Origin of the sequence: Streptomyces sp. NPDC091972 (assembly GCF_044756385.1) — a bacterium.
Taxonomy (GTDB): Bacteria; Actinomycetota; Actinomycetes; order Streptomycetales; family Streptomycetaceae; genus Streptomyces.
Genome location: NZ_JBIVSV010000011.1, coordinates 110,647 through 225,989 on the forward strand (window position 1 = coordinate 110,647; position 115,343 = coordinate 225,989).

Below are 115,343 nucleotides of genomic sequence, written 5' to 3' on the forward strand. Positions count from 1 at the left end.
GGTGCAGATACGCCACCGACGCCGACGACCGCTTGTTGTTCTCGGGGTGGTAGGCCAGGTCGAAGAAGCCGACGCCGTCGTCGAAGGGCTTCTTGTTGAAGCCCTCGATGCGGGGGACCTGGAGCGCCTTCTGGGCCGCGTCGACGAAGTCGCGGGCGATGGCGTTCCGGTCCTTCTCGTCGACCGGGACGATGTTGTTCTTCAGCCGGGCGTAGTACGCCTCCATCGGGACCGCGCCCCAGCCCTTGGCGCCGGCCTCCTCCCACTCGTCCCAGTCGGACGGCAGCGGCTTGAAGGCGATCAGGGTGTTGTGGGAGGAGCAGCCGCCGAGGACCCGGGCGCGGCTGTGCCGGATGTGGGAGTTGCCGCGCGGCTGCTCGGTGGTCGGGTAGTCGTAGTCGAGCTCGCCGCCGAGCAGGCCCATCCAGCGGCGCAGGGTGAGGACGTCGTCCCGGCCCACGTCACTGGGGCCGCCCTCGATGACGGCGACGGTGACATCGGGGTTCTCGGTGAGGCGGGAGGCTATGACGGAGCCTGCCGTTCCGCCGCCTATGACGACGTAGTCGTACTCCTGTTTGGACTCGGACATGGGGGTACTCCAGGGAAGTCTTGAGAAAGGGGAGGGAGCGAGTGGGTTCAGCCCGCGAACCAGCGGACCGGCTTGGGCGCCAGGTTCTGGTAGACGTGCTTGCTCTCGCGGTACTCGGCGAGCCCGGCGGGGCCGAGCTCGCGGCCCACTCCGCTCCTGCCGAAGCCGCCCCACTCCGCCTGCGGGAGGTAGGGGTGGAAGTCGTTGATCCAGACCGTGCCGTGGCGCAGCCGGCCGGCGACGCGGCGGGCGCGTCCGGCGTCGGCGGTCCAGACGGCACCGGCGAGGCCGTACTCGGTGTCGTTGGCGAGGGCGATCGCCTCGGCCTCGGTGCGGAAGGTCTCGACGGTGAGGACCGGTCCGAAGACCTCCTCCCGCACGACCCGCATCTCGCGGTGGCAGCGGTCGAGGACGGTGGGTTCGTAGAAGTAGCCGTCGGCGGGACGCTCGGGCGACGGCTCGGGGCGCTGTCCGCCGGAGCGCAGCACCGCGCCCTCGGCGAGCGCGGAGGCGACATAGGACTCGACCTTGGCGCGCTGCTGCTCGGAGACCAGCGGCCCGCACTCGACACCGTCCTCGGTGCCGCGGCCGAGGCGGATCTTGGCGGCCCGGCGCGCGAGTTCGGCGACGAACCGGTCCCGGACGGACTCCTCGACGATGAGACGGCCGCCCGCGGAGCAGACCTGGCCGCTGTGGATGAAGGCGGCGTTGAGGGCCTGGTCGACGGCGGTGTCGAAGCCCTCGGGGGTGGCGCAGGCGTCGGCGAAGACCACGTTGGGGTTCTTGCCGCCGAGTTCGAGGGCGACCTTCTTGACGGAGACGGCGGCCGCCTGGGCGACCTTGGTGCCGCTGACCAGGCCGCCGGTGAAGGAGACCAGGTCGACGTCGGGGTGTTCGGCGAGCCGGGCGCCGACGGTGTGGCCCGGGCCGGTCACGATGTTGGCGACGCCTTCCGGCAGTCCGGCCTCGACCAGCAGCTCGATGAGCGCGATGGTCGTCATCGGGGTGATCTCGCTCGGCTTGACCACGAAGGTGTTGCCGGCCGCGAGTGCCGGGGCAATCTTCCAACTGGCCTGGAGGAGCGGGTAGTTCCACGGGGTGATCAGCGCGCACACGCCGACGGGTTCGTGCACGACGACACTGTGGACGTCGGTCGAGCCGGCGTCGACGACCCGGCCGGGCGCCTCGGCGGCGACCAGGTCGGCGAAGTAGCGGAAGGCGTCGGCGACACAGTCGATGTCGACCCTGCCCTCCTCCACCGTCTTGCCCGCGTCCCGGCTCTCCAGGAGGCCGAGTTCTTCGCGGTCGCGTACGAGAAGATCGGCGACGCGGCGCAGCAGCGCGGCGCGTTCGGCGACGGGGGTGAGCGGCCAGGGGCCCTGTCCTGAGTCGAAGGCCCGGCGGGCGGCGTCGACCGCCAGGTCGGTGTCCTTCTCGTCCCCCTCGGCGACCACGGCGAACGGCTGCGCGTCGGCGGGGTCGAGGATCTCGCGGGTGGCTCCGGAGACGGCTGCGCGCCATTCGCCGCCCGCGTGGATGGTGTGCGGCTCCCGCCGCGCGTGCTGTCCGGCCATGATCGGTGTTGCCTTCCGTTCCTGTTCGGTTCCCCTGTGTCACACGGGTGTCACTCACAGGGACCGTCGTCGCATGCCCCAGCGCCTCGATTGCATGCGCAATCGATGGCCGAAAGTGCGCTGGCTCACTGAAATTGCGGACAAACTGGAAGGAAAGCCACGCGGCGGGTGCGGCCGGGCGCCGACTCAGTCGATCGACGCCAGGTCGCAGGTGTAGGAGGCGCAGAAGCCGGAGAGAGCGGTCGTCAGCAGTTCCAGTTCGTCCTGGCCGCCGTCCTTCTCCAGTCCGTACGCGGCGACCGCGTAGATGAGGCCGTCCTGGGCGACGAACCGCTCGTCGTAGACGTGCCAGGGGCCGACGTCGGGCTCGCCGCTGAGCGTGTCGGCCCGGTACTCCAGGCGTTCGCCGGTGAACCCGGCCTCCTGGACGGGCTGGAGGCCGAGCTGTTCGAAGCCGTCCGGCTTGGGGGTGTCCGCGGAGAGGTACAGCTCGAAGGACGCCTCCGGGGACTCCTCCGCGACCTGGTACACCTGAATCCTCTGCTTGCCGTCGGCGCTGCGGTAGTTGACCACGTCGATGCCGTACTGGGACGCCTTCGCGCTGCGCGACCAGCCCAGGGGCCGTGCGATGCGGAAGCCCTCCTCGTCCTCGTACAGCTCGTATCCGGCGGGGAGTTGCGGTGTCGAGGCGAGCGGGGAGGGGGTGTCCTCGGTCGGTGAGGGGGTCGGCGAGTCCTCGGGGCCGCTCTGCTGCGAGACGACCGGGGTGGGCGTCGGGCTCGGACCGTCGGCCTTGTGGTCCCCGTCGCCGCCGACGACCAGCGTCAGCACCAGGGTCACGGCGACGCCGACGGCGACGACACCGCCGAGCGCGGACCACAGGAGCCGGCGGTCCGGCCCGGCCGCGGGCCCCGGACCGGTCGTCGGGTCCGCCGTCGACCAGGCGGCCCCCGACCACTCGGCCGACGGGGCGGATCCGCCCCCGAGCTGCTCGGCCGAGGACCAGCCGCCGCCGGTGGTGCCGGGCCCGTGCCAGGTGCTGCCGTCACCGGCGGCGGGCCAGCCCGCGGGAGGGGAGGGCGGGGGCGGCGGGGCGGGGACCGTGGGCGCCGGCGGTTCCGCGGCGCCGGCGCGCGCGGCCGTGCCGGAGTCCGGCTCCGTCCCGGCCGCCGGCGGCCACACGGGCGCGGTCGTGCCGCCGTGCGGTGGCACCGCGGCGGGCCGGGCCGGCGGCGGAGTGACCGGACCGGTCGCCGTCCCGCTCCCGTCCCCGTCCTCCCACCGCTGCGTCTCCTCGTTCCAGTACCGCACTCCCCCGCTCATGGCGTCCCCTTCCCGCTCACCGCGCCCCCCGTTCCCACCCGAGCCGTACCGGCCGGCTCACCGCGCCCGCACAGGCGGGCACGGTACGCCCGCCCTCACAGTCCCAGCAGCCCGGCCACCGCTCCCGCCGACGCGACCAGGCCGACCAGCGCCTGCGAGTCGTCCAGCAGGGCCCGCAGACGCTCCCGGCGGGTCGGCCCGGCCTGCCCGGTCGCCACGATCTCCTCCTCCGTCTCGGCCAGCGCGGTGTCCAGGGCCGCCGTCTGGTCGGTCGCCCGCAACCGCGTGAGGTCCTCGCGCAGTTCGCGTACGGCGGTCAGGAGCGCCTCGGCCGTCTCGTCCCGCTGGGGGGCCGTGCCGTGGTGGCTCTCGGCGTGCGCGTGGCTGCCGATCGCGAACGTGCTGCCGTGGACACCGCCGCTGATGCTGACGCCTGGTTCATCCGTTGCCATGGCCGCTGGTTCCCTTCTGTGACGCGGTTCCCGCGCCGCCGGTGGCGGAGAACGCGGTGGCGTGCGTGCCCGCCGCGAACGTGCTGCCGTGGACACCGCCCTCGACGTGCACGCCGTTGTTGATGTTCACGATCTTCTGGACGAACTCACCGGTCTCGTAACCGGATTCGGCCAGCGCGGTCAGCACGCCGTGCGCGACCCGGTCCTGCACGCTCCTGAGATAGCGGTGGGCGTCCATGTCCTGGAAGAGGGACCCCTCGTCCGCCGAACCGAGCTCCCGCACCGACAGCGCCGGACCGTCGGGCAGCGCGCCCGCGTAGCCCCCGGTCAGCAGCTTCCACGCGTAGGCCACGCCCCTGCCGAGGGTGACGAGGGAGCGGGCCGCGGAGCCCGGCACCCGGGCCACCGCCCAGGCCGCCTTGCCGAGCGCGTTGTTGTGCCGGTAGGTGTGGGCCGCGCGGTCGGCGTCCTTGAAGTCCTCGCGCACCGGCAGCAGCACGTGCGGGGCGATCTCCAGCATGAGCATCCGGCCCTGGGTGTGGACGCGCACGAAGACCGTGACGACCAGCTCCTCCTCCCAGCCGCCGACCCTGATCCGCAGGAAGTGCCGCCGTTTCTCGGCGCCCTCCTCGACCGCGCGCGCCCGGTGGTCCTCGAAGGCCTCCGGGTGGTACGGCGCCTCCTCGCGCCGGCGCAGTCCCTCCGCGGGCAGGAACACGCACTCGTCGATCTCCAGCCAGCGCAGCCGGTCGCGGACCGTGTGCCCGGCGAACTCGGAGGGCAGCCGCAGTTGTTCGAGCAGCGGGCGGATCTTCTCCAGGACCGCGCGGTTGTTCAGCGGCAGCTGTTCCTTCTTGCTCTCGTCGGGCCGCAGCTCGACGGCGAGCACCCAGGTCTCGTAGGCGTACCCGGCGCCGCAGAAGGGCCGCTTCTCGTGGTACATGACCAGCGGGGCGTGCTGCTCGATCCGGATGCGGTCCTTGAGCCGCTGGAACCGCTGCCCCTCGGCGCGCTCGGCGGGGTCCGCGGCCGCGTCCGCGAAGCGCTGCGGGGACAGTTCGGCGGTGACCGCCCTGGCGAACTGTCCGCGCTGTGCGGCCACGCACAGCGCGATCAGCGCGAAGACGACGATCAGCAGCCATGCCTGTAGCGCGCCGACCAGTTCGCCGACCCCGTCGACGTCGGGGAACAGCAGGTCGGACACGTCGGAGGAGTCGCCGTAGGAGCCGTACCCGTCGCCGTAGCCGTACGAGTCGCCGAAGGAGCCCGAGCCGCCGTAGGACGACGAGTCGTCGTCGCCTCCGCCGAACGCGACGACGAGCGCCAGGACGAGGAACGTCGCGAAGAGCAGCCGTCCCCACCAGCGCATCACGAAGGCGGGCAGCCGGCGGTACAGCGGCGGGTTCGCGCCCTTGCCCCGGACCCACGAGGCGGCCGCGAGCAGCAGGCTGGGGCCGAGGAACATGAACAGCAGTCCGCCGGTCAGCGGTACCCCGATCACCCACAGGCCGAGGATCAGACCGGCCCACATGAGCTCCTGGCGCCGGGCCCGCAGCGCGTGCGCGAGCACCCGGGCCGCGTCGAGGCCGAGCGAGGGCGCCACGATCCGCTGTTCGTTCAGATGGAGCTGCTCGATGACCCGGTCCCGGTAACCGGAATCCAGGTAGGTGCCCGCGCACAGCAGCCGGGTCGCCTCGCTGGCGTGCGGCGGCGTGACGGGGCCCGGCGGTGCCGACTGCGGTTGCCGAGGCACAGATGTAGTAGTCACGCGACTCCCCCGATGCGTGCACATTCCTTGTTCAGGTCAGTTGTTGACGAACCATCAGCATAGAGGTGCGGGTGGGTCGGGGAAACCGGAATCCCGTACCCGTGGACGCCACCACAGTCCTTTGACTAGAGTCAAAGATTATGGACCCGGTGTCGACACAGCACGTGGCGGAGTTCCGCCGGTTCAACCGCTACTTCACCCGCCGCATCGGCGCCCTGGACGACCACTATCTCGGCCAGGACCGCCCGCTCGGCGAGGCACGGCTGCTGTTCGAGATCGGCGAGGGCGTCTCGCTGCGCGAGCTCAGGACCCGGCTCGGACTGGACGCCGGATACCTGAGCCGGATGGCGAAGACCCTTCAGGCGCAGGGCCTGGTCCGGATCAGCGTCCACCCGGACGACAGCCGGCTGCGCAGGGTCGAGCTGACCCGCGCCGGACGGACCGAGCTCAAGGAGCAGAACCGCCGGGCCGACGCCCTCGCCGCCGGCCTGCTCGACGGACTCACCCCGGCCCAGCGCGACCGGCTCACCGAGGCGATGGGCACCGCCCGGCGCCTGCTGCGCCTGGCCGCCATCACCGTGGCCCCGGTCGACGGCGCCGCCCCCGACGCCCGCGCCTGCCTCGACGCCTACGCCGCCGACATCGACGCCCGCTTCCCGGAGGGCTTCGACAAGTCCGACCTGGTGCGCCCCGAGGAGGTCTCGGGCGAGGCGGGCGCGTTCTTCGTGGCGTACGAGGAGGGCCGTCCCGTGGGCTGCGGGGCGCTGCGACGACTGGCACCGGGGATAGGCGAGCTCCGCCACGTGTGGGTGCACCCCGACGCCCGCCGCCTGGGCCTCGCCCGCCGGATCCTCGCCGCCCTGGAGACGGAGGCCGCCGCCCGCGGTCTCACCGTCCTGCGGCTGGACACCCACGCGTCGCTCACCGAGGCGCAGACGATGTACCGGGCGAGCGGCTACACGGAGATCCCGCCCTACAGCGAGCACGCCTACGGCGACCACTGGTTCGAGAAGCGGCTGCCCGGCCCGGCGAGCTGACCGCCCGGCCCACCGGATCCGGAGAGTCGAGCACTATCGCGTTCCGCCGGGAACGAGTACTATCGCGTTCGGGCCGTCGCCCCGGCGACGGGCCAACCGCCCCGGCCCATGCCCCAGTTGACCCGAGGAGCCGCCGTGCCCTCCCTGCTGAACCCGGTCTTCGGCCTGCTGCTGCTTCGCGCGGGGGCCGGGGGCGAGCCCCTGACCGGCCCCGAGGTCCGGCCCGGCCCGGCCCCTCGCACCTGCGCGCGGTTCGGGGTGACGAGCGGTCCGGTACGGGTGAGGGGTGCGTCCTGGGTACCCCATGAGCGGCGGCGGACGGGGGCGCGGTGGGCCGGCGGGTGCGGCTCCGCGGACCCGGTGGCCCGTGCGCGCTCCGCCCGGCACCGCACGCTCAGACGCACTCCGTGTCCGCCGGGCAGAAGGAGGCCAGCGCCCTGGTGAGCGGCTCGCGCACCAGGGCGGACGGGAGCGAGACGGGGCCTGCCGCGCGGATCGCGTACAGCGTCCCGTCGGCGGCCTGGAAGCGGTGGTCGACGACACGGCGGGCACCGAGGTCCCTGTCGTCGTAGCGGTAGACGAGCTCGGCCCAGGTGGTGCCGGAGGCCCGGTCGAGGACCCGGTAGCCGGGCTCGCGGGCGAAGCCGTAGCCGGGGTCGTTCTCGGCGAGGTCGAGGGACTGGGCCGGGGTGTCCTCAGCGATCCGGAAGACCTGGAGCCGGCGGCCGTCGGCAGGGGCCTCGTAGAGGACGACCGGTGCCTGCCCGCCCTGCTTCTCGGTGCGGGTCCAGCCCAGCGGGACGTCGACGGAGTACCCGACGGGGTCGTGGACCCTGCGGTATCCCGAGGCGGTGGAGGCGGAGGGCGACGGGGACGAGGCGGTCGTCGTGACGCCCGGTGTCGGACCGGCGCCCGTGCCGGTGCCGGACCCGAGGGCGGTGCCCCGCAGGAGCCACCAGACACCGGTGCCGACCGCGACCCCGACCAGGACGGCCACCGCGAGGGCGGCGAGCACCCGCCGGACCCGGTGGGGTGCGTGCGCAGGAGCCGTAGGTGCCGGGGGCCGGGGCGGTACGGGCGACGCCTGGTTCCCGGCCGTCGCCCAGGGCGGGGCGAAGGAGGTCTGGGTCTCCGCGGAGGCCCAGGGCGGAGCCGTCCCCGTCTCCTCCGGGCCCCAGGCCGACCGGCCTCTCTCCTCGCTCGGCCCGTGTCCCGCTCCGGAACCGGAGCTCCAGCCGTTCCATCCGTTCATCGCGAACCCCCCGAATCACCCCGTCGGGCAAGACTTCGACCGTAGGGCGGAGAACGGCCACGGGCCCCGTCCCGGAGGAAACCGGAACAGGGCCCGTGCAGGCTCGTGACAGAGCTGTGGAGAAGACTCAGATGAGGCCGAGCGCGCGGACCGCCTCGCGCTCCTCCTCCAGCTCCTTGACGGAGGCGTCGATGCGGGCGCGGGAGAACTCGTTGATGTCCAGGCCCTGGACGATCTCGTACGTGCCGTCCTTGGTGGTGACCGGGAAGGAGGAGATCAGGCCCTGCGGGACGCCGTAGGAGCCGTCCGACGGGATGCCCATGGAGGTCCAGTCGCCGTCCGCGGTGCCGTTGACCCAGGTGTACACGTGGTCGACGGCGGCGTTGGCGGCCGAGGCGGCGGAGGACGCGCCCCGGGCCTCGATGATCGCGGCACCGCGCTTGGCGACGGTCGGGATGAAGTCCTCGGCCAGCCACTTCTCGTCGTTCACGGTCTCGGCGGCGTTCTTGCCGGCGACCGTGGCGTGGAAGATGTCCGGGTACTGGGTGGCGGAGTGGTTGCCCCAGATGGTCAGCCGCTTGATGTCGGCGACCGAGGTGCCCGTCTTCTTCGCGAGCTGCGTCAGCGCGCGGTTGTGGTCGAGGCGGGTCATCGCGGTGAAGCGCTCGGCCGGTACGTCCGGGGCGGCGGCCTGGGCGATCAGCGCGTTGGTGTTGGCCGGGTTGCCGACCACCAGGATCTTCACGTCGTCCGCGGCGTGGTCGTTGATGGCCTTGCCCTGCGGCTTGAAGATGCCGCCGTTGGCCTCCAGCAGGTCGCCGCGCTCCATGCCCTTGGTGCGGGGGCGGGCGCCGACCAGCAGGCCGACGTTGGTGCCGTCGAACGCGACGTTCGGGTCGTCCGTGATGTCGATGCCCTGGAGCAGCGGGAAGGCGCAGTCGTCGAGCTCCATCGCGGTGCCCTCGGCGGCCTTGAGCGCCGGGGTGATCTCCAGGAGGCGAAGCTTGACCGGCACGTCAGCGCCGAGGAGCTGGCCCGAGGCGATGCGGAAGAGCAGGGCGTAACCGATCTGGCCGGCCGCGCCGGTGACGGTGACGTTCACGGGAGTGCGGGTCATGGCGTTCTCCGTATGACAGACGGCAGTGGGGCGTCCCTGCCCCGGACGTTTGATCGATCTCTCGGCGTCAAGAGATCTCCAGCGGTCAGGCTATCGCGCATCCGGGATCCCGGACGTCCGGCCCCCTGTGGCCCAGCCCACACCACCGCACGCGCCGCCGCCCCGACAGAAGAGGCGGCCGCCCGTCCGGGAGAGGGGGGACGGAGGCGGCCGCCGTATGGGGGTACCGTTTCCGGACTCCCGTGGGGGTACCGTTCGCGTGCCCTGGATTCAACGGTCCATGCACACTCCGGGAAATTTCACCCACCCGGGGGGCGGGGAACTGCGCGGCAAGCCACGACGTACCCGCGACCGGCACGAACACCCCCCGGCGCCCTCTCAGTCGGTGCACCCCCGCTGCCCGGAAGCCAGCGTCACGCACGCCTTCGCCTCGCCCGCGTCCTTCACGGCGACCATCGGCGTGTAGGCGATCGTGTCCCCGGCCTCCGTGATGCCGCCGCTCCGCTCGACCGCCTTGCCCGCGCTCACCTCGACCTGGTCGCCCTGCCCGGCCTGGGTGACCCTCCCCCAGGCCGCCCCGCACGTCTTGCTGTAGCGCACCTCGACCACGGCCGCCCCCACGGTCGCGGTCTTGGCGGTCGTCACCAGGTTGCCGCTGCACCCCATGGCCTCGGCGTCCTTCCCGGTGCATCCCTGGCCGCTGCACTTCACGCCGGGGGGCAGCGAGACGCTCGTGGCCGCGGACGGCGACGGCGACTTCCCGGCCTTGTTCTTCTTGTCGCCGCCCGGGTCGGTCAGGAAGAACACGGCGGCGATCACGACCAGCACCCCGACGACTCCCGCGAGGAACATCGTCAGCCGCCGCTTGCCCCCGCCGGAACCACCGGCACCGGTACCGGCCGCACCGGAGACGCCGTCACCGGGACGCGCGTCCTGCGGCTGGTCGTAGGGCCCCGGCGCCCCCGGGGTCCACCCCGGTCCGCCCGGGGAGGCCGGTCCGGCCGCAGCCGCACGCCCCGCCGCCTGCGACGGCCCCTGGTACCCGGCCACACCCCAGGAGTTGGTTCCCGAGGACGCGGCGCGGCGCGCCTCCGCGCTGTCGTTCTCCGACGCCACCGGCTGGGGCGGCACCGTGGGCGCGACCCCCGCCGGTCCCGCCACCCCGGGTGTCGCCGTCGCGCTGCCGCTCCTGCGGGCCGTCCTGCCGCCCTTGGCGTTCGCGGGCGGCGCGCCGAACTCGCCGAGCGCGGCCCGCGCCTGGGAGATCCGGATGGCCTCCATGGTCATGTCGTGGCGCATCTCCGAACGGCTCCAGGCGCGTTCGGCGAGCTCCCACATCGTGGTCAGGTGCACCGGATTGGTGCCGGTGACCTCGGCCAGGGCGACGATCGCGCCCTTCGGCGCGAGCAGCCGGCCGTTGAGATAGCGATCCCAGGACGTCTTGCTGTAGCCCGTGCGGTCGGCGACGGCCGCGATGCTCAGGCCGCTGCGGTCCACGAGCCGCCGCAGCTGGCTCGCGAACTCCCTGACCTGCGGATCCAGTTCATCCGGCAAGGCCCTCCAACGAGGCATTGCTCCCCCTCTTCCCCCCGGTCGGTGCTGGCTGTTCCCCGCTCTTCCCCCCGCCACAAGGATCTCAGCTTCCCGGGCGGGGGCGCACGGGAGCATCCGCAAGTTCGACACGTTAGCCGTGCTGTCGAACAGCTCCATATCAAATACGCAAACCCGTCGATACATCGTCACAGGCGGAAGACATCGGAGATAACGGCCGTCACCCGGGTCCCTGCCTACCCGGACGCAACGGCCCCGGCCACCCCGAGCAGCAGGACGAGCACGAGCAGAAGCGCGGCGGCCAGCAGGAGGCGGTTCATGCCGTGCGCGCGCTCCTCGGGCGGCTCGTCCCACCAGGGCAGGGTGGGGTCCTCCTCGTACCTCTCGTCCGTCCCGCCCTCCTCGCCGCCGGAGGCCCGCGCGGGCGCCGTCGCCGGGCGGGGCCAGACCTGGACCGCCAGTTCCCAGCGCACACCGAAACGCTCGGCGTCCAGGGTGTCGAGGCCCGCGATCCGGCACAGGGCGGCGACGGCCTGCCGGGGCGGGGGCTGGGTGGCGTTCAGATAGCGGTGCCAGGAGGACTTGCTGTACGCGGTGCGGGCGCCGAGTGCGACGAGGCTGAGCCCCGTACGGTCCTTGAGCTGCCTGAGCTGCTCCACGAAATGCCGTACCTCCGGCGGCAGATCGTCGGGCAGCGCCTGCCAGCCACTCATCGCCCACCTCCGCGGCGTCCTCACCTGTTCCAGGCAAGTGACGACGTCACGGCACTGATCGGTTCCTGGTCCGGGGCCGGCTGCGGCAGGTCACGCACACCGTGCCGGAACCGTCACCGCTGTGCCACAGCGAACTGACAGCGGTTGAACAGGCTGTTCGCGGCACGGGAGGCTGGGTGGCGGAGGCGGTCCGTCCCTCGTCGGGGGTGGGGGCGGACCGCCGCCGCGCGGGTCAGCTGTTGCTGACGGTGAAGTGCAGGGTGTCCTTGAGGAAGGGGATCTCCAGCCAGGGGTGCGGCTGCACCATCATCGCCAGCAGGACGATCACGGTGCCCAGCACGCCGTAGGTCGCGATGTCGGTGAAGCGGGAGCGGACGGCGAGCATGCCGACGTCCGGCAGCAGCCAGCGCAGCACGGCACCGCCCAGCAGGGCGAGACCGACGAACAGGGTGCCGTAGCGGAACTGGTCGAGGGCGGTCAGCAGCAGCCCGAGCCCCACCACGGCCAGCACGGTGAGCACCGGCCACTGCCGGGCGGGCGCCGGAGCGTCCCGCGGCGCGGCCCGGCCACCGCCCTCGGGCCGTGCGGTGTCCCGGGTGAACAGCGGAAACCGCCGTGTCGCCCGCCGCGGCCGTCCGTCGATGTCGGGCGCGCTGATCGCGTCCCGTACGACCATCTCGGCCTGCTCGCCGGGCTCCTCCACCTCGTCGGCCCCACCTTCTCCACCCGGGGCGGCACCGTCGTCACCGTTGTCGGCCCGGGACGCCTCGGAGGTCACGCCGGCCTGCCGGGAGCCCCGCTCCGGGCCTCCGGCCACCGGCTCCGCGCCCTCGGCCACCGGTCGGCCACGCACCTCGGCGGACGCCACAGCGGCCTCCTCCTGAGCGCCCTCCGCCGGGGCCGCTCCCCGCTGTCCGGGGTTCCGTGCCTCAGCCGACACCGCGCTCCGCCGCCTCGACCACGTTGACGAGAAGCTGGGCGCGGGTCATCGGGCCGACTCCGCCCGGGTTCGGGGAGATGAAACCGGCGACCTCGGCGACGCCGGGGTGGACGTCGCCCACGATCCGGCCCTCGGCGTTGCGGGAGACGCCGACGTCGAGGACGGCGGCGCCCGGCTTCACGTCCTCGGGACGGATCAGATGGGCGGAGCCGGCGGCGGCGACGATGATGTCCGCGCGTTTGAGGTGCGAGGACAGGTCACGGGTGCCGGTGTGGCACTGGGTCACCGTGGCGTTCTCGCTGCGCCGGGTGAGCAGCAGCGGCATGGGGCGGCCGATCGTCACGCCACGGCCGACGACCACCACCTCCGCGCCCTTGATCTCGACGCCGTAGCGGCGGAGCAGGGTCAGGACGCCGTTGGGCGTGCAGGGCAGCGGCGCCGGCTCGTTGAGGACGAGGCGGCCGAGGTTCATGGGGTGCAGCCCGTCCGCGTCCTTGTCCGGGTCCATGAGCTCGAGGATGCGGTTCTCGTCGATGCCCTTGGGCAGCGGCAGCTGGACGATGTAGCCGGTGCACGCCGGATCGTCGTTCAGTTCGCGGACGACCGCCTCGATCTCCTCCTGCGTGGCCGTCTCGGGCAGTTCGCGCTGGATGGAGGCGATGCCGACCTCCGCGCAGTCGCGGTGCTTGCCCGCGACGTACTTCTGGCTGCCGGGGTCGCTCCCGACGAGGATCGTGCCGAGGCCGGGCGTGACGCCCTTCTCCTTCAGCGCCGCCACGCGGGCGGTCAGATCGGACTTGATCGCGGCTGCGGTGGCCTTGCCATCGAGAATCTGGGCGGTCATGACCCCATCCTCCCGGATGACCCGGCCCCGGTTCCAATCAGGGCTCCACCAGGGCCGCGTCCAAGATCGGCGAGGTTGCACTTGCACAACACATACCGAATGAGGCTGGACAACAACACACCTGCCTAGAACGATGTCTGGCGCAGTATCGCGGTATCGCGGTTGGTGTTCGGGGGGCAGACCGCTCAGACACGACGTTCCTCCGCGCAGTCCGCATTGTCCCCAGCCCGGCCGACGGAGGATCCCATGAGTTTCGGCTCGCCCAACAACCCCTACGAAAAGCCGCAGAACCCGCAGAACCCCCAGCAGCAGCCGCCTCAGCAGCCCGGTTACGGCTACCCCCAGCAGCAGCCGCAGCAGCCCGGTTACGGCTACCCGCAGCAGGCTCCCCAGGGTGTGCCGCCGCAGCAGGGTTACCCGCAGCAGCAGGGCTATCCGCAGCAGCCCGGTTACGGCTACCCGCAGGCGCCGCAGGTCCCGGCCTCCGCCTACGGCTACCCGCAGCAGCCCGGCTACGGCGTGCAGCCCCCGTACGCCAACTGGGGCCAGCGATTCCTCGGCACCCTGGTCGACATGCTCGTCTTCGCGGTCCCGTACGTCCTCGTCGGCGTCGGCGCGGCCAACAACACCCCGGCCCTGGCGATCATCGGCTACCTCGCCGTCATCGGCCTCGCGATCTGGCTGCTGATCATGGAGGGCCGTACCGGCCAGACGCTCGGCAAGAAGGCGCTCGGCATCCGTCTGGTGCGGGAGAGCGACGGGCAGCCCCTCGGGGTCGGCATGGCCTTCGTCCGCCGTCTCGCGCACTTCCTGGACAGCCTCGCGTGCTACCTCGGCTGGCTGTGGCCGGCCTGGGACGCCAAGCGCCAGACCTTCGCCGACAAGGTCTGCTCGTCGATCGTCATCCGCACCAACTGAGCACCGCCGCACCGCAGTCGGGGCGGACCACACGCCGCCCGTCCGCCGGACCTCCCCGGGGCCGTGTCACACCGTGACACGGCCCCGGGGCGTCGTCTGCGCCACGTTCCCCCTGTATCCACAAACTCCCCGCCGACGGGGCGCTAGCCTCTCCTCAGCCAACTGGTGTGACGCGAGAGCACGTTGAGGTACGAAGAGGCAGGTCGGGGGGACCGTGACAGACATACCGGCGGCCGGTGACACCGCACTGCGGCAGGCGGGCGCGGTCCCGCTGCTGCCCGCCGATCCCGGGCGCATCGGCCCCTACGTCCCGCTCGGGCTGCTCGGCAGCGGTGGCATGGGCCGGGTCTACCTGGCCCGGCGCGCCGACGACGCCCCGGGGCTCGCCGCGGTGAAGGTGATCCGGCCCGAGTACGCCGAGGGCCCGGACTTCCGGCGGCGGTTCGAGCGGGAGGCGGCGGTGCACGGGCGGGTGCGCACCCCGCGCGCGCCGCACCTGCTGGGCACCGGGTTCGACGACGCGCTGCTGTGGATGGCCACCGAGTACCTGCCCGGCCTCAGCCTCGCCGAGGCCGTTCGTGAGTGCGGGCTGCCGGCGCCGGCCGGGGTGTGGCGGCTGGTGGCGGAGCTCGGGGAGGCCCTGTCCGCGCTGGCCGCCGCCGGGGTCGTGCACCGGGACCTCAAGCCGTCCAACGTGATCCTGTCCCCCAGGGGCACGCACGTCATCGACTTCGGCATCTCCCGCGCCGCCGACAGCAGCGCGATCACCACGACCGGCAACCGGGTCGGCACGGCCGCGTACATGGCGCCCGAGTACCTGCGCGAGGGCCGCTGCGACGCCGCCTCCGACGTCTTCTCCCTCGGCTGCACCATCGTCTACGCCGCCACCGGGCACGCCCCCTTCGGGGACGGGACCGGCGTGGACGTCATGCACCGGGTCGCCTTCGAGGCCCCCGACCCCGAGGTCATGGCGGAACTCGGGCGGAGCGACCCGGCGCTCGTCGCCCTGCTGTCCGCCTGCCTGGCCAAGGACCCCGCCGGGCGCCCCGTCCCGCGGGAACTGATCGACGCGGCCGCTGCCGCCGGGCACGGCCGCGCGTCCGACTGGCACGAACCTCTGGCCGTCCGGCTCCGCGAGCGGCAGCGGGGCTGCGCGGCGCTGGAGGGCGTGCCGGTCCGGCAGTCCCCCCACTTCCGCACCCCCGTGGAGCCGCTGCCCGCGCCGGTGCCCGGGCCGCCCGGCGGGACCGGGAACCGGCGCAGGCCCCTGCTGGCCGCCGTGGCGGGCATCGCCGTCGGCGCCGTGGCCGTCGGCGCCTTCCTGCTCACCCGGCCCGGCCCCGACGCAGCGGCCGCCGCCCCGACAGGCTCCGGGAATGTCACGGCCGCCGCCGCACCGACCTCCTCCGGGCCCGGCGCTTCGTCCTCGCCCTCGCCCTCCGGCACGGGCAAGGGCGAGAAGAAGAAGGACAAGGGCGAGGAGCGGCGGGCCGTCGCCGAGGAGAGCAGCCGCGAGCCGGACAGCACACCGTCGGCGACCTCCGCACCCCGCGGCGGCAGCGCGGGCGGAGGCGGCGGCAGCGAGGCGCCCGCCCCCACCGCCACCGTGACGAGGACGGCCGCGCCCCCGGCCACCCCCGCCTGGATCTCCGGCTGCACCTACTACTCGGGCACCGAGCTCACCGACTACGGCGACAAGGGCCAGCGGGTCGTCCAGGTGCAGTGCATGCTCACCAAGCGCGGCTACAGCGTGGGCGGTTCGGGCGTGGACGGCGAGTTCGGCAGGGACACCCAGGCGGCGGTCAAGCAGTTCCAGGGCGCCAGGGGCCTGGAGGTGGACGGCCAGGTGGGGCCCAACACCTGGGCGGCGCTGCGCAGTTCGACATGACGCAGGGGCGGCTCCGTCCGGATGCCGCCCCTGCGCTCAGGTGTCTCAGTGGAAGAAGTGCCGCGTCCCCGTGAAGTACATGGTGACGCCGGCCTTCTTCGCGGCCTCGACGACGAGTTCGTCACGGACCGAGCCGCCCGGCTGGACGACCGCCTTCACACCGGCCTCCAGGAGGACCTCCAGGCCGTCCGGGAAGGGGAAGAAGGCGTCCGAGGCGGCGTACGAGCCCTGCGCGCGCTCGGCGCCGGCCCGCTCGACGGCGAGCTTCGCGGAGTCGACGCGGTTGACCTGGCCCATGCCGACGCCGACCGAGGCGCCGTCCTTGGCGAGGAGGATCGCGTTGGACTTGACGGCCCGGCAGGCCCGCCAGGCGAACGCGAGCTCGGCGAGCTCGTCCGCGCCGAGCGCCTCGCCGGTCGCCAGGGTCCAGTTCGCCGGGTCGTCGCCCTCGGCCTGGAGGCGGTCGGTGACCTGGAGGAGCGCGCCGCCGTCGATGGGCTTGACCTCGGCGGGGTGCGCGGGCGCGGCCGGGGCCTTCAGGACACGGATGTTCTTCTTCCTGGCGAGCGCCTCGAGGGCGCCGTCCTCGTAGTCGGGGGCGACGATGACCTCGGTGAAGATCTCGGCGACCTGCTCCGCCATCTCCTTGGAGACCGGACGGTTCACCGCGATCACGCCGCCGAACGCCGACAGCGGGTCACACGCGTGTGCCTTGCGGTGCGCCTCGGCGACATCCGAACCGACCGCGATACCGCACGGGTTGGCGTGCTTGATGATCGCCACGGCCGGCTCGGCGTGGTCGTACGCGGCACGGCGGGCGGCGTCCGTGTCCGTGTAGTTGTTGTACGACATCTCCTTGCCGTGGAGCTGCTCGGCCTCGGCGAGGCCGACGCCGGTGCCGTCGACGTAGAGCGCGGCCGGCTGGTGCGGGTTCTCGCCGTAGCGCAGGGTGCTCTTGCGCTCCAGGGCGGCGGCGACGAACTCGGGGAACGGCGAGTCGTCCGCGGGGGCGTAGGCGCTCGCGAACCAGCTCGACACCGCGATGTCGTACTCGGCGGTGTGCCGGAACGCCTCGGCGGCGAGCCGCTTGCGGGCGGCGAGGTCGAAGCCGCCGTCCTTGACGGCGGCGAGGACGTCGGCGTAGCGCTCGGGGCTGGTGACGACGGCCACCGAGGGGTGGTTCTTGGCGGCGGCGCGCACCATGGACGGCCCGCCGATGTCGATCTGCTCGACGCACTCGTCGGGGCTCGCGCCCGAGGCGACGGTCTCGCGGAACGGGTAGAGGTTCACGACGACGAGGTCGAACGGCTCCACACCGAGCTCCGCGAGCTGCTCGCGGTGGCTGTCGAGGCGCAGGTCGGCGAGGATGCCGGCGTGCACGCGCGGGTGCAGGGTCTTGACCCGCCCGTCCAGGCACTCGGGGAAGCCGGTGAGCTCCTCGACCTTGGTGACGGGGACGCCGGCGGCGGCGATCCGGCCCGCGGTGGAACCGGTGGAGACGAGCTCCACCCCCGCTTCGTGCAGGCCGCGTGCGAGGTCTTCGAGGCCGGTCTTGTCGTAGACGCTGATGAGCGCCCGGCGAAGGGGCCGCTTGTTCTCGGCGGTCACTGGATAACTACCTTTCGTCCCTCAATGCGATAGCCGTTGCGGGCGAGCCGCCCCACGACCTCGACGAGCAGCCTTCGCTCGACTTCCTTGATGCGCTCGTGCAGAGCGCTCTCGTCGTCCTCGTCCCGGATCTCCACCACGCCCTGGGCGATGATCGGTCCGGTGTCGACGCCGTCGTCGACGAAGTGGACGGTGCAGCCGGTGACCCTGGCTCCGTACGCGAGCGCGTCACGGACGCCGTGGGCGCCGGGAAAACTGGGCAGCAGGGCGGGGTGGGTGTTCACGAACCGCCCGCCGAAGCGCGCGAGGAACTCCTTGCCCACGATCTTCATGAACCCGGCGGACACCACGAGGTCGGGTTCGTGCGCGGAGACCGCCTCGGCGAGGGCGGCGTCCCACTCCTCCCGCGTCCCGAAGTCCTTCACCTTGCGGACGAAAGTGGGGATCCCGGCCCGCTCGGCCCGCGCGAGCCCCTCGATGTTCTCGCGGTCGGCCCCGACGGCCACGATCTGGGCGCCGTACGCCTCGGTGCCGGCCGCCGCGATGGCGTCCAGCAGCGCCTGGAGGTTCGTACCGGATCCGGAGACCAGCACGACCAGGCGCTGGACCGGCCTGGCCTGCTCGGCCACGGGCTTGGCGGCCACGGCGGGGCCCTTTCTCGGGAGAGCGTCTTCCTGCGGCCGACGGCTTGTACATTCATACGAATGCTTCGGGCCCGGGGATACGGGGAAGCCTACGAAGCGGCCGACCGTCAGCAACGATACCGGCACTCCGGACGGCCCCCGTGGGACGGGGGCGTGGCCGGAAGGTAGCGTCTGCAAGGAGCCGGTCCGGGAACGCGGGTGGTGCGCGGTGCGTTCACCGGGTGCCGGCTCACGCCGGACGCTTCACGTACTCGACGGACTCCAAGGGGAAGACGCTCACTTGATGTCGGACCGCAGCCTGCGACTCCTCACGCTCCCCCAGCAGTCGGTGCAGGGAGGGGAGCGCAGCGGCGTGCTGCTGCGGGAGCAGCCCACGTCACCGCCGGACGCCCCGCCCTCCGGCAAGAAGAACGGCGAGGGGCAGGGCGGTCAGGCCGAGGACGACAACCCCTTCGCCCCGCCGCCGGAGGGCACCCCGGACCGCCCGTGGCGGCCGCGCCGCCCCGAGGGCTCGGACGAGGGCCGGGGCGAGGGCGGTGGCCGCACCCCGTGGGGCAGCCAGTGGAGCGACCGCCAGCCGGGCCGCTCCGACGGCGGCTTCGGCGAGCGCCCGGGCGCGAACCCCGGTGGCGGTCCGCAGGGACCGGGCAGCGCCGGACCGGGTATGCGCTGGGACCCGACTGACCCCTCCCAGCGCCGCGCCCGCTACGCCCTGCTGTGCGGCATGTGGGCCTTCTTCTTCGTCCTCTTCGGCTGGCCGTACGTCAGCCTGCTGCTGGGCGCGCTGGCCCTGTACTGGGGCGGCAGCGCCCTGCGCGCCAAGCCCCGCACCGGCGACCCCGACACCCCCGCCCCGCCGCAGTCGGGCCGCCCCCAGACCACCGCGGCGATCAGCGGCCTGGTCACGGCCTCGCTGGCCATCGTGCTGGTCGCCGCGAGCTTCACCGCAAGGCTCGTCTACAGCGACTACTACACCTGCACGAACGACGCCCTCACCAACGTGGCCGAGAAGTCCTGCACCGACCTGCTGCCGAAGGAGCTCCGGGGACTGCTGAGCACGAACGGCTGACGCCGGGGCGCGGCCTCGACACCGGTCAGTCGGTGGCCTGAGGCTTCTCGGCGGGCTTCTCCGGCGGCGCGGACGCCTCCTTCAGCGCGGCCCAGCGGGCCTCCAGGAGCGCGTCGTCGTACCAGGGCGTCGTCGAGGGCACCTGCTCCGCGGAGGGGGCGGGGGGCAGGTAGTCGTACGGCTCGAAGGCGTCGTCCTCGTCGAAGGGACCGGCCTCCCGCGGGGCGGGCGCCTCCACCGGTCCGGCATCCGGTCCGGCCTGGGGCCTCTCGGTCCTCCCGCTGCTCTCGGCCGTCCCGGTGTCTCCGGTGTCCTCGGCCTGCCCGGTCCTCTCGCTCCGGTGCAACCAGCCGTTCGCCGTGGACAGCCGCCGCCGCACCCCGCCCCTCGTGCGGCCCCGCCAGGCCCGGACCGTCAGCGCCAGCGGCATCCCCGCCGCCGTGATCCAGCCCGCCACCGCCGCGCCGACCTGCCACCACACCGGCCCGAACCGGGCCAGCACGCCCACCCCGAGTGGTCCGCCGGCCAGTGCGGCCAGTACCGCGACCGCCCCCGCGCACAGCACCGCCGCCCACAGCACCGCGCCCGCCGTCCGCCGCCGCGACCAGCTCGCGTCCGCGGCCCGCCCGACGGACCACCCCACCACCGCCCCGGCCACCACCGGCACCACCCCCGCCGCCCAGTGCTCAGGCCCGCCGGCCCCCGCCTGCGGTACCGCCGCGAGCAGCGGGAAGGGCGGGAGCAGCGGCGCCGGGTCCGACGCCAGCGGCCCGACGGCATGCCCCGCGCCGAGGACGAACCCGGGGCCGGTGGCGTACCCCGCCGCCCACACCGCCGCGTTCGGCATCAGCGCCAGACAGAGCAGGAGGACGGCGAACCGTCCCGACCACCCCTCCGTGAGCTGGAGGAACGAGCTCCGCGTCGCGTCTCCGTGCGCCACCAGCGACACCGCCAGCACCACCGCCCCGCCCCCGACCAGCACGGACACCCCGGCCGCCGCGGCTCGTGCGGCCGCGGCGAGCCGTGCCCGCGCCTCCGCCCCGAGGACGACCCGCCGCACCCCGGCGGGCAGCAGCACCAGCACCCCGTCCAACGCGTCGGAGGGACGGCCGGACGCCGTCCACACCCCCGCCCAGGCCGCGCCCATGACGACGACCGGCAGGCACACGCAGGCCCACGTCCACGAGGGCCGCAGCGGCCCGCCGGACGCGTACAGCGCGGCGGCCGCGCCGACAGCGAGGTAGCCGAGCACGACCCCCGTCCACGCCGTCCGCCCGGACGCCTGCGGCGGCTCCTCGTCCCCGGAGGCCAGGTCCCGCGCCGCCCGGTGCACCAGCCACACGGGCAGCGCGAGCAGCAGCAGCGGAGTGACGCCGACGGGCGCCGGGACACCGGAGAGCGTGTCCGTGCGGACCAGCTCGGCCCCGTGCGCGAGCAGCCACAGGGCCGCAGCCACGTGCAGTGCGCCACCCGGTCCGCTGTCGGGGTAGGGCGAGCTGATCCACAGCACGATCACGAGCACGGCGAACGAGCCGAGCCCCAGTCCGGCGGCCACCGCACCGCCCAGCAGGGCGGCGGTCAGGCCGGGCGTCCGGTCGCGCAACCGGGTGAGCAGGGGTGACAACGACGTGCGGCGGGCGGTCATCTGGATCACTCCGCCATGCTCCCAACGACACGCGCTTTCTCGTCGTAACAGGCGAAGCTCCGATGTGTCGCTCAATATACGACTATGTACTTTTTCGCACGAAGGGGCGCCCGGTGACGCAGGATCAGGTCGCGAGGGCGAAGGGCGCCGCCGACGAGCTGACGGACCCTCAGCAGGAGTACGAGGAGCCCGCCGCCCCCGCCCTGACACCCGCTCAGGCCTTCGACGCGCTGTACGCGTTCTGCGCGCCCGCCCTCGTCCGGCAGACCTATCTGCTCACCGGCCGTCGCGAGCTCGCCCGCGAGTCGGTCGAACGGGCCTTCCAACTCGCCTGGCAGCGCTGGCCCGAGGTGGCCGTGGACCGGGACCCGGCGGGCCGGGTACGGATCATGGCGTACGAGTACGCCCTCTCCCCCTGGCACCGGTTCCGGCCCCGCTACCGCAATCCCGAGGCACCCGTCGCCGACCCGGCCGACCGCGCGCTGATGGCCGTACTCCTGAAGCTCCCGCCGTCGCAGCGGCGCACGCTTCTGCTGTACGACGGGGTGGGCCTCGACCTTCCGGAGACGGCGGCGGAGTCGGAGGCGAGCACCCCGGCGACGGCCTACCGGCTGATGAACGCGCGGGCGGCGGTCGCGGCCCGGCTTCCCGACCTGGCCGACCCCTCCGAACTGCACGAGAGGCTGGTCTCGCTGGCCTCGAGGGAACGGTTGCGGGCCGCGCAGGCGCCCGCGGTCAGGACCGGGAGCGAGCGCCGGGCACGCTTCTGGACCCAGGCGGCGATCGCGTTCACGGTGGCCCTGATCGGCGCGACGGCCCTCACCCTGCGCACGGCTCCGACCCACTACGAGCCACCGGTGGCACCGGGGGCGGAGATCCAGGGAGTGCCGAAGCGGGTGGGGCAGGGGCCGCTGTCGGAGGCGGAGGTGTCGCTCCGCGAGAAGCTGCGGAAGAGTGCGGGGAGCGGCCCGGAGAGGATGGCACCGTCGGTTCGTTAGCCGCGGGCCGGCGGGGGCTGGTCGCGCAGTTCCCCGCGCCCCTTTCAGGTGGGTGCGGGGAACGTGCCCCTTCAGGGGCGCGGGGAACTGCGCGAGCAACCACAACGCGCCCGCACCCGCCCGACGACCCGCCGCCCCGTGACGCGCCGATGGGCCCGCCCCCACACAGGGAAGCGGGCCCATCCACGTGCAGCCGAGTGCCTCAGCCGGCCAGGATCTCGCGCGCGAGCTTCGCCGTCTCGGTCGGCGTCTTGCCGACCTTGACGCCGGCGGCCTCGAGGGCCTCCTTCTTCGCGGCGGCCGTGCCGGAGGAGCCGGAGACGATGGCGCCGGCGTGGCCCATGGTCTTGCCCTCGGGCGCGGTGAAGCCCGCGACGTAGCCGACGACCGGCTTCTTCACGTTGTCCTTGATGAACGCCGCGGCCCGCTCCTCGGCGTCGCCGCCGATCTCACCGATCATCACGATCAGGTCGGTGTCGGGGTCGGCCTCGAACGCGGCGAGCGCGTCGATGTGGGTGGTGCCGATGACCGGGTCGCCACCGATGCCGACGGCGGACGAGAAGCCGATGTCACGCAGCTCGTACATCATCTGGTAGGTCAGCGTGCCGGACTTCGAGACCAGGCCGATGCGGCCCGGCTTGGTGATGTCGCCCGGGATGATGCCGGCGTTCGACTGGCCCGGGGTGATGAGACCGGGGCAGTTCGGGCCGATGATCCGGGTCTTGTTGCCCTGGGACACGGCGTAGGCGTAGAACGCGGCCGAGTCGTGGACGGCGATGCCCTCGGTGATGACGACCGCGAGCGGGATCTCGGCGTCGATGGCCTCGACGACGGCCGCCTTGGCGAAGGCCGGCGGTACGAAGAGGACGGAGACGTTCGCGCCCGTCTTCTCCATCGCCTCGGCCACGGTGCCGAACACCGGGATCTCGGTGCCGTCGAAGTCGACCGACGTGCCCGCCTTGCGGGGGTTCACGCCACCGACGATGTTCGTGCCGTCGGCCAGCATGAGCTTGGTGTGCTTCATGCCCGTGGCACCGGTCATGCCCTGGACGATGACCTTGGAGTCCTTGTTGAGGAAGATAGCCATGGCTGTTAGTCCCTCGTCCCTTACTTCGCAGCAGCCGCGAGCTCGGCGGCCTTGTCGGCCGCGCCGTCCATGGTGTCCACGCGCTGGACCAGCGGGTGGTTGGCGTCGGAGAGGATCTTGCGACCCAGCTCGGCGTTGTTGCCGTCGAGGCGGACGACGAGCGGCTTGGTGACGTCCTCGCCCTTGTCCGCGAGCAGCTGCAGCGCCTGCACGATGCCGTTGGCGACCTCGTCGCACGCGGTGATGCCGCCGAAGACGTTGACGAAGACGGACTTGACGTCCGGGTCGCCGAGGATGATCTCCAGGCCGTTCGCCATGACGGCGGCGGAGGCGCCACCGCCGATGTCGAGGAAGTTGGCGGGCTTGACGCCACCGTGCGCCTCACCGGCGTACGCGACGACGTCCAGGGTGCTCATGACGAGACCCGCGCCGTTGCCGATGATGCCGACCTCGCCGTCGAGCTTGACGTAGTTGAGGTTCTTGGCCTTGGCGGCGGCCTCCAGCGGGTTCGCGGAGTCCTTGTCCTGGAGGGCCTCGTGCTCCGGCTGGCGGAACTCGGCGTTCTCGTCCAGGGAGACCTTGCCGTCCAGGGCGATCACGTCACCGGAGGCGACCTTGGCCAGCGGGTTGACCTCGACCAGGAGGGCGTCCTCCTTGATGAAGGTGTCCCACAGCTTGACGAGGACGTCGACGACCTTGTCCGCGACCTCGGCCGGGAACTTGGCGGCCTCGACGATCTCGCGGGCCTTGGCCTCGGTGACACCCTCGTTGGCGTCGATCGGCGTCTTGGCGACGGCCTCGGGGCGGGTCTCCGCCACCTCCTCGATCTCCATGCCGCCCTCGACGGACGCGATGGAGAGGAAGGTGCGGTTGGCCCGGTCCAGGAGGAAGGAGACGTAGTACTCCTCCACGATCTCCGGGGCCGTCTCGGCGATCATCACCTTGTGGACCGTGTGGCCCTTGATGTCCATGCCGAGGATGTTGGTCGCGTGCTCCACGGCCTCGTCGGCGGAGGCGGCGAGCTTGACGCCACCCGCCTTGCCACGGCCGCCGACCTTCACCTGGGCCTTGACGACGGACTTGCCACCGAGGCGCTCGGTGGCTGCGCGGGCCGCCTCAGGCGTGTCGATGACTTCACCGGCCAGCACCGGTACATCGTGCTTGGCGAAGAGGTCCCTCGCCTGGTACTCGAACAGGTCCACGCGCTTCCGTCCCTATCAGTGATCTCGCGGTTCGTTGTCTGCGTGGGCGTGCCGCGAGGGCAACGTGACGTCCGACCACTGTCTGTGTCACAAGGGAGGCGCACACGGTGTCCGAGCGCGCGGCATGTCCGTCTCGCAGGTTATCGCTGCTTGCAGGAGGCCCCTAAATCGAGGGTCACACCTGAGCGGTGATACCTGTCACATGATGCCGCGCTCACTGGCACGGCGTGCCGCGTGTGAGGTGACGGGAAGCCATCGCCGGCACATGGGGAAGGGCCTCACCGGGGTGGGGTTGCCCCGGTGAGGCCCATGGTGCAGCCCCTCGTCACGAGGAGCCCGGGCGGTGGGTCCCTTCCCCGATGGGACCTCTCCGCCCTGTCCGTGAGGTTCCGGCAGGACAGACCGACGGCTTTCGGCCGTCCGGGGTCCGTCGCCTCACGGAGTCGGTGGTGGGGGGACGGTCAGGCGCGGTGGTCGCGCGCGTGACCCGGGGTGAGGGACTCGGCCACGCCCTGGACGCCGGTGACGGCGTGCCCGGCGAGCGGTCCCGCGGTGTCCTGGAGAGTCCCGGTCAGATCACCGGCGAAGGGGCCGACCTGCCCGGCGACGGGGCCGGCCTCGCCGACGACGCCGGTGGCGAACGGCCGGACGTCCTGCGTGACGCCGTGGGCCGGCGTCGAGGTGCTGCCGGCGACCGGCTCCACCATGCGGGTGACGGTGTCGACGACGGGCCGCACGGCTCCGGTGACCCCGTGCGCGAACGCCGGGACCTCACCCGTGACGCCGTACCCCAGGTCGGTGCTGTGACCCGCCACGCCGTGCGCGAGCGGAGCGACGTCCCCGGCCACTCCGGTCGCGAAGGGCCGGACGTCCTGCGTGACGCCGTGCGCGAGGGCGGTCGCGTCCGCGACGGCCTGCCCGGCGACCGGCACCACACCGTGCACGGTGGTGTTCACGACCGGCGGCAGCACGGCGTCCGTCGCCGAGAGGGCGGTGGCCGGGAGTTCGTCCGCGTCGGCCACGGTGGTGCCGAGTGCCCACGCACCGGTGACGCCGGCGGCTATGACGAGGGAACGGCGGATGTTCTTGTTCATGTGTGCGTCAGATCCCTGGATCTTGGGGTGCCTGGTGCGGCACGGGGACATCCGGAGCCACGGGGCTCCCAGGGGATCCGTCCGGAGTTGCGAGGAGATCTCGGGGAGACCTGGGGGGTCCGAACGGCTGGGGCAGTCCTGTTCCGCCCCCGCGCGCAGGTCGGCGGGGAGGGGAGGTCTGCCCTAGCCGGGGAAGACGGGGATGTCCCGGTGCCTGTCCCGGGTCCCGGCCGCGTCGACGCTCGCGGCGGCACCGGGCACGAGCCGCAGCGGCGCCCGGTGGTCAGGGGTGATGGCATGCGCGTCGCCGTGTCGCGACGAGCCGTTGTCGACGGCCGACTTGCCGCCCAGGGTTCCGTCCGGGTTGTCGGAGGGTGCCTGGTGCGCGGGCGTGTGGGCGGTGGTGGTCGTGGCGGTGGCACGGTGGACGGAGGAGCGCGTGCCGGGCTCGGTCACAGTGCCGTGTCCGGCGAACCGCGGCCCCTGCACGGCGCTGTCGGCCGCGGGGCCCTCGTCACCGGCGTCCGGCTGCTCCGCCGCGTGCTTGCCCGGCTGGGGCTGCGGTGCCGAGGTGACCGGCGCGGGCGCGGGCAAGGTCTGCCCCGGTATCCCGGGCAGGCCCGGAAGCGTGGGGGCGCCGGGCACCGTCGGCAGGGTCGGCCACGACGGGGACTCCGGGTACGACGGCAACGTCGGCCACCCCGGCAGGGTCGGCTCGGCCGGTATCCCGATCGTCCCCGTCAACCCCGTGGTCACCGTCTCGACCAGATCACCGACGGGCTGAACCAACTCACCTACGGACGGGACCAGATCAGCGACCGGCGGAACCAGATCACCGACCGGTCGCACGACACCGTCGGCCACGGTGCCGATGACGTCCTCGGTCACCGGGCGGTCGGCCTTGCCGTCGGCAGGGTGGGGGGAGGTGTCGGGAGCGGCAGCCTGGGGGGCCAGCGGCTTGAGGGTTACCGGCTCGGGGGTTACCGGCTCGGGGGTTACCGGCTCGGGGGTTACCGGCTGGGGGGTGGGGCCCTTTGCGGTGTCCGCGTACGTGTCCGTGTTCGTCTCCGTGTCCGCTCCGGTCGCCGCGGCCGTGTGCGGGGCCTGTGACGCGGCCGGGAGCCGCACCGGCCGGTCGACGGCCGGGAACCGCACCGGCTGACCGGCCGCCCTGCCCGCGAACGCCCCGACGCCGTCCGCCGCGTGTGCCTGCTCCCCGCAGAGGAAGCCGAGCACGAACAACCCGCCCACCAGCAGCCCCACGTGCAGCGCGCGCCGCCCGCCCACCGCGCGCAGCACGCGCGCGACGGCACCGGGAAAGGCTGCTGACCAGGTCAAGAGGGGCCGGGTCCTTCCGTGCGAAGGAACGAAGAGAAGCAGAAAGCGAAACGAAACGGAGGTGAAAGGGAACGAAGGCGAAAGGAAAACGGAGGGGAAGGGTGAAGACTGTGGAGAAGCCGATCCTTGCACGGGGTGCCCGAGGTCGCGCAAGTCCCCTGTTACCGATGCGTAGTCATGTCCGTTTTGCTGACCGAAGCCGCAGGTCACCGGGTCGACAAATCACCAACGGCCGCCCGGGGTTCACACCGGGTCCGGTATCGGCAGCGGGCGCTTCTCGATGGCCGCCGCCATCACCTCGGGGAACAGGTCGGGAGTGCAGGCGAACGCCGGTGCCCCCAGCGCGGCGAGCGCGGCCGCGTGCTCCCGGTCGTAGGCCGGCGCCCCCTCGTCCGACAGGGCGAGCAGCGTCACGAACTGCACCCCCGACGCCTTCATCGCCGCCACCCGCTTGAGCATCTCGTTGCGTATGCCGCCCTCGTAGAGGTCGCTGATCAGCACCATCACCGTCTCCGCGGGCCGGGTGATCTGCGACTGGCAGTACGCCAGCGCCCGGTTGATGTCCGTGCCACCACCGAGCTGGGTGCCGAACAGCACGTCCACCGGGTCGTCGAGCTGGTCGGTGAGGTCGACGACCGCCGTGTCGAAGACTACGAGCCGGGTGTCGATCGACCGCATCGACGCCAGCACCGCACCGAACACGGACGCGTAGACCACGGACGCCGCCATCGACCCCGACTGGTCGATACAGAGGACGACCTCCTTCTTCACCGACCGGGAGGCCCGGCCGTAGCCGACGAGCCGCTCCGGCACGATCGTCCGGTACTCGGGCAGGTAGTGCTTGAGGTTGGCCGCGATCGTGCGGTTCCAGTCGATGTCGTGGTGGCGTGGCCGGCTGATCCGGGCGCTTCGGTCGAGGGCGCCGGTGAGCGTGGCCCGGGTGCGAGTGGCCAGCCGCTTCTCCAGGTCCTCGACCACCTTGCGCACGACGGCACGTGCCGTCTCCTTCGTGGTCTCCGGCATCGCCTTGTTGAGGGAGAGAAGTGTGCCGACCAGGTGCACATCGGCCTCGACCGCCTCCAGCATCTCCGGTTCGAGAAGCAGGGTGGACAGCCCGAGCCGGTCGATGGCGTCCCGCTGCATGACCTGGACGACGGAGGAGGGGAAGTACGTCCGGATGTCCCCGAGCCAGCGCGCCACGGACGGCGCCGAGGCCCCGAGACCCGCCGAACGCTCCTTCCCCGCCTGCCCCTTCCCGTCCCCCCTGCCGTAGAGCGCGGTCAACGCCCCGTCCATCGCGGCATCCCGCCCACTGAGCGCGCACCCGGTCCCATCGGCCGCCTCCCCACCCAGCACCAGCCGCCAACGCCGCAGCCGCTCGTCGGTGGAGGACGGAGCGTCATCGGTAACCACGACGGGGGTTTCCGCCGGGACCCCGGTCGTCCCGTCCGGAATGGACGGTGTCGAAGGCATCGGGTGTACCGGGTGTGCCGGGTGTGTCGGGTGTGTCGACGGAGGTTCCGGAGTCGCCCCAGTCGTCGAGTCGTTCGGCTCTGCGGTCATGCCCTCGCCCCCGTCCGGAGACGGTCCCAGAGCGGGACCACCACCACGCCCGTCACCGAGTTGTACTTGACCCGGGACCCGGTTCTGCTCCCGGAGGCGGCTCCGCGCCCGTCCCCGTCAGCGGCGGACATCCTGTCGGCCCTGTCCCGCGGCGCCCGCGCTACCTCGATCGTCATCTCGCCACCTCCGCAAGGTCGTTGTCGTCCGCGTACATCAAGTCGTCGCCATGGCCGCCGTGGTCGCCGTGGCCGTCATGGTCGCCGTGGCCGTCGTGCTCGGCATGGCCGCCCCGGCCGGAGCCCTGCTCGTCTCCTCGGTCGTCGTCCAGGCCGAGCAGCAGCCGCACCACGGGCAGCACGGCGTCGGCCCGGTCCCGGTCGAGGTCCGCTCCGAAACCCGGTGTCCCGGAACCGGCGCCCGCCGCGCTCCCCCGCTGTCCCGGGCCCCGCCGGACGAGTTCGCCCAGGGTCCTGCGCACTCCCGGCTCGTACGCCGAGAACGTGCGCCGCAGCAGCGGCAGCACATCGGTGAACGCCTCCGCCGACACCCCGGTCAGCCAGGCGTCCACGAGACCGAGCAGCCGCTCGTCGTGCACCAGGAGCATCCCGCCGCCGGACCCGCCCCCCACGAACCCCTCGATCCACGCGGCCGCGTCCGCCGGTTCCGTCCCCGGCGACAGCACGAGCCCCATCAGCCGTGCGGCCTCGTCCTGCGCCAGCTCGCCGTCGTCCAGGAGCAGTCGCACCGCCCGTCCCCGGATGACGCCGGGCACGGACTCCCGCAGGGACAGCACCTTGAGCACGGCCTGCCAGCGCCCGCGCAGGCCGCGGTGAACAGCAGTCGGCGCGGCGCCGGCACTGTCGTCGTCCTGTGCTGGGCCAGCCACCGGAGACTCGTCCGGGCCGCCCCCGTCCTGCCCGGGGACCACCGTCCCGTCCGCCGGGCCCGCCGCTGCCTCGCTCAGCAGTCCCACCGCTCCGTGGACCGCTTCCACATGCCGCCGCATCTCCTCCGCCGCCTCCGCGTCGAGCGCGGCGCAGGCCGGCGGCAGCCCGACGAAGACGCGCTCGGCGAGGCCCGCGGCGACCTCCGTCAGGGCGCCGGTGTCGGTGCCGCGCACATCGCCGTAGCGCAGGGAACGGACGAGGGCGGGCAGGGCCTGGGCGAGATGGCCCACGTCCGCGTCCAGAGCGGCACGGTCGGCGAGGATCTGCATCACCGTGGGCAGGGCGTCGGGCAGTTCGGCCAGCAGGCAGCGCTCGGCGAGGGCGGTGACGTCGGCGAGGCCGGGCGCGGAGACGGCGTCCGCCTCCGCCTTGGCCGTGGCGGCGGCGAGCACGGTGGTGCCCCACACCCCCGCCTCGGCGACCCGCACCGACAACTCCGGCTCCCACCGCAGTCGCCACGTCTCCCGGAACGTACCGGTGCTCCCGCGCGAGGCCACCGGCTCACCCCACGGCACGCCCAGGAGTCGCAGCCGGTGCAGCAGCCTGCTGCGCCCGGCGTCGTTCTCCTTGCGCAGGTCCAGCTCCAGCTCCTTCTCCAGCGCCTCCGGTTTGAGCCGCAGCCGCCGCTGGATCCGGTCGAGGTCCCGCTGCAAGGGCACCGCGGGCGCCGCCTGCGGCACCTCGCCCAGGACGTCCCCGACCACCAGCCGGTCGTGCACCAGCGCCAACGGCACGTCCGAGCCCTCGCACATCACCGCACGCACCGCGTCGGTCGTCTCGCTCAGCCCCGGCAGGGGGCGCCCGCGCATCGCCGCGAGCGTCTCGGCCAGCCGCACCGCCTCGATGACGTGCGCCGAGGACACGATCCGGTCCTCGTCGCGCAGCAGCCCCGCCACCTTGGTCAGCCACCGCTCGACGGGCCGGTCCGGCGCGGCGAACAGGTGCCCGTACCAGCCGGGCGAGTCGATCCCGGCGCCGTAGCCGCTGTGCCGCGAGAGCCTGCGGTGCGTCCACGGCACCCAGGTCATGTCGGCCTTGACCTTGGGGAGCCCCTTCAGCAGGGCCTTGTCGGCGGCGACCGTGCTCTTCCGCCGCAGCGCGGGCACGTGCCAGGCCCCGCACACCACGGCCACGTCGTCCCCGAACTCCCGCTGCGCCGCCCGCACCTGGAGCCGCATGTACGCCTCGCGCACCAGGTCCCGGTCGTGTCCGCCGGTCCCGTACGTCTCCCGCAGCACCCCCATCGCCTCTTCCAGCACGGTGAACGGCTCGAACACGTCGCCCTGCCCCGCTCCCCGGTGCTCGACGACGTCCTCCCACCACCGCTCGGGGTCGTCGTATCCGGCGGCCTCGGCCAGCACCCCGAGGGGATCGACACGGACGGCCTCGTGAACGGCGGGTTCCTGGACGGCGGGTTCGTCCGCGGATCCGGCACCCCCACCGGCGGGAGACGTCCCCGCGTTCTCCTCGGCGGTGTTCTCGTCGGCGGTGTTCTCGTCGGCCGGAGCGGCACGCTCGCCGGACGGGTCGGTGCCCTGTGCGTCCGGGGCCCCGGACCCGCTCACCCCCGGCCCCCCGTCGGCGGCTTCGCCCGGCAGGCCGGTCGACCCTTCACCCGCCTCGTCCCTCCCCCACGCCAACGTGTGCGTGGCCGGCAGGTCGATGAAACGGGCCGGGACCTCGTGCTCCAGCGCCCAGCGGATGGCCACCCACTCCGGGGAGAACTCGGCCAGCGGCCAGAACGCCGAACGGCCGGGCTCGTCCACGGCATGGGCGAGCAGCGCCACCGGCGGTCGCATGTCCTCCTCGGCCGCCAGCGGGATCAACGCGTCGGCCTCCGGCGGCCCCTCGATCAGCACGACCCGGGGCCTGGCCGCGTCCAACGCCGCCCGCACGGCCCGCGCCGACCCCGGCCCGTGATGCCGCACCCCGAGCAGCAGCGGCCCGGACCCGGCCTTCCGGCTGCCCTGAACGCCGGCCTCGCCCGCACCGCCGTCACCGCGACGAACGCCGGCGCCGTCCCGCCCAGAGCCGCTCCCGCTCTCCTGTACGCCCACGTCGGTCGAACCCCCGCCCCGCGACGCCACGCCCCCCGACATCTCGCCCCCAGCCATGCCCCCGCCCCCGGCCCCCGCGGGACCGCTCGCCGCTCCGCCCTCGACCTCACCCACGCCCGTCACGCCGTACCCGTCCACGCCGTACCCCTCCCCGCCGAACCGCCCCCCGTCGAGGCCACTTGGAGTCGTCCTCGCCGCCCCGTCCGGTCCCGCTGCCGCCGCTCCGCTCGACACCCTTCACGACCGTCCCCCTTGTCTCCACCGTCTCCACGCCCGTCGAACACGCTCCCCGCCGGGACCCACCGCGGGTGTCCCGGCCCGACACCCCGTACGCCCACGGACGACCGTCCGCCGCCGTCAGCCCCGCGCCCACTGCTCTCCCCGGCACCCGCCCCGGTTCCCTGCCGTCCGCCCGGCCCCCGGGCCGGTGCTCACCCACTCACCTCGCGGCACGCCCGGTAGAAGTCCTTCCAGCCGTCCCGCTCCCGGACGACCGCCTCCAGGTACTCCTGCCAGATGACCCGGTCGGCCGCCGGATCGCGGACGACGGCGCCGAGGATGCCCGCGGCGACGTCCCCGGCCCGCAGGACGCCGTCGCCGAAGTGGGCGGCGAGGGCGAGCCCGTTGGTGACGACGGAGATCGCCTCGGCCGTCGACAGCGTGCCGCTGGGCGACTTGAGCTTCGTACGGCCGTCGGACGTCACCCCGTCGCGCAGTTCGCGGAAGACCGTCACCACACGGCGGATCTCCGAGATGCCGTCGGGCGCGGCCGGCAGGTCGAGGGAGCGGCCGATCTGGTCCACCCGGCGCGAGACGATGTCGACCTCGGCCTGGACGCTCTCCGGCAGCGGCAGCACGACCGTGTTGAAACGGCGGCGAAGCGCACTGGAGAGGTCGTTGACCCCGCGGTCGCGGTCGTTGGCCGTGGCGATGAGGTTGAAGCCGCGGACCGCCTGCACCTCCGAGCCCAGCTCCGGTATCGGCAGCGTCTTCTCGGACAGGATCGTGATCAGCGTGTCCTGCACGTCGGCCGGGATACGGGTCAGCTCCTCCACCCGCGCCGTCATCCCCTCCGCCATGGCCCGCATCACCGGGCTGGGCACGAGGGCGTCACGGCTGGGACCGTTGGCGAGCAGTTGCGCGTAGTTCCAGCCGTACCGGATCGCCTCCTCCGGCGTGCCCGCCGTGCCCTGCACGAGCAGCGTGGAGTCACCGCTGACGGCGGCGGCGAGGTGCTCGGACACCCACGTCTTGGCGGTGCCTGGCACGCCCAGCAGGAGGAGGGCGCGGTCGGTGGCGAGGGTGGTGACGGCGACCTCGACGAGGCGCCGCGGGCCCACGTACTTCGGGGTGATCACCGTGCCGTCCGGCAGGGTGCCGCCGAGGAGGTAGGTCGCCACCGCCCACGGCGACAGCTTCCAGCGAGCCGGGCGCGGACGGTCGTCGTGCGCGGCCAGCGCGGCGAGTTCGCCTGCGAACGCCTCCTCGGCATGCGGGCGCAACGCCTCGGCCGGTTCTCCCCGCTTCGCTTCCACGGTCGTCGGTTCCACGGACACAGTCATGGCTGAGGCCCCCTCCAGCTCGGCCGGTTCGGATCTGTCACCAACCGTGCACCACGCCACTGACAATGCGATCCGACCTGCGGAAACATGGTCGCGGTGCCCGGAGCGGCGGTCGGCTCGGGGCCGATTGTCAGTGGGGGGATCTACCTTCGAGGACATGACTCAGCAGGGGGTGCGCTGGACGGCGGATCAGGTGCTGGCACTGGCTCCTGACGCCGCCTCACGCAAAGCGGGAAGCAAACTCGGCGCGGCCGGGCCGTGGTCCGAGGCGGGGAGTTCCGAGGAGGGGGCGGTGTGGGGGCTGTGCAAGGGCAGTGGCAGCAAGCCGTACCAGACGGTCATCGACATCGCGGACGCCGCGGGTCCGGCGTACAGGTGCAGCTGCCCGAGCCGCAAGTTCCCGTGCAAGCACGCCCTCGGGCTGCTGCTGCTCTGGGCGGGCGGGGAGGGCGCGGTGCCTCCGGGCCAGGCGCCGGACTGGGCGGAGCAGTGGATGGAGGGGAGAAGGCAGCGGGCGCAGGAGAAGCAGGCGACGGGGGCGGCCGGTCCCGCCGCCGGCTCCGGTGATCCGGAGGCGGCGCGGCGCAGGGCGGAGCGCCGGGCGGCGCGGATCACCGCGGGGGCGATGGAGCTGGAGCAGCGTCTGGCGGATCTGCTGCGCGGCGGCCTCGCGGGCGCGGAACAGGCGGGATACGGCATGTGGGAGGAGACGGCCGCCCGCATGGTCGACGCGCAGGCGCCGGGACTCGCCGGGCGGGTGCGGGAGTTGGGGTCGATCCCGTCGTCCGGTCCGGGCTGGCCGGTGCGGCTGCTGGAGGAGTGTGCCCTCGTCCACCTCCTCGACCAGGGCTGGCTGCGCCGTGAGCGGCTGCCGGACGGCCTCGCCTCGACGGTCCGGTCCCGGATCGGCCTGCCCGCCTCGGCGGACGGCCCGGCGGTACGGGACCGTTGGCTGGTGCTCGCGCAGTACGACACCTCGGACTCCCGGCTGACGACCCGCCGGATCTGGCTGCACGGCACGGACTCGGGCCGCACGGCCCTGCTCCTCTCCTACGGCGCCGCGGGCCGCGCGCCCGAACTGGCGCTGCCGGTGGGCCTGGAGCTGGAGGCGGAGGTGTCCGCCTATCCCGGCACCGGTCAGTCGAGGGCGGCGCTGGGCGAGCGGTTCGCACCGCCCGCGCCCTCGGCGGCGCGTCCGCCGGGGGTGACGACCGAGCAGGCGGCCGCCCGGTACGGCGAGGCGCTGCGGGACGACCCGTGGCTCGACTCCGTCCCCGTGACCCTGGACCGGGTGATACCGGCCCCGGACGGCGACTCCTGGCAACTGGCCGACGCCGAGGGCGACTCGGCCCTGCCGCTCACCGCTTCCGCCCGCTCGCGCCCGGGCCTGTGGCGCCTGGTCGCGCTCTCGGGCGGGGCCCCGGTGAAGGTCTTCGGGGAGTGCGGCCACCGCGGCTTCACCCCGCTGACGGCCTGGCCGGAGGGCGCGGGCGAGGCGGTGCCGCTGTGCTGAACGGAACCGCGCGCCACGCCGGACAGTCGGCCCCGAACCGCGCCGGCGCCACCGTCACCGAGCCGAACCGAGCACCCGACCGGACGGAAAGGAACCGCATGGACAGGACCTCCGCCCCGGACGCCTGGGAGGAGCTCGTCACCTCGGCGCTGCTCGGCACCGCGCGCCGCACGCCGCCCGGTGTCCCGGCCGGTCCCGAGGCACCGGTGGCGTTGCTGGACGCGGCGGCCGTGGAGACCGTACGACGGCGGGCCGGGCTCAGGCCCGCGCGCGCGGCACAGCGGCCGGAACCGGCACCGGAGGACCCGCGCCCCGCGCTGCCCGCGGCGGCGGTCCGCCGGCTCGCGATGCTGCTCGCCGACCGGCCGGGCACGGGCGGAGGCGGACGCAGGGGCACGGCACCGGATCTGATGGAGCTGCTCCCCCAGTGGCTCGCGGCGGCGAACGCCCGCGGTTACGCGGCACCCCCGCAGCTCCTGCCCGCGCTGCTGGACGCGGCCCGGGGACGTACGGACCTGCGGCCGGCGGCGCTGGCGTTCGCGGGGGCGCGGGCCACCTGGCTCGCCCGGCTGAATCCGGACTGGCGGTTCGCGCTGCGGGCGACACCCGGCGGCGGAGCGGCACTGCCATCGCCGCAGGACACCGCGGGCATCCAACTGCTGTGGGAGGAGGGCCTGTTCGCCGAGCGAGTGGCACTCCTCGCGGCCATCCGTGCGCGGGAGCCCGCCGCCGCCCGCGAGCTGCTCGCGACCACCTGGGCGACCGAGCGGGCCGAGGACCGGCTGATGTTCCTCGACTCGCTGCGGACGGGGCTGGGCCCGGACGACGAGCCGTTCCTGGAGCAGGCGCTGGCCGACCGCAGCCGCAACGTACGGGCCACCGCCGCGGAGTTGCTGTCCGCGCTGCCGGGGTCGGCGCTGGCGGCGCGGATGGCGGTCAGGGCCGGGGCGTGCGTGGCGGTCGACCACACCCGGGACAGGCCGACGATCGTCGTCGAGGCGCCGCACGAGTGCGACCCGGGCATGGAGCGCGACGGTGTCGTGGCGAAGGCACCCCCGGGGCGGGGCGAACGGTCGTGGTGGTTCGGACAGTTGGTGGAGGCCGCGCCGTTGAGCGGCTGGCCGGGGCGGCTGGGCGGGCGGACACCCGAGGAGATAGTGGCGCTGCCGGTGGCGGACGACTGGCGCAACGAACTGCACGCGGCGTGGTGCCGGGCCGCCGTACGGCAGCGGGACGCCGGGTGGGCGCGGGCACTGCTCGGGACGCCCGCGGCTCCGGAGGCCGGCGGTCCGGGAGCGGTGTCGCTGGCGGAGCGGGCCAAGCTGCTGGGCACCCTGGACTCCGCCGAGCGGGCCGAGTGGGTCGCCGGGTTCATCGCGACGCACGGGTTGTCGGAGGCGTTCCAGCTCCTGGGCGTGTGCAGGGTGCCGTGGTCCGCGCAGCTCGGGCGGGCGGTGGTCGACGCGCTCAACATCGCTCGGGACGCCGGGAGCTATCCGTGGAGCTTCAGCGGGGTGATGGGGCTGGCGGAGAGGTGTCTCGATCCGGCCGAGGCGGGGCGCCTGGAGGGGCTGACGGCGGTGCCGGACGAGGGCGAGGACGCGAGTCCGGGGGCAGGGGGCTACTGGGCGGAGGCGTTCCAGCGGCTGGTGACGACCTTGCGGCTACGGGCGGCGATGGCGGCGGAGCTGGAGGACGTCTGAGGACGGCAGGGCGGGTAGCCGCGTGCCGTGCGGTGGGCGGTCGGTGCGGGCCCGCCGCCCCGGCCGGAGCCCGTCCACCGGGCACGGGAACCGTACGACCGGCCTCCCCTGGCCCGTACGCCCGGCCTCCCCTGGCCCGTCCCACGGCCCACCGCAGGGCCCTCCACCAGGGACCAGGGCCCCGAAGGCGGCTCAGAGCACGGAGGCAGACCGAGAACCGAAGCCTGGCCCAGAATCCAACACAGGCCGAGGTCCCGGAGCCCTGGCCGAGATCCCCAAGGTCTACGCCCCCGCCGGCTGCCGTACGTTCTCCCGGACCCAGTCGACGATCGACTGGGTCGTCGCCCCCGGCGTGAAGATCTCCGCCACGCCCTTCTCCTTCAGCGGCGGGATGTCCGCCTCCGGGATGATCCCGCCGCCGAACACCAGGATGTCCTCGGCGTCCCGCTCCCTGAGCAGGTCGATCACCGCGGCGAACAGCGTGTTGTGGGCGCCGGAGAGGATGGAGAGACCGATCGCGTCGGCGTCCTCCTGGATCGCCGTGTCGACGATCTGCTCGGGCGTCTGGTGGAGGCCGGTGTAGATGACCTCCATGCCGGCGTCGCGCAGCGCCCTCGCGATCACCTTGGCTCCGCGATCATGACCGTCCAGCCCCGGCTTGGCCACCACCACGCGGATCGGACCGGCTGTCACACCCATCACTGCCTCCATGAAGCGACTGCGTGCATTCCTACCGACTAGTACCGCACAGACCGGGAATGTGAACGAACGTTATCGCCACCATCTCGCACGATGCAGTTTCCAGGCGACCTCGAGGGGGAAAACACATGGTGGGACACGTTAGGGAGCCGCAACGAGGTCGCCGCACCGCCGCGCAGCAGTCCGCGCGCCGTGGAGGCGCGGCGAGCCGGCGACGGCACGAAGGGCACGCAGGACAGGTAAGGCACGACAGCGAGCAGCCTCGTCGCCACACCGACAGGTCGGCTCGTCCCGTCACCGGCGCACCAGCAGCACAGCGAGCACCATCGGCACCACCGATACGACCGGAGACCGCACCGGCACCGTCGGCGTCGCCCGCACCACCGGTTCCACCGGCCCGACCGGGCCGTCCGGCACCTCGGGAACCGCGCGCCGACCGCCGTACCCGTCCCCCGCGACCCCCTCGCGCCACGTCGGCGTCGGAGACGACCTTCGCCGTGACTCCCCATGAGCGCACACGGGGGACGGAGCTGTCCTCCCGTGTGCCGACAGGAGGTCGGCCATGAAGGTCACCAAGGCGGCGCTGCCCCTTCTCCCGCTCTGCGAGCGCCTGCTTCCCGGCAGGCTGGCGGGACTCTCCATGGCCCTGCTCAAGGCGACCGCGCTCGAGCTCGCGATCCTCGCGGGACACCTCCTCCTGTACCCGTCCGGCATCGCCCAGGAGCGCCGCTCCCCCGTGCCCCCGCTCCCCGCGTCCGAGGACGGCGCCGCGCAGTTGCCGACGGAGGCCAAGCCCCCGGTCGTGCTGCTGCACGGGTTCATCGACAACCGCTCGGTGTTCGTGCTCCTGCGCCGCAGCCTCGCCCAGCACGGCAGGCAACAGATCGAGTCGCTCAACTACTCCCCGCTGACCTGTGACATCCGGGCCGCGGCGGAGTTGCTCGGCCGGCACATAGAGGGCATCTGCGAGCGCACGGGCAGTGAGCGGGTCGACGTCGTCGGGCACAGCCTCGGCGGCCTGATCGCGCGGTACTACGTGCAGTGTCTCGGCGGCGACGCCCGGGTCCGCACCCTGGTGACGCTCGGCACCCCGCACTCGGGCACCCGGGTGGTGCCGCTGGCGAACGCGCACCCGATCGTGCGCCAGATGCGCCCCGGCTCGGAGTTGCTCGAGGAGCTCGCTCGGCCGGCCCCGGGCTGCCGCACGCACTTCGTCAGCTTCTGGAGCGACCTCGACCACCTGATGGACCCGCTGGAGACCGCCTGCATCGAGCACGAGGACCTGATGGCGGAGAACGTCCGGGTGACCGGGATCGGACATCTCGCCCTGCCCGTCCACCCCGCCGTGGCGACCGGCATACGGCAGGTGCTCGACACCGCGCGGGCCGGGGAGGAGACGGCCGGACGCGCGGGCGGACTGACCGTGGCGTAACGGTCGTACCGGTCACCGGACACGGGCCGCGGACAGCTCGTCGGCACAGACCGCCGACAGCTTTCCGCGGGCCTCCGGAGCCCGGACCGGACCCGACCGTCATCGAACAAGCTTCGAACACAGGGCCAAGGTCCCGCCCGCAGTCCCCCGAAACACGGCCGAATGCCCGTTTCCTGCGCGCCCGAAACCAGTTGAAGATTGTCGCGCCCGCGTACCGCCGGGTACAGTCGCCGCACTGCTCTGGCAGCCCCTGTTGTCGAGGCGAAAGAGAAGTTGGTGAACGACCGTCACCCGTCGGGGACCATGACCACCCCGGCTCCGGCCTCCGACGCCGACTCGTCGCACTACGCGTCGTACGGCACGCAGGAGGCCCAGTACGGCGACTTCACCACGTACGGCGGCTATGACGCCACCGGTTTCTGCACCGCGGGTACCCCGGACGCCGGTGCACACACCACCGGCACCTTCGAGACCGACCCGCTCTTCGGCGACATGCCGGGCGACGCGACCGGTTCGTACGACGCCTCGACGTGGACCACGGGCGGTCACCAGACCCTGAACTACGACATGTACGCGGCCCAGCACCACGCCGCCTACGACACCGGCGCGTACGACACCACGCAGTGGGGCGCCGACCACCAGCAGCTCGCCGCGATCCCGCCGCAGGGTGGCAGCGTCGACCACTCCGGGCAGTGGGACGCGAGTTCCTGGCACCAGCCGGACCAGTCCGCGGCCCCGGCCGACCAGACCCAGCAGTGGGAATGGGGCACGCAGACCTTCGACACCGGGGCGTACGACGCCACGCAGTGGAACTCCGACGGCACGGCGGCCGGTCCGCAGCAGACGGCCGCGTACGAACAGGCCGGCCACGACGAGCCCCACAGCTACGAGGACAGCCACTACGAGGAGAGCCACGCGTACGGCGAGGCGAATCCTTACGGCGAGGCCTACGCCGAACACACCTCGCACGACGGCGAGTCGCACGACGGCGCGGACACCGCCACCACCGCCACCGGTGAGCTGCCCGCCGTCCACGACGCCGATGTCCCGCTCCTGGACGACCAGGAGGAGCCGCCCCGGGCCTCGGCACCCGCCCCCGGCTCCCGGGTCGCCGCCCGCAACGCCAACCGCTCCCGCCGCCGGATGCCCGCCAAGCGCTCCGCGCTGCTGACGATCGCCGTGCCCTCGGCGTGCGTCATGGGTGTCGCCGGGATCGCCGCCGCCTCGGTCGGCACACTCACCGGAGACGACCAGGAGACCTCGACGACGCTCGCGGACGCCAGCGCCGTCAAGCCGTCCGTCGCGAACAACGAGCTGGACACCCAGCTCGAGAGCCTCCGGGCCGGTGCCGACGACTTCGCCGACCGGGCCAGCCGTACGCAGGAACGCATCGACCTCAAGGCCCAGCAGGTGGCCGAGAAGAGGAAGGCGGCGGAGGAGGCGGCCCGCAAGGAGCGGCTGCGCCCGAAGTTCGCGCTTCCGGTCGCGCAGCGCGGACTCAGCGCCTACTACGGCCAGTCCGGCGTCAACTGGATGTCCGTCCACACCGGCATCGACTTCCCGGTGTCGTACGGCACCACGGTGATGGCCGTGACCGACGGCACCGTGCGGACGCAGTGGAACAGCGCCTACGGCAACATGATGGTCGTGACCGCGAAGGACGGCACGGAGACGTGGTACTGCCACCTCTCCACCTACCGCGTCGCCTCCGGTACGACGGTGAAGGCCGGCGACCCGATCGCCTACTCCGGCAACTCCGGCAACTCGACCGGTCCCCACCTGCACTTCGAGGTGCACCCGGCGGGCGGTTCGGCGATAGACCCCCTGCCGTGGCTGCGCAGCCACGGGCTGGACCCGACGTAACCCCTCGGGCCCGGCCCCGCCCGCCCGGAGCTACAGCTTCTCCACCGGCGCGTACCGCAGCAGCAGCCGCTTCGGCTTCGCCTCCCCGAAGTCGATCGTCGCCTCGGCGTTCGCCCCCGTGCCCTTCACCCCGACCACCGTGCCCAGACCGAACTGGTCGTGGGTGACACGGTCGCCGACGGCCAGGGACACCACCGGCTTCTCCGAGGTCCTGCGCGTCGCGAAACCGGACGCGCCCGAGGCCGAGGACCGCGAACGGGACGACGACAGCGAGGCGGCGACCGCCGAGACCGGTCCCGCTGGAGCGGCGGACGCCCCCGTGCGCTTCCAGTCGACGTGCTGCGCCGGGATCTCCTCCAGGAAGCGGGAGGGCGGGTTGTACGACGGCTGCCCCCACGCGCTGCGCAGCGCGGACCGGGTCAGGTAGAGCCGCTCACGCGCGCGCGTGATGCCGACGTACGCCAGGCGCCGCTCCTCCTCCAGTTCCTTGGTCTGGCCGAGGGCGCGCATGTGCGGGAAGACGCCGTCCTCCATGCCGGTGAGGAAGACGACCGGGAACTCCAGGCCCTTGGCGGTGTGCAGGGTCATCAGGGTGATGACGCCGGAGCCGTCCTCGTCCTCGTCGGGGATCTGGTCGGAGTCGGCGACGAGCGCGACCCGCTCCAGGAAGTCGGAGAGCGAACCGGTCTCCTCGCCCTCCCCGGACTCCTGCTCGAACTCCAGGGCCACGGCGGCGAGTTCTTGGAGGTTCTCGATGCGGGTCTCGTCCTGGGGGTCGGTGGAGGCCTGCAACTCGGCGAGGTAGCCGGTGCGTTCGAGGACCGCCTCCAGGACGGTTGCCGGGCCCGCGCCGGACTCGACGATCGTACGCAGCTCCTCCATCAGCACGTTGAACCGCTTGACGGCGTTGGTGGAGCGCGCGGCCATGCCGTACGCCTCGTCGACGCGCTTGAGCGCCTGCGGGAAGCTGATCCTCTCGCGCTGGGACAGGGCGTCGATCATCGCCTCGGCGCGGTCGCCGATGCCCCGCTTGGGGACGTTCAGGATGCGCCGCAGGGGTACGGAGTCCTCGGGGTTGGCGAGGACGCGCAGGTAGGCCAGGACGTCCCGGACCTCCTTGCGCTCGTAGAAGCGGACGCCGCCGACGACCTTGTAGGGCAGGCCGACGCGGATGAAGACCTCTTCGAAGACACGGGACTGCGCGTTGGTGCGGTAGAAGACGGCGACGTCGCCGGCCTTCGCCTCGCCCGCGTCGGTGAGGCGGTCTATCTCGTCGGCGACGAACTGCGCCTCGTCGTGCTCGGTGTCTGCGACATAGCCGGTGATGCGCGCGCCCGCGCCCGCGTTGGTCCACAGGTTCTTGGGGCGGCGGGACTCGTTGCGCTCGATGACGGCGTTGGCGGCGGTGAGGATCGTCTGGGTGGAGCGGTAGTTCTGCTCCAGCAGGATCGTCGTCGCGTCCGGGTAGTCCTCCTCGAACTGGAGGATGTTGCGGATGGTCGCACCGCGGAAGGCGTAGATCGACTGGTCGGCGTCACCGACGACACACAGCTCGGCGGGCGGCAGGTCCTGCTCGCTCGGCGGTACGTCCACCGGGTGCTCGGAGGTCCCGACCAGCTCTCTGACCAGGGCGTACTGTGCGTGGTTGGTGTCCTGGTACTCGTCGACGAGGACGTGCCGGAAGCGGCGGCGGTAGTGCTCGGCGACGTCGGGGAACGCCCGGAGCAGGTTGACCGTCGTCATGATCAGGTCGTCGAAGTCGAGGGCGTTGGCCTCGCGGAGCCGCGACTGGTACATGGCGTAGGCCTGCGCGAGGGTCTTCTCGAAGCCGTCCGTGGCCTGGGCGGCGAAGTCCTCCTCGTCGATCAGCTCGTTCTTCAGGTTGCTGATCTTGGCGCTGAAGGACTTCGGCGGGTACCGCTTGGGGTCGAGGTCCAGGTCGCGGCAGACCAGGGCCATGAGCCGCTTGGAGTCGGCGGCGTCGTAGATCGAGAACGACGAGGTGAACCCGAGCTTCTTCGACTCCTTGCGCAGGATCCGCACGCAGGCGCTGTGGAAGGTCATGACCCACATCGCGTTCGCGCGCGGGCCGACGAGCTGCTCGACGCGCTCCTTCATCTCGCCCGCGGCCTTGTTGGTGAAGGTGATCGCGAGGATCTGGCCGGGGTGGACATGGCGCTCGCCGAGGAGGTGGGCGATGCGGTGGGTGAGCACCCGGGTCTTGCCGGAGCCGGCGCCGGCCACGATGAGCAGGGGGCTGCCGGAGTGCACGACGGCCGCGCGCTGGTTCTCGTTCAGCCCCTCCAGGAGGGCGGCCGGGTCCACCACGGGGCGCGGGGCGCCGTCGCGGTAGTAGGCGTCCCGGTCCGGGGGCACGTCGAACTTCCCGCCGAACAGGTCGTGCGGGACCTGCTCCGGCACGTGCTCGTCCTCGGGCGGCGGCGGGGGTTCCTCCGCGTGCCCGCGAGGGGCCTGGAGGTCCGCCAGGAAGCTGTCGTCAAAGAGGCTGCTCATCGCTCTCCGAGTCTAGGGTGCCCCACTGACAGACCGCCGCCGCCCCGAGAACATCGCCCGAATCACCGCCCCACCCCGGCCGCCGGAAGCCGCCCCGGAAACGGGCGGGCGTCACCACTCCGACCAATGCGCCAGGTGCTGATAAATCACCGCACAACGACCGCGCGGAACGGCGCCTGGGACGAAGGTCACGAAAATGTATCGGGCATATCGAACATCAACCTTCACACGCGCCACACCGGTTGGCTACCGTTCCCGCAGGCCGTACGACCCCCTCCGGCGAACGTCGCCGGGCCGCACGGCCTCCGCCGAGTCCGCAGCGCCGCCGCGCGCCCGGAGCCGGGGACCCACCGAACCTGGGGTGAATCGGCCGCCTCCCGCGCGGGGAGAGCCGTAGGGCAAACCTTCCGACGCACGACGCCCGAACCCGACAGCTAACTCGGCAGGCGGAGCACGGAAGGAGTCGCCTCCCTTGGCGTCGCACCGCAAGTCGCGTCCCGCCGGTACGCGCGTGGCAGGCATACGGACCCCGGCCCTCGCGACGGCCGCCCTGACCTCCGTGGCCCTGCTGTCCCAGTCGGCGAACGCCGCGCCGGCCGATGACAAGCCGAGTCTCGAAGAGGTCGAGAAGAAGGTCGACGACCTCTACCGCCAGGCCGAGTCGGCGACCGACAACTACAACGCGGCCAAGGAGAAGACGGCCAGGCAGCGCAAGCAGGTCGACACGCTCCTCGACGACGTCGCCCGGCGCACCCAGAAGCTCAACGAGGCGCGGGAGGAGCTCGGCGCGTTCGCCGCGGCCCAGTACCGCACCGGCGCCGCCGCGCCCGACACGGCGACCTTCCTGCTCGCGGACACCCCGCAGGACTACTTCGACCAGACCCAGCTCATGGGCCGCCTGACCAGCCGCCAGAAGGGCGCGGTCGACGACTACGTCACCGAGCAGTCGGACACGATGAAGAAGCGCCAGGAGGCCTCCCAGAGCCTCCAGGCGCTCACCGAGACGCAGAGCGACCTGAGGACCGCCAAGGCGACCGTCCAGAAGAAGCTCGCCGACGCGCGGGAGCTGCTGTCCGAGCTGACGGCCCAGGAGAAGGCGCGTTTCGCGGCGATCGAGCAGCGCAGGCAGCAGGAGGCGGCTCGCAAGGCGGCGGAGCTCGCGCAGCAGCAGGCGGCGGCGCAGAAGGCCGCACAGGAGACCGCGCAGGAGACCGCCGCCCCGCAGGACACGGCCTCGACGGCGCCCGACTCCTCGTACGCCACCAAGGCCGCCAAGGCCCTCGCGTTCGCCCGGGCGCAGATCGGCAAGCCGTACGTCTGGGGCGCCACCGGCCCCGACTCCTACGACTGCTCAGGGCTCACCCAGGCCGCCTGGAAGGCCGCCGGCGTCGACCTCCCCCGCGTCACCTACGACCAGGTCAACGCCGGCACCACGGTCTCCCTGGCCGACGCCCAGCCCGGTGACCTGGTCTTCTTCTACGACGACATCAGCCACGTCGGCCTCTACATCGGCAACGGCATGATGATCCACGCTCCCAAGCCGGGCGCGTACGTCCGCGAGGAGTCGATCTACTACGACGGCGAGTCGGCGATCCACAGCGTGGTCCGCCCGGCCTGAGCCCGGCGCTCGGAGTTCCGTCCCGCCCCGCGCCGCCCCGGGACCCGCACTCGCGTGCATTTCACGCGCGCGCGTGCGCGCCCCGCCGCCACGGCGCGGGGCGCTTCCTAGCATCGCCCCATGCCCGGTACCTCCCAGCACTCCGCCCAGCGCATCCGGTGGGCGCAGCGCCCGCCCGCGGTCGGGGCCGCGGTGCTGGCGACCGGCATCCTGTCGGTCGGGCTCCGTCTGACCGGCCACGAGACGCTGTCCCGCATCGCCCTGGTGCTCGGATGCGCGGCCTGGCTCGGGCTGGCCGCCGACTTCGCCGTACGACTGCTGCGGCAGCGCGCGCGATGGGTCGCGGACGCCGGGACACCGGGCGCCCTGACGGCCGTGGCGGCGACCACCGTGCTCGGCACCCGCTTCTCCCTGCTGAGCCGGCAGGCCCTCGCCGAGGCGCTGCTGACCCTGTCCGCCCTGCTGTGGCCGCCGCTGATCACGCTGGTCATGAGGCACTGGAGGCCGCGGATGCCCGGCGGGGTGTTCCTGTGCTGCGTGGCCACCCAGGGCCTCGCGGTCCTCGGTGCCACCCTCGCGGCGGCCGAGTCCGCGGCCTGGCTCGCGCACACCGCGCTGGTCCTGTTCTGGCTCGGCCTGGTCCTCTACGGCATCGCGCTGTTCCGCTTCGACCTGCGCCAGGTCCTGGAGGGACCGGGCGACCAGTGGATCGCGGGCGGCGCGCTCGCCGTCTCGGCGCTCGCCGGCTCCGAACTCCTCGCCGCCGACAGCGTGCGCCTGTACCTGTGGAACGACGACGACCGCGCAGTCCTGCGCGCGGTGACCCTCACCCTGTTGGTGCTCGGCCTGGCCTGCTACGCCGTACTGCTGGCCGCCGAGTTCGTACGGCCCCGCACGCGTTACGACGTGCGCCGCTGGGCCACCGTGTTCCCGATGGGGATGACGGCGGTCGCGACGCTGTCGGTCTCCGCCGCCGTGGACGTCCCGTGGCTCGGCACGCCCGGTGAGGTGCTGCTGTGGATCTCCGTGGCGGCCTGGTCGGCCGTCGCGGCGGGGGCGGTCGGCTCCGCCCGGGCGGCCGTCAGGTCCAGAGCACCGCGATGAAGACGTTGGCCGTGGTCAGCGCGCCGACCAGGCCGAACAGGCTCTTGTCCACCTTCTCGTCGTCCCGCTTCACATAGACGAGGCCGAGGATCACGATCAGCAGAGCCAGCTTGACGCCGATCTTGATGTTGTTGACGTGCTGGTCGTCGGCCTGGTTGAGGCCGACCAGGATGACCCCGGTGACCAGCATCGTCGCGGCACCGTGCAGCATCGCGGGGACGAACCGGGCGGTGCCCCGGCCCATCGCCTTCATCTGGGTGAGGAAGCCGCCGAGCAGTGAGGCGATGCCGATGATGTGCAGACCGACGAAGAGATGGATGAGTACGTCCATGAGGCCGGAGCTTATGCAGGGGCGGCAGGGGCGTCCGCACCGGCCCCTGCGGCAGAGCTCGCATATATGCGGCCCATAGCACCCCGCGCCCGTCCCGCGTCCGTGAATCCCGACTTCGGTCAGCGCACCACGCGAAGTCGACGGCGTCACCCCGGCAGCACGGTCACCTTCGGTCACCCCACGGTCCCCTGGCGGCAGTTCCGCACAACGCGTCACCTCCCGGACACGGTCAGGTTTAGCGTCCTCCACCAGGTGACCGGCTCCCCACCGCCGCCCGGGCCAGGGGCGGCAGTCGGACACCACCGCCGAGAAGGTCCGGCGGCGGCTCGCTCCCCCTGTGCGGGCCGTCGCCGGACGCGCACACCGCCCCGGGCGGTCGTACGGCCGCTCCCCGGCGTCGTACGGCTCCGAGCCCCGGGGCGGGCGATCGTACGAAAGGACGTGCAGTCCACGTGGCAGCGCACCGCAAGCCCCGCAGACGCTCGGCCGGCGGCCATACGGTCCGTACGGCGGCGACGATCGCCCTCGCGGGGGCCGCGACCGCGACGGGCTTCGACGGGATCGGACACGCCGAACCGCAGCTCACACCCGAGCAGGTCAGGGCGAAGGTGGACCGGCTGTACCAGGAGGCCGAGGCGGCCACCGAGAAGTACAACGGCGCGAAGGAGAAGGCGGAGGCGGCCGGGACCCGCCTGGACGGTCTGCGGGACGAGGCCGCCCGCAGGACGGAACAGCTCAACGAGGCGCGGGACGCGCTGGGTTCGATCGCCGCGGCGCAGTACCGCGGCGGCGGCCTCGACCCCGCGATGCAGCTCGCGCTGACCGACGACCCCGACCGGTACCTGGACGGCGCCGAGTTCGTCGAACGCGCCGGCACCCGCCAGGCCGCCTCCGTGGCGAACGTGCGCCGGCAGTTGCGGGAGATCGAGCAGCTCCGCGGGGCCGCGCACGTCGAACTGACGTCGCTGAGGTCGCGCCAGGCCGAACTGAAGCGCCACAAGAAGACGATCACCGGCAAACTGGGCGCGGCCCGCGAGCTGCTGTCCCGGCTGTCGGCCGAGGACAGAGCGGCGGCCCTGGGCGAGGACGGGGACCGCGCCTCACGGGCCACCACGGGCGCACGCGGGGAGCTGACGGCCCCCGGCGCGGCCACCACGCAAGCGCCCAACTCCCGTGCGGCGGCGGCTGTCTCCTACGCCTACACGAAACTCGGCAGCCCTTATGTCTGGGGCGCCACGGGACCGGACGCCTTCGACTGCTCGGGCCTGATCCAGGCCGCCTACCGCTCCGCGGGCGTCTCCCTGCCCCGCACGACCTACGCCCAGATCGACGCCGGCCGGCGTGTCTCCCGCTCCGAACTCCTCCCCGGCGACCTGGTGTTCTTCTACTCGGGCATCAGCCACGTCGGCCTCTACGTCGGCAACGGGCAGATGATCCACGCCCCGAACCCGTCGGCCCCGGTGCGGGTGGCACCCATCGACGAGATGCCGTTCGCGGGCGCCACGCGGGTGGCGTGAGCGTGGGTGAGGTGACCTCGTGCGAGCAGCCGTGTCAGACCAGCCGCCGTGCCGTCGCCCACCGGGTCAGCTCATGACGGTTGGACAACTGCAACTTCCGCAGCACCGCCGAGACATGGGACTCGACCGTCTTCACCGAGATGAAGAGCTGCTTGGCGATCTCCTTGTAGGCGTAGCCACGCGCGATGAGCCTGAGCACCTCGCGCTCGCGCTGGGTCAGACGGTCCAGGTCCTCGTCGACCGGCGGGGCGTCGGTGGAGGCGAAGGCGTCCAGCACGAAGCCGGCCAGGCGCGGGGAGAAGACGGCGTCGCCCTCCTGGACGCGGAAGACGGAGTTGACGAGGTCCGTGCCGGTGATCGTCTTCGTCACATAGCCGCGCGCACCGCCCCGGATCACCCCGATCACGTCCTCGGCCGCGTCCGAGACGGACAGCGCGAGGAAGCGGACGGGCCGGTCGGCGTCCGCCATCAACGGGGCGCACCGGCGCAGCACTTCGACGCCGCCGCCGCCCGGGAGATGGACGTCGAGAAGGACGACCTCCGGGCGGGTCGCGGTGATGACGGTGACGGCCTGCTCGACGTCCGCGGCCTCCCCGACGACCTCGACGCCGGTCTCCTCGGTGCGGCCGATCTCGGCCTGGACGCCCGTACGGAACATGCGGTGGTCGTCGACGAGGACCACGCGCACGTGCCGCTCGCCCGCGCCGCCGGTCGGTGCCGGCTCCACGGGGTCCGTGTTCGCCTCGGTGGGGTCACTCATGACGTCTTCTCCGCCCTCTCCATCTCCAGCTCGACCTCCGTGCCGCCGTCCGGCACCGCGCGCAGCCGGGCCGTGCCGCCATGGCGCTCCATGCGGCCGATGATCGATTCTCTGACACCCATCCGGTCGGCGGGTATCGAGTCGAGGTCGAAGCCGGGGCCGCGGTCCCGGACGGACACGAAGACCGTCCTGCCCTCGACTTCGGCGTAGACCTGTACGGCGCCGCCCTCGCCACCGTACTTGGCGGCGTTGACCATCGCCTCACGCGCGGCCTGCATCTGTGCGGCGGTCCGCTCGTCGAGGGGGCAGTCTCCGACGACGACCACCTCTATGGGGACGCCGTGCTTGTCCTCGACCTCGGCCGCGTTGCGCCGCACGGCGTCGGCGAGGTCGGTCGGTTCGTCGGCCTCGTCCTTGCCGGTGCCCTCGGGTTTGTACAGCCAGGTGCGCAGGTCGCGCTCCTGGGCGCGGGCGAGGCGGCGGACCTCGCCCGGGTTCTCCGCGTTGCGCTGGATCAGGGTCAGGGTGTGCAGCACCGAGTCGTGGACGTGGGCCGCGACCTCCGCGCGCTCCTGGGCGCGGATGCGCATCAGGCGCTCCTCGGAGAGGTCCTGGGTCATGCGGACGAGATACGGCCCGGCGAGGAGCGTTATCCCGACGAGGACCGCGAGCGCGGCCTGGAGGACGGAGCCGAGGTGGGCGGCGGAACCCTGGAGGACGAAGACCCCGGAGACACCGGCGGTGACGAGGAGGACACCGCCCGCGGCACGCAGCAGCGTCAGGGTGCGCCGGCGGCGGCCCACCTCCATCCAGCGGGCCCGGCGGGCGTTGTCCGCCTGGCGCCAGACCAGGGCGACGCCCGCGCCGACCAGGACGGCGGGCCAGAGGTAGGCCTTGGCGCCGTTGCCCACGTTGACATTGCCGACGAAGACCATGGCCACGACGACCATGAGCAGCAGGGCCACGATCTGGCCCCGGTCGGGGCGGCGGGCGACCAGTCTGCGGCGGCCGTCGGGCGAGGTCTCGGTGGTGACCAGGGACGGCGGCTTCTGTCCGCCGACCCCGCCGACGCCGAGCGGCACGAAGAACCAGAACGCGGCGTACAGCAGGGCACCGAGCCCGTCCGCCATGAACAGGCCCACGAAGACGAGCCGCACCCAGATGACGGGCAGCCCGAGATGCCCTGCGAGCCCCCGCGCCACACCACCCAGCCAGCGTCCGTCACTGCTGCGGTAGAGCTTGCGCGGCGGCCGCGGTTCGACGAGGGGCGCTGCTGCGGCTTCCGGCATGCCATCGATGGTCACACGGCCGGAGTGCCGGGGCATCAGGGTTGGCCCCCGAGACTCCCCTGATCTTCGAACGGCGTGCCCTCCGAACGCTTCCCTCCCTCCTCTCAGGGCCGATATCAGGGTCCGGCCAGGGTCGTTCCGACTCCCGTGGCGCCCTCTCGCCCGTCACCATGGACACATGACAGATCACCAGCACGCCGCGGGCGCCGGATCCGGTGGAGGCCCGGACCCGGACACCGGCCCCGGCGCGGGCTCGCCCGCCGGCACCGGCGGGGCCTCGGGCGCGCACGGGCGGGCGGGCACGCGGAAAGAAGGAGGCGCACCGGCGGATCCGCCCACAGAATCCTTCGGGCACCAGGCGGCGACCGAGTCCCTCGGGCACACGACGGCGACCGAGTCCCTCGGGCACACGACGGCGACCGGCAGCGCCTCCACCCCGCCCCCCTTCACCCCGCCCGCCCCCGCACCGCAGGACCCGGCCCCCGCTGAGGACGGCCCGCTGGCCCCCCTGCGCTTCCGGCGGGACCGGCGGCACAAAATGCTGGCCGGAGTGTGCGCCGGACTCGGGCGGCAGTGCGACATGGACCCGGTGATCTTCCGGATCACGCTCACCGTGCTGTCGGCGACCGGCGGCATCGGTCTCCTCTTCTACGGCTTCGCCTGGCTCTTCGTCCCGTACGAGGACGAGGACGAGAACGAGGTGCGCAAGCTGCTCACCGGGCGGGTGGACGGCCAGGCCCTCACCGGCGTGCTCTTCGCCCTGGTCGGCTGCGGGGTGTTCCTCACCATGCTGGGCAACACCGGCGTGCTGACCTTCGCCGTGGTGCTCTCCCTGCTCCTCGCGGGCGCGGGGTACTGGTCGCGCCACCGCGGCACTCCCGACCCCGACCCGCTCTCCGCCCAGGCCGTGGCCGACGCCCCGCCGGAGGCGCAGGCCCCGCCGGTGGCCGCGGGCTACCCGTCCTGGTGGCGCGACCCCATCGTCAAGGACGGCACCCACGTCGGCGGCACCGGCTATCTGTGGGGGCCGAGCGACTCCCGCGACCGTGACATCGCCGCCGCCGTCAACATCGGCCGCGGCACCTGGAGCCGGCGTGAGGAGCTCGCGGCCCGGACCCGCCCGCCCAAGCCCCGGGGGCCCCGCTGGATCGGCGGCTGGGTCTTTCTGCTCGCCCTGCTCGCGGGCGGTCTCGGCACCGCGGCGACCTGGGAGGACCATGCCCTGGGCACCAGCCTGCAGACCGGTCTGTCCTGCGCGCTGATCGTCCTGGGCCTGGGCATAGCCACCAGCTCCTTCCTGGGCCGCACCGGAGCGGGCTCGATCTTCCTGGCGGTCGTCACGGCGGGCCTGCTCGCCACCTCGGCCGCCCTCCCGAAGGACATCACCACCCACTGGGTGCGCACGAACTGGACGCCGACGGCGGCACAGAACATCCGCGCCCAGTACGAACTGGGCACCGGCGTGGGCACCTTGGACCTGTCCCGTGTCGACTTCGCCGAGGACCGCACGGTGACGACCCAGGTGGAGGTCGGGGTGGGCCGGCTGCTGGTGATCGTGCCGCCGGACGTCACCGTGGAGGCGGTCATGGACGTGGGCGTGGGCGACATCCAGTTGCCGGGCGACGACCAGAAGGACGTGGACGTGGCACCCGGCAAGCGCAAGGAGGTCACCCTGAAACCGGCCCCGGGCACCGAGAGCACCGCCACCCTCGACATCGATCTGCGGGTGGGCATCGGACAGGCGGAGGTGAGCCGTGCTACGTCATGAGTTCCGGCCGGGAAAACTGGTCGCCGGGTTCTTCCTGACCGTCGCGGGCGTCACCTATGCCGGTGACGCGGGCGACGCCTGGGACACCCCGTGGTTCGCGGTGATCCCCCTCGTCGTCGGCGGCCTCTGCCTGGCCGGTGTGGTGGGCCTGCTGGCCCGGAGCGTGCGCAACCGCCGTGACCGGAGCCGCGAGGACGGCCGTACGAGCCCACCACCGGAGGCCGACCCGACGACACAGCCGCCCGTGCCCCACTGACCACCGACGAGCAGGGAGGGACAGCCCGTCACAGCCCGGCACCGGACCGCGACCGCCACCGGTCCCTCCCCGCGCCCGACGACGACGGACCGGAGCTAGCGGTAACCACCCGCCCGCCGTCGCCGTCGGGCGCGCAGGGCGGCGTCCACGGAGAACACGGGGGCACCCGCGAGGACGAGCGGCAGCCAGGCCATCAGGTAGGCGAGGTCGTTGCCGTAGTAGTAGGGGTCGGAGGCCCAGCTCACGGTCAGCCACAGGCTGAGCGAGATCAGCGCGCCGCCGAGTGCGGCCAGGCGGGCGAGGATGCCGAGCAGGGTGCCGATGCCGACGGCGAGTTCACCGAAGGCGATGGCGTAGCCGAAGCCGACGGGCTCCTTCAGGGACAGGTCGACCAGTGCGGGGATGGCCGCCGAGTCCCGGACGCTGCGCATCATGTCGCCGATGGAGCCCGAGCCGGAGCCCTTCATGAAGGCGCTGTCGGTCAGTTTGTCCAGGCCGGCGTAGACGAAAGTGACACCGAGGAAGATCCGCAGCGGCAGCAGGGCGTACTGGCCGATGGTGTCCCGCCAGGAACGTTCCTCGTCGTGGTAGGGGGTGTGCGTGTCCGTACGAAAACTGTGAGTCATCGCTTCGAGCCGCCTCTCACCAGGGTGCCGAGACCCCTCACCAGACGATACGCACGAAGGGGCGGCCGCGCTCAATGCGCTGCCGGGTTTCCGCGGCCCGACGCGCCCACCCGCCGATCCGTCAGTCGGTCACGTCGATCGCGTACCGGTTCGTCTCCACCCCGGCGGCCGTCACCACCTGCACCTCCACCCGGCCCGGCTCCACGTCCGCCGGTACCGGCACGGTCAGGACCTCGTCGGTGGGGTTGCTGAAGCCGCCGGCCACCGGCACCAACGGCACGTGCACGTTCACCGGTCCGATCCGCACCACCATGCGGGCCAGCCGGTCCGCGCGCTGTGCGCCGGGCGGCACGAACCCGGCACCCCGGATCTCGATGTCGTCCCCGGTGCGGACGGGACCGTCCAGGTCACCCGCCTCACGCGAGCGCACCACGGAGAGGATCACCGGTCGGCCGCCCTCCGCGTACTTGCCCGCCACATAGGTCGCCGCGGACACGAGCACCACCACGGCCAGCCCCCACGGCAGGTCCGGCAACTGGTCCGGCCGCCGGGCCAGCCGCACCGCCGCGAACAGCAGGGCGACCCCGCCGATCACGACGTACTGGATGTCGGCGAAGGCGCCCCGCCCGGAGTCGTCGGTCAGCAGGTCGGCGGCGCGGGGCCGGTCGGCCCGCACCTTCTGGAGCCGCTGCCCGAGCACCCGCAGCCCGACCACCCGCCGCACCAGCACGGCGATGGCGCACACCACGGCCAGGACCGTCACCACCCCCGCGCCGCGGGCCAGTTCGAGCCCGGAGATCAGCGCGTCCCGCTCGGCGCTGTCGGAGGCCGCGGCCAGCCGGCCCACCAGCACCAGCACCGCGTAGGCGACGAACAGCACCCACGCCACGGCGACGGCCCGCGAGGTGGACAGCCGGTTGTCCTCGCCGATGACCGGTGCGAGCACCCCGCCGCGGGCCCGGTGGAACCAGGACGCGGCGGTCAGCGCACCCGCGACCACGAGCGCCGCGATGAGCCCCGCCGTACGCGCCGCGGTCCAGCCCGCCCCGATGGCGGTCAGCGCCTGGACGAGGAGCAGCACCACGACGGCGGCCCACACGGCGTACGCGGTACGACGCCACAGCCGCGCGAGCCAGGCGGCGCCCTCGGCCCGGCCCCGTTCGGCCACGGCCTCGGCGGACTGGGTCAGTTCCTCCGAGACCCACTGCCGGGAGGCCGACGCGGAGTGCGCCACGGCCGCGGGCAGACCATGGCCGGCGGCGAACTCGTCCCGCTTCAGGAGGAACTCGGCCACCGCCCGCCGGTGTCCGGCCCGCGCCCCGTGCGGGCAGTCCCCACAGGTGCAGCCACCTTCGTGCGCACCGGTGGGCACACCTCCGGCCGCGCTCTGTCTCGCTTCCTGCACCGCCACGCCCGACGCCCGCCTTCCCACAACTCCTGGCCCTTCGGTCCCACATGACCCCACGGCCGACCGACCGCACAACCCGCTGAAGATCCCCGAACAACTCCCCCGTGTTGACAGCGAATTGTGCCCTACAGCACACCCCTCCCGTCCGGCAGGTGTGGTCAGCGCGGGTGAAGCGGGGCCCGCCGTGTTGACCCGGCTGCGAGAATCTCCGTATGGCCGAGATCATCCAGCGTGACGGGACCTGGGCCTTCGACGGCACAACGGTCCGCATCACGCCGGGACTCCACCGCTCCGTGCCGCTGTTCCGGCAGACGTACGGCGAGGTCGCGGTGCCCCTGGACGCCATCGCGGGCGTGGCGTTCGAGCCGGAACGCAAGCGCGGCCGGCTGCGGATGCGGCTGCGGGAGGGCGCGGACCCGCTGCTGCACGCGACCGGCGGACGCCTGCCGGACCCGGCCGATCCGTACCGGCTGATCGTGGACGTGGACCGCGCCGGGGTCGCCGAGTACGTGGCCGAGGAGATCCGGCGCGCCCTGCTCCTCGAGCAGATCCCGAAGGAGCCGACGAAGACCTATCTGCTGCCCGGCCCGCCGGTCCCGGTGTCGGTGCGCTCCTCCGACGGCACGGTCTCCTTCGACGGCACCCAGGTCCGCATCGACTGGGCCGACACCTCCGACCGCGTCAAGCGGGCGACGGGCCCGCGGATCATCGACGTGGGTGACCTCGTCCAGGTCGAGTGGCTGCCCAACTCCGGTTACGAGGACGGCTTCATGCGGTTCGTGACCCGCGGGACCTCCTTCTCGAAACTGCCGCCGGAGAAGGACCCGTACGCCCTCGACCTGTGGGGCAGCACCCGCCGCGACCTGCTCACGGCGCTCGTCGCGACGGCGGTCACGGCCCGGCTGCCGCACCCGTCCACCCGCGGGGACATCGCGTACGGCGACGGAGGCGGCCACCGGTCGCGGCTCGCCGCGTCCGCCGCTGCCGCGCCGGCCGACCATCACGACGTACTGCTGCGCAGACTGCGGGAGCTGGGCGAGCTGCACCGCGAAGGGGTGCTCACGGACGAGGAGTTCGCGATGACGAAGGCCGCGGTGCTGCGGGGCTTCTGATGGGCGCCGGTCCTCAGGTCAGCAGGTCCGGCTCGCTGCGGGTGATGTCCTGCCACAGCGGCTGGTAGTTGATCCACGCCACCAGGTCCCCGCCGAGCTGTTCCCGGGTCGCCACCGCCGCCCGGTGGTCGATGAGCACGGGCCGTCCCGCCGCGCGCGCGAGCAGTTGCACCTGGCTGGAGCGTTCCATCGACAGGAACCACCAGGCCGCCGCGTCCACCGAGTCCCCGACGGTCAGCAGTCCGTGGTTGCGCAGCACCAGCGCCTTCCGGGACCCGAGCGCGGCGGCGATCCGGCGGCCCTCCTCGGCGTCGACGGCGACCCCGGTGTAGGCCTCGTAGAGGGCGTGGTCCTCGTAGAAGGCGCAGCTCTCCTGGGTGATCGGGTCGAGGAGCTCGCCGAGTGCGGACAGGGCCCGCCCGTGCACGGAGTGGCAGTGGGCGACGGCGACGACGTCGGGGCGGGCGGCGTGCACCTGGGAGTGGACGGTGAAGGCCGCCTGGTTGACGTGGTAGCGGCCGTCGAGCACCTGGCCGTCGGAGTTGGCGAGCACGAGGTCGCTGACGGTGACGTGCCGGAACGGCATGCCGAAGGGGTTGACCCAGAAGCAGTCGGTGAACTCCGGGTCGCGGGCGGTGATGTGCCCGGACACCCCGTCCTCGAAGCCGAGCCGGCCGAAGATCCGCAGCGCGCCGGCGAGCCGCTCCTTGCGGTGCCGGCGTTCCTCCTCGACGGAGTCGTGCATCGGCGGCATCGCGAAGTGCAGCTTCTCGGTGGGCACCGGCATCGGCGGAGTGGGCCCGAGGGGCGTCCCGTGCATGTGCTCCTCCAGCACTGGGTTGCTTTACGGGGCGGAAGTTACCGTCGGTCAGCGCGGGAGAACAGCGCTGGTTCGTAAAGATGGCGCACACAGCGGATACCGGACAGCAGATGTCGGGTATCGGCGGAAGACTGGCCGGCATGAACTGGGCAGCTTTCAGCTCCGCGGAACCCGACCTGGCCAAGACCGTCGAGACCCGCTTCGGTGCGTTCACCCACCACGTCCTCGCCACCCTCCGCAAGGACGGCTCCCCCCGCACCACCGGCCTGGAGGTCCGCTTCCTGCGCGGCGAACTCTGGCTCGGCATGATGCCGGGCTCGCTCAAGGCCCTCGACCTGCGACGCGACCCGCGGTTCGCGCTCCAGGCGAACCCCGGGGAGGGACAGTCCATGGGCGGCGGCGACGTCCGGATCACCGGACGGGCCCTCGAGGTCGAGGACCCGGACACCAAGGGGGCGTATGTGACAGAGGTGGAACCGCCGGAGCCGTTCCACCTCTTTCGCACCGAACTGACGGAGGTCGTGCGGACCTACGTCGAGGACGACAAGTACCTGGTCGTCCAGGTCTGGAAGCCCGGAGAGCCGGTGCGGACCCTCAGGCGGACCTGAAAGGCCCTACTCCCACTCGATCGTCCCCGGCGGCTTCGACGTCACGTCGAGCACCACGCGGTTGACGTCGGCCACCTCGTTGGTGATCCGCGTCGAGATCCTCGCGAGGACGTCGTACGGCAGTCGCGACCAGTCGGCCGTCATGGCGTCCTCGCTGGACACGGGGCGCAGGACGATCGGGTGGCCGTAGGTGCGGCCGTCGCCCTGGACGCCGACGGAGCGGACGTCCGCGAGCAGGACCACCGGGCACTGCCAGATGTCGCGGTCGAGGCCGGCCGCGGTGAGCTCCTCGCGGGCGATGGCGTCGGCGTCGCGCAGTAGGTCCAGGCGCTCCTTGGTGACCTCGCCGACGATCCGGATGCCGAGGCCGGGGCCGGGGAACGGCTGGCGCTGGACGATCTCGTCCGGGAGCCCGAGCTCCTGGCCGACCATGCGGACCTCGTCCTTGAACAGCTTGCGCAGCGGCTCGATCAGCTGGAACTCGAGGTCCTCGGGGAGGCCGCCGACGTTGTGGTGGGACTTGATGTTGGCGGTGCCGGTGCCGCCGCCGGACTCGACCACGTCCGGGTAGAGCGTGCCCTGGACGAGGAACTCCACCGCCGGACCCTCGTCCGCGATGATCTCCGCCTGGGCCTGCTCGAAGACCCGGATGAACTCGCGGCCGATGATCTTCCGCTTTTCCTCGGGGTCGGAGACCCCCTTGAGCGCGGTCAGGAAGCGCTCCTCCGCGTCGACGACGACCAGCTTGACGCCGGTCGCGGCCACGAAGTCCTTCTCGACCTGCTCGGTCTCGCCCTTGCGCATCAGGCCGTGGTCGACGTACACGCAGGTGAGCTGGTCGCCGATGGCGCGCGCGACGAGGGCGGCGGCCACCGCGGAGTCGACGCCGCCGGAGAGGCCGCAGATCGCGCGCTTGTCACCCACGCGCGAGCGGATCTCGGCGACCTGCTCCTCGATCACGTTGCCGGTGGTCCAGTCGGGCTTGAGTCCGGCACCGCGGTACAGGAAGTGCTCCAGGACCTGCTGGCCGTGCGTGGAGTGCATGACCTCGGGGTGGTACTGGACGCCGTAGAGCTTCTTCTCGTCGTTCTCGAAGGCGGCGACCGGGACGACGTCCGTGGACGCGGTCACGGTGAAGCCCTCGGGGGCGGCGGAGCAGGCGTCGCCGTGGGACATCCACACCGACTGCTCGTCCGGGGTTCCCTCGAACAGGGTCGAGCCGGACTTCGAGACATGCAGGGGCGTACGGCCGTACTCGCGGGCGCCGGTGTTGTCGACGGTGCCGCCGAGGGTGGTGGCCATGAGCTGGAAGCCGTAGCACATGCCGAAGACCGGGACGCCGGACTCGAACAGCTCGCGGTCCAGGCGCGGGGCGCCCTCCGCGTACACCGACGAGGGGCCGCCGGAGAGGATGATCGCCGCCGGGTTCTTGGCGAGCATCTCCGCGACCGGCATGGTGCTCGGCACGATCTCGCTGTAGACCCGGGCCTCGCGGACACGACGGGCGATGAGCTGGGCGTACTGCGCACCGAAGTCGACGACCAGGACGGTGTCGGGGGCGGCGGCGGGGTTCGCTGATGACACGGGTTGCCTTCCGGCGGTGAGCGAGGTGTGTGTGGTACCGAGTCTACCGGGAGTCACGGGGCCGCCCCGGGGCCCAGCCCCCGTCTCAGGATGCGAACCGGGTTGGACGCTCCCACCGGGCCCGGCATACTGCTGCCATGCTCACGCAGACGACCTTCCGCTTCACCTATGGCACCCGGCCCGCCGGCTGCCACGGTCGTGCCGCTTGAGCAACTGACAAGCGACTTCCCCAGGCGCCCCGGGCCGACAAGGTCCGGGGCGCCTGGTGTTGTCCGGACCTTGTCGCTCCGGGGCACCCCACCCCACCCAGGAGCCCCACGTGACCACCACACCCGAAGCGATCATCGCGGACGCCCGTGAGCGCATCGACGCGCTCGACGACCGGATCATCGGGCTGATCCAGGAACGGACGGCCGTCTCGTCCGTCGTCCAGCAGACCCGTATCGCCTCCGGCGGCCGACGGGTCCACCTCGCCCGCGAGATGGAGATCCTCGGCCGCTACCGCGAGGCGCTCGGCCGGCCCGGCACCTCCCTCGCCATGACGCTGCTCGAACTGTGCCGCGGTCGCATCTGAGTTCGGGCCCCGCCTCACCCGTACGGCGCGTGACCGCCGGGCCACCCGCCTCGTTGGTGGTGGTGTCCGTGCCAGCCAGGGGCGGGCCCGACAGAACCACGCGTGGCTCGCTGGAGCGATGAGGCGCACGGATCACGCCGTGCGCCGTGGGACCTCGCTCCAGGAAGTGACCGGACGGCAGGGGACAGCAGCCCGGTCACCCAAGAGAACGGCCGGCTCCGGGGACGCCCGGGGCCGGCCGGCGGGGCCGGTACCGGCACAAGGCTGGGTCAAACGGTTGCGGAGGCCGCGCCCATCCAGCACGATGCCAAGAAAGCCCCCAAGTCCCTCCGCAGACAACAGCATTCGTCTTGTCACCGCACTGCCAGAGGTCCACACCAGCCCTGCGCTCTGGTGGCACGGTCACGGAGAGCAAGCGGCGCAACCCCCCGGCGCCGCTCCCAGGCACCGGCGCTGCCCTGACGTCGGTGCTGACGGAAGAAGGGCCCCGCGGCCTCCGTCCCGCGGGGCCCTTCGCATGCCGGGTGCCGGTTCAGACGCGGGAGACCGTTCCGCAGCCCTCGGCACGGCCGGGGTCGAGGGGCTTGCTGCGGTCGTACGGGTCGGTGGTCGGCCCGGTGGGGTCCGCCCCGGTGGGTCCGGACGACCTGAACGACGGGTGCAGATAGCCGTCGTAGACGTCGCAGGCCGAGTTGTTGATGTCCTGGTCCCACTTCACGACGGTGAGCTTGCCCGGGGTGACCTGGTACTTCGCCGGGTCGGAGATCTCCACGTCGAGGATCCGGCGGATGATGGTGCGGGTGACCTCGGTGGAGCCGTTGGTCTGCACGACCGGGTAGACGAAGGTGTAGTCGGCGTGCACGGCCACGGAGGCGTGGTCGCCTGCCTTGAAGGTCATGCGGCCGCGGGTCTTCACGACGTCGCCGACCAGCCGCACCTCCTCGGGGTCGAAGCGGCTGAACATCCACAGCGGGTCGTGCTTGACGTCGGGCTTGCGCAGGCCGGTCTCCAGCAGCCCGCGCACGTCCTTCTGCAACGGGTCCAGCACGTCGAGCGCGGCCTCGGGCCGTGCGCCGCGCAGGGTCGCCGGGTCGAGGTTGGACTCGACGAGGAGCTTCCTGGTGAGCTCCAGGACCCGTTCGACGTCCGCCGCGGACCGGCCGCCGACGGCCTTCGCCTCCGGTACGACGATCCCGGCGGCACCGTCGGCCCAGCGCTTGGCGGGCGACCCGGCGAACGGGTCGTCCAGGGTGGGGATCGCGGAGGCCTCGGCGGAGGGCGCGGCGGTCGGCGCCACCGTCTCCTGGGGCAGCGGGGCGGCCGCGGCCTCGGCCTCGGAGGAGGTCTTCCGGCCGAAGGGGTCGCCCGGCACCAGCGAGGGCTTCACCGCCACGACGGCCACCGCGACCGCGACGGCGACACCGAGGACGCCCCACAGGCCCCGGCGGCTCCTCTTCTCCTGCCAGGCGGGACCGGTGCGCCAGCCCTCCGGGAGTTCGCCGCGCGCCTCCTGTCGCCGCAGCCGCTCCGTCACCTCACGGGCCCGCGCGGAGGGCTCCTTGGGGGCCGAGTCTCGGATGTCCCGCTCGGTGTCACGGGCGAACTGTTCCCAGACGTCGTCGGGGATCTTGGGGTCTTCTGACACGACGGTCAGTTCTAGGGCCTGGGAAAGCCCGTTCACAAGGCCCACCTGGAGGTGTGACTCAGCCCACATAAGTTTTCTGTGAATGCCCGCACAACCATTCACACCTGTCGTGGATCAAACCTCACGAATCACGGGCCCCACCCGCGCCCCACACGCGGAGGCCTCCTGGACGCGTGCCGCGCGAGTGCGGCGCACCTGACTTTCGAGGTCTTCATGAAGCTTCGTCGTGCACTGGCCGCCGCGGCCGCGACCGCCGCGATAGCGCCGCTGGCTCTGTTCGCCGCGCCGAGCGCCTTCGCGGACGAGTCCCCCACGCCGACCGCGGCCGAGAGCACGCCGGCCGGCGAGACCACCCCGACGGCCCCCGAGAGCACCACCGCGGCTCCGGAGACCACCCCGGCCGCCCCCGAGAGCACGCCCGCCACGGGCCAGAGCTCCCCCGCCGCCGGCGAGACCAGCTCGTCCCCCTCCGGCAGCCCCTCCACGAGCCCGTCCGGCTCCACCAGCGCCAGCCCCTCCCCGAGCACGAGCGACGAGCCCGTCGACCAGTGCGAGGTCGACGAGGACGACGCCCCGCTCCCGCACGACAGCGACGTGCTGCACAGCTCGCTGACCGGTCTGCCCGAGAGCATCGTGGCGGGCAGCGGCTGGACGAACTTCAAGTTCAACGTCAGCAACTCCGGCGACGAGACGATCAAGGACATCCAGCCCATCGTCGGTGTCGGGGCGGTCGACTGGGACTTCGAGAAGGACTACACCGACCTGGTCACCGTGCAGGTGAAGCAGGGCGGCTCCTGGGTCGACGTGGCCACGCAGTTCGGTGAGGGCGGCTCGTTCAACGCCTTCGACCTCGACGGCGGCGACTCCCTCAGCTACCAGCTCCGGGTGAAGGTCGACCGTCAGGTCCCGAGCGCGATCGGCATCGCCATCGGTCTCGCCGAGTACTCGGACGACAAGGGCTGCTGGGTCTCCGCCGACGAGAACATGGGCATCTACTACTTCGAGGTACTGCCGGCCGGCTCCGACGCCGGCAAGCCCGGCGACGCCAAGCCGCAGACCGGCGGCAAGAGCCCCATCTCCGACGTCAACGGCGTCGACGTGGACGGCCAGCTCGCCGAGACCGGTTCGAGCTCGGCCCTGCCGGTCGTCGGCCTCGTCGGCGGCTTCGCCGTCGTCGCCGGTACCGGTGTGGTCTTCGCGGTGAAGCGGCGCAAGGGTGCGACCGGCGCCCACGCCTGAGGCGTGACGCGCTGAGCACGACTTGACGCAGGGAAGGGGAAGGACCCGCACTCGGAGGGGGGTGCGGGTCCTTCTTCTTGCCCTTGCGGGGCGCTACGACTCCACCTCTTCGGGCTCTACGACTTCCTCGGCACCGCCGGCATCCCAAGGAACGGCAGTCTCAGCGCGCCGAAGGCCTCCGCCGGGACCGCCGGCGACTTGGGCTCGACCGCGGCGAGCCGGACGTACGCCTCGCCCTGCGCCGGACGCGGGTCCTCCTCGCCCTTGTTGGGCCAGTACGACATCGCGCGCTCGGCCTGCGCGGTGATCGTGAGCGAGGGGTTCACACCGAGGTTCGCGGAGACCGCGGCGCCGTCCACGACCGAGATTCCGGGGTGGCCGTAGAGCCGGTGGTACGGGTCGATGACGCCGGTGTCGCGGGAGGAGCCGATGGCGCAGCCGCCGAGGAAGTGGGCGGTGAGCGGGGTGCCCATCAGCTCGCCGACGTTCGAGCCGGCGAAGCCGTTGATGTCGGCGGCGATCGCCGAGGCGCCCTCCGAAGCGGCCTTGATCTGCTTGGGGTTGGGTGCCCCGTGGCCCTGCCGGGCGGTGAGCAGGCCCCTGCCGACGCCGTCCGGTTTCAGGTACGTCGTCAGGGAGTTGTCCAGCGACTGCATGACCAGGCCGATGATGGTCCGCTCCGACCAGCGGCGGTTGGAGAGCGAGCGCAGCACCAGGAGCGGGTGCCTCACGGCGTTCGCCAGCCATGCCATGGCCCTCGACGAGCCCTCGGCGTACGGGACTTGGAGGATGGACAGGCTGCCCATCGAGTTGGAGCCCTTGCCGTAGCGGACCGGCTCGATGTGGGTGTTCTCGTCCGGGTGGATGGACGAGGTGATGGCGACGCCCTGGGTGAAGTCGACCTTCGGCACGCCGGTCGCCTTGCGGTAGCGGCGGTTGTCGGTCTGGGCGCCGACCAGGGCCTCGGAGTTGGTGCGGGTGAGCTCGCCCAGCCGGTCCGAGATGTACGGCAGTTGGCCGCCCGCCTTCATGCGGTGCAGCAGGGTCTGGGTGCCGTAGGTGCCGGCGGCGAGGACGACCCTGCGGGCCTTGAAGGTGCGGCCCTTCGCCTTGCGGCGGTCGTCGGTGGGGAGGGTCGCGACGGCGTAGCCGCCCTGGGAGTCGTCCGTGACCGACACGACCGTGGTGAGGGGATGGACGACCGCGCCGGCCTTCTCGGCGAGGTAGAGGTAGTTCTCGTTCAGGGTGTTCTTGGCACCGTGCCGGCAGCCGGTCATGCACTCGCCGCACTCGATGCAGGCCTTGCGGGAAGGGCCCGCACCGCCGAAGTAGGGGTCGTCGACCTGCTCGCCGGGGGCGGCTCTCCGCTTGCCCTCCGCGTCCTCGCCGTCGCCGAAGAAGACGCCGACCGGGGCCATGTGGAAGGTGTCGCCGACGCCCATCCGCTCGGCGGCCGCCTTCAGGTGGACGTCGGAGGGGGTCATCGTCGGGTTGAGCCGGACACCGAGCATGCGGCGGGCCTGGTCGTAGTACGGCTCCAGCTCCTCCTGCCAGTCGGTGATGTCACGCCACTGCGGGTCCTCGAAGAAGGGCTTCGGGGGGACGTAGAGGGTGTTGGCGTAGTTGAGGGAGCCGCCGCCGACGCCCGCTCCCGCGAGCACCATGACATTGCCCAGCAGGTGGATGCGCTGGATGCCGAACATGCCGAGCTTCGGTGCCCAGAGGTAGTTCTTCAGATCCCAGGAGTTCTTCGGGAGCGTCTCGCGGGTGAAGCGGCGTCCGGCTTCCAGGACACCTACGCGGTAGCCCTTCTCGGTGAGGCGAAGGGCGGTGACGGAACCGCCGAAGCCGGAGCCGACGACGATGACGTCGTAGTCGTAGGTGTCCTGTGGCACGTGCTCTCCTCGTCGAGAACCGGGTGTTCCTACTTGAAACGCAGGGCCTTCATGAGCCGCAGGCTCCTGCTCATGAACTGGGCGTACTTCTCGTCGTCCATCCCCATCGAGGGCGCCATCGGCAGCAGGCGCTGCTGGGCGATCGTCTGGGCCTCGGTGTACTTGAGGATGCCCTCGGAGCCGTGCCGGCGGCCGAGGCCGGAGTCCTTCATGCCGCCCATGGGGGACTGGACGCTGCCGTAGGCGGAGGCATACCCCTCGTTGACGTTGACGGTGCCGGCGCGCACCCGGGAGGCGATCTCGCGGCCCCGCCGGCCGTCCTTCGTCCATACCGAGGAGTTCAGGCCGTACGGCGTGGAGTTGGCGAGCTCGACGGCCTCGTCCTCGGTCTTGAAGCGGTAGACCGAGACGACCGGGCCGAAGGTCTCCTCGGCGCAGACCGCCATGGGCTCGGTGACGCCGTCGAGGATGGTCGGCTCGAAGAAGTACGGGCCGATGTCCGGGCGGGCGACGCCGCCGGCGACGACCCTCGCCCCCTTGGACACGGCCTCCTCGACATGGCGGGTCACGGTCTCCAACTGCCGCCCCCCCACCAGGGAGCCCATGTCGGCGCCGTAGGCGAGGGACTTGCCGAGGCGCATGGCCCGGGTGCGGGCGGCGAAGCGCTCCAGGAAGGCGTCCGCGATCGACTCGTGGACGTACAACCGCTCGATGGAGATGCAGAGTTGGCCGGCGGAGGAGAAGCAGGCGCGGACGGCACCCGCGGCGGCCTTCTCGATGTCGGCGTCCTCCAGGACCAGCATGGCGTTCTTGCCGCCGAGTTCGAGGGACACGCCGACCAGGCGGGCGGCGGCGCCCTGGGCGACCTCGCGCCCGGTGCGGGTGGAGCCGGTGAAGGAGACGTAGTCGGCGTGCCGGACGACCTCGGGGCCGACGACGGGACCGTCACCGAGGACGACCTGGAAGACCTCGGCGGGCAGGCCCGCCTCGACCAGCAGGTCCCGCGCCCACAGGGCGGTCAGGCAGGTCTCGGTGTCCGGCTTCATGACGACGGCGTTGCCCGCCACGAAGGCGGGGAGCGCGTCGCCGACGGACAGCTCCAGCGGGTAGTTCCAGGGGGCGATCTGGCCGACGACACCGCGCGCATGGCGCAGTTCGGTGACCTTGGTGAGGGTGGGCACGGCCCCGGTGTGCCGCTTCGGCCGCAGGTAGGCGGGCGCCTTGCGGCCGTAGTGCCGGGCCGCCACGGCGACCGCCTGCACCTCCTCGTGCGCGTGCAGACGGGCCTTGCCGGTCTCCAGCTGGATGAGGTCGAGGACCTCGGCCTGGCGCTCCAGGACCAGGTCGTGGAAGCGGAGCAGGACGGCGGCGCGCTGCCGTACGGGGGTCCGCTCCCACACCGCCTGCGCCCGGCGGGCCGCGTCGAAGGCCTTCGCCACGTCCTCGGGGGTCGACTCGGGCAGGTCGGCCAGCTTCTCGCCGGTGAACGGCGTGTGGTTGGCGGTACGGCCGGACCCGGTCACCCCCTTGGTGAGCTGGGCGACCAGCTCCGGGGTGACCACGTCGGCCGCGGTACGGGCGCCCTCCGGGGCGGGGGCGAGGGGGTTCGTGCCGGTCTTGGCCGGGGCCTGCGCGTCCGTCATGAGCCGCAGGGTATTCGGGACGGGGCGCTTTGGGTACCCGTCGGTAACAGGCGTTCACGGAGTACACACACCCTGCCAGTGATGACTGGCGATGAATGTGCTGATCAGCCGTTGGGTGGGGACGATCAGCCGCGCTCGGGTTTTTTCTGGAGCAGCAGGCCGAGCGCGGAGAGGGCGGTGAGACGCCGGGGTCCGTCGGCGGCGGGGGGCGGGGGCGCGGACAGCGCGGGGGCGGGGGCCGGGGTGTCCGCGCCCTCCGGGGCCGGGGTGTCTGCGCCGCCCGGGGCCGGGGTTTCCGTGGCCTCCGGGGCCGGGGGCGAAGAGGGCGACTGCGAGGTCGGGGGCGTCCCCGTCCGTACGGTGCGAAGCGAGGCGGGCGTCTCCGCGGCCCACGCCGGCACGCTCGTCCCGGCGACCTCGGCCAGCACCTCGGCGGCCTCCTCCGCCGTGGGCCGGGCCTCGGGCTCGGGGGCGAGGAGCCCCGCCAGAAGAGAGCCGAGGGGACCGGATGCCAGGGGGCCGGAATCGAGGGGGCCGGAATCGAGGGGACCGGTCGCGTCCCCCGTCACGGCCGAGCGCAGCAGCGCACCCAGCGACCACAGGTCGGAGGCGGGCCCCGCGCCCCGCCCCGAGCCGCACTCCGGGGCGACGAATCCGACGGCGGCCTCCCGGGCGTCACCCCGCCCGGCGGCGCCGATCCCGAAGTCCGTCACGACGACCCGCTCGCCGTCGGCCCCGAGGAGCACGTTGGACGGCTTGAGGTCCCGGTGGACGATGCCGACGCGGTGCGCGGCGTGCAGCGCGCCGAGGACGGCGAGCCCGATCCGGGCGGCCTCGGTGTCGGTCAGCGGCCCCCGCCCGGCGAGAGCGGTCTCCAGTGACTCGCCCTCCACCAACTCCATGACGATCCAGGGCAGTTCATCCTCAAGGAGGACGTCGTGGATGGTGACGGCCGCCGGATGGTCGACCTGTGCCGCCGCCCGCGCCTCGTGCGGCAGCCGGTGCACGGCCCGCCGCCGCTCCTCGTCCTGCGGATCCCCGGTCAGCCGGGGCTCCTTGACGGCGACGTACCGCTCGTCCTGCTCGTCCCGGGCCCGCCACACCGTGCCGCCCGGGCCGGCCCCGACCCGCTCGACGAGCCGGTACCGCCCACCGATCAGACGTCCGTCGGGCGGGAGTTCGCCGTCTTCACTCATGGCACATGAGTACCGTGCGCGTCATGCCCTTGTCTAAGCGGCAAGCTCAGGCACCGGCCTCCGGCCGGCGCAGCAGGATGACGGGGTCGGTGCCCCGGGGTTCGGCGGGCATCCGCACGACGGTCCCTGGAAGGTGGCGTGGGGCCACTCCTCGGTGCTGCCGGGTTCCGCGCCGGCGCCCGTCACGATGCCGCGCAGGCTCCACCCCGGCCCGTCGTGGCCCAGCACCCGCGCGGTCTGACGGTCCTTGCCGGGCGGTCCCTGGATACTTACGACGGCCTGGAGTTCGCGCCCCGCCGGGCCGACGCGTTCCTCCGCGGAACCGCCCCCTCGGCGGAACGCCTGGAGTTGGATCGCGGTCCGGCCGCGGATGAGAGTGACGCCGACCAGGGAGCGTTCGTCCCCCGCACCGGCATGAGCTCGATCTTCAGGCCGGGCTCCGTCGGCACCAACAGACCGCCGAGATCGACCAGTTCGACATCGCGGGGCCGACGGTGGCGCTCTCGTCCCACGGCCCGACGGCGAGGCAGGTCTTCTCCGCGGCCTCCAGCAGGGCGTCCACCTCATCCTCGGACAGCGACTCCTCGACGATCACGGAGACCAGCAGCTCCAGCAACCTGTCGAGGGTGATCAGCACACGCCGTGAGGTCATCGTTCCGGCCGTCCTCCTCACGAGGTGTGAGCAGTATCCGAAGGGCGATGAGCAGGACCCGGCCCCGGGTCATCCGGTCCCAGACGTCGAACTCCGCCCGCTCCGCGCTCTCCGGCGCGACGAACCCGTCACGCCGGTACTGCATGACGACGGCCCGCGCCGCACTGCTCGCGTCACCCATGTCATCACCTTCTGCACATCTGGGTCAGTACCGAGCGCGCCCCGTGTCGCCATGGCCGAGCAGGCCCGGCCGGGCGGCGGTCAGGGAGAGCCGTCGCCCGGCCGGGAGCCTCGCTCACACGTCGAAGCCGCCCGCTTGCAGTGCCCCGAGCTGGTTGCCGGTGACCACACCGGCGAAGGTGTGCAGGTCGTCGACCTCGCCCGCGAGGTAGTCGGTGCCGCCGTCCGCGGCGAGGGTGCGTCCGACCTGAAGGTCACCGGCGGGTGCCCAGGTGTCGAGTCCCGTCACACTCGCCGTGTCGGTGGCGTAGGCATCGCCGGTGTACAGCCGCAGTTGGTCGGTGCTCTCGTCGTAGACCACCGCCAGGCTCTGGTCGCCCGCGGGCACGGTCGGGTCGAGCGGCGCGCTGACCGTCGTGGTCGGCGCGCCGGCCCGGTCCTCGTGGGCCACCACGGCCTGCCAGGTTCGCGAGGCGGCGTCGTAGCGCAGGGTGAACAAGTCGGTGTGCGCACCCGGCTGGGACAGCACCGTCATGTCACGGGCGGGCGTGTCCTCAGTCAGCCGGACGTGCACGGCCACGGAGAAGCCCGCGTCGGTCGGGGTGAGCGCGGTCGGCGTGGTGGCGTGGTCACCGTCACCGTCGAGCAGCAGGTCGCCGTCGCCCACCATCGGATAGGTCACCGGTGTGCAGTCGGGGTTCCAGGGGCAGTCGTCCGTGGCCGCGTAGATCGAGGCGTCGCCCACCAGGGTCAGCGGCGCACCGCCCGCGTACGCCGGGCTCTTCCCGTCGGTCGCCGACTCCAGGTCCCAGTAGCCGAGACGCTGGGTTCTGCGAGTCGCCGCCGCGGTGATCTCGCCCGGCACGAACACGCGGTCCCAGACGTTCACATCGGTGAGCAGTCCGTTCCAGTGGCCGTCGGCGCCGTCCGCGCCCAGCCGCAGCGCGCCGGTGCCGCCCGGGGCGACAGCACCTACGACCGTACTCACGGGCACCCCGTCGACATACAGGCTCGCCGTCTTCTGTTCGGCGTCGTAGACACCGGTGAGGTGCGCCCACTCGCCCTCCTCCGGGGCGCCGCCGGTCACGCGGATCGTGTCGCCGCCGTCCGGGTTGGGGAGTTCGAAGAGGTAGGCCGAGCCACCGACCGTGCCCAGCGAGAACCCGGGGTGACTGACCGCGGTCGTGGACTCGCCGAGGTGGTCAGGGCGCACCCAGGCGTCGACCGAGAAGGTCCGGGAGAGGTCGGCCGAGGTGTCGAGGCTCGCGTACGCCCCGTCCGTCCCGTCGAAAGAAGCTGCCGAGGCCACCTCAGTGCCGGAGGGCCCGGGGGCACCGAGGCCGACACCGGGACCGCTGACCGCGCCGGACTGGCTGTCGGGGTCCCAGTGAGTGAGGGCCGCCCGCCCGTCCCGGACCAGGATGCGGTGGATGGTGCCGGCGCTCACGTGGCCCGCGGAGTCGACCGCCTCGACCTGGAGGTTGGTGGGCCCCTCCCTCTCCGGCATCCAGCCCAACGAGACAGCCGCGCCGGGCTCGGGCGCCTTGAGAATCCGCGGCGTACCGCCGAGCCATCTGTAGCGGTACTCCACCACGTCGTCGGACGCCGAGTCGATCACGAACGTGCCGTGATTGCCGACGCCGTCATGCCAGTTGTCGTCGTCCGGGTACTCCACCGACGTGACGACGGGAACCGCGGGCGCCTCGTCGTCCGCTGCCGCGGCCACGCCCCCTGCCCCGCCGACGGCGAGCAGGGCGGCAGCGCCTACCGTCACCGCACGCCTCCACACGTACTGTCCCACGATCCCTCCCCAAGATCGGGCCCCATCGGCCCCAGAGGAGAATGACCCTAACTTCCGCCACTGACAACGCAATTGCCGCGCGGGCGCACCGCCCTCACAGCCGATCCACCCCCAGATTCGCGATGGCCGTCCGTGCCACCTCCCGTCCTCTCTCCGTGAAGTCCCCCTTGCCCGGATAGCTGACGGTGAGCTTGTACATGTCGCCGGCGGTGGTCCGGTAGTAGAAGATCTGGAGTTCGCGCGGCCGGGGGTGCTGGCTGTCGGTGGTCATGTAGGTGACGGTGTTCTTGGCGGCCTTGCGGCCCTCGTACGTCTCGTCCTCGGGCCGGGTCGTCGCGGTGTCCGGCATGCTGAGGTCGTACTCGCCGCTCTCCTTGAACCTGCTGTCGTCGTCGTACATCTCGGCCGCCGCCGAGCCCGCGATGTTGTTCGCGGAGTCCTCCGCCCTGCGCTCCAGGCGCAGGTCGATCCAGATGCTGCCGCTCTGGTCGGTGTACGTGATCCAGTGGGTCTTGTCCGTCTTCCGGTCGGGCGTGGTGGGCTGGTAGCCCGCCGGCACCGCGAGCGTCGCGGCCACGTCCTCGGTGTGCTTCTTCGTCCAGTCGTCCGGCAGCGGTCCCGCGAAGGGGTCCGCGATCACCAGGTACGCCGCCGCCGCGGCCGCGACGACCGCCGCGCCGAGCCCGAGCCACGCCCTGCGGCCCAGCCGGAGCCCGCCGGCCACCGGCACCTCCACGGTCCGCACGATCTGGGTGGGCTCCGGGACGGGCGGGTGGGCGGTGGCCTCCAGGAGCGCCCTGACCTGCGCGGCGTTCGGGCGGCGCGCCGGGTCCTTCTGGAGGAGACCGTTGATGGCGTCGGCGAGCGGACCGTGCGCGGCGGCGGGCGGCGCGGGCGTGGCGTTGAGGACGGACTGGAGGGTCGCGGGCGTGTTGCTGCGGCGGAACGGCGAGACGCCCTCCGTCGCCGCGTACAGGACCACACCGAGCGACCACAGGTCGGAGGCGGGACCGGGACGCTGGCCCAGCACCCGCTCGGGGGCGATGAACTCGGGCGAGCCGACGAAGCCGCCGGTGTCGGTCAGACTGGTCTCGCCCTCGATCTGGGCGATGCCGAAGTCGGTGAGGACGACCCGGTCGTGCCGGCCGAGCAGGACGTTGTCCGGTTTCACATCCCTGTGCAGGACGCCGGCCGCGTGCGCGGCCTCCAGCGCCCCGAGCACCTCGAGGCCGATTTTCGCCGCTTCCCGTGCCCCGAGCGTGCCCTCCTGCAACGCGTCGCCCAGGGAACGGCCGTGCACCAGCTCCATCACGATCCACGGACGGCCGTCCACGACCGCCACGTCGTGCACGTTCACGACGGCGGGGTGGTCGAGCCGGGCCGCGGCCCGGGCCTCCCGCCGCATCCGCTCGAAGGCGTTGCCTCGTTCGCGTTCGGGAAGATGATCCGGGACGCGGGGTTCCTTGACGGCCACCTCACGGTCCACCGTCTCGTCCTTGGCCCGCCACACCGTGCCCATGCCACCGTGCCCGAGCTTGGCGAGCAGCCGGTAACGGCCCGCGATGAGCCGGCCGACTCCCGGCTCCGAAGGGCGGGGCCTGGGAGGTTGCAGAACATAACTCGTCGTCTCGTCGGACTCGTGGCCGACTCCCCCGCTGCTGCTCATGGTCCATCCATATCGCGCCAGGCACGCAGGCATCCAGAGGTGACGAGTTCCGGTCACACACCCGTGACGTATCCCTACCGCTTCGTGAACGTGTCGACGGCCACGTCGAAGTGCTCCCTGGCCTCCCGGACCCTCCCGACCGGCGCCGACACCCAGACGTCGTACAGCCGCCCGTTCTCCTCCCAGCACACGTCGTAGGTGTGCCGGGCGCCCTCGGCCGCGCTGAAGCCGTCCCAGGTGAACTCCCAGAAGGCGGCGGGGTGTCCGCGATGCGTGACCGAGGTGACCCGCCCGTCCCGGTAACCGGGGTTCGCCTCGGGCCCCTTGGCGGCCGCGCGCCGCATCACGCCCAGCGGGCCCCCGGGTTGCGGGTCGGTGACCTTGACGCCGAGCCGGAAGGTGTCCCCGGACGACAGGTAGAAGACCCGCTCCCCCTGCGGCTCGCGCCTGAATCCGTCGGGTACGGCGAGCGCGTACCCGGCGGGGTCGTCGACGACGTGGTACCCGGAGGGGGCGGCGGGCAGGGTCCCGGGCAGCGAAGTCCCGGTGGTGCCGCTCGCGGGCGTCCCGGGCGCCGGACCGACCGTCCCCGTACGGCCGTCGCGCCCGCCCGGGTCCAGCAGCAGCACCGCCGCCGACACGCCCGCCCCCGCCAGCACGGCGGCCAGCAGCGCCACCGCGAGCACGCCACGCCTCGACCGCGCCCCGAGCCCGCGGCTCGTCGACCGCTCCGGCACCGGGGAACGTCGTAGCGGCAGGTCCCGACGGGTCGGTGTGCGGGCCCGCTCCGACACCGGGCGCGGAGGCGTGCGGCCCGTCTCCAGGAAGGTCCGCAGCATGCGCTCGGCCGCCACCGCGTCCAGCCGCCGTTCGGGATCCCGCTCCAGCAGGCCCCGTACGACCGGAAGGAGGGGCGCGGCCTGCGCGGGCGGCCGGATCTCGTCGATGACGACGGCGTGCAGGATGCCGCCCAACGAGTCGCGGCGGAACGGCGATTCGCCGCTGAGCGCCGTGCACAGCAGTGCGCCGAGGGACCACAGGTCGGCCTCCGGTCCGGTGCCGGCCCCGGACATCCGCTCGGGCGCGGTGTACTCGGGCGAACCGACGAAGGAGCCGGTCTCGGTGAGCGTGGTGGCGCCCGCGACCTGGGCGATGCCGAAGTCGGTGAGGACGACCCGCCCGGTGCCGGACTCCACGAGGACGTTGGCGGGCTTGATGTCCCGGTGCAGCACCCCGGCCGCGTGCGCGGCGCGCAGGGCGCTCAGCAGGTCGGCGCCGATCCGCGCGGCCTCGGCGGCGTCGACCGGGCCGTGCGCGGAGATCCGGTCGGCGAGGGAGCCGCCGTCGATCAACTCCATGACGATGTACGGCCGTTCGTCCTGCTCGACGACGTCGTGGACCACCATGATGTGCGGGTGGCTCAGCCGCGCGACGGCGCCGGCCTCGCGCAGGGTGCGGTCCCGCTGGAGCCGGGCGTCCTCGGCGGAGAGCGTCTCGTCGAGGGGGATCTCCTTGACGGCGACCCGCCGGCCGAGCAGTTGGTCGGTCGCCCGCCACACCACGCCCATGCCGCCGCGCCCGATCCTCGCCTCCAGGCGGTAACGACCCGCGATCACACGGAAGGTGTCCCCCTCGGTCCCCATGCGCCCCATCATGCCGCGCCGGACGAAGCCCTTCCGGGACGCTGACCGGCCAAGTGGGGGCTCACTCACGTCCAAGGATGCCCATTTTCAGCCATGACCAGTTTCCGAATGGACGCAAAGCACGGCAAATCATCAGGACATGCACGCGATACTCGGCGGAACGGGTGCCTGGAATCAGGCTGTCATGTGAATCATGGAAGCCTTACTGTTCCGCCATGGGAAACACATGGAAGCGTCTTTCCGTCACGAGTGTCGCGGCGGTGGCCATATTCACCACGACCACGGTGACCAATGCCAGCGCGGCGAGTGGCGGCGCCTCGTGCTCCACGAGCGGCGCCACGGGAAGCATGACGTTCACCAATTGGTCGAGCAATTACGTGGACATCAGTGGTTGGGTCAAGGACACCGCTGCCGATGGTCACCATGTAGCCATTCAACTCATCTCCACAAACAGCCTTCCCAACGTGACCTACTGGCCCTGGCGACACGAATACGGCGGAAATGGGTCAACCCTCCCCTTCACCACTCACGCGTCGACCACCGACGGTTCACTCCGTGACGTCGGTGTGCACGTGGCGGTCTGGGAAGGCGACCACATCGTCGGCGGCCTCACGTGCTCGGACTGGGCCTGAGCCCCACGCATGACCTTCTGGTCCACCGTCACGGTCCTGTGAGGCGGAGCTCTTGTACGGAGTTCCGCCGAAGGCGTGCTGCCCTCATTGCTTCGCTCCGCCCTCCTGCCAGCTCCGCAGGATCCAGTCGAAATCCTTTCGGGTGGTCGCCCAATCGGCGGCCGGTGAAGCCGCGTAGATGGCGTACTCGGTGCCGTCGCGTTCCATGAACCCGACGTCGATGGCTCGGTAGGGAGCTGCGAAGTAATGCGGTGGGTCCTTGGCCAACGCATTCCACGTGTACTCCCAACGCGCGCCCGGCAGGTCGCGGAAGAGCGCCTTCTTGAGGCTCAACTGCGTGTAATTCCGCAGCCCTGAGATCTGCGTCTCCAGGTTGCTCATGTGCGCGTACGAGGAGGCGAAGTCCGGGGCGGTGTCGACGGCAACGCGCACGAGGTGTTTGCCCTGGTCGGGCGAGTAGTCGACCTGCGTGAGGCCGTCCTGGTCGATGGAGATGGACCGCTTCCATCCCTTGGGCAGGTAGATGGTGAAGCCCGCCGGGTCGTTGTGGCGCTGCCAGCCGGCGGGAACCCCGCGCTGGCCGCCCGACTCGGTCGGAGTGGGGCTCGGAGTCTGCGAGGCGGACCCGGCGTCGGCGGAGCTGTCCGTACCGAACTGCCGCGACGCGACCGCGGCACCCACGCCGACGATCACCGCGAGGGCGGCGACCAGGGCGAACGTGCCCAAGCGGTGCCGCTTCCGCCGCAAAGGCGCGGCCGTGACCGGAGGATAGGGCGTGGCAGCGGCCGTCTGCACCGCCCGGGTGCCGGTACCTGTGCCGGTACCGAAGGTCGCCCCTTCCGTCTCGTACCGCATCGGGCCCGTCGGCACATACATCTGCGCAGCCGCCGATCGCCGTCCCTCTGCCGCCTCGGCGAGCATCTGCTCGGCATGCGCCGAACTCGGCCGGTCGGCCGGGTCCTTGCGCAGCAGCGCGGTGAGCACGGGCCCCAGCACACCGGCGTTGACCGGCGCGGCGGGCTCCTCCTCGACGACCGCCTGCATGGTGCCGATCGGCGAGGTGCGACGGAACGGCGACCTGCCCTCGACCGCCGTGTACAGCGTCGCGCCGAGCGCCCACAGATCGGAGGCCGCGCCCGGGTCATGGCCGCGGACCCGCTCGGGGGCGAGGTAGTCGACCGAGCCGACGACCTCTCCGGTGCGGGTGATCGCCGTATCGCCCTCGATCTGGGCGATGCCGAAATCGGTGAGGAGCACTCGGCCGTCGTGCGAGAGGAGGACGTTGCCGGGCTTCACATCTCGGTGCAGGACCCCGGCTGCGTGCGCCGCCCGCAGGGCGCGCAGCACCCACAGACCGATCCGCGCGGCTTCGGCCGGCTCGATACGTCCCTCGGCCTTGACCGCGTCGGCCAGCGACCGGCCCTCGATCAGCTCCATCACGATCCACGGGCGAGCGTCATGGTCGAGTACGTCGTGCACGGTGACGACGGCGGAGTGGTTGATCCGGGCGGCCGCGCGTGCCTCTGCACGGGTGCGGTGGAGCAGCCGCTCCTGGTCGCTCGCGGACACATAGAGCGCGGCCGTCAGCTCCTTGACGGCGACGGCCCGGTGCAGCACCTCATCATGGGCACGCCATACACGCCCCATGCCGCCACTGCCGATGGTGTCGGCGAGCCGGTAGCGCCCCGCGAGGAGCAGGCCCTGCATCTGATTCACGTTTCCCCGCAATGCTCTTGACCCAGTCAGACTAAGGACCGGCCCGCGCCGAGGGGAACCAGGGGGGCGTCAAGGAGACCGCACTGTGACGGTTGTCGCTTCCGTGAAGCAGGAGTGAACCCGGGCCGCCTGAACGGCGTCCGTCAGCCCGTCACCCGGTACGTGGCCGACGCCTGCTCGTACAGCCGGGTCACCTCGTCCCGCTCCGCCTCCGGCCCGCGCACCTGCACCACGTGGTACTTCTGGCCGATCAGGATCGCCAGGTTGCGCACGTACAGCTCGCGCCCGTCGTCGCCGGTCCAGGTGAACTGCCCCTCGGCCATGCTCCGGGAGCCCACCTGGATCGACTTGAGCCCGGTGGCGGTGGCCCAGCTCGAGTCGCGGTACGGCTGGAGCTCGGGTTCCTTCTCCCGCTGGTAGACCATCGGATCCCCGCCGTTGGCGGCCGAGGTGTCCCGCCCGGGTACGACGATGAGCTCGAAGTTGCCCTGGGAGTACACCACTTGGCCGCGGCCGTTGCGCGGGCTGCGGTCCCAGCCGTTGGCCACGGCGACCGCGAAGCCCTCGGCGTCCTTGCGCAGGGTGAAGCCGTCGGCGACCTCGGGCCCGGCGGTCTGGGTCTCGGCGGCACCGCTGGACTCGGACGCCCGGGGGCTCGTCTGCTCGGGCCGCGGTTCACCGCCGGGCTCCGGGGACTGCTCGGGCTCGGCCTGGCTGGTGGCGCCCGTGCGCTCGGCGGCGCCCTCGTCGCGGCCCGCTTTCGGCATGAAGTACATGGCGTACGCGATCGCCGCGGCCATCACCAGCAGGATGAGCAGCAGCAGATTGCGGCCGAGGCGGCGCGGTGAGGGCGCGGCCTCCTCCCGGGCCCGCTTGTGCCGGCCGTGCGTCGCGGGCAGCGCGGCACGCCGCCTGCGCACCAACTCGCCCCGGCGGCGCACGATCGGCAGCCGGCTCGCGTCCACGGGCGGGGCGGCGACGACATGGACGCCGGCCTCCGGCTCGGGCGCGGACCGCACCAGCGAGCGCAGCCAGCCGCGCAGTTCCTCGAACTCCAGCCGCTCGGTGGGGTCCTGCCGCAGCAGCGACTCCACGACCGGCCGCAGCGGCCCGCACTCCTCCGCGAAGGCAGGCGGCTCGGCGCACACCAACTGCACCAGCTCGGCGGTCGACTCCTCGGGATAGGGCGCGTGCCCCTGGACCGCCCGGAACAGCAACGCCCCGAGTGCCCACAGGTCGGTCGCGGGCCCGATGGGCGCGGCGAGCTGCCAGTTCTCGTGCACCGGCCCGGCCTGCTCCGGTGCCCACCGCTCGGTGACGGGCCCCACCACGGCCATCCGGGTCTGCCGTGCCCGCTCGGCGGCCAGCGCGGTGGCGGGCCCGCGGCGGGCGGGGGCGTCAGTCGGCGTCAGGTCCTCCCAGCGGGCGGGCGCGGGCACCTGATCGGCGGGCGGCATGGCGTCGAGGGCGGGAACCGCGTCCACGGGCGCCGCACCCGCACCGCGCGGCACGGCCCCGTGCCACGGGGTGGGGCGCACTCCGTAGGGATCGGCTATCCGCCCCGGCACCCCGGCACCGGGCACCTGCTCGACGCCGTCCCCCGTCGGATACGGGGGCTGCGCGAGCCCGTCGGCCGAGGGATACGGCGACTGCGGCACCCCGCTCCCCGCCGGATACCGCGGCTGCTCCAGCCCGTGACCCGCCGGATACGGCGGCTGCGCCAGCCCGTTGGGCGGTACGGCGGGGTCGGTGCCCCGCGTGCGTGTGGCGGGGTCGTCCTCGGGTGCCGGGCGGGCTCCGGGCAGGGCCGCCCTGCCGTTCTGTGCCTCCTGGACCCGGGCCGCGGCCCGTGCGCCCGCGCGGTACGCGGCGATCGCCCCGGCCCGCGCCGCCCGGATGTCCGTACCGCCGTCGGGTTCCCTGCGGACGAGCTCGGCCGACGCCCCGGTCCCGGTGACCGCCTCCACCCCGGCGCCGGGCAGCCCACGGGCCTCCCGCGCCTCGATCGCGGCCCGCCGGGCGGCCTCGGGGTCACCACCACCGAAGCTGACCGCTCCGGACGGACCCGGTCCGGTGCTCTGGGCGCCCAGTCCGAAGGCCGCCCCGCTGCCGCCGTTCCCGGCGGCCGTACGAGCGCCGGCCGCACCGCCGGTCGGCCCGGAGCCGCCGGCCCTGCCCGCGGACCCGAGCCCGCCGGAGGGGCCCGTCGACTGTCCGGGGACCGGACGTCCACCGGGTGCCCCGCGTCCGTCGGCCCCGCTGCCCGGACGATCCTCCGCCCCGGCCCCGAACTCCCCGTCCCCGGCGCCCCATTCACCCGCCTCGGCCGGCACTGGGTCGTAGCCGCACAGTGCCTCCTCGGCCGCGCCGACCGCGAGACCGGTCAGCATGACCCGGCCGTCGTCGCAGACCAGCACGGTGCGGGCGGTGATGTTGCGGTGCACCCAGCCGTGCGCGTGCAGCACCCGGAGGGCCATGAGCACATCCGAGGCGACCTCGGCCGCCCGGTACGGCGTCAGGGGCTTCTCGGCGAGCAGTGCCGCCAGCGGCCGCGCGGCCACCAACTCGCTGACGATCCACAGCGAACCGCCCTCGGCGAACACGTCGAAGACCTGGTCGAGGCGCGGGTGGTCCGGGATCCGGGCGGCGGCCTGGGCGGCCTCGACGGCCCGCCGCACGGCGGGTTCGGTGGGCCGGCGCGCACCACGGCGTCCCGGTGTCCGCCGCGCGCCCTGCGGTTCCCGGGCCGTGAACCCGTCGGGCAGCCCCTCCGCGTCGAGCACCTCGGCCTCGACGACCTCGGGCAACGGGACCTGCCTGACCAGGACTTCCTGTCCGCTGTAGGTGTCGAAGGCGCGGGTCTCGGTGAGTTCGTACTCGTCGGACGGGGGCAACGGCAGGCGGTAGCGGTCGGCGAGCACCCGACCCGCATAGTCGTCCACGTTGCCTCCCCCGGCCGCCCGGTTGGTCAATTCCGTTCGCCTAGTGGGCCGTTCCGCACCCGAACCCGGCTGCGGACGGTCCACGAACACTCACGATACGTGCCGGAGGCAACCCGCAAAGAGGGGATTCCATATCTCAGGGCCCAAACACATGACCGTTTACCGGCGGGCGCCTCACGACTTCGGTTCGAAGGTGCCGGCGAGTGTCTGCCATGTGTCCTTGCGCAGTTCAGTGCCCCAGTTCGCGGCTTTCGCGGTGTACATCAGCCCATATCCGAGATGGTCGTTGACGACGAATCCCCGGTCGATGGTCCGGTACTTCGTCCCGCTCTCCACATAGGTGAACTCCCAGTCGGCCGTGTTCCAGCCCCGGTAGTCCACCTCCGCTATTCGGATCCTGGTGTACTGCGAGCGGCGCATGCCCTGCTCCTGGTTCTCCCAGTCCGCCACCGGGTCACCCTTGGGCGCGCTGGTCCAGCCGACGAGCAGCTTCTGCCCGTCGGGCCCGGTGAACCGATCGCCGGCGGAGCTGCTCGTCTGGAACTTCCACCCGGCGGGCAGCCCGATCGAATACCCCTGGCTCCCCCGGTGCGTCGAGGCCACCGCGCCCTCTCCGGAGGAGTTCCCCGAGCCGGAGGACCCCTCCGAACTCCGGCCGCTCTCCTCCGTGCTCGGCGTGTTCGAGGACCCCGCGCCCGGCTCCTGCGAAGCGGACCCGGTCGTGGACCCGTCGGTACGGGTGCCCCCGCTCTTGTCCTCCTTGGTGCCGGCGCTCCCGCTCGCGCTCGCCGTCGCCTCGGTGCCGCCGCCCTTCGCCCCGTCACTGCCGTCGTCCCCGTCGAGCGTGAGGGCCAGCACGACACCGATGAGCGCGAGCGCCATGACCACCGCGATGATCACCAGCGTCCGCCGCGGCACCACGTCGGTCAGCGGCGCCCGGGGCACCGGCCTCGGCGTCAGATCCGGCGGAGGCGTCATCACCGGCCACCCCGAACTCCGCCCGCCCGAAGCCGCGTCGGTCTGCCGTGTCTTCCCGTCCCGGACCCCGGCCGCCCCGCTCGCAGCCGACTCCGCAACCGGCGCCGAGGCCGCCCCCGACGCCGATGCCACGCTCGCGGTGCCCTTGCCCTGGGACGCGGTGGTCGCGGAGGAGACCGGCGCGGCCGAGGCAGCCGGGGAGGCCGGAGTCGCCGAAGGCCCGGAACCCTGGGCGGGCACCTTCCCGGCACCCGAACCCGCCTCGGTCGGACCCGTCACTCCCGGACCCGTCGCGCCCGAACCCGCCGTGCCGCTGCCGGACTTGGCCCGGGACGCGGCCGCGGACGTCGCCGCCGCCCCGGCGGCCTTGCGCATGGAACGCAGCGCCCCGCGCAGCTTCTCCGCACCCGCCCGCTCCTGCGGCTGCGCCGGCAACGGCACCACCCGGGTCGCGTCGCCCGCCGGCTCCGGCTCGGCCTTCTTCGGGTCGGGCCCGTGGATCACCGCGGTGAGCATGGCCCGCGCGCGGCTGTCGTCGAGCCGCTGGGCGGGGTCCTTGGTGAGCAGGCCGTAGATGACGTCCTTGAGCGGCCCCGCGTTCTTCGGTTCCTCCAGCGGCTCGGTCATCACCGCGGTGAGCGTCGCGATCGCGGAACCCTTGTCGTACGGCGGGGCGCCCTCGACCGCCGCGTACAGCAGCCCGCCGAGCGACCACAGGTCGGCCGCGGGGCCCGGCTTGTGCCCGCGGGCCCGCTCCGGGGAGATGTAGGAGGGCGCGCCGACGAGCATGCCGGTGGAGGTGATCGACGGGTCGCCCTCGACCTGGGCGATGCCGAAGTCGGTGAGCACCACCCGGCCGTCCTCGGAGATCAGCACGTTGGACGGCTTCACGTCCCGGTGCAGGATGCCCTCGCGGTGCGCGGACCTGAGCACGTCCAGGATCGCGAGGCCCACCTCCGCCGCGCGCTTGGGCTCCAGCAGCCCGTCCTCACGGATGACCTCGGCGAGCGACTTGCCCTCGACGAGCTCCATCACGATCCACGGCCGGTCGTCCTCGTCGACCACGTCGTACACGGTCACCGCGCTGGTGTTGCGGATCCGCGCGATGGCCTTGGCCTCCCGCAGCGTGCGCGTGATCAGCCGGCGCTTCTCGTCCTCGTCGATGCTGGACGGGAACCGGAGTTCCTTGACGGCCACCGTCCTGCCCAGGGTCTCGTCCTCGGCGCGCCACACCGTGCCCATGCCGCCGCGGCCGAGCACTCCTCCCAGCCGGTACCGCCCGGCGAGGAGACGCTCGCTCTCGTCCTGCCGGGATGCTCCCGCCCGCTCCGCGTCCGACATGCGTCCCCTCATGAACCCGCCCTGACAGAGCCTCCATTGTCCCTCACCCGACAAGTGCCCGACGCCTCAGGGTGCCCCTCGCTTCGCCTCGCCCGCGGCACGGCCCGGCGAGGCCGGCGCACAGGTCCCGCCGGCCCACAACCACCCTCGACGCACAGTTCCCGCCCGCTCACAGCTACCGCACCTCCCTGAGTCACCGACCGGCCTTTGCCCTCCTTCTTCCAGGTGCCCCCCGGGGGCCCTCTCACCCACCGCCGACCAACCTCCGGCAGCACGGCACGCATCCTCCACAGATCCGCCGCACGGCCAGGTGACACGGCGGCTCCGCGACCCTGCATGATGGCCCTGACAAGGGAGGACCCGCGATGCCGCCGCTTCGGGCACTACTGGCGCTGCCGGTCTCCCTGGCCCTGCTCGCCCTGGCCCCGGCTGCCTCCCCGGCTCCCGCGGCGGCCCCGCCCACGGACGCGCTGCTGCCGCTGCTGGTCGCGCGGGGCGGTGCTCCCGCCGCGGCCCTGCTCGCCCGGGAGCGCAGCGGGACCCGCTACGCCGAGGCGGGTCCGGGAATCGCCCGCGCCGACCACTTCCGCGCCGGCAGCGTCACCAAGACCTTCATCGCGACGGTCGCCCTCCAACTGGCCGCGGAACACCGGCTGGCGCTGTCCGACACGGTGGAGCAGCACCTGCCCGGCCTGGTGCGCGGAACGGGCAACGACGGCCGCGCGCTGACCCTGCGCGCCCTGCTCACCCACACCAGCGGCCTGCGCGACTTCACCACCGACACCCGGGGTCTGGTCCCCCTCACTCCCGTCCAGGCCGTCCGTGTCGCGCTCACCCACCCTCCGGCCGACCGCGGCCGCTACTCCTACTCGAACACCAACTACGTCGTGCTCGGCATGGTGATCCAGCAGGTCACCGGCGACTCCTACGCCACCGAGGCCGAGCGGCGGATCATCGCCCCGCTGCGTCTGACGGGCACCTCCTTCCCTGGTTCGCGCACCTCCCTCCCCTCCCCGCACGGCCGCGCCTACACCGCCGCCGGGTCCGACGTCACCGCGCTCGACCCACGGGTGGCCGGAGCCGCGGGCGAGCTGGTGAGCACCCTCGCCGACCTGGACCGCTTCTACGCGGCCCTGCTCGGCGGCCGGTTGCTGACCCCGTACTGGCTGCACGAGATGACGGACACCCGCACCGCACACGGCCGGTACGGCATGGGGCTGTTCCCGGTGAGGCTGCCGTGCGGCACGACGGTGTGGGGGCACAACGGCCGCATCACCGGCAGCTACGTGCGCACCGCGGCCACGGTCGGCGGCCGTCGCGTCCTCACCTTCCGCGTGAACACGACGTCGGTGGCGGACCCCGACCTCGAACCGGCCCTGCTCGCCGCCGAGTTCTGCCCCCGCACCTCGTAGAACGACCGGGTTCCGAACGGAGATCCCGGCTCACGACACTCGTTCGAGTGATGTCGGACGTGAGCCGAACCCGGCGTCCTCCACGGACGGACCGCCGTGCGCTACAGCGGCACGATGTCGGGCGCCCCCAACCGCGCCGCGTCCGCCGTCAGGTCGTCCGGCTGCCGCTGCGACTCGCGCTCCGCCTCCACCCGCTTCTCGTAGTGCTCGACCTCGCGCTCGATCTGGTCCTTGTCCCAGCCCAGCACCGGCGCCATCAACTCGGCGGCCTCGCGGGCGGAGCGCACGCCCCGGTCGAAGGTCTCGATGGAGATGCGGGTGCGCCGGGTCAGCACGTCGTCCAGGTGCCGGGCGCCCTCGTGCGAGGCGGCGTAGACGACCTCGGCGCGCAGGTAGTCCTCGGCGGCCTGCAACGGCTCGCCCAGTGTGGCGTCGGAGGCGATGAGTTCGAGGACCTCCTCCGCAAGGCTGCCGTACCGATTCAGCAGGTGCTCGACCCGGGCGACATGGAGCCCGGTACGGGCCGCGATCCGCGCCCGCGCGTTCCACAGCGCCCGGTAGCCCTCGGCGCCCAGCAGCGGTACGTCCTCCGTGACGCATTCGGCGACCCGGGTGTCGAGCCCGTGCACCGCCTCGTCGACGGCGTCCTTGGCCATCACCCGGTAGGTCGTGTACTTGCCTCCCGCCACGACGACGAGCCCCGGCACCGGATGCGCCACGGTGTGCTCGCGGGACAGCTTGCTGGTGGCGTCCGACTCGCCGGCGAGGAGGGGCCTGAGGCCCGCGTACACGCCCTGGACGTCGTCCCGGGTCAGCGGCACCGCGAGCACGGAGTTGACGTGCTCCAGCAGGTAGTCGATGTCCGCGCTGGATGCGGCCGGGTGGGCCTTGTCGAGGTCCCAGTCGGTGTCGGTGGTGCCGATGATCCAGTGCCGGCCCCAGGGGATGACGAACAGCACGGACTTCTCGGTGCGCAGGATCAGACCGGTCGAGGAGTGGATGCGGTCCTTGGGCACGACGAGGTGGATGCCCTTGGAGGCGCGGACGTGGAACTGCCCCCGCTCGCCGACCATCGCCTGGGTGTCGTCGGTCCACACCCCGGTCGCGTTGACGACCTGCTTGGCGCGGATCTCGTACTCCCCGCCCGCCTCGACGTCCTGCACCCGGGCCCCGACCACCCGCTCGCCCTCCCGCAGGAACCCGGTCACCCGTGCGCGGTTGGCGGTCTTCGCGCCGTAGGCGGTCGCGGTGCGCACGAGGGTGGCCACGAAGCGGGCGTCGTCCATCTGGGCGTCGTAGTACTGCAACGCCCCGACCAGCGCGTCCTTCCTCAAGGCGGGTGCGACACGCAGGGCGTGACGGTGGCTCAGGTGCCGGTGGCGGGGCAGCCCGCGGCCGTGTCCCCGGGCCATCGACATGGTGTCGTAGAGCGCGACGCCCGAGCCGGCGTACCAGCGCTCCCAGCCCTTGTGCTGCAAGGGGTACAGGAACGGAACCGGCTTCACCAGGTGCGGGGCGAGCCGCTCCAGCAGCAGCCCGCGCTCCTTCAACGCCTCGCGCACGAGGGCGAAGTCGAGCATCTCCAGGTAGCGCAGGCCGCCGTGGATCAGCTTGCTGGAGCGGCTGGAGGTGCCCGACGCCCAGTCACGCGCCTCGACCAGCCCCACGGACAGGCCCCGGGTGACCGCGTCGAGCGCGGTGCCCGCACCGACCACGCCACCCCCCACCACCAGGATGTCCAGTTCGCGCTCGGCCATCGCCGCGAGTGACTCGGCGCGCTGCGCCGGCCCCAGTGTCGCTGTCCTCACCACTGCTGCCTCCAGCTGTAGATCGCACCGGTCACCGTCGAGGGCCGGATCTTTCTTGAGGAGTGGCCCGGTCCGTATCCCCCATGCCCAAATTCTGACCGGGTTGCCCGACTTCAGCCACCAGTCACCCTCAGCCTGTGGATAACTTTCACGACCGAGCGGAGCGAAGCGCACAACCCCACAGGAAGACACACGGAACCAATCCCGTATTTCGGTCATATTTACTCCTAGTCTGACATTGCGCTCGCTCGTCCAGTCCACAGGGCTTGCGCACCTGTCCCGCTTCGGTTACTGGGAAGGACGGCCCACGCCATGCCCGCAGACCTCGCCGTGATCGGACTCGGTCCCTACGGACTGCCCCTGGCCCAGGCCGCTGTCGGCGCCGGCATCTCCACCCTCGGCTACCGCACCGGCCCCGAGGCCGGCTCCCTCAGCCCCGCCGAACTGCGCCGGATGCTCTCGGGGGGCTTCCGGACGGCCGCGGGCCCGGCCGAACTCGGCCGTGTCCGTACGGCGGTCATCTGTGCGCCGACCCCGGCGGGCCCGGACGGCGGCCTGGACCTGAGCCAGGTGGAAGCCGCCGCCCGCACCTTGAGCACCCACCTGCGCCCGCACACCACCGTGATCCTGGAGTCGCCCGTCCCGCCGGGCACCACCGAGGAGTTCCTGCGCCCGCTCCTCGAAGAGGGCTCGGGCCTGCGCGCGGGCCGCGACTTCCACCTCGCCTACTCCCCCACCCGCGTGGACCCCGGCAACCGCGACTTCACGCCCGCCACCACCCCCAAGGTGATCGGCGGCCTCACGCCCGCGTGCACGGAGTCGGCCGCCGCCTTCTACTCGCGCCTCACCGACAAGGTGGTACGCGCGCGTGGCCCGCGCGAGGCGGAGACGGTCCAGCTCCTGGAGACCAACTACCGGCACGTCAACATCGCCCTCGTCAACGAGATGGCCGTCCTCTGCCACGACCTCGGGGTCGACCTGTGGGACGTCATCCGCTGCGCGGAGACCAAGCCGTTCGGCTTCCAGGCCTTCCGCCCCGGCCCGGGCGTCGGCGGCCACGCGGTGCCCCGCGACCTCAGCAGCGCGGGCCGCTCCCTGCGCATGGTCGAACTCGCCCAGCAGGTCAACGACCAGATGCCGCGTTACGTCGTCCAGCGCGCCGCCGCCCTCCTCAACGAGCACGGCAAGTCAGCGCGCGGCGCCCGCGTCCTGCTCCTCGGCGTCACCTACAAGCCCGACCTCGCCGACCAGCAGGCCACCCCGGCCCGGGAGGTAGCCGTACGCCTGATGGAACTCGGGGCCTCCGTCAGCTACCACGACCCGCACGTCCCGTCCTGGAGCGTCCTGGACCGCCCGGTCCCGCGCGCGGACTCCCTCTACGAGGCGGCGGCCGACGCGGACCTGACGATCCTGCTCCAGCAGCACCGCACGTACGACCTCCAGGGCCTGTCGGTGAAGGCCCAGCTGCTGCTGGACACGCGCGGGGCCACGCCCACGGGGGCGGCGCACCGGTTGTGAAGGGGGGCGCGGGTGCGGCGGGCTCCGGGGCCGGCGGCACGCGGGGCGCGGCGTGGGTGCTCGGAAGCCCCTGGGGCACGCGAAAGGCCGGCCGTCCCACCCGGGACGACCGGCCCTCGAGCCGCCGTAAGCCTGCCTACCGCTTGTGCTGCGAGTCCGCCACCGTCACCTCGACGCGCTGGAACTCCTTCAGCTCGCTGTAGCCGGTCGTGGCCATGGCCCGCTTCAGCGCGCCGAAGAAGTTCATCGATCCGTCCGGGATGTGCGACGGGCCCGTCAGGACCTCCTCGATGGTGCCGACCGTGCCGAGGTCGACCTTCTTGCCGCGCGGCAGTTCCTCGTTGACGGCCTCCATGCCCCAGTGGTGGCCGCGTCCCGGCGCGTCCGTGGCGCGGGCCAGCGGGGAGCCCATCATCACGGCGTCCGCACCGCAGGCGATCGCCTTGGGGAGGTCGCCGGACCAGCCGACACCGCCGTCGGCGATCACGTGCACGTACCGGCCGCCGGACTCGTCCATGTAGTCGCGCCGGGCCGCGGCCACGTCGGCCACCGCGGTCGCCATCGGGACCTGGATGCCCAGCACGTTGCGCGTGGTGTGGGCCGCGCCGCCGCCGAAGCCGACCAGGACGCCCGCCGCGCCGGTGCGCATCAGGTGCAGGGCCGCGGTGTACGTGGCGCAGCCGCCGACGATCACCGGGACGTCGAGCTCGTAGATGAACTGCTTCAGGTTCAGCGGCTCGTGCGAGCCGGAGACGTGCTCCGCCGAGACCGTGGTCCCGCGGATGACGAAGATGTCCACGCCCGCGTCCACGACCGCCTTGGAGAACTGCGCCGTGCGCTGCGGGGAGAGCGCGGCCGCCGTGACCACGCCCGAGTCGCGGACCTCCTTGATGCGCTGCCCGATCAGCTCCTCCTTGATGGGAGCCGCGTAGATCTCCTGGAGGCGGCGGGTCGCGTTGTCCACGTCCAGCTGGGCGATCTCGTCGAGCAGCGGCTGCGGGTCCTCGTACCGCGTCCACAGGCCCTCGAGGTTCAGCACGCCCAGGCCGCCGAGCTCGCCGATGCGGATCGCGGTGGCCGGGGAGACGACCGAGTCCATGGGGGCGGCCAGGAACGGCAGCTCGAAGCGGTAGGCGTCGATCTGCCAGGCGATCGAGACCTCCTTCGGGTCGCGCGTACGACGGCTGGGGACGACGGCGATGTCGTCGAAGGCGTACGCCCGGCGGCCGCGCTTGCCGCGCCCGATCTCGATCTCAGTCACGTGTGTGGCCTTTCCCTGATGCGTTGCAGCGCCTTCCAGTATCCCCGACGGGTACGACAAGGGCGGCCCCGGATGCTCCCGGGACCGCCCTTCGAAGCCTGAGACCTACTTGCGGCTGTAGTTCGGCGCCTCGACCGTCATCTGGATGTCGTGCGGGTGCGACTCCTTCAGACCCGCCGAGGTGATCCGCACGAAGCGGCCCTTGGACTCCATCTCGTCGATGGTGGCCGCGCCCACGTAGCCCATGGTCTGGCGGAGTCCGCCGACGAGCTGGTGCAGGACGCTGGAGAGCGGGCCGCGGTAGGGCACCTGGCCCTCGATGCCCTCGGGCACCAGCTTGTCGTCCGCGGAGACCTCGGCCTGGAAGTAGCGGTCCTTGGAGTACGACTTGCCCTGGCCCCGGGACTGCATGGCACCGAGCGAGCCCATGCCGCGGTACGACTTGAACTGCTTGCCGTTGATGAACTGGAGCTCGCCGGGCGACTCCTCGCAGCCCGCGAGCAGCGAGCCCAGCATCACGGTGTCGGCGCCGGCGGCGAGCGCCTTGCCGATGTCGCCGGAGTACTGGAGGCCGCCGTCGCCGATCAGCGGGATGCCGGCCGGACGGGCCGCGAGGGAGGCCTCGTAGATCGCGGTGACCTGCGGGACGCCGATGCCGGCGACGACACGGGTGGTGCAGATGGAGCCCGGTCCGACGCCGACCTTGATGCCGTCGACACCGGCGTCGATGAGCGCCTGGGCGCCGTCACGGGTGGCGACGTTGCCGCCGATCACGTCCACGCCGACGCTCGACTTGATCTTCGACATCCAGCTCAGGGCGTTGCTGTTGTGGCCGTGCGAGGTGTCGACGACCAGGAAGTCCACACCGGCCTCGGCGAGCGCCTGGGCCCGCTCCAGGGCCTCGGGGCTGGCGCCGACGGCGGCACCGACGAGGAGCCGGCCCTCGGAGTCCTTGGCGGCGTTGGGGTACTTCTCCGCCTTGACGAAGTCCTTGACGGTGATCAGGCCCTTGAGGACACCCGCCTCGTCGACCAGGGGGAGCTTCTCGATCTTGTGCCGGCGCAGCAGTTCCATCGCGTCGGTGCCCGAGATGCCGACCTGGCCGGTGACCAGCGGCATCGGCGTCATGACCTCGCGCACCTGACGGCTGCGGTCCGACTCGAAGGCCATGTCACGGTTGGTGACGATGCCGAGGAGCTTGCCGGCCGGGTCGGTGACGGGGACGCCGCTGATGCGGAACTTGGCGCACAGCGCGTCGGCCTCGGCGAGCGTGGCCTCGGGGTGCACGGTGATGGGGTCGGTGACCATGCCGGACTCGGACCGCTTCACCAGGTCGACCTGGTTGACCTGGTCCTCGACGGAGAGGTTGCGGTGCAGCACGCCGACGCCGCCGAGGCGGGCCATCGCGATGGCCATGCGGGACTCGGTCACCTTGTCCATGGCGGCCGAGAGCAGCGGGATGTTGACCCGGACGTTGCGGGAGATGCGGGACGAGGTGTCGACCGCGTTGGGGAGCACCTCGGACGCTCCCGGCAGCAGCAGCACGTCGTCGTAGGTCAGCCCGAGTGTCGCGAATTTACCGGGCACTCCGTCGACGTTTGCAGTCATGACACCTTCCCCAAATGGCCTTGATCGGTGCGGATGTCCATGCTAACGGGAAGCAGAGGTGTCACATTCCACGGATTGCACGGTGCGGACCCGCTCCGGGCTTCGTATGTTCGTACGGAAGCGGCGTGCCGCCCGTTCAGAAGAGCGTGCCCTACTGCTCGGCGAGCGCCCGCAGTCTGCTCAGCGCCCGGTGCTGGGCCACACGGACCGCACCGGGTGACATTCCCAACATCTGACCCGTCTCCTCCGCCGTCAACCCCACGGCGATGCGCAGCAGCAGCAGCTCGCGCTGGTTCTCGGGGAGGTTGGCCAGGAGTTTCTTGGCCCACTCGGCGTCACTGCTGAGCAGCGCCCGCTCCTCGGGGCCGAGCGAGTCGTCCGGCCGCTCGGGCATCTCGTCCGAGGGGACGGCGGTGGAACCGGGGTGTCGCATCGCGGCCCGTTGCAGGTCGGCGACCTTGTGCGCGGCGATGGCGAAGACGAACGCCTCGAAGGGGCGCCCGGTGTCCCGGTAGCGCGGCAGGGCGAGGAGGACGGCTACGCAGACCTCCTGCGCGAGGTCCTCCACGAAGTGCCGGGCGTCGCCCGGGAGACGGGACAGCCGGGTGCGGCAGTAGCGCAGGGCCAGCGGGTGGACATGGGCGAGCAGGTCGTGCGTGGCCTGCTCGTCCCCTTCCACCGCGCTGTGGACGAGCGCACCGATCGCCCCATGCGGATGAGCCGCCTCGTCGTCACGCATCGGTCCATGGTGCCCTGGCGTCGTTGGATCCGTGGCATCGCGCTGGTTGTTGTGCACCGAAGCGTTATGAGCAGGTGCGCCGGAACCCATACCCTGCGCCCTCCCCTTCCGCTCGACCGACTCGTCCCCGAGAGACTCCACATCTCAAGGATGCGGCATCCGCCACGAAACAGGCAGCGGGGCGTCGGAGGGGCCGCTCGACCGCGCCCCGTCAGGGCGCGGGCAGCACCGATCGACAGCTACCGCCGCACGGGCGCGACCAGCCACGAAGCGGCCCTGCCGCGACCGCGCCCGACGGAATGCTCAGCGCACCAGACCCCAGCGGAAGCCGAGCGCGACCGCGTGCGCCCGGTCCGAGGCCCCGAGCTTCTTGAACAGTCGCCGTGCGTGCGTCTTCACGGTGTCCTCGGACAGGAACAGCTCGCGTCCGATCTCCGCGTTGGACCGGCCGTGGCTCATGCCCTCGAGGACCTGGATCTCACGCGCGGTGAGCGTGGGCGCCGCGCCCATCTCCGCGGACCGCAGCCGGCGCGGGGCGAGCCGCCAGGTCGGGTCGGCGAGCGCCTGCGTCACCGTGGCCCGCAACTCCGCGCGCGAGGCGTCCTTGTGGAGGTAGCCGCGCGCACCGGCGGCGACCGCGAGGGCGACCCCGTCGAGGTCCTCGGCGACCGTGAGCATGATGATCCGGGCACCGGGGTCGGCGGACAGCAGCCGCCGCACGGTCTCGACGCCGCCCAGACCGGGCATGCGTACGTCCATCAGAATCAGGTCCGAACGGTCCGCGCCCCAGCGGCGGAGGACTTCCTCGCCGTTGGCCGCGGTCGTCACGCGCTCGACGCCGGGCACGGTTGCGACCGCGCGGCGGAGCGCCTCTCGGGCAAGCGGGGAGTCGTCGCAGACGAGGACGGATGTCATGGCCGCCCTCCGCAGCTGATGCACGTCACCTTGAGCCTCCAGGCTGGTACGAAATCGTCACCTGTGCGGTCGACCGTCTCGGACGCCTGCCCGAGCACTTGTTGTTTCAACCGCCTCCGCACTCTCAACGACGGTCACCCGAAAGAGTTACGGGGCTGCGCACTGTCTTCGGCACTCTACGTGAGGGCGCGGACACGGTGGAGACATGCGGGGCGGACCCACAACGTTTCATCACAACCCATGCCCCATTCAGACCCTTTTCTTCCCATTTCCTGGTGTCTGAGGCTAGATTCGCAATGAGTCATATTTTCATCTCCTTAGATCGTAGATGTACGGTCGTGGACACCGTATCCGCCCAGAACGGCTACAAGGGGTCACGCAATGGCAGATTTCTCCCGCCTTCCCGGACCGAACGCGGACCTGTGGGACTGGCAGCTCCTGGCCGCCTGTCGCGGGGTGGACAGCTCGCTCTTCTTCCATCCGGAGGGCGAGCGCGGTGCGGCCCGGAGCGCTCGCGAGAACTCGGCCAAGGAGGTCTGCATGAGATGCCCGGTGCGCGCACAGTGTGCGGCGCACGCGCTCGCGGTGAGAGAGCCGTACGGCGTGTGGGGCGGGCTGACCGAGGACGAGCGCGAGGAGCTCATGGGGCGGGCGCGGCACCGGCTGGTGTCGGCGTCATCCGTCGGGAGCGGCGCATCGAACAATTGAAGGAACGTTTCTCCTGGAAGGGCACGCGCGCGCGTGCCCTTCCTCGCGTCCGGCGGCCTATCGCGCGGCCGCGCGCGCCAGTTGCTCCAGCGTCGCCGCCACCGCGGGCACCTGCGCCAGGTCGGGCAGGGTGAGCGCGACGATCTCCCGCCGGACCGCCGGTTCCAGCGTCACCGTGCGCGCCCCCCGCGGCCGTACCGACTCGACGGCGAGCTGGGGCAGGACCGCGACCCCCAGGCCGGCGCCCACCAGGCCGACGACCGCCGGGTAGTCGTCGGTCGCGAAGTCGATGCGGGGCGTGAAGCCGGCGCTCTCGCACACCTCGACCAACTGGCCCCGGCAGCGCGGGCACCCGGCGATCCACGACTCCCCGGCGAGCTCCCCGATGGCCACGGACCCGGCGCGCGCGAGCCGGTGCCGCTCGGGCACGAGGGCCACGAGCCGGTCGGTCAGCAGGGGCCGTACAACGAGGTCGTCCCACTCGTCGCCGCCCGCGGCCCCCTCGTACCGGAAGGCGAGCGCGATGTCGCAGTCGCCCTCCCTCAGCAGGCCGACGGAGTGCGGCGGTTCGGCCTCCTCCAGGGAGACCCGGGTGCCGGGATGGGCGGCGCGCAGGGCGGCGAGCGCGGTGGGGACCAGGGTGGAACTGCCGCTGGGGAAGGAGACGAGCCGGACCCGCCCGGCCCGCAGCCCGGCGATGGCGGCGACCTCCTCCTCCGCCGCGGTGAGGCCCGCCAGGATGCCCGAGGCGTGCCGCACCAGGGCCTGGCCCGCCTCGGTCAGCCGCATCTCGCGCCCGCTGCGGACGAGCAGCGGTGTGCCCACGGACGTCTCCAGGGCCTTCATCTGCTGGCTGACGGCGGGCTGGGTGCAGCCCAGTTCGCGCCCCGCCGCCGAGAAGGAGCCGGTGGCGGCGACGGCGCGCAGGACACGGAGATGTCGGGCCTCGATCACCCTCCGAGGATAAGCCGTGCTTTGACACATCACCGAATAATGCGTGGCACCTTTGGGACCAGGTCTTCTACCGTGCCGCCATGAAGCTTCTGTCGGTGAATCTCGGCGGCGTGAAGGCCGTTACGTACACGGACAACCCGGAGGGGGTCACCGGGATCGACAAGCGGCCCGTCCAGGGGCCGGTGCGGGTGGCCGCGCCCGGGCCCAAGGGCATCGGCGGCAGCGGGCTCGCCGGGGACGCGGTGTGCAAGAGGCAGCACCACGGCGGCGACGACCAGGCCGTGTACGCGATGGCGCGCGAGGACCTGGACGAATGGGAGGGCGAGCTCGGCCGGGCGCTGGCCAACGGCGCGTTCGGCGAGAACCTCACCACCGAGGGCATCGACGTCTCCGGCGCGCTGATCGGCGAGCGCTGGCGCATCGGCCCCGAGGTGGTGCTGGAGATCACCAGCGCGCGGATCCCGTGCGGCACCTTTCAGGGCCACATGGGTGAGCGGCGCTGGGTGAAGCGGTTCACGCAGAAGGGCGCACCGGGCGCCTACCTGCGGGTGATACAGCCGGGCGAGATCCGTGCCGGGGACCCGGTCGAGATCGCGCACCGGCCCGACCACGACGTGACGGTCGCCCTGGCGTTCCGCGCGATGACCACCGAACGGCCGCTCCAGCCACGGCTGTTGGCGGCGGGTGAGGCGCTCCATCCGGAGCTGCGGGAGTGGGCGCAGGCGTACGTGGAGAAGTACGGCGCCTGACGGCCCCTCGGCAGACGGGCGCTGTCGGTCCCGGTCATTAACCTTGCGCCATGACAACGGCATTGATTACGGGATCGACCGCGGGCATCGGTGCCGCGTTCGCACGACGGCTGGCGGCTGACGGGCACAACCTGGTGCTGGTGGCCCGCGACACCAAGCGGCTCCGGGAACACGCGACCGAGCTCCACGACCGGCACGGCATCGAGGCCGAGGTCCTCACCGCCGACCTCGCCACGGATCCCGGCATCGAGGCGGTCGCCGCCCGCCTGTCGGACCGCAGGTCGCCCGTCGACCTCCTCGTCAACAACGCCGGCTTCGCCAACAAGGGCCGCTATCTCGACGTCTCCGTGGCGGACGAGCTCACGATGCTCAAGGTGCACTGCGAGGCGGTGCTGCGGCTGACGTCGGCGGCGTCGGAGGCGATGCGGGAGCGGGGCCGCGGGGGCGTCGTGAACGTCGCCTCGGTGGCGGCTTTCCTGCCCCGCGGGACGTACGGCGCCTCGAAGGCGTGGGTCGTGCAGTTCACGCAGGGCGCGGCGCGGGACCTGGCGAGCAGCGGGGTCCGTCTGATGGCCCTGTGCCCGGGGTTCGTGCGGACCGAGTTCCACCAGCGGGCCGGGATGGGCACGGACAACATCCCCGGCTGGATGTGGCTCGACGCGGACAAGGTGGTCGCCGCGGCCCTCGCCGACCTGGCCCGCGGCAAGACCCTGTCGATCCCGGACCCGCGCTACAAGACGCTGATGGGGCTGGCGAAGGTGGCGCCGCGGGGACTGCTGGGCGGGATCACGTCGCGGACGGGGCGGAAGTACGGGCCGCAGTGACCGTCCCGCCCGACGCGTGCCGTCTCGGCGCCGGCGGGCGGACAATGGTGCCGTGACACCCAGCCCAGGGGGGCCGGAGGTGGTGGCGAGATGACCTTCGTACAGCTCATCGATTGCAGGACCAGCCGTTTCGACGAGATGGACCGGCTGATGGACACATGGGTCGAGCAGACCAAGGGGAAGCGGACCGCGACGCACGCGGTGGTCGGCAAGGACCGGTCCGACGCGTCGCACTTCGTCGAGATCGTGGAGTTCCCGTCGTACGAGGAGGCGATGCGGAACTCGGGGCTGCCGGAGACCGAGCGGATCTTCCAGGGGATGGTCGCGCTGTGCGACGAGATGCCGACCTTCACCGACCTGGACGTGGTGCGGGACGAGCAGCTCGAACCGGCCGTGGCGCGGGAGTTCTTCGAGCGGGCCGGGCGGGACGGCACGGCGGAGCTGTTCGAGCGGTTCACCGACGACTACGTCGACCACGATCCCGCCAACCCCGGGGACCTGGAACTGGCGGCTGCGCGCGAGGAGTACGAGGGATGGCGGCGGGCCTTCGTCTTCGCCTTCCGGATCGACGACCAGATCGCGCAGGGCGACCGGGTGTGCACCCGCTGGACCTGGACCGGTAAGCACACCGGCGAGTTCGTGGGGATCCCGGCGACCGGGCAGGACGTCACCATGACCGGGACCACCTGGCACCGGTTCCGGGACGGGCGGATCTGCGAGGGATGGTGGAGCTACGACCGTGCGGGGCTGATGGAGCAGCTCGGGGTACTCGGGCAGTGACCGCCGGGACCTGGTGACCCGCGAAGGGGAAAGCCCCCGTTCCCTCTCGGCGAGGGAACGGGGGCCTCCTTACGAGCGGTTCGCTCAGTGGGAGTGGCCGTGGCCGTGCCCGGCGGCGGCCGGCTCCTCCTCTTCCTTCTTCTCGACGACCAGGGTCTCGGTCGTCAGGAGGAGGGAGGCGATGGAGGCGGCGTTCTCCAGGGCGGAGCGGGTGACCTTGACCGGGTCGATGACGCCGGCCTTGACCAGGTCGCCGTACTCGCCGGTCGCGGCGTTGAAGCCCTGGCCCTTGTCGAGCTCGGCGACCTTGGAGGTGATGACGTAGCCCTCGAGGCCCGCGTTCTCGGCGATCCAGCGCAGCGGCTCGACGACGGCCTTGCGGACGACGGCGACACCGGTGGCCTCGTCGCCGGTCTTGCCGAGGCCGCCCTCGAGCACCTTGGCGGCGTGGACCAGAGCGGAGCCACCACCGGAGACGATGCCCTCCTCGACCGCGGCGCGGGTCGCGGAGATGGCGTCCTCCAGACGGTGCTTCTTCTCCTTCAGCTCCACCTCGGTGGCGGCGCCGACCTTGATCACGCACACGCCGCCGGCCAGCTTCGCGAGGCGCTCCTGGAGCTTCTCGCGGTCCCAGTCGGAGTCGGTGTTCTCGATCTCGGCCTTGATCTGGGCGACCCGGCCCTGCACGGCGGCGGAGTCACCGGCGCCGTCGACGATCGTGGTGTCGTCCTTGGTGACCGTGACGCGGCGGGCGGAGCCCAGCACGTCCAGGCCGACCTGGTCGAGCTTGAGGCCGACCTCCTCGGAGATGACCTCGGCGCCGGTCAGCGTCGCCATGTCCTGGAGCATCGCCTTGCGGCGGTCACCGAAGCCGGGGGCCTTGACGGCGACCGCGTTGAAGGTGCCGCGGATCTTGTTGACGACCAGGGTCGACAGGGCCTCGCCCTCGACGTCCTCGGCGATGATCAGCAGCGGCTTGGAGGCACCCGCCTGGATGACCTTCTCGAGCAGCGGCAGCAGGTCCTGGATCGAGGAGATCTTGCCCTGGTTGATCAGGATGTACGGGTCGTCGAGGACGGCCTCCATACGCTCCTGGTCGGAGACCATGTACGGCGACAGGTAACCCTTGTCGAAGGCCATGCCCTCGGTGAAGTCCAGCTCCAGACCGAAGGTGTTGGACTCCTCGACGGTGATGACACCGTCCTTGCCGACCTTGTCCATCGCCTCGGCGATGAGCTCGCCGACCTGCTGGTCCTGGGCGGACAGCGCGGCGACGGCGGCGATGTCGGACTTCTCGTCGATCGGGCGGGCGGTCGCGAGGAGGTCCTCGGAGACGGCCGCGACGGCGGCGTCGATGCCCTTCTTCAGGGCTGCCGGGGAGGCACCCGCGGCGACGTTCTTCAGGCCCTCGCGCACCAGCGCCTGGGCGAGCACGGTGGCGGTGGTGGTGCCGTCACCCGCGATGTCGTTGGTCTTGGTCGCCACCTCCTTCACCAGCTGGGCGCCGAGGTTCTCGTACGGGTCCTCGATCTCGACCTCGCGGGCGATGGTGACGCCGTCGTTGGTGATGGTGGGAGCGCCGAACTTCTTGTCGATGACGACGTTGCGGCCCTTGGGGCCGATCGTCACCTTGACCGTGTCGGCAAGCTTGTTGACGCCGCGCTCGAGGGCGCGACGGGCGTCCTCGTCGAACTTCAGGATCTTCGCCATGGGAGCGTGAGCCCTCTCGGAAATCTAGGTGAAAAGAGACTGCGCCCCGGGCGCCCGGCTTGTTAGTGGTCGCGGGGGCCAGGGGCGCAGCTCGAAGAAATGCTGGGGTGAATTACTTCTCGATGATCGCGAGCACGTCGCGGGCCGAGAGGACGAGGTACTCCTCGCCGTTGTACTTCACCTCGGTGCCGCCGTACTTGCTGTACAGCACGATGTCGCCGGTCTGGACGTCGAGCGGCAGGCGCTCGCCGTTCTCGAAGCGGCCCGGGCCCACGGCCAGGACGACGCCCTCCTGGGGCTTCTCCTTGGCGGTGTCCGGGATGACCAGGCCAGAGGCGGTGGTCTGCTCGGCGTCGAGCGGCTGGACCACGATGCGGTCCTCGAGCGGCTTGATGGCAACCTTGGAGCTGGTGGTCGTCACGATCCGACCTCCCCCTTCGGAGATCTCACGGGGTTAACTGTCTGAGGTGGCGACCAGGTGGATCCGTCGTCGCGGGTGCCGGACCTGCCCGTCGCTGTGTTGGCACTCTCCAGGGGGGAGTGCCAGACCCGAGACTATGACCGTGATTAGCACTCGGTCAAGCGGAGTGCCAATCGCGTCTTCGACGGGACCTCCGGCGGGGCCTCCGGCCGGCTCTTCGGCGGAACCTCCGGCCGTGTCCTGAGGCGGGGTCCGCGGAGCACCCCTACAGGTAGTCCTCCAGCCGTCCCACCGTCAGTCCCCGCCGCTCGATCTCCCGCAGCAGCCTCGTCGTGCGCTCCGTCAGGGTCGGGCCCGTCGTCTCCCCCGACGTCACCGAGACGATGTCGCCGGCCCGCAGCTCCCGCCGCTCCCCCTGCGCCGCCACGCTCCACAGCACCACCGCCGAGAGCCCGCAGTCGGCCGCCGCGCGCAGGGTCGTGCGGTCGTACGTGCCGTAGGGCGGCCGGAACAGCCGCGGCCGGATGCCGAAGCGGGACCGCACCTTCTCCTGCTGGCCGCAGATCTCGGCGCGCTGTCCCGCGTACGGCAGACCGCGCAGGGCGGGGTGGTCGAGGGTGTGGTTCTGGATGCGCGCGCCGACCGCCTGGAGGCGCGCGAAGTGGCCGTACCCGGGGCCGACGACGCTGTCCGTGAGGAACATGCTGACGGGCAGCCGCAGTTCGCGGACCAGGTCGACGAACCGCGGGTCCCGCTCGGCGCCGTCGTCGTAGGTGAGGAAGACGACCTTGTCGGACGTCTCGACGCGCCGCACGACCGGCGGCAGCCCGTCCCGGCCGGCCGCCGCGCGCGCCGGCACGCGCGGCGGCGCCGGCAGCGGGGAGGTCAGGCCCCAGTGGCGGTACGGCCGTCCGTCCGCCTCGGCCGGGCCGTACGGCCCCACGCGCTGGGCCGCCTTCTTCCCCAGCCGTTCGATGGGGTCCACGGACTGGGCGCAGCCGGCGAGGAGTACGGCCGCCAGCCCTGCGGCGACCAGGGACCGCGGCCTCACAGGTAGTCCTCCAGGCGGGCGACGGCGTACCCCTCGGCCGTGACCTTGTCCAGGAAGCGGCGGACCATGTCGGTCATCGTGCCCTTCCAGCCCTCGCGGCCCCGGAAGTGGCTGAGCACGATGTCGCCGGGGCGGATCCTGCGGTCCCACTCGCGGTACTCCCAGTGGTCGGCGAAGACCTCCTCGTTCCAGATCGGCGCGTACCGGATGCCGCAGGACCTGGCCGCGCGCAGGGTGTCCTCGTTGTAGTTGCCGTAGGGCGGCCGGAAGAGCACGGGCCGGGTGCCGTACCGCTTCTCGATGACGTCCTGCATCCCGCAGATCTCGTGCTTCTGGCGGGCGTAGGACAACCCGGGCAGGTAGCGGTGGTGGAGGGTGTGGTTGTCGAGGGCGACTCCCCTGTCCCGCATCCTCCTGAAGTAGCCGTAGTCGTCCTTGACCAGGTAGTTGCTGAGGAAGGCGGTGTACGGGATCCGCAGCTCGCTCGTCATCCGCAGGAAGGCGGGGTCCTTCTCGGCGCCGTCGTCGATGGTGAGGAAGACGATCTTCTGGTCGGTGGGGACCGTGGTGAAGACCGGCGGCAGCCCCTTCTCCTCGTGGCCGTCGACCTCGAAGCCCTCGCGGGTGGTGATGCGGGGCTTGGTCACGGGTGCCGGCGGGGCCGTCAGCGGGACCCTCTTCAGCCCCCAGCGCCTGGCGGTGGCGATCCGGGACTGCTCGGCGCGGAGCCGGGCGGCCCGGATGACGGACTTGTCGGCCTGGAGCTCGGCGGCGGGGGCCGGGGGCGCCGGGAGGGGCTGCCGCCGTGCGTCGGTCCCGGCCGGGCGGGCGCAGCCGGAGGCCAGGGCGGCCGCGGCCAGGAGGACGAGTCCGCCGCGGATCGACACCCCCAACGCACCCTTTTTGTAAGTTTGTCCTACTGTTCCCATGGCGCCGGATCCTCGCAGGTCACGGCGTCGCCGCCGGGCCGACACCGCCGCCCGGCAGCGGACCGTCCACCGACTGGCCCACAATGACCCGGTGAACGACCTCGCCCCTCTCCTCACCCCCGAGGGCCGTGCTCTCCTCGACGACGTGCGCGGCACCGCCCCCGCCGACGAACTCGCCGTCGCCACCCGGCTGCGCCGCGAGCACCCCGCCGAACTGGTCTCCGCGGCGCTCGGCCAGGCCCGGCTGCGGCAGCGGGCGGAGGCGAAGTTCGGGGCCGAGGACGCGGGGCGGATGTTCTTCACGCCGAACGGGGTCGAGCAGTCGACGCGGGCGAGCGTGGCCGCCTACCGGGCCCGCAGGCTGAGGTCCATGGGCGTCACCTCCGTGGCGGACCTGTGCTGCGGGATCGGCGGCGACGCCATCGCGCTGGCCCGGGCCGGGATCCGGGTCCTCGCGGTGGACCGGGACCCGTTGACGGCGGCGGCCGCCCGGGCCAACGCGGAGGCCCTCGGGCTCGCCGGCCTGATCGACGTACGGGAGGCGGACGTCACGGAGGTCGACACGGCCCCGTACGACGCCGTGTTCGTGGATCCGGCGCGGCGCGGCGGGCGGGGCCGCATCTTCGACCCGGAGGCCTACTCGCCGCCCCTGTCCTGGGCGGTCCGGGCCGCCCTCAAGGCCCCGCACGCGGCGCTGAAGGTCGCGCCGGGCATCCCGCACGAGGCGGTGCCGGCCGAGGCCGAGGCGGAGTGGATCTCGGACGGCGGGGACGTGAAGGAGGCAGTGCTGTGGTTCGGCACCGCACCGGGGGCGGTCCGGGCGACGCTGCTGCCGGGACCGCGGACCCTGCTCGGCCGCGGGCTGCCCGACCCCGAAGTCCGTTCCGTGGGGCGGTACTTGTACGAGCCGGACGGTGCCGTCATCCGCGCCCATCTGGTCGCCGAGGTGGCGCAGGAGGTCGAGGGCGGACTCGTCGACCCCACCATCGCGTACGTGACCTCGGACGCCCTGCTGGCGACGCCGTACGCCACCGCCTACGAGATCACCGACCGGCTCCCCTTCAACGTGAAGAAGCTGAAGGCGCTGCTGCGCGAGCGGGAGGTCGGGATCCTGACGGTGAAGAAGCGGGGCTCGGCGGTCGAGCCGGAGGAACTGCGCCGCAAGGCGCTCCCGAAACCGCAGGGCACGAACGCGGTGACGGTGTTCCTCACCCGGGTGGCGGGGGCACCGACGATGCTGATCGGCGCTCCTGCGCGGGCCGTCACCGGCGCCGGGGCGTCCTGAGCAACTCCCGGTGCGCGACCGCGCGGTGGCCGTTCACCCGCCGCACTCCCGCGCCCTGTCCAGCAGCAGCTCCCGCTCCCGTTCGTTGCGGGTCAGGGCGGCCGCGCGTTCGAACTCGGCGCGGGCCTCCGTCGTGCGGCCCAGGCGGCACAGGAGGTCGCCGCGCACGCTCGGCAGCAAGTGGTAGTCGAGCAGGGCGGGTTCGTCGGTGAGCGCGTCGACGATCTCCAGGGCCGGGGCCGGGCCCTCGGCCATGGAGACGGCGACCGCGCGGTTGAGTTCGACGACCGGGGAGGGGGTGCGGGCGGCGAGCAGGGCGTAGAGGGTGGCGATGGACCGCCAGTCGGTCTCCTCGTAGGAGTACGCGTGCGCGTGGCAGGCGGCGATGGCGGCCTGGAGGACGTAGGGGCCGGGGGCCCCGGTGGACGTGGCGTCGGCGCGGCCCAGGGCCTTGATGCCGCGGGCGATGAGCATGCGGTTCCAGCGGCTGCGGTTCTGGTCCTTGAGGAGGACGGGTTCGCCGTGCGGGCCGGTGCGGGCGGCCGCGCGGGAGGCCTGGAACTCCAACAGGGCGGCCAGGCCGTGCACTTCGGGTTCCTTGGGCATGAGCGCGGACAGCAGGCGGGCCAGGCGCAGGGCGTCCTCGCACAGGGAGGGGCGCAGCCAGTCGTCGCCGGCGGTGGCCGCGTACCCCTCGTTGAAGATCAGGTAGATGACGTCCAGGACCGAGCCGAGGCGGGCCTCGCGGTCCGGGCCGTAGGGGACCTCGAAGGCGATGTTCTTCGTGGCGAGGGTCCGTTTGGCGCGCACGATCCGCTGGGCGACCGTGGCCTCCGGGACGAGGAAGGCGCGGGCGATCTCCGGGGTGGTGAGACCGCCGAGCAGGCGCAGGGTGAGGGCGGTGCGGGCCTCCGCGGACAGCACCGGGTGGCAGGTGGTGAAGACGAGCCTGAGCAGGTCGTCGTCGATGTCCTCGGGGTCGGCGGGCTCCTCCGGCGGGGCGGACTCCGTCAGGTCGCGGCCGATCTCGGCCAGCTTGCGGGCGTAGTTCTCCCGGCGGCGGACCAGGTCGACGGCCTTGCGCCGGGCGATGGCCATGAGCCAGGCGGCCGGGTTGTCCGGGACGCCGTCGCGCGGCCACTGCTCCAGCGCGGCGACGAGTGCGTCCTGGGCGAGTTCCTCGGCGATGCCGACGTCCCGGACGACCCGGGTGACCCCGGCGATGATACGCGGCGACTCCATGCGGAAAACGGTCTCGACGGAGGATCGGGCGTCGGTGCGGGAGGGCTGTGAGGTGGTCACAGCCCCCATTCGACACCGTCACGGCCGTACGGCCAAGGAGGACGGACCGCCTCCCGGGGCTCAGCCCTCCACGATCTCCCGCACCTCGCAGGTGACCGTCCAGTGCTCCTCGTGGACCTTCAGGAAGCGCTTGGTCCACTCGACCGCCTCGGCCATGTCCTTGGCCTGCACGATCGCGTACCCGCCGACGACCTCCTTGGCCTCGGTGAAGGGCCCGTCGGTCACCGACAGCTCGCCCTTCTCCCACCGCACCCGGGTGCCCTGCGCGGTCGGCGTGAGCCCGGCGGTGTCGAGCAGCACCCCGGCCTTCGTCATCTCCTCGATCAGCTCGCCCATGCGCTGCATCAGCGCCTCGCTGGGGCCCTCGGCGGGGGCGTTCTGCTCGTCGATCCGGACCATCGACAGGTAACGCGGCATGGTGACTCCTCGGTCGCTGCGGGCCGGTCCTTCCCGGCCTCTCACCAGTGCGTCGATCGGAAGGGCCCGGGATCGACAGACTCCGCGGATTTCTTCGGAGAATTTTTCCCGGGCCCTCAAGCATGCGCCTGACCTGCTACGACAGCGAGCCGCCGAACGTCGCCCGCTCGATCGGCGCCCCGACCGTGCGGGGGCCGAAGGTGAACGCCGCGTCCGTCACGATGCCGGTCGGACGGCCGCGCAGCGACCAGACCGCGCCTTCACCGGCGTTCCCGCCTTCGACCATGTTCTCGCGGGAGGCCGCCGCCGCGAGGTCCGCGTAGCCGTTGCCGTTGATGTCGTGGATGCTGACCGAGTCGCCGAAGTTGTCGCTCGACTCGGCGGCGCCGGGGACGCCGTCGGTGTCCTGGGTGAAGCCCTGGGAACCCGTGCCGGTCAGGCCGTCGCGGCTGCCGTAGAGGACGTTGACCATGCCCGCCCCGGCCTTGTCGCCGAGCTTCTCGCCGGGCGCGCCCACGGCCACGTCGGCGTAGCCGTCGTTGTTGACGTCACCGACCGCCACCGCGTCGCCGAAGCGGTCCTCCTCCTCCTTGGCGCCGGGGACGTCCGCAGTGTCCTGGCTGTACGACTTCCAGGTCGACTCCGGCTTCAGACCGGAGGCCGAGCCGAGGGCCACGGTGACCGTGGAGTCGTTCGGGACGCCCCGGACGAGGTCGTCGTAGCCGTCGCCGTTGACGTCGCCGAAGGCCGCCTGGCTGGTGCCCTGGGGGGAGGAGGCGACATAGGTGAAGGCGCCTCCGGAGGCGTTGGCCAGGTAAAGCTGGGAGCCGATGCCGCCGTCGCCGAGGTAGACGGTCGTCGCGAGGTCGTCGCGGCCGTCGCCGTTGACGTCCCCGGCGGCCACGTGCATCAGGTCGTAGGGCTCCAGCTTGGGCGAGCCGAAGTCCCGCGTGGCGGTCGGCTTCCCGTCCCGGGAGATCGGGCCCTGCCAGACGGTGACCTCGGTGCCGAGCGGGTCGTCGCCCGGGGAGCGGCCGCCGCGGAACAGGACCAGGTCCGGCCAGCTGTCACCGTCGAAGTCGCCCGCCTGGGTGGTCGACGCGGGCACGGACACCGCGCCGGACAGGCCCTCCTTGGAGCCCCAGACGACGACCGCGTCCCGCTTCGGGTCCGCGTGTCCGATGATCAGGTCGGTGCGGCCGTCGCCGTCCAGGTCCCCCGTGGACAGCTGGTGGCCGAAGTTCTCGCCCGCGGCGGGATCGCCCGGGATGCCGCTGGTGGCACGGCTGATGATGGTGCGGCTGTCCTTGGTCAGGCCGTGCGGGCCGCCGTACATGACGGTGACGTAGCCCGCCCCCTGCTTGCCGCCGATCGTGGCGATCGGGGCGCCGACGGCGAGGTCCTTGTAGCCGTCGCCGTTGAAGTCGTCCTGGACGGCCTTCGATTCGGCCGCCGTGGCGCTGCCGGCGAGGGCGGGAATCCCGCCGAGCGCGAGCACTCCGGCGATCAGCGGCACGGACCATGCCTTGTACGAACGCGAGTTGGACATCGGTGTTCCCCCTGGTTACTGCAATGTGGTCACCGCAACAGACACCACTGGTCGCTCATTGGTTGCAGTGTCGCCCGTTTTTTCGGTGCACACGTCAACGAGAACCTCGGCGAACACCTCGGCGGAGAACTCGGCGAAGCCCTCAGCGAAGACCTCAGCGGAGCGACTCCCACAGCTCGCTCGCCGCGGGTTCCTCCGCCACCACCCGGTTGGGGTCCGAGGGGGCGGTGACGACCGGCATGGTCACGGTCTTCACGTCGGCCGCCGCGAGGCCCTTCAGGCTCTCACCGAGGGTCATGAGCTCGGGCAGGGAGTCGAGTCCGGTGTCGGTGGTGAGGCTGCCGGTGACGGCGTCGGCGACGGAGTACAGCTTGGCGGGGCTGGTCAGGAGGCTCGTCGAGGACATCTGCGCCAGCAGGGCCTTCACCAGTTGCTGCTGGAGGCCGATGCGGCCCAGGTCGCTGCCGTCGCCTATGCCGTGCCGGGTGCGGGCGAGCGCGAGGGCCTGCTTGCCGTCGAGGTGGTGGGTGCCCGCCTTCAGGGTGAGGTGGCTGTCGGCGTCGTCGATGTCCTCGTCCGTGGTCACCGTGACCCCGCCGAGGGCGTTCACCAGTCTGGCGAAGCCCGAGAAGTCGATCTCGACGTAGTGGTCCATGCGGACGTCCGTGATCGACTCGACGGTCCTGACCGCGCACACCGGACCGCCCACCGCGTAGGCGCTGTTGAACATGGCGCCGTACGAGACCGCCGTGGTGCCGCCGCTCTCCAGCGGGCAGGAGGGGCGGGTGACGAGGGTGTCGCGCGGGATGCTGACGACGGTGGCCGTCGTGCGGCCCGCGTCGATGTGCACGACCATCGCGGTGTCGGACCGGGCGCCGGTGCTGCTGCCGCCGCCGAGCGCCCGGTTCTCTTTGCCGCTGCGTGAGTCGGAGCCGAGGACCAGGATGTTGACGGCCTCGGTGGGCAGCGGTGCCGCGTCGGAGGCCGAAGGGGTCGGGGTCGCCTTGGCGGGGCGGTCGTCGCCGAGTGCGCTGTCGATGTCGACGCTCTTGATGTTGCTGTTGAGGTGCCAGTACGCCCAGCCCGCCGCGGCGCATCCCGCGACCAGGGTGCCCGCGAGCGCGAGGCCGACGGCCTTCAGCACGCTCGACCGCCGACCCGCTCGTCCGTCCTCGCCGTCTCCACTCACAGGGAGGAACGTAAGTCCGAATTATTACGAGGAACGCCTCGCGGACGGTTTTCTTCGGAAAATCTCAGACTTCTCGTCTCCGGGAGCGGGCCGGAGCAGCCCAGAAGCGCGCCTCCGAAAGTTTCGGTCGTGCAACCGATTGGCTTCGGAGGGGCACGGTCCGACCCGGCGCCCCTAGGCGCCCGCCCGCAGCTCGGCGCAGCTGCTCCGGACCACCAGGCTCGTCGCCAGCTCCACCCGGGTCGCCGCCGGGTTGCCGCCGTCCCGGCCCAGGTCGAGCACCAGCTTGGCCGCGGCCTCGGCCATCTCGGTCAGCGGCTGCCGTACGGTCGTCAGCGGCGGCCCCACCCAGGGCGCCACCGGAAGGTCGTCGAAGCCGACCACGCTCAGGTCCTCGGGGATGCGCAGTCCCAGCTCGCGCGCGGCCTCGTAGACGCCGAGCGCCTGGAGGTCGTTGCCCGCGAAGACGGCCGTGGGCCGGTCCGGGCGGCGCAGCAGTTCCAGGCCCTGGCGGTAGCCGGTCTCGTGGTGGAAGTCGCCGGGCATGATCAGTCCGGGGTCGACGGGCAGCCCGGCGGTCTCCAGCGCGGCCCGGTAGCCGTCCACGCGGGCGCGGCTGCACATCATGCGGGAGGGCCCGCTGATCGCGCCGATCCTGCGGTGCCCCAGTTCGACCAGGTGGCGGGTCGCGGCGAGCCCGCCCTGCCAGTTGGTCGCGCCGATGGAGGGCACGTCGGCGCCCGGATCACCGGCCGGGTCCATCACCACGAACGGGATCGACCTGCTGTTGAGCAGCGCGCGCTGGGACTCGTCGAGCCCGGACAGCACGAGGACCACGCCGTACGGACGCCGGGCGGCGACCTGGTCGGCCCAGGTCCGCCCGGGGGTGAGCCGTCCTGCGCTCTCGCTCAGGACGACGCTCAGCCCGGCGTCGCGGGCCACGTTCTCCACGCCCCGGATGACCTCCATCGCCCACGCGCTCTCCAGCTCGTGGAAGACCAGGTCGATCAGGGGCGAACGGCTCGCCTCGGCACGCCGGCGCCGGTAGCCGTGCGCACGCAGCAGGTCCTCGACGCGGGCGCGGGTCGCGGGCGCGACATCGGCCCGGCCGTTGAGGACCTTCGAAACTGTCGGCGCCGAGACGCCGGCCTCCCGGGCGATCTCGGCGAGGGTCGCGGTCTGCTGCGACCGTCCCACCGCAGGGGATGTCGTCCGGGTTTCAGCGGGCTCCGGGGGTGTCATGGCGGCGATCGTATCCCTGCGCGACCTCTTGACGAACCCTTCCGGCGGCCCTAGGTTCCCAAAACATTCGGATGATATATCGAAACATTCGCGAGGTCGTCGACCTGACAGTCGAGCCCGACAGGAGTTACATGACCACCGCGCCCTGGCGTGACCCCGCCCTGACCGCCTCCGCCCGCGTCGACGACCTCCTCTCCCGGATGACCCTGGAGGAGAAGACCGCCCAGCTCTACGGCGTGTGGGTGGGCGCCAGCACGGACGGGGACGGAGTCGCCCCCCTCCAGCGCGAGATGACCGCCGACTACGACTGGGACGAGCTGATCACCCGGGGCCTGGGCCAGCTCACCCGCCCCTTCGGCACCGCCCCCGTGGACCCGGCGCTGGGCGCGCAGGCACTGGCCCGCGCCCAGCGCCGTATCGCCGAGGCCGGCCGCTTCGGCATTCCGGCGCTCGCCCACGAGGAGTGCCTGGCCGGCTTCACCACCTGGCGGGCCACCGCCTATCCGGTGCCCCTCGCCTGGGGCGCGAGCTGGGACGCCGAGCTCGTCGAGGAGATGGCCGGCGCCATCGGCCGCGACCTGCGCGCGGTCGGCGTCCACCAGGGACTGGCCCCCGTCCTGGACGTCGTCCGCGACCCGCGCTGGGGACGGGTCGAGGAGACGATCGGCGAGGACCCGTACCTGGTGGGCACGATCGGCGCCGCCTACGTCCGCGGTCTGGAGTCGGCCGGGATCGTCGCCACGCTCAAGCACTTCGCCGGGTACGCCTCCTCGGCCGGCGCCCGCAACCTCGCGCCCGTGCGGGCGGGGGTGCGGGAGTTCGCCGACATCACCCTGCCGCCCTTCGAGTTCGCCCTGCGCGAGGGCGGGGCCCGCTCGGTGATGGCCGCGTACACCGACACCGACGGCGTCCCGGCCTCCGCCGACCCCGGCCTGCTGACCGAACTGCTGCGCGAGCAGTGGGGGTTCACCGGCACGGTGGTCGCCGACTACTTCGGCATCGGCTTCCTCCAGAGCCAGCACCGCATCGCCGGCACCGAAGCGGGCGCGGCCCACGCGGCCCTCGCGGCGGGCCTCGACGTCGAACTGCCCACCCTCAAGTGCTACGGCACCCCCCTGATCGACGCCGTCCGCGCGGGCGAGATCCCCGAGTCCCTGATCGACCGGGCGGCCCGCCGGGTCCTGCTCCAGAAGTGCGAGCTGGGCCTCCTGGACGAGGACTGGGACCCGGAGCCCACCGGGCGGATCGACCTCGACTCGACGGCGAACCGCGCCCTGGCCCGCCGCCTCGCCGAGGAGTCCGTGGTCCTCCTCGACAACCCGGACGGCCTGCTCCCGCTGGCCCCGGACACCCGGATCGCGGTCGTCGGCCCCCGCGCCGCCGACGCCCTCGCCATGCTGGGCTGCTACTCCTTCCCGTCCCACGTCCTCACCCACCACCCCGACATCCCGATGGGCATCGAGATCCCCACGGTCCTGGAGGCCCTGCGCACCGAACTCCCCGACGCCAAGGTGACGTTCACCGAGGGCTGCGGGGTCGACGACCCGGACACCGCGGGCTTCGAGGAGGCGGTGGCCCGGACGGCCGAGGCGGACGTCTGCGTGGCGGTGCTCGGCGACCGGGCGGGCCTGTTCGGCCGGGGCACCTCGGGCGAGGGCTGCGATGTGACGGACCTCCGGCTGCCCGGTGTGCAGGCGGAGTTGCTGGACTCGCTGGTCGCGACCGGCGTCCCGGTGGTGCTGGTCCTGCTCACCGGCCGCCCCTACGCGCTCGGCCGCTGGGACGGCCGGCTCGGCGCGGTCGTCCAGGCGTTCTTCCCCGGCGAGGAGGGCGGTCCCGCGGTCGCGGGAGTGCTGTCGGGCCGGGTCAACCCCTCGGGCCGCCTCCCGGTGAGCGTGCCCCGGGTGCCCGGCGGCCAGCCGTGGACCTACCTCCAGCCGCCGCTCGGTCTCGCGGGCGAGGTCAGCAACCTGGACCCGACCCCGCTGTACGCCTTCGGGCACGGGCGCTCCTACACGGAGTTCGTGTGGGAGGACTTCACGGGCGGGGCGCCGGCGGAGATCGGCACGGACGGCACGTACGACGTGTCGGTGACCGTGCGCAACGCGGGGGGCCGGGCGGGCGCCGAGGTCGTCCAGCTGTATCTGCACGACCCGGTGGCCTCGGTGACCCGCCCGGACGTCCGGCTGATCGGCTACCGGCGGCTGGAGCTGGAGCCGGGCGAGTCCCGCCGGGTGACCTTCCGCTTCCACGCCGAGCTGTCGGCCTTCACCGACCGCAGGGGCCGCCGCGTCGTCGAACCGGGCGACCTGGAGCTGCGGTTGTCGGCATCGAGCGCGGAGACCCGGCACACGGCCAGGTTGCACCTGACGGGCCCGGTGCGGGAGGTGGGCCCGGACCGACGGCTGCGCTGCGAGACGGAGGTGTCGGACTGAGCACGGTCCGCCGGCGGTCCGGTCTCCGCACCGGACTCCTCGAAGCCCTCGGTGAACACCGCCTCGGCCGCGGGGAGTCCGGTGCGCAGCGCCTGAAGGACCGGGCAGGCGGTGTCCGCCCGGATGCCGGGGCGAGTCCCGTCCGCCCCCGGCTCAGTCCGCCGTGACCGACTCGAAGCGCCAGCGGTGCACCGCGCGGGCGACCAAGTCACCGCCCGGCTCCGGCAGTTCGGGCAGCTCGGCGTCGTAGGCCGCGTCCCACCACGTGATGACGAGGACGCGGTCCTGCGGCGCCCGGAGCGTCTCCCGCCGCAGCGGCCGTACCGGAAGCTCCTGCCGGCGGGCCCAGGCGAGCAGTTCCTCGCCCCGGCCCTCGGCCGCCCGGGCCTCCCACATCAGCGCGACCGTCACGAGTAGAGGTTCTCCTTGCTGACCTCGTGCACGTGGTCGTGGCCCGGCACGTGCGGGTCGGTCACCGGCAGGGAGGAGTCGGCGGAGAGGTCCCAGGCGGAGGCGGGGCGGCCCCGGGCCACCATCTCCGCGCCGAGGGCGGCGACCATCGCGCCGTTGTCGGTGCACAGCTTGGGCCGCGGGACCCTCAGGCGGATCCCGGCGGCCTCGCAGCGCTCCTGGGCCAGGGCCCGCAGCCGGGAGTTGGCGGCCACACCGCCGCCGATCATGAGGTGGTCGACGCCCTCGTCCTTGCAGGCCCGCACGGCCTTGCGGGTCAGTACGTCCACGACCGCCTCCTGGAAGGAGGCCGCCACGTCCCGCACCGGCACCTCCTCCCCCGCGGCCCGCTTGGCCTCGATCCAGCGCGCCACCGCCGTCTTCAGACCGGAGAAGGAGAAGTCGTACGCCGGGTCGCGCGGCCCGGTCAGGCCGCGCGGGAAGGAGATCGCGTCCGGGTCGCCCTCGCGCGCGTACCGGTCGATGACCGGGCCGCCCGGGAAGCCGAGGTTCAGCACCCGGGCGATCTTGTCGAAGGCCTCGCCGGCCGCGTCGTCGATGGTCGCGCCCATCGGGCGGACGTCGGAGGTGATGTCGGAGGACAGCAGCAACGACGAGTGACCGCCGCTGACCAGCAGCGCCATCGTCGGCTCGGGCAGCGCCCCGTGCTCCAGCTGGTCGACGCAGATGTGGGAGGCGAGGTGGTTGACGCCGTAGAGGGGCTTGCCGAGGGCGTAGGCGTACGCCTTCGCGGCGGACACCCCGACGAGGAGGGCACCGGCGAGTCCGGGGCCGGCGGTGACGGCGATGCCGTCGAGGTCGCGGGCGCTGACCCCGGCTTCCTTCAGCGCACGGTCGATGGTGGGGACCATGGCCTCCAGGTGCGCCCGGCTCGCGACCTCCGGCACCACACCGCCGAACCGGGCGTGCTCGTCGACGCTGGACGCGATGGCGTCGGCCAGCAGGGTGGTCCCCCGGACGATGCCGACGCCGGTCTCGTCACAGGAGGTCTCGATGCCCAGGACAAGCGGTTCATCAGCCATTGATCTCAGTTCCTCGTTCGGATGTCGAACCCGCGGCGGAGCCGCTGTCGGATGCAGTGGTCAGTCGCATGACCAGGGCGTCCACGTTGCCCGGCTGGTAGTAGCCGCGCCGGAAGCCGATGGCCTCGAAGCCGAAGCGCTCGTAGAGCTTCTGGGCGCGGATGTTGTCGATCCGGCACTCCAGCATCACCTCGGCGCACTCGAAGGCGGTCGCGGCCCGCAGCAGCTCGGTCAGCAGCGTCGCCCCGAGTCCGGTCCCCCAGTGGTCGCGGGCGACGGCGATGGTCTGGACGTCCGCCAGCTCGCCGGCGGAGGCCAGCCCGGCGTAGCCGACGATCCGCCCGCCCTCCTCGGCCACCACGTACCGCCGGGTGGCCTCGGGCCCCCGGGAGTGCGCGAGTTCGGACCAGAACATGCCCCGGGACCAGGCGTCCTCCGGGAAGAGGTCCTTCTCCAGCTCCAGGACGGGATCGATGTCCCACCACCGCATCTCGCGCAGCACAGGAATCGGGGGTGTGGTCACTTGGGGGTGACCACCTTGTAGTTCTTGGGGACCTGCGCGTCGGGCCGCCGCAGGTACAGCGGGCGCGGGGCGGGCAGTTCCTCCCCGGCCCCGATGCGCTCGGCGGCGAGAGCGGCGAGCCCGGCGGCCGACACGTGCTCGGGCGCGCGGGCGTCGGGGAAGGTGTCCGGGTAGAGCAGCGCCCCGGCTCCGACCGCGGGCATCCCCTGGACCCGCTCGGCGATGTCGGCGGGCCGGTCGACCGCGGGATCGCCCACGCGGGTGCGGGGGTCGGAGTAGGCGGCCCAGTAGACCTCCTTGCGCCGCGCGTCGGTGGCCACGACGAAGGGGCCGTCGACCTCGGCCGCGTAGGCGAGTCCGTCCAGGGTGCACACGCCGTGCACGGGGATGCCGAGCGCGAGTCCGAAGGTGTCGGCGGTCATGAGCCCGACGCGCAGCCCGGTGTAGGGCCCGGGGCCGATTCCCACGACGATCCCGGTGACCGCGTCCAGCTTCACCCCCGCGTCCGCGAGCACCCGGTCGACGGCCGGCAGCAAGAGTTCCCCGTGCCGTCGCGCGTCCACCTGGCTGAACGAGGCGGCGACGTCCCGCCCGTCGTGCAGGGCGACGGTGACGGCGGGGGTGGCGGTATCCAGAGCGAGCAAGAGCACGCAAACAGCCTACGGCTCCGGGACGACCTGGGTGGCCGCAGGCCGCCGGAGGCACCCGGGGGTGTACCGGTGCGACACCTGCTCCGCCGCTCGGGCGCCGCCGGGCGCGACGGCGCGGAAGGCGCCCGGTGAGCTGCTACGGTCGCCACAAATCAGGACCAAGCACTCCAGGGGTGACCGGTGGCAACCAGCAACGCGGCGTTCGTGACCGCCCTCACCGCGGCGGCCCTCGCGACGGTCGGCTTCCTCGCCTACCAGGCCTCCGCGACGGTTCCCGCCAGGCCCCACGCGGGCGGCGCCCCGGCGGCCGTCGCCTCGAAGGCCCCCCGCGACCAGCGGGACCCCACCGCCCTGCCGGCGGGCTCGGGCGCGGGCGAACGAGTGGTGTACTCCCTGGACGACAACCGGGTCTGGCTGGTCGGCGCCGGCGACAGGGTGGTCCGCACCTTCGCGGTCGTCCCCGGCACCATCGACCCCGCCCCGGGCGTCTACACGGTGACCTCCCGCTCGAACTCCGTGACCGGCACCGACGGCACGCCCATCGAGCACGTGGTCCGCTTCACCAGCGTGGACGGAGTGGCCATCGGCTTCAGCGCGGCCGTGGAGAAGGCGGGGTCCTCCGCCCCCATGACCACGGTGCCGACGGGCGGCATCCGGGAGTCCCGGGAGGACGGCGACGCGATGTGGGACTTCGCGACGATCGGGGTGAAGGTCGCGGTGATCCACTGAGGCCGGCTCAGGCCGCCTTCGGGCGCTCGGCGCCGGCCGCCCGCGCCGTTCCCGGATCGGGCACCCGCGGCGGTGTGGAGACGGCTTCTGCCGCCGCGCAGGACGCCAGCAGATCACGCATGGACACACCGCCGACGAGCGCGTACGGCTGCGGCTGGGGCCGGTTCTCGGTGGCCGACATGGACGCCTCCTGAAGTTCGGGGGCGGCGTAGTTAGGTACACCTAACTACGAGCTGGGTACCATGTGACCACGCACAAGACGTCCAATGCAATATCTTGCCGACGGATTGTCGGAACGTTCACCGAAAACGTCCCCGGGAGGACGCGCCGGACCCTTCAGGCCGTGAGCACGCTGAGGTCGGCCGCGGCCCACCGCTCCCCGAGCGGAGTCAGCGTCACGTGCCGCACCTCGTCGGTCGTGTCCCCGACCGCCCGGTGGATCCGCACCTGGAGCCGGTCGTCGGTCAGTTCCTCGACCTTGCCCTCGCCCCACTCCACGACGATCACCGACTCCGGCAGCGAGACGTCGAGATCGAGGTCCTCCATCTCGTCGAGCCCGCCGCCCAGGCGGTAGGCGTCCACGTGGACGAGGGGCGGTCCGTCCCCCAGGGACGGGTGCACGCGGGCGATCACGAAGGTCGGCGAGGTGACGGCCCCCCGCACCCCGAGCCCCTCACCGAGTCCGCGGGTCAGCGTCGTCTTGCCCGCGCCGAGCTCCCCGCTGAGCATCACGAGGTCCCCGGCGCGCAGCAGCTTGGCGAGCTTCAGGCCCAGCTCGCGCATCTGTTCGGGGGAGGTGACGGTCAGCTCGGTCTCAACCGGGTTGCGCGGTACTGCTTCCATAACCGCCAACGGTAGCCCCTGCGGGCACCGCCCCCGCGCGGGTGAGGAGGTCGGCGAGGCGGTCGGTGACCACTTCCGGGTGTTCCAGCATGACGAGGTGCCCGGCGTCCGGGACCAGCACCAGCTCCGCCTCCGGCAGCAGGGAGGCGATCGCCTCGCTGTGCTCGCTGGGCGTCACCATGTCGCCCACCCCGGCGAGGACGAGCACCGGCTTGTCCGCGAAGTGCGCGAGGGCGGCGGTCTTGTCGTGGTTGTCGAACGCCGGGTAGTACTCGGCGACCACGTCGATCGGGGTGCTCTCGATCATGCGCTCGGCGAAGCGGACGATGGCCGGGTCGACGTCCCGGGAGGCGAAGGAGTACCGCTTGATGATCCCGGCGAACAGGTCGGCGGTGGCCCGCCGCCCCTTCTCCACCAGGTCGGCCCGCTGCCCCAGCGCCCTGAGAACGCCCGGCAGCACCCGCCGCACGGCGTTGACGCCGGCCACCGGAAGCCCGAAGTTGACCTCGCCGAGCCGCCCGGACGACGTCCCGACCAGGGCCACCGCGACCACCCGGTCACGGATCAGCTCGGGGTACCGGTCGGCCAGTGCCATGACGGTCATCCCGCCCATGGAGTGCCCGACGAGCACGATCGGCCCCTGCGGCACGGCCGCGTCGATGACGGCCTTCAGGTCCTGCCCGAGCTGATCGATGTCGACCGGCACCCCGTCCTGCACCTGCCGCACCCCCCGCCCGGACCGCCCGTGGCTGCGCTGGTCCCAGTGCACGGTCCGTACGACACCCCGGAGCGCCGCGCGCTGGAAGTGCCAGGAGTCCTGGCTGAGGCAGTAGCCGTGGCTGAAGACGACGGTGACGGGGGCGGGGGATTTGCGCCCGAACAGCCGGCGCCGGCGCGGCGACAGCGCGGGTCCGGCCTCCGGGTCGAGGTCGTCGACCTCGTAGTACAGCTCGGTGCCGTCCTCGGCGTACGCCTTGCCCGGGGTGCCCCGCAGTGCGCCGTACGGCCCGGTCGAGTCGAGGGCGAGCCGCGCCCGCTGCCGCATCCCGCGTCCGACGGTGAGCCGTTCGAGGGCCACGCCCGCCGCGGCACCCGCGGCGATCACGCCTATCGCGGCGCCGGCGATCCCGGTCGCCCGGCGCCAGCCCGCGCCCGCCCCCGCCGCGGAGGCGAGGGCCACCGACGCGGCGGCGTCGACGACGGCCTCCGCACTGCTCTCGCTCACGTACCGCTCCTGTTCACTGGGTCGGGTGATACCGGTGTCGCGGGCCTCGCGGCACTGACGCGCACTGTGCGACTACCCCGCTTGTTCCTCGTTCACATAGACGCGGGGAACGCGTGTTCCGATGCGGGTCACGATCTCGTACGCGATGGTGCCCGCGGCCTGCGCCCAGTCCTCGGCGGTGGGCTCGCCCCGGTCGCCGGGGCCGAAGAGCACGGCCCGGGTGCCGGTGGGGGGTTCGTCGCCGCCGAGGTCCACCACGAACTGGTCCATGGCGACCCGCCCGGCGACCGTGCGCCACTTGCCGTCGACCAGCACCGGTCCGGCGCCGGAGGCGTGCCGCGGGATGCCGTCCGCGTAGCCGACGGGCACCAGGCCGAGGGTCGTCTCGCCGGGGGTGACGTAGTGGTGGCCGTAGCTGACGCCATGGCCGCCGGGCACGCGCTTGACCAGCGCGAGCGACGCCGACAGCGTCATCACCGGGCGCAGGCCGAAGTCGGCGGGGACGCCCAGCTCGGGGCTGGGCGAGATGCCGTAGGTCGCGATGCCGGTCCGGACGAGGTCGAAGTGGCTCTCCGGAAGGGTCAGCGTGGCGGGCGAGTTGGCGATGTGCCGCACCTCGGGGCGCACGCCCCGGCCCTCGGCGTACGCCAGCATCTCCCGGAAGAGGGTGAGCTGGGCGGCGATGGAGGGATGCCCCGGCTCGTCGGCGCAGGCGAAGTGCGACCAGAGGCCGGTGACGGTGAGGAGTCCTTCGGCCTGGGCGCGCAGCGCCTCGGCGACCAGCTCGGCCCAGTCCTCGCCCGGCTGACAGCCGCCCCGCCCGAGCCCGGTGTCGGCCTTGAGCTGCACGCGCGCGGGGACGCCGGCCCCGCGGGCCGCCGCGACGAGCTCGCGCAGCGCCCACATCCCGCTGACGGACACGTCGAGGTCGGCCTCGATCGCCTCCCGCCAGGGGCCGCCGGGCGTCCACAGCCAGCACATGATCCGCCCCGGCAGCCCGGCCTTCCGCAGCGCCAGAGCCTCCTCCGGCGTGGCGGTCCCGAGCCAGCGCGCGCCCGCGTCGACCGCGGCGCGGGCACAGGGCACCGCGCCGTGGCCGTACGCGTCGGACTTGACCACGGCCATGAGGTCGGCGCCCGACGCGCGGGCGCGCAGGGCCCGCACGTTGGCCCGCAGCGCGGCCAGGTCGATCTCGGCGCGGGCGCGCAGGGGTGCGGTCGGGGCGGTCGCTGTCTCGTTCATGGCGCCCCCAGTGTCTCAGAGGCGGCCGACACCGCCGATGAGCACGTCCCGGGACGCCTCCACGCGTGCGTGTGTCACGCGGGTCAAAGGATCAGACCGTGCCGGGCCAGGTACTTCACCGGGTCGATGTCGGAGCCGTACGGGCGCCGGGCGCGCACCTCGAAGTGCAGGTGCGGGCCGGTGGCTCGGCCGGTGGCGCCGCTGCTGCCGATCCTGGTGCCGGCTTTCACCTTGGCGCCCCGGGCGACCGAGATGCGCGAGAGGTGGGCGTAGACGACGTACCGGGAATCGCTCAACTTGATCGTCACGGCCTTTCCGTACGATCCCGACCAGCTCGCCAGGACGACGACGCCGGTGCCCACGGCGTAAACCGGGGTTCCCTTCGCCACCGCAAGATCCACTCCGGTGTGGTAGCCGGCCAGCCAGTTCCCCCGCACCCGGTAGCGCATGGTCACCCTGGCCCGTTTCCGGATGGGGCGACACCACTTGGCCGCCGCGAGGGAGCGGTCACCGACCTCGACGTCGACGTCCTCGGCGGCCGCCAGCAGTTCCTCGAATTCCGGGTCGAAGTCGCTGCCGCAGTTCCCGTCGTGCTCTTCCTCCAATGGTTCCGGATTGTCCCCGCGGAAACCGAGAACGGGACTCCCCAGAACGACTGCGGCTCCTCCCAGCAGTTCCCGCCGGGTGGTGCCTCGTATATTTGGCTCATCCATGCGGCCAGCGAAACATCGCCCTTTCGGCTCCGCATATTCGACCGACCGGTATTGGTCCCATCAGGTACTAGTTCGCGCTCATGCACCCGTCTGCCGGTCCGCGCTCAGGCGTCCGTCACGTCCCGCCATGCCGCCGGCACCGCCTCGGCCACGTCGTGCGCTCCCACCGGGGCACCGTCCGCCGCGAACCGTCCGGCGAGGCCGTGCAGGTACGCGCCCACGCTGCCGGCGTCCAGAGCGCTCAGCCCGGACGCGAGCAGGGACCCCGCGAGACCGGAGAGGACGTCACCGCTGCCGGCGGTGGCCAGCCATGCCGTGCCGGTCGGGTTCACCCGCACCGCCCCGCCGCCCGCGTCGGCGACCAGCGTGGTCGAGCCCTTGAGCAGCACGGTCGCGTCGTAGCGCCCGGCGAGTTCGCGCGCCGAGGCCAGCCGGGCCCCCTCGACCTCCTCGCGCGCCACCCCGAGGAGCGCGGCGGCCTCCCCGGCGTGCGGGGTCATGAGGGTCGGCGCGGTACGCGCGCGTACGGCGTCCCGGTCGGCGAGCCGCAGCCCGTCCGCGTCGATGAGCACCGGCACGTCCGAGGCCAGCACCTCGCCCACGGCCGAGGCGTCGTCCCCGGCCCCCGGTCCGACGACCCACGCCTGCACCCGCCCCGCCTGCTTCGGCCCCCGGTCGGAGACGAGCGTCTCGGGGAAGCGGGCGATCACGGCGTCCGCGGCCGGCCCGACGTACCGCACGGCCCCGGCGCCGCCCCGCAGCGCCCCGTACACGGCGAGCACGGCGGCTCCCGGATAGCGCGCGGACCCGGCGGCGATCCCGACGACTCCACGCCGGTATTTGTCACTCTCCCCGCTCGGCACGGGCAACAGCCGTCGTACGTCGGCGTGTTGAAGGGCCTCCAGCTCGGCGTGCGGGGGAAGGGACAGCCCGATGTCGACGAGCCGCACCGAACCGGCGTACTCCCGCGCGGGATCGATCAGCAGCCCCGGCTTGTGCGTCCCGAACGTGACGGTCAGGTCCGCCCGTACGGCCGCCCCGCGCACCTCCCCCGTGTCGGCGTCGACGCCGCTCGGCAGGTCGACGGCGACGACGGCGGCCCGGGACCGCTCGGCCACCTCGGCCAGCCGGGCCGCGTCGGGGCGCAGTCCGCCCTTGCCGCCGATCCCCACGATCCCGTCGAGGAGGAGGTCGGCCTTCTCGATGAGCCGCTCGGCACCCTCGACTCCCACGGCCCGCCCCCCGGCCCGGCGCAGCGCGGCCAGCCCCGCGGAGTGGGCGCGTTCGGGCGCCAGCAGCACGGCGGCCACCCCGGCGCCCCGCCGCGCCAGGCGCGCCCCCGCGTAGAGGGCGTCCCCGCCGTTGTCCCCGCTGCCGACGAGCAGCACGACCCTGCGGCCGTACACCCGCCCCAGCAGGTCCGCGCAGGCGGCGGCCAGCCCGGCCGCCGCCCGTTGCATCAGCGCGCCCTCCGGCAGCCGTGCCATCAGCTCCCGCTCGGCGGCCCTGACCGTCTCCACGTTGTACGCAGTACGCATGGAACCGAGTCTCCCCCGTCCCGGCCGCGGACGAACAAGCCGTGCCCGGCGCGGCGACGGTCCTGGAAGGATCAGTTCCGGACGCCGACGACGAAGAGAGAGGCACCTGAAAGCGCGTTCCCCGGCAGGTCAGGCGGAATAAAGCAGTCCGGGGCGATCACTTCCGGCCAGATTCGCTTCTGCTCCGCACGCAAAACGAAAGCGCTCACCAGGCACCATCACGCACTTGTAGGCATATGCCCGGACCTGAGGCCGTCTCAGACGTCACGTCCGCCCCCTGCCACCCCTGTGCGAAACGCTCAACAAAACGCACACTGAGGGCGTTTCGGCGAGCGCAGCCGCACCCGCGGCGGTCGCCCATCCCGTGGAGGACGTGCGCGCGATGACCGATCCGGACAGACCCGCCGTGCCTCTCGCCCGGACCGTCCGCCGAGCCGGACGCCTGCTGTGCTGGAGCCTGGCCACCGCCTGGACCGCGGCCGCGGTCGACGTCACCGTCTCTCCGCGCGCCCGCTGGTGGAACACGCTCTGGC

General features: G+C 72.6%; 96 protein-coding genes and 1 riboswitch (2 of these 97 only partly in view). Of the genes, 29 read left to right on the plus strand and 67 right to left on the minus strand.

The genetic code is table 11. The features are described from left to right. The 5 genes from ACIQJT_RS29320 to ACIQJT_RS29340 all read right to left on the minus strand — a co-directional run. Positions 1–589, minus strand: partial view of a GMC family oxidoreductase gene (locus tag ACIQJT_RS29320; protein ID WP_402648555.1) — the beginning only. It extends 941 nt beyond the left edge of the window; only the first 589 of its 1,530 coding nucleotides appear in the window; it begins with the start codon at positions 587–589; its stop codon lies beyond the left edge, outside the window. 47 nt (positions 590–636) lie between these two features. Beyond that, on the minus strand, positions 637–2,163 hold the full coding sequence (locus ACIQJT_RS29325; RefSeq protein WP_365455846.1) for an aldehyde dehydrogenase family protein: 1,527 nt from the start codon (positions 2,161–2,163) through the stop codon (positions 637–639). Between the two features lie 186 nt (positions 2,164–2,349). Further along, the gene (locus ACIQJT_RS29330; protein WP_402648558.1) at positions 2,350–3,486 is read right to left on the minus strand and encodes a hypothetical protein; all 1,137 of its coding nucleotides are present in this window, start codon (positions 3,484–3,486) and stop codon (positions 2,350–2,352) included. Positions 3,487–3,581: 95 nt separating this feature from the next. Continuing rightward, entirely contained in the window at positions 3,582–3,938 is a 357-nt protein-coding gene (locus ACIQJT_RS29335) for a hypothetical protein (RefSeq protein ID WP_402648561.1), read from the minus strand. Then, the gene (locus ACIQJT_RS29340) at positions 3,925–5,706 is read right to left on the minus strand and encodes a hypothetical protein (RefSeq protein ID WP_402648564.1); all 1,782 of its coding nucleotides are present in this window, start codon (positions 5,704–5,706) and stop codon (positions 3,925–3,927) included. The genes ACIQJT_RS29335 and ACIQJT_RS29340 overlap by 14 nt, the downstream gene beginning before the upstream one ends. Before the next feature lie 140 nt (positions 5,707–5,846). On the opposite strand from ACIQJT_RS29340, the gene ACIQJT_RS29345 reads away from it, so the two are divergent. After that, positions 5,847–6,743 (plus strand): GNAT family N-acetyltransferase, encoded by an 897-nt coding sequence (locus ACIQJT_RS29345; protein WP_402648567.1) that lies wholly within the window; start codon positions 5,847–5,849, stop codon positions 6,741–6,743. Positions 6,744–7,137: 394 nt separating this feature from the next. On the opposite strand, the gene ACIQJT_RS29350 is transcribed toward ACIQJT_RS29345, so the two are convergent. From ACIQJT_RS29350 to ACIQJT_RS29375, 6 genes are all read right to left on the minus strand, one after another. Further along, on the minus strand, positions 7,138–7,995 hold the full coding sequence (locus ACIQJT_RS29350) for a hypothetical protein (RefSeq protein ID WP_365455861.1): 858 nt from the start codon (positions 7,993–7,995) through the stop codon (positions 7,138–7,140). A gap of 127 nt (positions 7,996–8,122) precedes the next feature. Beyond that, positions 8,123–9,112 (minus strand): malate dehydrogenase, encoded by a 990-nt coding sequence (locus tag ACIQJT_RS29355; RefSeq protein ID WP_402648569.1) that lies wholly within the window; start codon positions 9,110–9,112, stop codon positions 8,123–8,125. A gap of 378 nt (positions 9,113–9,490) precedes the next feature. Beyond that, complete coding sequence (locus ACIQJT_RS29360) at positions 9,491–10,666, minus strand: DUF2690 domain-containing protein (RefSeq protein ID WP_402648571.1); 1,176 nt, start codon at positions 10,664–10,666, stop codon at positions 9,491–9,493. A gap of 233 nt (positions 10,667–10,899) precedes the next feature. Further along, positions 10,900–11,376: a helix-turn-helix domain-containing protein gene (locus ACIQJT_RS29365; RefSeq protein ID WP_402648574.1), complete on the minus strand. Its 477-nt coding sequence runs from the start codon at positions 11,374–11,376 to the stop codon at positions 10,900–10,902. 232 nt (positions 11,377–11,608) lie between these two features. Then, positions 11,609–12,244 (minus strand): DUF3017 domain-containing protein, encoded by a 636-nt coding sequence (locus ACIQJT_RS29370; protein WP_402648577.1) that lies wholly within the window; start codon positions 12,242–12,244, stop codon positions 11,609–11,611. A 61-nt stretch (positions 12,245–12,305) separates the two neighbouring features. Further along, positions 12,306–13,160 (minus strand): bifunctional methylenetetrahydrofolate dehydrogenase/methenyltetrahydrofolate cyclohydrolase, encoded by an 855-nt coding sequence (locus ACIQJT_RS29375; RefSeq protein WP_365455873.1) that lies wholly within the window; start codon positions 13,158–13,160, stop codon positions 12,306–12,308. Positions 13,161–13,406: 246 nt separating this feature from the next. Here ACIQJT_RS29375 and ACIQJT_RS29380 point away from each other — a divergent pair, with 246 nt between their 5' ends. Continuing rightward, entirely contained in the window at positions 13,407–14,078 is a 672-nt protein-coding gene (locus tag ACIQJT_RS29380) for an RDD family protein (protein WP_402648580.1), read from the plus strand. A 214-nt stretch (positions 14,079–14,292) separates the two neighbouring features. After that, positions 14,293–15,966, plus strand: coding sequence for a protein kinase (locus tag ACIQJT_RS29385; RefSeq protein WP_402648583.1), 1,674 nt, complete (start codon positions 14,293–14,295; stop codon positions 15,964–15,966). Positions 15,967–16,011: 45 nt separating this feature from the next. Here ACIQJT_RS29385 and purH read toward each other — a convergent pair whose 3' ends face one another. Both purH and purN read right to left on the minus strand, forming a co-directional pair. Continuing rightward, positions 16,012–17,574, minus strand: a complete 1,563-nt coding sequence (gene purH / locus ACIQJT_RS29390) for a bifunctional phosphoribosylaminoimidazolecarboxamide formyltransferase/IMP cyclohydrolase (protein ID WP_365455882.1) — start codon at positions 17,572–17,574, stop codon at positions 16,012–16,014. Continuing rightward, the gene (purN, locus tag ACIQJT_RS29395) at positions 17,571–18,218 is read right to left on the minus strand and encodes a phosphoribosylglycinamide formyltransferase (RefSeq protein ID WP_402648587.1); all 648 of its coding nucleotides are present in this window, start codon (positions 18,216–18,218) and stop codon (positions 17,571–17,573) included. Before purN ends, purH begins: the two co-directional genes overlap by 4 nt. A gap of 283 nt (positions 18,219–18,501) precedes the next feature. Between purN and ACIQJT_RS29400 the strand changes: the two genes are divergently transcribed. Further along, a complete protein-coding gene (locus ACIQJT_RS29400; protein ID WP_365455888.1) occupies positions 18,502–19,287 on the plus strand; it encodes a hypothetical protein in 786 nt (261 codons plus the stop codon). Between the two features lie 25 nt (positions 19,288–19,312). On the opposite strand, the gene ACIQJT_RS29405 is transcribed toward ACIQJT_RS29400, so the two are convergent. Continuing rightward, the gene (locus ACIQJT_RS29405) at positions 19,313–20,932 is read right to left on the minus strand and encodes a DUF6350 family protein (RefSeq protein WP_402648873.1); all 1,620 of its coding nucleotides are present in this window, start codon (positions 20,930–20,932) and stop codon (positions 19,313–19,315) included. 113 nt (positions 20,933–21,045) lie between these two features. On the opposite strand from ACIQJT_RS29405, the gene ACIQJT_RS29410 reads away from it, so the two are divergent. Beyond that, entirely contained in the window at positions 21,046–21,930 is an 885-nt protein-coding gene (locus ACIQJT_RS29410; RefSeq protein ID WP_402648590.1) for an RNA polymerase subunit sigma-70, read from the plus strand. Positions 21,931–22,132: 202 nt separating this feature from the next. Here ACIQJT_RS29410 and sucD read toward each other — a convergent pair whose 3' ends face one another. From sucD to ACIQJT_RS29445, 7 genes are all read right to left on the minus strand, one after another. Next, complete coding sequence (gene sucD / locus ACIQJT_RS29415; protein ID WP_365455894.1) at positions 22,133–23,017, minus strand: succinate--CoA ligase subunit alpha; 885 nt, start codon at positions 23,015–23,017, stop codon at positions 22,133–22,135. 20 nt (positions 23,018–23,037) lie between these two features. Further along, complete coding sequence (gene sucC, locus ACIQJT_RS29420) at positions 23,038–24,219, minus strand: ADP-forming succinate--CoA ligase subunit beta (protein ID WP_402648594.1); 1,182 nt, start codon at positions 24,217–24,219, stop codon at positions 23,038–23,040. Positions 24,220–24,680: 461 nt separating this feature from the next. Beyond that, positions 24,681–25,313: a hypothetical protein gene (locus ACIQJT_RS29425; RefSeq protein ID WP_402648597.1), complete on the minus strand. Its 633-nt coding sequence runs from the start codon at positions 25,311–25,313 to the stop codon at positions 24,681–24,683. A gap of 183 nt (positions 25,314–25,496) precedes the next feature. Continuing rightward, on the minus strand, positions 25,497–26,651 hold the full coding sequence (locus ACIQJT_RS29430; RefSeq protein ID WP_402648600.1) for a hypothetical protein: 1,155 nt from the start codon (positions 26,649–26,651) through the stop codon (positions 25,497–25,499). Positions 26,652–26,894: 243 nt separating this feature from the next. Then, on the minus strand, positions 26,895–28,124 hold the full coding sequence (locus ACIQJT_RS29435; RefSeq protein ID WP_402648602.1) for a VWA domain-containing protein: 1,230 nt from the start codon (positions 28,122–28,124) through the stop codon (positions 26,895–26,897). A 262-nt stretch (positions 28,125–28,386) separates the two neighbouring features. After that, on the minus strand, positions 28,387–31,101 hold the full coding sequence (locus ACIQJT_RS29440; protein WP_402648875.1) for a DUF5682 family protein: 2,715 nt from the start codon (positions 31,099–31,101) through the stop codon (positions 28,387–28,389). Between the two features lie 548 nt (positions 31,102–31,649). Then, entirely contained in the window at positions 31,650–32,780 is a 1,131-nt protein-coding gene (locus ACIQJT_RS29445) for an AAA family ATPase (protein WP_402648605.1), read from the minus strand. Positions 32,781–32,937: 157 nt separating this feature from the next. Between ACIQJT_RS29445 and ACIQJT_RS29450 the strand changes: the two genes are divergently transcribed. Continuing rightward, complete coding sequence (locus ACIQJT_RS29450; RefSeq protein ID WP_402648608.1) at positions 32,938–34,293, plus strand: SWIM zinc finger family protein; 1,356 nt, start codon at positions 32,938–32,940, stop codon at positions 34,291–34,293. Between the two features lie 98 nt (positions 34,294–34,391). Further along, a complete protein-coding gene (locus ACIQJT_RS29455; RefSeq protein WP_402648611.1) occupies positions 34,392–35,996 on the plus strand; it encodes a DUF5691 domain-containing protein in 1,605 nt (534 codons plus the stop codon). Between the two features lie 282 nt (positions 35,997–36,278). Here the strand turns inward: ACIQJT_RS29455 and ACIQJT_RS29460 are convergent, their stop codons facing one another. Next, positions 36,279–36,695 carry a cobalamin B12-binding domain-containing protein gene (locus tag ACIQJT_RS29460; protein WP_037718998.1) on the minus strand — a complete coding sequence of 139 codons (417 nt, stop codon included), beginning with the start codon at positions 36,693–36,695 and terminating at the stop codon, positions 36,279–36,281. A gap of 562 nt (positions 36,696–37,257) precedes the next feature. Here ACIQJT_RS29460 and ACIQJT_RS29465 point away from each other — a divergent pair. Beyond that, the gene (locus tag ACIQJT_RS29465) at positions 37,258–38,127 is read left to right on the plus strand and encodes a lipase family alpha/beta hydrolase (protein WP_402648614.1); all 870 of its coding nucleotides are present in this window, start codon (positions 37,258–37,260) and stop codon (positions 38,125–38,127) included. A 303-nt stretch (positions 38,128–38,430) separates the two neighbouring features. Further along, entirely contained in the window at positions 38,431–39,990 is a 1,560-nt protein-coding gene (locus tag ACIQJT_RS29470; protein WP_402648878.1) for a M23 family metallopeptidase, read from the plus strand. Positions 39,991–40,020: 30 nt separating this feature from the next. Here the strand turns inward: ACIQJT_RS29470 and pcrA are convergent, their stop codons facing one another. Then, positions 40,021–42,504 carry a DNA helicase PcrA gene (gene pcrA / locus ACIQJT_RS29475; RefSeq protein ID WP_402648617.1) on the minus strand — a complete coding sequence of 828 codons (2,484 nt, stop codon included), beginning with the start codon at positions 42,502–42,504 and terminating at the stop codon, positions 40,021–40,023. A 296-nt stretch (positions 42,505–42,800) separates the two neighbouring features. Continuing rightward, positions 42,801–42,968: riboswitch (cyclic di-AMP (ydaO/yuaA leader) on the plus strand. Between the two features lie 8 nt (positions 42,969–42,976). Here pcrA and ACIQJT_RS29480 point away from each other — a divergent pair. Continuing rightward, complete coding sequence (locus ACIQJT_RS29480; protein WP_402648620.1) at positions 42,977–44,122, plus strand: NlpC/P60 family protein; 1,146 nt, start codon at positions 42,977–42,979, stop codon at positions 44,120–44,122. A 120-nt stretch (positions 44,123–44,242) separates the two neighbouring features. Next, positions 44,243–45,226, plus strand: a complete 984-nt coding sequence (locus ACIQJT_RS29485) for a tellurite resistance/C4-dicarboxylate transporter family protein (RefSeq protein ID WP_402648622.1) — start codon at positions 44,243–44,245, stop codon at positions 45,224–45,226. Here ACIQJT_RS29485 and ACIQJT_RS29490 read toward each other — a convergent pair. Beyond that, the gene (locus ACIQJT_RS29490; protein ID WP_053852994.1) at positions 45,204–45,557 is read right to left on the minus strand and encodes a hypothetical protein; all 354 of its coding nucleotides are present in this window, start codon (positions 45,555–45,557) and stop codon (positions 45,204–45,206) included. The two genes, ACIQJT_RS29485 and ACIQJT_RS29490, sit on opposite strands and share 23 nt — an antisense overlap. Positions 45,558–46,009: 452 nt before the next feature. Between ACIQJT_RS29490 and ACIQJT_RS29495 the strand changes: the two genes are divergently transcribed. Further along, on the plus strand, positions 46,010–47,074 hold the full coding sequence (locus ACIQJT_RS29495) for an NlpC/P60 family protein (RefSeq protein WP_365455930.1): 1,065 nt from the start codon (positions 46,010–46,012) through the stop codon (positions 47,072–47,074). A gap of 34 nt (positions 47,075–47,108) precedes the next feature. Here the strand turns inward: ACIQJT_RS29495 and ACIQJT_RS29500 are convergent, their stop codons facing one another. Together ACIQJT_RS29500 and ACIQJT_RS29505 are read right to left on the minus strand one after the other, a co-directional pair. Then, on the minus strand, positions 47,109–47,834 hold the full coding sequence (locus ACIQJT_RS29500; RefSeq protein ID WP_402648625.1) for a LuxR C-terminal-related transcriptional regulator: 726 nt from the start codon (positions 47,832–47,834) through the stop codon (positions 47,109–47,111). Beyond that, on the minus strand, positions 47,831–49,123 hold the full coding sequence (locus ACIQJT_RS29505; RefSeq protein ID WP_053853000.1) for an ATP-binding protein: 1,293 nt from the start codon (positions 49,121–49,123) through the stop codon (positions 47,831–47,833). Before ACIQJT_RS29505 ends, ACIQJT_RS29500 begins: the two co-directional genes overlap by 4 nt. A 178-nt stretch (positions 49,124–49,301) precedes the next feature. Here ACIQJT_RS29505 and ACIQJT_RS29510 point away from each other — a divergent pair, with 178 nt between their 5' ends. Beyond that, positions 49,302–50,891, plus strand: a complete 1,590-nt coding sequence (locus ACIQJT_RS29510; RefSeq protein ID WP_402648628.1) for a PspC domain-containing protein — start codon at positions 49,302–49,304, stop codon at positions 50,889–50,891. Then, positions 50,878–51,147, plus strand: coding sequence for a hypothetical protein (locus ACIQJT_RS29515; RefSeq protein ID WP_365455942.1), 270 nt, complete (start codon positions 50,878–50,880; stop codon positions 51,145–51,147). Before ACIQJT_RS29510 ends, ACIQJT_RS29515 begins: the two co-directional genes overlap by 14 nt. A gap of 95 nt (positions 51,148–51,242) precedes the next feature. Here the strand turns inward: ACIQJT_RS29515 and ACIQJT_RS29520 are convergent, their stop codons facing one another. Continuing rightward, positions 51,243–51,773 carry a DoxX family protein gene (locus tag ACIQJT_RS29520; protein WP_365455945.1) on the minus strand — a complete coding sequence of 177 codons (531 nt, stop codon included), beginning with the start codon at positions 51,771–51,773 and terminating at the stop codon, positions 51,243–51,245. 121 nt (positions 51,774–51,894) lie between these two features. After that, positions 51,895–53,184, minus strand: a complete 1,290-nt coding sequence (locus ACIQJT_RS29525; protein ID WP_402648632.1) for a hypothetical protein — start codon at positions 53,182–53,184, stop codon at positions 51,895–51,897. 209 nt (positions 53,185–53,393) lie between these two features. On the opposite strand from ACIQJT_RS29525, the gene ACIQJT_RS29530 reads away from it, so the two are divergent. Next, the gene (locus ACIQJT_RS29530; RefSeq protein ID WP_402648635.1) at positions 53,394–54,293 is read left to right on the plus strand and encodes a DUF4429 domain-containing protein; all 900 of its coding nucleotides are present in this window, start codon (positions 53,394–53,396) and stop codon (positions 54,291–54,293) included. 13 nt (positions 54,294–54,306) lie between these two features. Here the strand turns inward: ACIQJT_RS29530 and ACIQJT_RS29535 are convergent, their stop codons facing one another. Continuing rightward, on the minus strand, positions 54,307–55,113 hold the full coding sequence (locus tag ACIQJT_RS29535) for a class II aldolase/adducin family protein (protein ID WP_402648638.1): 807 nt from the start codon (positions 55,111–55,113) through the stop codon (positions 54,307–54,309). A gap of 140 nt (positions 55,114–55,253) precedes the next feature. Between ACIQJT_RS29535 and ACIQJT_RS29540 the strand changes: the two genes are divergently transcribed. Further along, positions 55,254–55,721, plus strand: coding sequence for a pyridoxamine 5'-phosphate oxidase family protein (locus tag ACIQJT_RS29540; protein ID WP_402648641.1), 468 nt, complete (start codon positions 55,254–55,256; stop codon positions 55,719–55,721). Between the two features lie 6 nt (positions 55,722–55,727). Here the strand turns inward: ACIQJT_RS29540 and guaA are convergent, their stop codons facing one another. Then, the gene (gene guaA, locus ACIQJT_RS29545) at positions 55,728–57,305 is read right to left on the minus strand and encodes a glutamine-hydrolyzing GMP synthase (RefSeq protein ID WP_365455960.1); all 1,578 of its coding nucleotides are present in this window, start codon (positions 57,303–57,305) and stop codon (positions 55,728–55,730) included. Between the two features lie 319 nt (positions 57,306–57,624). On the opposite strand from guaA, the gene ACIQJT_RS29550 reads away from it, so the two are divergent. Beyond that, complete coding sequence (locus ACIQJT_RS29550) at positions 57,625–57,879, plus strand: chorismate mutase (RefSeq protein WP_365455963.1); 255 nt, start codon at positions 57,625–57,627, stop codon at positions 57,877–57,879. Positions 57,880–58,411: 532 nt separating this feature from the next. Here the strand turns inward: ACIQJT_RS29550 and ACIQJT_RS29555 are convergent. After that, positions 58,412–59,560: a hypothetical protein gene (locus ACIQJT_RS29555; protein ID WP_402648645.1), complete on the minus strand. Its 1,149-nt coding sequence runs from the start codon at positions 59,558–59,560 to the stop codon at positions 58,412–58,414. A gap of 177 nt (positions 59,561–59,737) precedes the next feature. Between ACIQJT_RS29555 and ACIQJT_RS29560 the strand changes: the two genes are divergently transcribed. Continuing rightward, positions 59,738–60,763, plus strand: coding sequence for a hypothetical protein (locus ACIQJT_RS29560; protein ID WP_365455969.1), 1,026 nt, complete (start codon positions 59,738–59,740; stop codon positions 60,761–60,763). Positions 60,764–60,879: 116 nt separating this feature from the next. On the opposite strand, the gene ACIQJT_RS29565 is transcribed toward ACIQJT_RS29560, so the two are convergent. The 8 genes from ACIQJT_RS29565 to ACIQJT_RS29600 form a co-directional block, all read right to left on the minus strand. Continuing rightward, a complete protein-coding gene (locus tag ACIQJT_RS29565) occupies positions 60,880–62,658 on the minus strand; it encodes a GMC oxidoreductase (protein ID WP_402648647.1) in 1,779 nt (592 codons plus the stop codon). Between the two features lie 29 nt (positions 62,659–62,687). After that, positions 62,688–64,301, minus strand: a complete 1,614-nt coding sequence (locus ACIQJT_RS29570; RefSeq protein ID WP_402648650.1) for a succinic semialdehyde dehydrogenase — start codon at positions 64,299–64,301, stop codon at positions 62,688–62,690. A gap of 125 nt (positions 64,302–64,426) precedes the next feature. Continuing rightward, on the minus strand, positions 64,427–65,497 hold the full coding sequence (locus ACIQJT_RS29575; RefSeq protein ID WP_402648653.1) for a serine/threonine-protein kinase: 1,071 nt from the start codon (positions 65,495–65,497) through the stop codon (positions 64,427–64,429). A 33-nt stretch (positions 65,498–65,530) separates the two neighbouring features. Beyond that, positions 65,531–65,887: a DUF3710 domain-containing protein gene (locus ACIQJT_RS29580; RefSeq protein ID WP_402648881.1), complete on the minus strand. Its 357-nt coding sequence runs from the start codon at positions 65,885–65,887 to the stop codon at positions 65,531–65,533. A 37-nt stretch (positions 65,888–65,924) separates the two neighbouring features. Next, positions 65,925–66,149 carry a hypothetical protein gene (locus ACIQJT_RS29585; RefSeq protein WP_402648656.1) on the minus strand — a complete coding sequence of 75 codons (225 nt, stop codon included), beginning with the start codon at positions 66,147–66,149 and terminating at the stop codon, positions 65,925–65,927. 295 nt (positions 66,150–66,444) lie between these two features. After that, on the minus strand, positions 66,445–68,103 hold the full coding sequence (locus ACIQJT_RS29590) for a LamG domain-containing protein (protein WP_402648659.1): 1,659 nt from the start codon (positions 68,101–68,103) through the stop codon (positions 66,445–66,447). Positions 68,104–68,224: 121 nt separating this feature from the next. Next, entirely contained in the window at positions 68,225–69,796 is a 1,572-nt protein-coding gene (locus ACIQJT_RS29595) for a serine/threonine-protein kinase (protein ID WP_402648661.1), read from the minus strand. A 74-nt stretch (positions 69,797–69,870) separates the two neighbouring features. Continuing rightward, a complete protein-coding gene (locus ACIQJT_RS29600; RefSeq protein ID WP_402648663.1) occupies positions 69,871–71,439 on the minus strand; it encodes a protein kinase in 1,569 nt (522 codons plus the stop codon). A 215-nt stretch (positions 71,440–71,654) separates the two neighbouring features. On the opposite strand from ACIQJT_RS29600, the gene ACIQJT_RS29605 reads away from it, so the two are divergent. Next, a complete protein-coding gene (locus ACIQJT_RS29605) occupies positions 71,655–72,071 on the plus strand; it encodes a hypothetical protein (RefSeq protein WP_402648666.1) in 417 nt (138 codons plus the stop codon). Positions 72,072–72,155: 84 nt separating this feature from the next. Here ACIQJT_RS29605 and ACIQJT_RS29610 read toward each other — a convergent pair whose 3' ends face one another. From ACIQJT_RS29610 to ACIQJT_RS29620, 3 genes are all read right to left on the minus strand, one after another. After that, on the minus strand, positions 72,156–73,778 hold the full coding sequence (locus tag ACIQJT_RS29610) for a serine/threonine-protein kinase (protein ID WP_402648883.1): 1,623 nt from the start codon (positions 73,776–73,778) through the stop codon (positions 72,156–72,158). Positions 73,779–73,930: 152 nt separating this feature from the next. Next, positions 73,931–76,729: a protein kinase gene (locus tag ACIQJT_RS29615; RefSeq protein WP_402648669.1), complete on the minus strand. Its 2,799-nt coding sequence runs from the start codon at positions 76,727–76,729 to the stop codon at positions 73,931–73,933. Positions 76,730–76,903: 174 nt separating this feature from the next. Then, positions 76,904–79,048, minus strand: a complete 2,145-nt coding sequence (locus ACIQJT_RS29620) for a serine/threonine-protein kinase (protein WP_402648886.1) — start codon at positions 79,046–79,048, stop codon at positions 76,904–76,906. A 365-nt stretch (positions 79,049–79,413) separates the two neighbouring features. Between ACIQJT_RS29620 and ACIQJT_RS29625 the strand changes: the two genes are divergently transcribed. Further along, entirely contained in the window at positions 79,414–80,460 is a 1,047-nt protein-coding gene (locus ACIQJT_RS29625) for a serine hydrolase domain-containing protein (RefSeq protein WP_402648672.1), read from the plus strand. Between the two features lie 101 nt (positions 80,461–80,561). Here the strand turns inward: ACIQJT_RS29625 and ACIQJT_RS29630 are convergent, their stop codons facing one another. After that, positions 80,562–82,268: a glycerol-3-phosphate dehydrogenase/oxidase gene (locus tag ACIQJT_RS29630; protein ID WP_402648675.1), complete on the minus strand. Its 1,707-nt coding sequence runs from the start codon at positions 82,266–82,268 to the stop codon at positions 80,562–80,564. A gap of 312 nt (positions 82,269–82,580) precedes the next feature. Here ACIQJT_RS29630 and ACIQJT_RS29635 point away from each other — a divergent pair, with 312 nt between their 5' ends. Then, positions 82,581–83,786, plus strand: a complete 1,206-nt coding sequence (locus ACIQJT_RS29635; RefSeq protein ID WP_365455996.1) for a nucleotide sugar dehydrogenase — start codon at positions 82,581–82,583, stop codon at positions 83,784–83,786. A gap of 136 nt (positions 83,787–83,922) precedes the next feature. Here ACIQJT_RS29635 and ACIQJT_RS29640 read toward each other — a convergent pair whose 3' ends face one another. The 4 genes from ACIQJT_RS29640 to ACIQJT_RS29655 all read right to left on the minus strand — a co-directional run bounded on the left by ACIQJT_RS29640 (position 83,923) and on the right by ACIQJT_RS29655 (position 88,309). After that, positions 83,923–85,047 (minus strand): GuaB3 family IMP dehydrogenase-related protein, encoded by a 1,125-nt coding sequence (locus ACIQJT_RS29640; RefSeq protein ID WP_365455999.1) that lies wholly within the window; start codon positions 85,045–85,047, stop codon positions 83,923–83,925. A gap of 105 nt (positions 85,048–85,152) precedes the next feature. Next, complete coding sequence (guaB, locus tag ACIQJT_RS29645) at positions 85,153–86,655, minus strand: IMP dehydrogenase (protein ID WP_053847723.1); 1,503 nt, start codon at positions 86,653–86,655, stop codon at positions 85,153–85,155. 151 nt (positions 86,656–86,806) lie between these two features. Further along, positions 86,807–87,394 carry a sigma-70 family RNA polymerase sigma factor gene (locus ACIQJT_RS29650; protein ID WP_007384137.1) on the minus strand — a complete coding sequence of 196 codons (588 nt, stop codon included), beginning with the start codon at positions 87,392–87,394 and terminating at the stop codon, positions 86,807–86,809. Positions 87,395–87,697: 303 nt separating this feature from the next. Next, positions 87,698–88,309: a response regulator transcription factor gene (locus ACIQJT_RS29655; RefSeq protein WP_003948568.1), complete on the minus strand. Its 612-nt coding sequence runs from the start codon at positions 88,307–88,309 to the stop codon at positions 87,698–87,700. 381 nt (positions 88,310–88,690) lie between these two features. On the opposite strand from ACIQJT_RS29655, the gene ACIQJT_RS29660 reads away from it, so the two are divergent. Beyond that, positions 88,691–89,017 (plus strand): WhiB family transcriptional regulator, encoded by a 327-nt coding sequence (locus ACIQJT_RS29660; protein ID WP_007384136.1) that lies wholly within the window; start codon positions 88,691–88,693, stop codon positions 89,015–89,017. Positions 89,018–89,074: 57 nt separating this feature from the next. On the opposite strand, the gene ACIQJT_RS29665 is transcribed toward ACIQJT_RS29660, so the two are convergent. Then, the gene (locus ACIQJT_RS29665) at positions 89,075–89,971 is read right to left on the minus strand and encodes a LysR family transcriptional regulator (protein WP_053847724.1); all 897 of its coding nucleotides are present in this window, start codon (positions 89,969–89,971) and stop codon (positions 89,075–89,077) included. An 80-nt stretch (positions 89,972–90,051) separates the two neighbouring features. On the opposite strand from ACIQJT_RS29665, the gene ACIQJT_RS29670 reads away from it, so the two are divergent. The 3 genes from ACIQJT_RS29670 (at position 90,052) to ACIQJT_RS29680 (ending at position 92,324) form a co-directional block, all read left to right on the plus strand. Beyond that, positions 90,052–90,720, plus strand: coding sequence for an MOSC domain-containing protein (locus tag ACIQJT_RS29670; RefSeq protein ID WP_402648679.1), 669 nt, complete (start codon positions 90,052–90,054; stop codon positions 90,718–90,720). Between the two features lie 50 nt (positions 90,721–90,770). Continuing rightward, entirely contained in the window at positions 90,771–91,544 is a 774-nt protein-coding gene (locus tag ACIQJT_RS29675) for an SDR family NAD(P)-dependent oxidoreductase (protein ID WP_402648682.1), read from the plus strand. A gap of 90 nt (positions 91,545–91,634) precedes the next feature. Continuing rightward, the gene (locus ACIQJT_RS29680; protein WP_402648685.1) at positions 91,635–92,324 is read left to right on the plus strand and encodes an ester cyclase; all 690 of its coding nucleotides are present in this window, start codon (positions 91,635–91,637) and stop codon (positions 92,322–92,324) included. 84 nt (positions 92,325–92,408) lie between these two features. On the opposite strand, the gene groL is transcribed toward ACIQJT_RS29680, so the two are convergent. The 4 genes from groL to ACIQJT_RS29700 form a co-directional block, all read right to left on the minus strand. Further along, positions 92,409–94,034 carry a chaperonin GroEL gene (gene groL, locus ACIQJT_RS29685; RefSeq protein ID WP_365456013.1) on the minus strand — a complete coding sequence of 542 codons (1,626 nt, stop codon included), beginning with the start codon at positions 94,032–94,034 and terminating at the stop codon, positions 92,409–92,411. Positions 94,035–94,146: 112 nt separating this feature from the next. Continuing rightward, positions 94,147–94,455, minus strand: coding sequence for a co-chaperone GroES (gene groES / locus ACIQJT_RS29690; RefSeq protein WP_028807844.1), 309 nt, complete (start codon positions 94,453–94,455; stop codon positions 94,147–94,149). 265 nt (positions 94,456–94,720) lie between these two features. After that, complete coding sequence (locus ACIQJT_RS29695) at positions 94,721–95,506, minus strand: polysaccharide deacetylase family protein (protein WP_402648690.1); 786 nt, start codon at positions 95,504–95,506, stop codon at positions 94,721–94,723. Further along, entirely contained in the window at positions 95,503–96,435 is a 933-nt protein-coding gene (locus ACIQJT_RS29700; protein WP_402648693.1) for a polysaccharide deacetylase family protein, read from the minus strand. The genes ACIQJT_RS29695 and ACIQJT_RS29700 overlap by 4 nt, the downstream gene beginning before the upstream one ends. 91 nt (positions 96,436–96,526) lie before the next feature. On the opposite strand from ACIQJT_RS29700, the gene ACIQJT_RS29705 reads away from it, so the two are divergent. Further along, the gene (locus ACIQJT_RS29705; protein WP_365456022.1) at positions 96,527–97,720 is read left to right on the plus strand and encodes a THUMP-like domain-containing protein; all 1,194 of its coding nucleotides are present in this window, start codon (positions 96,527–96,529) and stop codon (positions 97,718–97,720) included. 33 nt (positions 97,721–97,753) lie between these two features. Here the strand turns inward: ACIQJT_RS29705 and ACIQJT_RS29710 are convergent, their stop codons facing one another. The 5 genes from ACIQJT_RS29710 to ACIQJT_RS29730 form a co-directional block, all read right to left on the minus strand. Then, positions 97,754–99,031, minus strand: a complete 1,278-nt coding sequence (locus ACIQJT_RS29710; protein WP_402648696.1) for an RNA polymerase sigma factor — start codon at positions 99,029–99,031, stop codon at positions 97,754–97,756. A gap of 51 nt (positions 99,032–99,082) precedes the next feature. Next, positions 99,083–99,439, minus strand: coding sequence for a YciI family protein (locus ACIQJT_RS29715; RefSeq protein ID WP_365456028.1), 357 nt, complete (start codon positions 99,437–99,439; stop codon positions 99,083–99,085). 136 nt (positions 99,440–99,575) lie between these two features. Continuing rightward, the gene (locus ACIQJT_RS29720) at positions 99,576–100,988 is read right to left on the minus strand and encodes an FG-GAP-like repeat-containing protein (protein WP_365456031.1); all 1,413 of its coding nucleotides are present in this window, start codon (positions 100,986–100,988) and stop codon (positions 99,576–99,578) included. Between the two features lie 154 nt (positions 100,989–101,142). Beyond that, positions 101,143–102,177 carry an LCP family protein gene (locus ACIQJT_RS29725; RefSeq protein WP_365456034.1) on the minus strand — a complete coding sequence of 345 codons (1,035 nt, stop codon included), beginning with the start codon at positions 102,175–102,177 and terminating at the stop codon, positions 101,143–101,145. A 174-nt stretch (positions 102,178–102,351) separates the two neighbouring features. Next, positions 102,352–103,419, minus strand: coding sequence for a LacI family DNA-binding transcriptional regulator (locus ACIQJT_RS29730; RefSeq protein ID WP_402648701.1), 1,068 nt, complete (start codon positions 103,417–103,419; stop codon positions 102,352–102,354). Positions 103,420–103,550: 131 nt separating this feature from the next. Here ACIQJT_RS29730 and ACIQJT_RS29735 point away from each other — a divergent pair, with 131 nt between their 5' ends. After that, the gene (locus ACIQJT_RS29735; protein WP_402648703.1) at positions 103,551–105,854 is read left to right on the plus strand and encodes a glycoside hydrolase family 3 N-terminal domain-containing protein; all 2,304 of its coding nucleotides are present in this window, start codon (positions 103,551–103,553) and stop codon (positions 105,852–105,854) included. 153 nt (positions 105,855–106,007) lie between these two features. Here ACIQJT_RS29735 and ACIQJT_RS29740 read toward each other — a convergent pair whose 3' ends face one another. The 4 genes from ACIQJT_RS29740 to tsaB are packed head-to-tail and all read right to left on the minus strand — an operon-like array spanning position 106,008 to position 108,520. After that, complete coding sequence (locus tag ACIQJT_RS29740; protein WP_402648705.1) at positions 106,008–106,265, minus strand: hypothetical protein; 258 nt, start codon at positions 106,263–106,265, stop codon at positions 106,008–106,010. After that, complete coding sequence (tsaD, locus tag ACIQJT_RS29745; protein ID WP_053846752.1) at positions 106,262–107,347, minus strand: tRNA (adenosine(37)-N6)-threonylcarbamoyltransferase complex transferase subunit TsaD; 1,086 nt, start codon at positions 107,345–107,347, stop codon at positions 106,262–106,264. Before tsaD ends, ACIQJT_RS29740 begins: the two co-directional genes overlap by 4 nt. Then, on the minus strand, positions 107,340–107,837 hold the full coding sequence (gene rimI, locus ACIQJT_RS29750) for a ribosomal protein S18-alanine N-acetyltransferase (RefSeq protein WP_365456251.1): 498 nt from the start codon (positions 107,835–107,837) through the stop codon (positions 107,340–107,342). The genes tsaD and rimI overlap by 8 nt, the downstream gene beginning before the upstream one ends. A 29-nt stretch (positions 107,838–107,866) precedes the next feature. Continuing rightward, positions 107,867–108,520 (minus strand): tRNA (adenosine(37)-N6)-threonylcarbamoyltransferase complex dimerization subunit type 1 TsaB, encoded by a 654-nt coding sequence (tsaB, locus tag ACIQJT_RS29755; RefSeq protein ID WP_365456049.1) that lies wholly within the window; start codon positions 108,518–108,520, stop codon positions 107,867–107,869. 180 nt (positions 108,521–108,700) lie between these two features. Between tsaB and ACIQJT_RS29760 the strand changes: the two genes are divergently transcribed. Next, positions 108,701–109,249: a hypothetical protein gene (locus ACIQJT_RS29760; protein ID WP_365456052.1), complete on the plus strand. Its 549-nt coding sequence runs from the start codon at positions 108,701–108,703 to the stop codon at positions 109,247–109,249. A 7-nt stretch (positions 109,250–109,256) separates the two neighbouring features. Here ACIQJT_RS29760 and ACIQJT_RS29765 read toward each other — a convergent pair whose 3' ends face one another. The 6 genes from ACIQJT_RS29765 to ACIQJT_RS29790 form a co-directional block, all read right to left on the minus strand. After that, the gene (locus tag ACIQJT_RS29765) at positions 109,257–109,430 is read right to left on the minus strand and encodes a hypothetical protein (RefSeq protein ID WP_179200377.1); all 174 of its coding nucleotides are present in this window, start codon (positions 109,428–109,430) and stop codon (positions 109,257–109,259) included. A gap of 155 nt (positions 109,431–109,585) precedes the next feature. Further along, a complete protein-coding gene (tsaE, locus tag ACIQJT_RS29770; protein WP_053846755.1) occupies positions 109,586–110,092 on the minus strand; it encodes a tRNA (adenosine(37)-N6)-threonylcarbamoyltransferase complex ATPase subunit type 1 TsaE in 507 nt (168 codons plus the stop codon). Beyond that, positions 110,064–111,317: an alpha/beta fold hydrolase gene (locus ACIQJT_RS29775; RefSeq protein ID WP_402648711.1), complete on the minus strand. Its 1,254-nt coding sequence runs from the start codon at positions 111,315–111,317 to the stop codon at positions 110,064–110,066. Before ACIQJT_RS29775 ends, tsaE begins: the two co-directional genes overlap by 29 nt. Positions 111,318–111,389: 72 nt before the next feature. After that, a complete protein-coding gene (gene alr / locus ACIQJT_RS29780; RefSeq protein ID WP_365456058.1) occupies positions 111,390–112,559 on the minus strand; it encodes an alanine racemase in 1,170 nt (389 codons plus the stop codon). 83 nt (positions 112,560–112,642) lie between these two features. Continuing rightward, positions 112,643–113,164, minus strand: coding sequence for a M23 family metallopeptidase (locus tag ACIQJT_RS29785; RefSeq protein WP_365456061.1), 522 nt, complete (start codon positions 113,162–113,164; stop codon positions 112,643–112,645). 212 nt (positions 113,165–113,376) lie between these two features. Continuing rightward, entirely contained in the window at positions 113,377–114,810 is a 1,434-nt protein-coding gene (locus tag ACIQJT_RS29790) for an NAD(P)H-hydrate dehydratase (RefSeq protein WP_365456063.1), read from the minus strand. A gap of 382 nt (positions 114,811–115,192) precedes the next feature. On the opposite strand from ACIQJT_RS29790, the gene ACIQJT_RS29795 reads away from it, so the two are divergent. After that, on the plus strand, positions 115,193–115,343 hold the 5' portion of the coding sequence (locus ACIQJT_RS29795) for a hypothetical protein (RefSeq protein WP_365456066.1). Its footprint extends 134 nt past the window's final position; only the first 151 of its 285 coding nucleotides appear in the window; its start codon is at positions 115,193–115,195; the stop codon falls past the right edge of the window.

Coding starts and splice junctions, on each gene's coding strand:
- ACIQJT_RS29485 (WP_402648622.1), top strand. CDS start 44,243: ATGCCCGGTACCTCCCAGCACTCCGCCCAGCGCATCCGGTGGGCGCAG.
- ACIQJT_RS29460 (WP_037718998.1), bottom strand. CDS start 36,695: ATGGGTGTGACAGCCGGTCCGATCCGCGTGGTGGTGGCCAAGCCGGGG.
- ACIQJT_RS29680 (WP_402648685.1), top strand. CDS start 91,635: ATGACCTTCGTACAGCTCATCGATTGCAGGACCAGCCGTTTCGACGAG.
- ACIQJT_RS29380 (WP_402648580.1), top strand. CDS start 13,407: ATGAGTTTCGGCTCGCCCAACAACCCCTACGAAAAGCCGCAGAACCCG.
- ACIQJT_RS29730 (WP_402648701.1), bottom strand. CDS start 103,419: ATGACACCCCCGGAGCCCGCTGAAACCCGGACGACATCCCCTGCGGTG.
- ACIQJT_RS29435 (WP_402648602.1), bottom strand. CDS start 28,124: ATGCCTTCGACACCGTCCATTCCGGACGGGACGACCGGGGTCCCGGCG.
- ACIQJT_RS29400 (WP_365455888.1), top strand. CDS start 18,502: ATGTCGGACCGCAGCCTGCGACTCCTCACGCTCCCCCAGCAGTCGGTG.
- ACIQJT_RS29470 (WP_402648878.1), top strand. CDS start 38,431: ATGACCACCCCGGCTCCGGCCTCCGACGCCGACTCGTCGCACTACGCG.
- ACIQJT_RS29405 (WP_402648873.1), bottom strand. CDS start 20,932: ATGACCGCCCGCCGCACGTCGTTGTCACCCCTGCTCACCCGGTTGCGC.
- ACIQJT_RS29350 (WP_365455861.1), bottom strand. CDS start 7,995: ATGAACGGATGGAACGGCTGGAGCTCCGGTTCCGGAGCGGGACACGGG.
- ACIQJT_RS29605 (WP_402648666.1), top strand. CDS start 71,655: ATGGGAAACACATGGAAGCGTCTTTCCGTCACGAGTGTCGCGGCGGTG.
- ACIQJT_RS29595 (WP_402648661.1), bottom strand. CDS start 69,796: ATGAGCAGCAGCGGGGGAGTCGGCCACGAGTCCGACGAGACGACGAGT.
- ACIQJT_RS29675 (WP_402648682.1), top strand. CDS start 90,771: ATGACAACGGCATTGATTACGGGATCGACCGCGGGCATCGGTGCCGCG.
- alr (WP_365456058.1), bottom strand. CDS start 112,559: ATGAACGAGACAGCGACCGCCCCGACCGCACCCCTGCGCGCCCGCGCC.
- ACIQJT_RS29790 (WP_365456063.1), bottom strand. CDS start 114,810: ATGCGTACTGCGTACAACGTGGAGACGGTCAGGGCCGCCGAGCGGGAG.
- ACIQJT_RS29570 (WP_402648650.1), bottom strand. CDS start 64,301: ATGACGGACGCGCAGGCCCCGGCCAAGACCGGCACGAACCCCCTCGCC.
- tsaE (WP_053846755.1), bottom strand. CDS start 110,092: ATGGAAGCAGTACCGCGCAACCCGGTTGAGACCGAGCTGACCGTCACC.
- ACIQJT_RS29720 (WP_365456031.1), bottom strand. CDS start 100,988: ATGTCCAACTCGCGTTCGTACAAGGCATGGTCCGTGCCGCTGATCGCC.
- ACIQJT_RS29710 (WP_402648696.1), bottom strand. CDS start 99,031: ATGGGGGCTGTGACCACCTCACAGCCCTCCCGCACCGACGCCCGATCC.
- ACIQJT_RS29325 (WP_365455846.1), bottom strand. CDS start 2,163: ATGGCCGGACAGCACGCGCGGCGGGAGCCGCACACCATCCACGCGGGC.
- ACIQJT_RS29500 (WP_402648625.1), bottom strand. CDS start 47,834: ATGAGTGACCCCACCGAGGCGAACACGGACCCCGTGGAGCCGGCACCG.
- ACIQJT_RS29655 (WP_003948568.1), bottom strand. CDS start 88,309: ATGACATCCGTCCTCGTCTGCGACGACTCCCCGCTTGCCCGAGAGGCG.
- ACIQJT_RS29635 (WP_365455996.1), top strand. CDS start 82,581: ATGCCCGCAGACCTCGCCGTGATCGGACTCGGTCCCTACGGACTGCCC.
- ACIQJT_RS29365 (WP_402648574.1), bottom strand. CDS start 11,376: ATGAGTGGCTGGCAGGCGCTGCCCGACGATCTGCCGCCGGAGGTACGG.
- ACIQJT_RS29585 (WP_402648656.1), bottom strand. CDS start 66,149: ATGACCTCACGGCGTGTGCTGATCACCCTCGACAGGTTGCTGGAGCTG.
- ACIQJT_RS29735 (WP_402648703.1), top strand. CDS start 103,551: ATGACCACCGCGCCCTGGCGTGACCCCGCCCTGACCGCCTCCGCCCGC.
- ACIQJT_RS29330 (WP_402648558.1), bottom strand. CDS start 3,486: ATGAGCGGGGGAGTGCGGTACTGGAACGAGGAGACGCAGCGGTGGGAG.
- tsaD (WP_053846752.1), bottom strand. CDS start 107,347: ATGGCTGATGAACCGCTTGTCCTGGGCATCGAGACCTCCTGTGACGAG.
- ACIQJT_RS29445 (WP_402648605.1), bottom strand. CDS start 32,780: ATGACTGTGTCCGTGGAACCGACGACCGTGGAAGCGAAGCGGGGAGAA.
- ACIQJT_RS29535 (WP_402648638.1), bottom strand. CDS start 55,113: ATGCACGGGACGCCCCTCGGGCCCACTCCGCCGATGCCGGTGCCCACC.
- ACIQJT_RS29670 (WP_402648679.1), top strand. CDS start 90,052: ATGAAGCTTCTGTCGGTGAATCTCGGCGGCGTGAAGGCCGTTACGTAC.
- guaB (WP_053847723.1), bottom strand. CDS start 86,655: ATGACTGCAAACGTCGACGGAGTGCCCGGTAAATTCGCGACACTCGGG.
- pcrA (WP_402648617.1), bottom strand. CDS start 42,504: ATGAGCAGCCTCTTTGACGACAGCTTCCTGGCGGACCTCCAGGCCCCT.
- groL (WP_365456013.1), bottom strand. CDS start 94,034: ATGGCGAAGATCCTGAAGTTCGACGAGGACGCCCGTCGCGCCCTCGAG.
- ACIQJT_RS29700 (WP_402648693.1), bottom strand. CDS start 96,435: ATGGGAACAGTAGGACAAACTTACAAAAAGGGTGCGTTGGGGGTGTCG.
- ACIQJT_RS29610 (WP_402648883.1), bottom strand. CDS start 73,778: ATGCAGGGCCTGCTCCTCGCGGGGCGCTACCGGCTCGCCGACACCATC.
- ACIQJT_RS29355 (WP_402648569.1), bottom strand. CDS start 9,112: ATGACCCGCACTCCCGTGAACGTCACCGTCACCGGCGCGGCCGGCCAG.
- ACIQJT_RS29650 (WP_007384137.1), bottom strand. CDS start 87,394: ATGCGTGACGACGAGGCGGCTCATCCGCATGGGGCGATCGGTGCGCTC.
- ACIQJT_RS29575 (WP_402648653.1), bottom strand. CDS start 65,497: ATGAGTGAAGACGGCGAACTCCCGCCCGACGGACGTCTGATCGGTGGG.
- ACIQJT_RS29520 (WP_365455945.1), bottom strand. CDS start 51,773: ATGACTCACAGTTTTCGTACGGACACGCACACCCCCTACCACGACGAG.
- ACIQJT_RS29465 (WP_402648614.1), top strand. CDS start 37,258: ATGAAGGTCACCAAGGCGGCGCTGCCCCTTCTCCCGCTCTGCGAGCGC.
- ACIQJT_RS29505 (WP_053853000.1), bottom strand. CDS start 49,123: ATGCCGGAAGCCGCAGCAGCGCCCCTCGTCGAACCGCGGCCGCCGCGC.
- ACIQJT_RS29540 (WP_402648641.1), top strand. CDS start 55,254: ATGAACTGGGCAGCTTTCAGCTCCGCGGAACCCGACCTGGCCAAGACC.
- ACIQJT_RS29455 (WP_402648611.1), top strand. CDS start 34,392: ATGGACAGGACCTCCGCCCCGGACGCCTGGGAGGAGCTCGTCACCTCG.
- ACIQJT_RS29345 (WP_402648567.1), top strand. CDS start 5,847: ATGGACCCGGTGTCGACACAGCACGTGGCGGAGTTCCGCCGGTTCAAC.
- ACIQJT_RS29560 (WP_365455969.1), top strand. CDS start 59,738: ATGAAGCTTCGTCGTGCACTGGCCGCCGCGGCCGCGACCGCCGCGATA.
- rimI (WP_365456251.1), bottom strand. CDS start 107,837: ATGCGGTGGTGGGACATCGATCCCGTCCTGGAGCTGGAGAAGGACCTC.
- ACIQJT_RS29335 (WP_402648561.1), bottom strand. CDS start 3,938: ATGGCAACGGATGAACCAGGCGTCAGCATCAGCGGCGGTGTCCACGGC.
- ACIQJT_RS29625 (WP_402648672.1), top strand. CDS start 79,414: ATGCCGCCGCTTCGGGCACTACTGGCGCTGCCGGTCTCCCTGGCCCTG.
- ACIQJT_RS29510 (WP_402648628.1), top strand. CDS start 49,302: ATGACAGATCACCAGCACGCCGCGGGCGCCGGATCCGGTGGAGGCCCG.
- ACIQJT_RS29660 (WP_007384136.1), top strand. CDS start 88,691: ATGGCAGATTTCTCCCGCCTTCCCGGACCGAACGCGGACCTGTGGGAC.
- ACIQJT_RS29765 (WP_179200377.1), bottom strand. CDS start 109,430: ATGTCGGCCACCGAGAACCGGCCCCAGCCGCAGCCGTACGCGCTCGTC.
- ACIQJT_RS29620 (WP_402648886.1), bottom strand. CDS start 79,048: ATGTCGGACGCGGAGCGGGCGGGAGCATCCCGGCAGGACGAGAGCGAG.
- ACIQJT_RS29490 (WP_053852994.1), bottom strand. CDS start 45,557: ATGGACGTACTCATCCATCTCTTCGTCGGTCTGCACATCATCGGCATC.
- ACIQJT_RS29375 (WP_365455873.1), bottom strand. CDS start 13,160: ATGACCGCCCAGATTCTCGATGGCAAGGCCACCGCAGCCGCGATCAAG.
- ACIQJT_RS29530 (WP_402648635.1), top strand. CDS start 53,394: ATGGCCGAGATCATCCAGCGTGACGGGACCTGGGCCTTCGACGGCACA.
- ACIQJT_RS29715 (WP_365456028.1), bottom strand. CDS start 99,439: ATGCCGCGTTACCTGTCGATGGTCCGGATCGACGAGCAGAACGCCCCC.
- ACIQJT_RS29425 (WP_402648597.1), bottom strand. CDS start 25,313: ATGAACAAGAACATCCGCCGTTCCCTCGTCATAGCCGCCGGCGTCACC.
- ACIQJT_RS29600 (WP_402648663.1), bottom strand. CDS start 71,439: ATGGGGACCGAGGGGGACACCTTCCGTGTGATCGCGGGTCGTTACCGC.
- sucD (WP_365455894.1), bottom strand. CDS start 23,017: ATGGCTATCTTCCTCAACAAGGACTCCAAGGTCATCGTCCAGGGCATG.
- ACIQJT_RS29450 (WP_402648608.1), top strand. CDS start 32,938: ATGACTCAGCAGGGGGTGCGCTGGACGGCGGATCAGGTGCTGGCACTG.